Source organism: Paenibacillus sp. JT22N7 (assembly GCF_059383875.1).
In genome coordinates, this window is the sequence record NZ_JBXENY010000004.1 from 57,672 (window position 1) to 173,014 (window position 115,343).

The window sequence follows — 115,343 nt, forward strand, 5'->3', positions numbered from 1 at the left end:
TCATCAGACGTAGCTGACCACTTATGATAGAGCTTTCTAAAAATGTCCCACTCGATTCCGTACTAGTAAGGGATGTACCTGCCTTGGAGGACAGACTTTGCAAAGAATCTCCTGCAGAAGCAGACATTTTTGCAAACACTCCGGATTGCGTACTACTAGGCGATACATCTGTTCCACGCTTCGTAAACATTTCGATGACTTTATCAGGATCCTTCTCCAGTGCAGTTCGAAGTGTCTCCTCGTTCAGAACCAGTTTGCCTTTCTCCGTATAAGAAGCCGTCGAAATACCAATTGATTGAAATATTGCTTTACCACCGCCATCAACTTGACCAGTATCATAGCCTCCCACGAGTGATGTTGCAGCAATACGAAGATCTGATACCAGCTTGGTCAGAATGCTATCATTACGGATAAGGCCGCTTTTTGCTTTATCTTCCCATAACTTTATCTCGCTATCTTGCATGCTTTCTTTCAGCTCGTCAGTCAATGGAAGGTAGGATCTGTATTTCTCCTCAGATATCTTGGAGTTAATTGACCCTATCAAATTATTATAGTCATTAACGAATGATTTAATTGAATCTATAATCTTGTTCGTGTCCGATACAGAAGTTAAGGTCGTCACACCATTCGCACCAGATTCTGACTTGATCGTAAAATCGAAGCCGTTAATTGCAAATCGGTTGCTGCTTTGGGTATATTCTACTCCATTAAGCGAGATCACTGCATCCTTGCCTACAATAGCCTTCTGATCAAAACCAGTTAATGTGTCGAACCCTTCTAATTTAACAGCAGTTGAGCCTGTCTGGCTATTCATAATGGATATCTGCCCCGTCGTTTCATTATAATAGGCAGATGCTTTGGCATTCTTGTTAGCATTAATTGCCGAAGCTAATTCACTTAGAGTAGCTGTTGCTGCATCTAATGTTATTTCCTGATCATTGACTTTAACAATAATATCACTGCCCACTGGAGTGAATCCAAGATCCGTAAGCTTCATGCCTGCAGTGCTGTTAACCGTATTTGTATCTGCATCTGGATTATAGGTAAAGACAGTTCCGGCAGCAGATGACACTTGGTTGACACTTACATTTAATGATCCTGCAGATGATGAATTAGTCGCATTTACTGTTAGAGCGGAAGCATTGCCTGTAACCTCGGTTGTCTTAGCCGTTATCGCGTTTGACATATTATATGATTGTATCTTATTATTGCGAAAATCAACAATCTTGCTGCTCATTTCCCTATAAGCTTCCCGTTGATATTCTATTGATAACCGTTTCTGAACCATCGTATTATACGACGTCCGTTTGGCTTTCATCATTTCCTTGACCATATCGTCAACTTGCATACCTGATGCCAATCCTGTTATTCTCATCTTCTCTTCCTCCTCTTAAACTCTTTTATCAATTAGAATTCCATTTATTTCCATGAATTTCGCTACCAGATCAAGCGTTTTCTCGGGTGGAATCTCCCGAATCAGCTCCCCTGTCTCCTTGTTTAACACTTTAATGACAATTGCTTTGGTTTGTTCATGTACCGACATCTCGAATGTCGTATCTGGGCCCTGAATCGCTTTGAGAACACGATCAATGGTCCTCACCACCTGCATATCTCCAATAGTAACTTTCTCGCCTTGCAACTCTGCCTGCTGCAAGGCATCAACTGTCTTAATCTGAGAAACTACACTCTCCCTACCTGACAAGGATTCGCTATTTACGTTTTTGTCAGACTTATAACCTGTTGACTGATTGACTGAGGAAATGTTCATTAACAAACCTCCCATACCGACTCAATATCTCTATTACTAATATCGGAAAAAACAATAAATTTTATTAGAGCAAATATAAAAAAACAGCCTGTTGATTTTCTCAACAGGCTGTCGGTTATTCCGAAAATTAACGAAGCAGGGAAAGAACGCCTTGCGGCTGCGAGTTCGCTTGAGCAAGCATTGCTTGTGAAGCTTGAAGAAGAATGTTGTTCTTCGTAAGATCGACCATTTCTTTCGCCATATCTGTATCGCGAATACGGGATTCGGATGCAGTCAGGTTTTCTACTGTTGTACCCAAGTTGTTGGATGTGTACTCCAGACGGTTTTGTGTAGCACCGAGTGTTGCACGTTGTGTTGCAACGTTTGTAATACCAGTTTCAATGTTAGCAAGTGTACTTGCCTTAGTCAAAGCGGAGAAGCCAGTTGTATCTACTTTTTTGATAGTGATTACTTGAGCATTATCATCCGATTGAATCTTCACATCAGCAGCAGTCAGAGAAATGCTATTGAATTTCGTATCCGTCATGATTTTATCGATTTGACCACCCAGCTCATCAAGCTCAAGGTCGATGTTAGCTTTATCGGATGCTTGGTAAGTTTCGTTCAGCTTCTGTACATTCAGCTCTTTCATACGAGTAAGCATGGAGCTAACTTCATTCATTGCGCCCTCAGCTGTTTGCACAAAGGAGATACCATCTTGAACGTTGCGTTGAGCTTGCTCAAGACCGCGGATTTGACCGCGCATTTTCTCGGATACTGCCAAGCCAGCAGCATCGTCAGCCGCACGGTTAATGCGAAGACCGGAAGACAATTTCTCCATACCTTTACCTGCAGCAGCAGTATTCAGACCCATGTTACGGTGAGTGTTCAAAGCAGTAATGTTGTGATTAATACGCATTGTTATTTCCTCCCTGAAATGAAATCAATGATCCACATCCTTGTGGTATGCTGAGCCAGGTCGGCCGCCCTTTATCAGCCATAATATATATATCGGCTAAATTCAGTCAGAGTTTATAGCTTGTTATTTTTTTTTTGATTTCACCAAATTGTTTTTTCAGCTCTGTATTGCTGATCAGAGATTTCTCTGCTGCCCGATTCTTATCCTCTACAAACAAATAGAGGCGGCCGAATGGAGTACTTCTCATCGGAAATAATAAACTGCATTCCTGTTCTATTAGCTAAATTTATAATTAGTGGAGCTGCAAGGTTTTATGTAGCTGTCGCTAGATCTCCATTAACACTTATAAAATTCAATATTTTAATGTCTGTCGTTCGCTTTACGCCCATTTCCTGCTCTATCAGTTCAGGCAGCTCAAACTCATAGTCAGGGAAAAATCGAACGGAGGTAAGACTATAAAAGCAAGTGACTTTTCTTCTACAGATTGTAAATACATAAAGGTTCCCTACCTGACAAGGATTCGCCACTTACGTTTTTGTCAGGCTTATAACCTGTTGACTGATTGACTGAGGAAATGCTCATTAACAAACCTCCCATACCGACTCAATATCTCTATTACTAATATCAGAAAATACAATAAACTTTATTAGAGCAAATATAAAAAAACAGCCTGTTGATTTTCTCAACAGGCTGTTGGTTATTCCGGAAATTAACGAAGCAGGGAAAGAACGCCTTGCGGCTGCGAGTTCGCTTGAGCAAGCATTGCTTGTGAAGCTTGAAGAAGAATGTTGTTCTTCGTAAGATCGACCATTTCTTTCGCCATATCTGTATCGCGAATACGGGATTCGGATGCAGTCAGGTTTTCTACTGTTGTACCCAAGTTGTTGGATGTGTACTCCAGACGGTTTTGTGTAGCACCAAGTGTTGCACGTTGTGTTGCAACGTTTGTAATACCAGTTTCAATGTTAGCAAGTGTACTTGCATTAGTCAAACCGGAGAAGCCAGCTGTATCTACTTTTTTGATAGTGATTACTTGAGCATTATCATCCGATTGAATCTTCACATCAGCAGCAGTCAGAGAGATGCTGTTGAATTTCGTGTCCGTCATAATCTTGTCGATTTGAGCACCCAGCTCATCAAGCTCAAGGTTGATGTTAGCTTTATCGGATGCTTGGTAAGTTTCGTTCAGCTTCTGTACGTTCAGCTCTTTCATACGAGTAAGCATGGAGCTCACTTCATTCATTGCACCCTCAGCTGTTTGTACGAACGAGATACCATCTTGAACGTTGCGTTGAGCTTGCTCAAGACCGCGGATTTGACCGCGCATTTTCTCGGATACTGCTAAGCCAGCAGCATCGTCAGCCGCACGGTTAATACGAAGACCGGAAGACAATTTCTCCATACCTTTACCTGCAGCAGCAGTATTCAGACCCATGTTACGGTGAGTGTTCAAAGCAGTAATGTTGTGATTAATACGCATTGTTATTTCCTCCTTGAAATGAAATGAATGATCCACATCCTTGTGGTTTGCTGAGCCAGGTCGGCCGCCCTTTATCAGCCATAATATATATATCGGCCAAATTCAGTCAGAGTTTATAGCTTATTTTTTTTGATTTCACCAAATTGTTTTTTCAGCTCCGTGTTGCTGATCAGAGATTTCTCTGCTGCCCGATTCATATCCTCTACAGAAACATATAGTTCCTTGCGCAAAATAGATATTTCTTTAGGTGCTGTTATGCCAATCTTTACAGTATCATTGTTAACTTCTAAAATACTAATTTCTATATCATCACCAATAAACAGGGATTGTCCTTTTTTCCTGCTCAAAACAAGCATATTATCGACTCCCTTCCACTATTAAGGAATCAGCAAATAGAGGCTGGCGAATGGAATACTTCTCATCTGACATAATATATTGCATTCCTGTTCTGTTTGCTAAATTTATAATTAATGGGGCAGCAAGATTTAATGTAGCTCTCGTTAGATCTCCATTAACACTTATAATATTCAATATTTTAATGTCTGTCGTTCGCTTTACATCCATTTCCTGCTCTACAAGTTCAGGCAGCTCAAACTCATAGTCAGGGAAAAAATCAAACGGAGAAACGACTATAAAAGCAAGTGACTTTTCTTCTACAGATTGCAAATATATAAAGGGACTGTCATCAATCACAATTAAGAAATATTTTAGAAATTCTTTAAAGCCCGGTATTCCATTAGTAAAAGTCAGCAGCTCTTCATCCTTACATTCTATCTCACCAAACCGTGTCGTTTGTATTAACAATACAGTCACACTCCTTTAATCGTTACACTAAAGCAAGAAGCTATAGCATCGCATTACGATTCTATAGCTTCTTGTATTCATTATGGCAGGTTTATAAAGTCAAATCAATTTGAGGAGGCGTTATTTGTACAGAAGGATACCGTTCCATATAGATGTTGACTCCCCCTCTCTGATACTCAATTTGCGGCTTACTGGTTTGAACATTCATCTCCACATGACCTGGGGTAATATTAATTTCCGGCTTCTGAATTACTGCTTCAAAGCTAATATTACCAGCTGATGCAGGACCGAAAATCTGCAATTGATATGATTGTCTGGAAAAGCTCTCGCCAGCAATATCCCCGACTGGATCTCCGTCATATAATATATCGCCGATTCGATCATAGTCCTGGATCGTTTGTGATATCCCCTCTTGTACAAATCGACCGAATTGATTATAAATACGATTCCAGAAGGCCTCGGGCTTCCCCCCTGTCAGGGCATCCCACATTTTAGATTGATCAATAACTACAACAGGCTGGGATGATTTAATATCCATTGTCGTATGAACAGTTGAAATGTCTAATGTAGCACTGCTCTGCTTAATATCATACTTACCTAATTCAGACTGTATACCGATTTTCCCTAATGTCGATTGTATGTTCAGTTGAGGTAACTTCATCTCTATCTCAAGAAGTCAACTAAAGATTTGCTTATTACTTTGGCACCTACGGAGAGCGATGCTTGGTATATATTCTCATTAATTTGTGTATCAATAAGCAGCTTTTCGAAATCAGCATCTTCTGTTTTGGACTGCATATCCGTTAAGTTGATAGCAAGGTCTGATAGTCTCCCCTGCATTAACTCAACGCGATTAACTCTCGCTCCAACTTCAGATCTCACATTCAAAAAACGATCCATGCTGGATTCAATATTCCCAAGCTCAGCTGTAACACCGCTATAGTTCCCTGTACCAAGCGCCGTTATTACTCGATCTATTACGGAGAATACATTATCTCCAGTACCTGCTGGATCAGGTTCTCCAAATACCTGATTTCCCGTCAGATTAATATCCAGCTTCACATTCACACCTACTGCATATTGAATCTTGCCATCGTCCGTTTCTAGAGCTTTAGCATCCGAACCTGGAGCGGAAAGATCATAAGGCATTTGATCAAATTGTTCACCGTTAAAAATATACTTCCCGTTCAGCTTACTGTTTGCAATGTCGATAAGTTGACTTTTCAGCTGTTGAATTTCGCTTTTAATGTTATCAAGGGCTATTTGTGGATTTGTCCCCGTCGCACCTTGTGTAGCCAATTCCTTTACTCGTTGCAGAACATCCCCAGCCTGACCAATTACAGTGTCGTTAAAATCCAACCAAGATAAAGCGGAATCCACATTTTTCTGATATTGGTCATTGGCAGAAATCTCCGAACGGTAACGAATAGAATAAGTAATGCCCACCGGATCATCGGAAGCTTTATTTAACTTGCGACCTGTTGTCGTTTGCTGCTGCAATTGCTCCATCTGGGACATATTTCGATTCAGGTTTCTAGTAAGCTGCATGTGCATCATACCTTGTGTAACACGTAGTGACATGTTCGTAGCCCTCCTCTTTCAAATAAATCTAATTTACTTGTCGTTCAGCTATATTTGAATTATCTTCCAACCACACCTGTTCCATTAATAAGCTTCTCTAGCATTTGGTCAAAAGTAGTCATAAATCTTGCAGATGCACTATAGGCATATTGATACTTAATGAGCTCAGACATTTCTTCATCAAGAGACACGCCGCTAACTGACGCTCGGCTAGCATCAACTTGATCCAGTTGGGCCTGGGTATTTTGATATAAACGAGAGGACTCCTGACTTTGAACCCCTAAAGCACCGACTACCGCACTATAAAAATCACCAACCGTTGCTTCAGTAATTCCTCCACCCTGCGCTGTCTCGTCAAAGGAAAATTTGCTCCCCTTTAATTCTGACATCAGAAGGGCTAACCCATTATTACCTTTGACTACAGTAGTAGCTCCTGTAGTATCAGTGGTTGTACGGAGAGAAGTTGCAATTTTATTAGAGTCGGCAGCAATATTAGGATTAAGCTGTATACTTGATGCTGTAATTCCAGTTGAGCCTGTTTTGAAGGTGAAAAAATTCTCCCCTACTTCAACAGGGTTTCCAAGCGTATAGCCAAGCTTATGCAGTCCATTAATCCCTTTAACCGTGATAACTTCATCAGCAAGTATACCCGTTGTCTCTCCCGGTTTTACCGTGCCTTTCGGGAGCGTTACTTGAAATTCACCATTTGCAAGCGTATTTGCAAGCGTATCCAGCTGTTGGGAAAAATCTGCTACATAGACATCGCGCGATACAATCATCCCGTACGCCTCACCACCGATCAGTGATCCGTTCGCATAGGCTGTCTCTAAAGCCAGAGAAGTGAGAGGGTTTACATCGCCTGCTTCCACAAGATCATTCCCACCTAAGGAAACAGTATATCCTTGATCCGTATCAGTAACTGTTATGTTAATGATCGCGGATAGCTTGTCTGTCATTAAATCCCTTTGGTCTCGTAAATCATTGGCATCGTCACCAATAGACTCTATTTTGCGAATTTCCATATTTAGGGAGGAGATGATAGTAAGAAGCGAGTTGGCCTCGTTTGCCTTCACTTCAATATTAGACGTTAAATCTGCGTCTAAATCAGTAAGCTGGCGGCTCAGTTCATTGAATGTATCCGTTAAGCCACGAGCTGTTTCTTGCAAAATTTCGCGGCCCGTTACATTTTGAGGGTCTTTGCTAAGGTCAGACCAAGCATTCCAGAAATTTTCTAATACCGTTCTTATCCCTGTATCTGAGGGTTCATTCACAAACTGTTCAAGCTTACTTAATGTATCTGTTTGTATAGATAAATTACCCAAGCCTTGACTTTGTTCACGGTACTGTGAATCGAGAAACGCATTTCGAATTCGAGTAATTGAGGTGAATTCAACGCCCGTTCCTAGTTGACCCGGTGCTAATGACCGATCCATACCATAGGCTTCAATTGGCCTGGAAGCTACCATCGTAACTTTTTGCCTTGAGAAGCCTTCAGTATTTGCATTCGCAATATTATGACCAACGGTGTTAATAGCCGCCTGCTGCGTGAATAAACTTCTTTTCGCTGTTTCCAGCGAATGAAAAGTTGATCTCATCGTTTCATCTCCTCATCATGCTTTGGAATCAAATAGTTTATTGAACTTATTTCCATATCCTTGATTCATCGGATGCTGGTAGGTGAGATCCTCGTTCGGGTCATCCATCATTAGGCCAATAGAGAAATCCAGAAAATCTAATGATTGTTTAATTAGTTGCTGATTCAAATCATTCGCTTCCTTCAGCTTCCCCAGTACATCATTGAGCTGGCTATGAAGCTGCAGTAGCTGCACTTTAATTTCTGGATTCGTGACGGAACGAATCAGCTCAGCTAAAATACCGCTGCGAATTCTAAACCCAATATCCTTAAAATAACGGGAAGTCAGTTGGGTACGCATTCGTTCAAGCTCTTCCGCTTTCGCAACAAGCAACTTCTGCTTCTGGGTCTGTACATTTAACTGCAGAACATGATTCTGAATAATCATGTCCTTCTTACTAAGTTCAATTTCCAGAAGTGAATGATACAGCTTTAGCTGCTGCTGCAGAGTATCTGCAATTAACTCAAGAGACATCTCCGTTCACCCATCCTCATTCGCTTGGATTGTTGCCGAAATAAGGAAGCAGCTTCTCAGCCAGCTTGCCCGAATCAACATGATACGTTCCAGATGCTATGGATTGCTTCAGGCTCTCAATATGCTTTGCACGTTCGGGGCTGTTCATCTGACTCGTAGAGAGCATCTCCTTCGCGGCGGCTGAGATCTGTACCTCATCCTTCTTCTGCTTCTTATTGGCATTATTCACAGCCATTTCATTCTTCTTCTGGTACTGGTTAATGGAATGGATACGACCAGGTTCATTTATCTTCAATTTATTCACCTCATTTATTTGGACACATGCTAATAAGCCGATAACCTTTAAAAGTATTATCGGCTGATTCCCCAAGAAATTTATAGTTATATCGACGATTGACAAATATTAATAAATTCTAACGATCCTTATAGCGGTCCAAACCTTTATAAATGTTCTGATTAGCCTTCTGCGCTTCCAATTCATCAGCCCTTCTAGCATCCTCATTGCGCATTTTCCCCGTATCGCTAATTAAACGCGCTCTACAGCTATCACACATATTGTTATCCCGTATGAACGTACCGCATACCTCGCACGGATAAGACATATTTGGCGCATTCACAATCGAAATCCGGCCTTCTCGAACAAACTTTGTAATTTGGCGGACCGATACTCCCGTTTCATTGGATAGATCATTTATATTCGTGCCTTTGTTTTTACGCAAATAATCGGAGCAAAGCTCATACTCTTTATCTATTTCCTTAATGCAAGCCGGACAGACGTCACGAAAGTTCTTGGAGAACAGCTTGCCGCAGCGTGGACAATTATCTAAATTCATCATTAATTTCCGACCTCCCTAGTCTACCTTTTTGAAGATATGATTAGCTCTATTCTAGCCGAAAAAAAGGGAAAATTCACTAGTTATCTTTTAACAATTATTTTACAAGCTATATCCCGCTATCTAATAATCTTTCATTTCTTATTCTATCATCCGCAACTTTTGATCCACTTAAAGACACTACTCACAATATAAAAATAGAAAGGAGCCAAATGTATGAATTGGATGACTTCTAAAATGGATGATCGAGTGCGAACTGGAATTTTACTGATCGAGCAGCCCATTACGTCAATCAAAGAAGTTTATTTTCAACATGATGGGAAGAGATTGTTTTTGGCTTCCATTACAGAAGCAGGATTAAAGAGGTATAGGGTGAACATGATTGAGGAGTGGCTTGAAGAAGTAATAATTAATCTGCCACCATACGAGGATCTCATAAAAATCGCCCAAAATGAAGGCGAACGGGTTCAAGAACAAATGAGGGCAATACCATGCCCAGACTAATTTCATGCGTTTTAACAATCACTATACTCTGGACCTCGTACCTGCCACATGACAAAAATTCCTCAACACCTGCAACGACTATCGATCAGGAAGAGGAGAGTCTAAACGTTCCTCCAGTTGCAACTAAACATGCAAAAGATTCTGTACCTTCGCCTGTTAAAAAAGCAGACCAAACTACAAGTAATCTAATCGCTCATATGCTCAAAAATAAGGTAGCAAAAGCCAGTGCTAAAGAATGGGCTTCTCTAATTATGAAAAACAGTCAAGCTTACAAAGTTGATCCTTATACCATTTTAGCAATGATTCAAGTAGAAAGCCAATATGATGCCAAGGCAGTTGGCACGGCTAACGATACGGGACTGCTTCAGATTTTGCCCGCTACCCAGAAATATATGAAAGTCGTTGGAGATTTGCGCGAGCCCCCAGTCAATATTGAAGTGGGCTCCAAATACCTCGCCTATACCCAAAAACGATTTGGAAGAGAACTAGGGATTGTAGCTTACAATCAAGGGGAAGGCAATGTGGCCAAAGGCAACTACAGCACAATGTACCTTGAAAAAGTAAACAAAACGCTTGAATCGATTGAACGACATGAATAAGTTTTTTACTAGGCCCTAGTTATAGGGTCTATTTTTATGTCCGCAACTCCTCATTCCGATACAACGACTACTTAAAGTATAGAGCCTTACAAATTAGGAAATTAAATAGAAAGTTAGAGGTGAATCCATTGACGAGTCATTGCTATCAAAAGCTTCGAAAATCCGGACTCAAAGATATGCATAATATGGAGCTCATAAAAAAATGCAAACAGGACAATGAGCTGCTTGGCGAATTTTTGAAAGAGAATCGCGATTTTATTTTTTCGATTATCAAGCATTTTAAAGGAAGTATTGAAGAAATTAGAATGAAATTCCGGGTGACAGACGATGAGCTATATCAGCATGCTTGCATCGGCTTCCTCACAGCGCTGCAGGATTTTGATTTCAATAGGGGAATTAAATTCACCACATTTGTCGTACGTCCTATTTTATGGGAAATCAATCACTTATTATATAGCGATTCTCAGTCCGTTCGTTTAAGTCGTGGTGCGGTCGAGCTCCTAAAAAAAATGGGGGAAATTGAGCATACGTTAGGACATAGGCCTAATGAAGAAACGATGGCCAAGCTTTTAGAAATATCCGTAGAGCGATATAGAGAGATTGCTACGTTCAGTGACGATCTGGAGCATTATGATGGTATCGCTAATTTCGATATTGCGGAAACATCCGAGCTCAACCTTGAGCAAAAAGTAACCGATCGCGTCTATGTACAGCAGCTATTAAACGATCCCATATTCACGGAGTTTGAGAAAACGGTCATGATATTAATTATGAAGGAGGCAAGCTATTCGCAAATTGCTGATAAACTAGGCGTTTATCCCATGACCATCAATCGGACGCTGACACGTATTCGCTCCAAAATTCAGCAGCAAGAAAATAACGCTCCGGCCGGCCAATCGAAGGTCACCTCTAAATATGATCGGGAAATCCATGCAATTTCGCAAAAAATAAAAGAGAACACATCTATTCCGAGTGTAGAAAAAGTTCTCGCCCTCTTGAACGAGCAAGGGTTCGATTGCAGCCTCTATTCGATAAGAGTGTTGTATTACATTAGGCAAAAAGCCATTCATAATTCAAGTGAATAATTGGGTTAGTTTATAACTGGCCCATTAATTATCAGAATTTTCAGTCTTTATAAAAAATGAAAGTAGGTATACGAAATGAATAACGCTTCTTATTTTCAAAGTTTGCTTGATCAAGCATTGACACCTGACTCTCGATCATACAATGAGCTAGTTGAGCAGTTGGCCTGGGCAGAAGCCGAAGTGACGAATACGCAGGATGCCCTCACTAATCTGCAATTCCGTCTTCAGCACGGAATTCTAGTGATGGAAGACATCGCTGCCGAGGCGGAAGAAATCATTACTCGCCATCAAGCTGTTCTAATCACAGCCCACGCCCGGCGGAGTGAATTTCAACAGCAAATGTCGCAAATTGAATCTGTTATCGGCATAGCTGAAGATATGTGGACGTTTGGAGAAGAATGATACATGAATGAAGAGAAGTTTGCTGAACTAAACCTGCTGCTGTATACGAATGAAGATTGTGTTTATTGTCGACAGTTAAGCACCACTTTAGCGCAGATTGCACAAGAAAGACCCCATATTATTGTGACTAAAATAACGTATAATCCTCAACTGCATACCTCCATCAAATCTACTCCTTCTGTTATTGTGCAATATAACAACGATGAGCTAGGCCGATTTAGCAGCGCTTTATCCAAAAAGAGTCTGGATAGCTGGCTTGACCAGCTTCAAGACTATATTCGGTCGCATCTTAGCTGTTAGAGCTTAGTTTGCATTAACTCTTTCCCCTATTATTTATTAGAAAAAGGGAGATATCCAATATGGATACTCCCTCGTTTTTTATTTATTTTCAGATGATGTCGGCATGCATAGCTTCTTTAATAAGCTATTTAAATAATTAGCTCCTCGGGAAGCCAGAACTCCCGCAGCCATAGTCGATACATACTCGGCTGTTCCATTCAAGCCAAAAGGGTTAAGCTGAAAGGCAAAGGCAAGACCGATGCCAATGATAATGGAAAGGCCATAGGTTGTTTTTTCCTTTATAAAAGTAGGCAATACTTGCTTGAAAATTTCGGTAATCGCTTCTGTCAAACCGGCTACTAACAGCCAAATTCCGACTGTTGAAACTACAGCATCCACAGTTGAAGGTAAAGTTGTTATTGTCATTTTGCATTCAAACCTTTCGAAAGAATAATCGTATTTAAGAAAGCCAGCTCTGATAGAGTAAGCGTCTTGTTTTTAGCCTTTTCAATCCACTCCATACTTTCAAATGTACCCGCCTTTTGAAGCTTCGTTAAAGCATCTACCAGCATATCGACTTGCCATTGTACTAGCAGCAATCGGTCGTCCTCCTTTACTATTTTTTCAGCTATCGAAGCTAGCTCCGCGTCTATTCTAGCCATTGTCAATGGTCCAACTCGGCCATCCTGGGCAACATCAAATGATTTTTGCAAGGCTCTTACAGCCAAATCTGTCTCTGCTCCGAAATCCCCATCCACGGTCAGTTCGCAGCCTAGCTTGTTCAGTTTCACTTGAAGCTTTCGGACCTCTTCCCCGGTGCTTCCTTTACATAAAATCAAACCCGTCGCTTCTTTCACTGGATACGCAGTTGTTACTCCCGTACAGGCTTTATACTCATTTGCCACATCTGCAATCAACTGGTTAAAGTTTTTTCCCATTCGTGATAAGGCGTTCGTCGGGTCCACTTTCCGCTTAGGATCTAGAGTATTATGCCCTATAATGTCCTTTAGCGGATTCAGATTGAATTTATTGCATATATAAGCCAAATACCATACATATCTTTTGTAGGACTCTGTATTATTTATAGACCCTTTCAGATGGGAGTAACATAACTCAACGCCAATTGCCACATCGTTGGCATCCGCCCCATAAATGGCATTGTCCACTGTTGTGTTATAAAGCACATGCCAGGCTTTTTCCTTTAAACCTATTGTGGCAGGAATACATTCAATAATTTGTTTGTCATCGATAAAAGTATGGGCTGATGCGCTCATCTCATTGGCTGAGTTTATATAGTATCCAACATTGCCAGCAGCTGTACTTCCATCATTTCCAGTATCATGCGCAACCGCGAAACCTACACGATTCATAGCAATACCAGAGCGACGTTTCGTCTTTACAGGAAGCAGGCGTTGTTCAATCAAGTATTTCATTGTGAAAGACAAGCTGACTCCTCCTTTTTAAAATCCAGCATTTATTCTCTCTTCTCTACCGGCCGAAAGCTGATTCACTAGCTGCTCTACTTTTGCATTCAGCAGCCGATTCTCAGTGACCAGCTCCATGTTTTCTTTGCGTAGAATAACAATCTCTTGGCTAAGCTTCTGGATTTCTTCTTTATGATCCAGCAGCTCTGCCCGCAATTCTGCGCGAAAAGCTTGTTCGTCCTTGGATAGCAGCTCACGATCTGAAATTCTATCTTTGCTACGACCGCCGAGATAACCCATAACGCCTGTAATAACAGAGACTATGGCCCCAACTACAATCGTCAATATTCCTTCATTCATCATATCTTCACCCTTCCTTTGCTTATTCAATATAAGTAAATAGAGACAAAAAATAACCCTCTCCCGGTATGCAGAAGCTCACTCCGGTAGAGGGTTATATGTCTTTTTTACATAATAAAAGCGTATGATCCATCTTCATCCAACTCGACGGTGATAAAACTAGTAACGTCAGATCGGCTAATAACTTCCAGGTAGGTCGGTAGATCGCTAGCAAATTTCTCGGATATTTTTATGGATGCCCTCATGTCCTTATAGCTAGAATTCGGAATAATAATATTGGAGGCAAGAAATCCTGACTTAATAGTAATATTTCCTTCTACTATAGATCCCGCCCACACCTGAATATCTGATAATAGATCCTTTGTTTCAGTAAGCCTGATCGTTAAATCCGAGTCTAAATCAGTACTTTGCTGAGCTGCCACAACTATAGTTGCAGGGATAGTGTCGGCAAACGTTACAGTGACCTCGCCTCTCAGCTCCGGATTACTTACTCCGATAGAGGTCAACAATTCAGACTCAGCTTCTCTGTATATAATAATACTTGAAGGTAAGGTGCTTGAGTCGTTTTGGCTCACGACGATATGGCCAACTTGAAAATCTCTTGATACAGCCAGCCAAGAATTAAGTGTGCTCTCACGCCTGCTTCTGATTATTATTTGTGAAGGAATCCCATTGCTTTCCTTTCTACTAACCGTACAGTAAGAATGCATATTCTCTCTGCGTACAGTAATAGAAGACTCCATCATATCGGGATTCAATATTTTCACTGAACTATACAGATCCGTTTTATCCCATGTACTTTTAACAGAAATAGTGCTCTTAATTTCCCTGTATTTATTTTGTTGTACAAGTATGTCCGTACGAACTTCTGCATATCCAGCACTTTTCACCTTAGGATCATAATATTCGACCACTAATACAGGTGCATACTGGTTGCCTCTTTCACGCGTACCAAATCGAGCATAGGAATCATCTATTAATTTTTCAGCTTTGAGTAAAATGCCATGATAACCAAACCTATCTGCGTACCATTTTTGAACATGTTCCAAAAAATTAATTTCAGTATATTTTTTTGATACTTCAACAAGGACTTCTGTTATTTTGGGCTCATGTTTTGGTGTACTTGCCCATGTAACACCTAGCTCTGTCCAGTCTTCTTGTATCTCATATATACCCAACGTGTTACCCATTAAACTGGTGCTTTCAGTATATAACTTTAAATATGCCTTTGTAATTCTTTGACCACTTGGAATGGCTGCTATATTAAACTGTACTAATGATCGGAAATCTTCACCATCAGCTGTTCGGCCAACCATCATTTCTTGCTCTTCGCCATAATTTAAACGCGGAACAGAAGACCTTACAAATGCATCCTGAACAGAAGTTAATACTAGCTCTGTCTTTGTAGGCGGGATGACCGAAACTGTGCCACGCATTTTCCCTCTTGATGGTATTGCTATGCTGCTTATGAGGGGATTAGTATTTTTAACTTGTATCGAGGAAGAAAGTTGGTCAATATATACTGGTACAACCTTTACGGTTGACGCCATTCTTCCATGGGGTTTGACCGTAACGAAAGACGTTAAATCTTCTCTAAATGGAATGTTAATAAAGCTTCTTCTCTGGTCAATACCTTCCATTTGGTCGGCTGAATAAAGCTCAAATTCCTGTATGCTAAGCTGAGTTATACTGGAAGAGTTACTTATTTCCCACTTGAAAAAGCTGTATTCCTGTCCTCTGCGATCCTCGGACAGCATATATTTACGTAGTTCACCACTGGCCCAATTTGGCTCACTGCCTTTAGCATCTAGAAGCGTCCAATTGGCTTTGTCATTACTGCCGTAAAATATCCAATCTCTTGGAGTCTGCGCTTGATCAGTTGGTCTAGCACCGACTCCATAACCCGCAATCGCTAAAGGAGCGTTGAATGTGAAAATCAGCCATGCATTTTGATGACCAGAAGGAGCTGCCCACGAGTATGTGGCCGTCATTGAGTTATCAAAGGCTCTCCATTCTTGATAATTGGTATTATAATTACCAGAAGACTCTATGTTATACCCCTTCCAGTCCGTTGCTGTTACCGGCAACGTAACATCAGTCATGGAGGAGCCCGGAATTTCAAAATGATCTTTATAGACGTGCATACTAGCTTCTACATCATTTATTGTCCTAACGTAGATGCTCGAAGTTAGATCCATTAAGTTAGTTGATTTGCTTAACAAAGAAAACATTGGCCTAAACCCTGTGCTAGTAAGGGTTGATGAGGTTGCAGCTACACTACTGAAACCATTGACTGTATTTCCCCTAACCGTGCGGCTCGCTATAGCAGATATCGTATTTGCCGTGTGAGACCAAACACCGGACCAATTCCAGACTCTATTATCTCCCGCCTCGATCCTTTCCTCCAAGGAGTTGCCCGCAACATATTTGTCCCAATCATTTGACTTATCATTTGCCGAAACGCCGCCTGTTGGAAGTTTAATTGTTGCATTGGAAAACGAACGTTCTTCCTCATATAGCTGCATTTCATCTAAACTAACAAAATACCCCGTATATCCATTTGTCGCTGTGACGTGAAGCCTATAATGAAAATAGGGCGTATCATTATCAAAAGAAAACAATAATCTAGTCAGAAGCCCCGACTGATTCAACTTTCTATCTAATGTGGTCCAATTCAGACCGTCATTGCTCGCCTGTATAGTCCAATCCTTTGGAGCTGCAGCATTATAGGTATTAGAACGCAGAGCATAATGTTTAATAATTTTGGCTTCCGAGAATGATACATTCAACCAAGCCGGCGAAGGATTAATAGATACCCAACGCTGAGTATCTCCTGTCGACTTATACCCGTTAAATACCTTCCAAGCATCGGAATTTGCACTACTTCTTGAACTTACTGAAACGATAACACTACCATCAGTTGACGTATTGGATGTCAGTATAGGAATGGTCGGTATTTTCTGTTTATCCAATACAAGACCGGTCGAAAGTCCTGCATTATTTAATGTTGTCCATAAAACGCCGCCTTGAATATTACGGTCAGCCAGCAGCATCATATTGCCTGAATTATCATCATCTACAGCAATCAAATAAAAATCTCCGTCGGGACTAGCAATAGGGATCTGAGGGAGAAACTCCTTGTTCTCTTCCCCTAAACCACTAAAATAACCAAATTCATCAGGCAGAGCTTTATAATTACAGCGTATGCGTTTTCCAATTTCAAGCTCGCCTGCATCTAAAACTTCTTGTGGGTGTAAAATACGCCCCTCAGCATCGATGTCGATGGCATCCAATCTAATGTCATAGCCTGCTGAGTTCGCTGGTTTATTGATAATTTCAACTTGAACACGGTGCCTCCCGAAAAAAAGACCCGTTTTTTCATAAGAAATAACTTTATGATAATAATAGCTATCAAGTGCACTGAAGTACTCTACGATTGTTCCATCTATCGTTACTTTTATTTTATCACTATACGTGATCGCTTTAGAGGTAATCAATCTGAATTTCGTGCCTATAAAGTCAAAAGCAAACTTATTTCCTGCAACGATTGTAACCGAGCCCGTTGCACTTCCACCATAATGGTCTGCCAATACAGATGAGGTCCAGCCGCTCATGGGAGAATATTGAATAGCAGAATGGTTGTCATCAATTCGTTTCCAACCCTTATCCGGTATAGGCAACACGGCATTTAATTCACCTAAAATATAGCCATCCTCATCTATATCAATGGCATCAAGGTAAAAATCACCATCTTCTGCTGATTGATCTATTGTTATCTGAACATCATGAATGGCTTTTGTAGGTAAGTGTTTCTCATATACTAATATTTGTCCTATATTTGCATTCGGATATCTGGAAGTAAAATGATCTAAATGAATCCCATCTATCTCAATACGCATCTTCTGCTGCCGATCTGGGTTCGTACAAGCGAGCAGCCGAAGCTTAGAGCCATAAAATTGAAAGGCAATCGTATCGAAAGTTCCACTGGATACTGATTCGCTCTTTCTAATTATTCTGGAAGAACCACCATACATAGAAGAGATTTCATTACCATTATATGGAATATATCCATTAGGGTAGGAAACCTCAGAGTCATCATTTCTCTTCCAACCTGGCTCTACACTTAATTTCTGTGTACCTAATGAGAAATCATTATAGCCTTCGTCCACATCGACCACTACTTTGATCTCATTGAGGAGCACTCCCCAGTTACCTGATTGATACAGTTCAATCCTAACATATCTGAAATGACCCTTAATACCATGTTCCCTTATGGTTCCGTAAGGACAGTTGGCATAAGTATTCGATACTCTGCTCACGACTTCGGTCCAAGTCGTTTTATTATTTGATACTAGGATGCGATAATCGGAAATGGAATCATCCCGACATCTTGGATAAATGATAAAGCGGTCTATGCTATTAATTGCTCCTAGAATGGCATTAAAATCAAAATCGAGCGTAGCTGGCCCACCATTTGTCAACCAATAGGAGGTAGCCGCGCTTGAATTCGTTATGCCATCAAACAGATACCTCATGTAATAATAATTGCTATTTGTATATACAACTCTACTGCTTGTTACTGTAATACCGTTCGGGACTGTATAAACAGTCTGTCCTGATAGGCCTCCAGAGCCCCCGCTAAGATTTAACTGATAAAGCATTTTCACACCTGCCCTCATTGTATTGAGTATTTGGACTAGAAGGAATATTCAATAACGGGCCTGAAGCCTATTTTTATAGGCGTTGTATACGTTGCTGCAGTACTCCAATAGCCCTTTAAGTCTCCATTTCTACCCCGCACTGTTCTTCCTGATGCGCTTGTTTCAAAACCTGCAGCAGCGGGAAAACCCGAAAAGACCGTATCTAATGCCCAGGTACAAGGACCATCCGTTCCATAGTTAAAGTGCCAAACATCATTACCATCATTCGTTTCAGGTACGGTATAACGACCGAATGTCATGTAAGTATCCCATTCATTATTTTCCGGATAAGCTCCTAATCTATAGTCAATGTTAGATGGATTTCCTGATTCAGATAAATAGGCTATACCTCCAGTAATGGATCGAACCTTACTGTACACCGCTTCAGCTGATAAAGTTAGCTCATTAATTCCGGTGTATGAAGCATGCCCATCATTTTGCGTAATATTTAATCGATATTTGCTATAGCTAATCTGATTGTTTAGAAAAAATACTTTTTCCTCATTTGCTGTCCATCCAGAATATTCCCCAATGTGGAGCGGAACCCACGCCTCCCCATTAAAAGCTTCTAAAACCCATTGTCGAGGTGCCGCTGTAGGTGCAGTAATAGATGCCTTAATACTGTATTTGTTAATCAACACATCCGCTGGAAATTCATAGGCGAGCCATCCTGTCTTTGTACCATTAGCTGTAAGCCATCCATAACTATTATCTGTTTTATCAAAAGCAAACCACGAATCGTAGGTGGTGGTATTGTAAACTGTGCTAGCCGTGACTTTACCTGACGGAGCTATATTAGATGTCATTTTTGGAATAAGCGTATCGTTAAAGCTTGTACCCTGGGTATAGCCTGCCATATTTAAAACGGACCAGGCTACATTCGTTTGTACAAGTCGATCCGCGATGAGGAGACCCTCTCTTACTTTAATAAAATAAAAGAAGCCGGAAGGTATGCTTGTCCCCTGCTCGGGTAATCCCCCCCCCTCTCCCTGGTCACCAAAGCTATGAAAATATCCAGCTGCTCCAGACGCCGCAGTGTAACCACAGCGAATAAAATCACCTATTTTCATCGTGCTAATATTTGAACATAAAGTCCCTCCAGTGAGTGGAATTGACATAACCCTTCACCTTCCTTAATTATCAATTTCTTAAACATTCGAATAAATAATGAATAGTTTTATACAGGATCAGCCTTAGCATAAATGTAAAAATCTCCACCAGACATTGTATCCTCCACTGTAACAACTCTCATAAACAAAGGTACTTCATCCCCATCATTAAATGTGCCATTAAATATTAGTGTCTCTTCTGCAATGAACGGACTATTATATTTACTAATTTCAATTATAAGTTTTTCGGGAAATTCCGAAGATTTAATATAAGCTTTTAAATTAGTAACTTTAAAACCCGATAAATTTTTCAGATAGATGCGCTGAGGCTCTGAAGTTTGACCCGCTATCAAAATACCAATATCTAATAATTTAAAAATCTCTTCCCCATTTCCGTTATAGTAACCATCCATATTGATGCTCCCATTATGAAACACTAGCAATGGCTTCTGAATGTACACCATGGTTACTTTTGGCCTGATAGCAAGATTGGTATTACGGCTACTGGCGAAGGTAGCCGTATGTGCACCTCCATTGAATCCAGAATCAGTAACCAATTCCCATGCAACCCCGAATGGTTCCGAAATACCTCTATAGGCTCTTGTTATATCAATGTTGTACCAAACTCCAGCCGCCCCACTACTAGCAGCTCGCTGTCTGCCCAAGCTTTCCAGTAACGGCTGAGTGTTTACGCTTGTATTCCAATCAGATGTTACCCTGTATAAATTAATCTGTCCCGAAAAGTTCTGAATGGAGTTTGACACCACATAGACCGAAAGTTTAACATCAACGGGAACCATATCTTCCGGTATATCAAGCCTAAATATAGCTCTAGCCAGAGCATTGTTGGGGCTGTTTGTAGAATTTCTTAATGTTAGTACCGTGCTGCTTGCCTGAGCTATAAAAGAAGTAGCTGTGCTTATGGTGTAGCCCATATCGTATTTAAGTAGCGGAGTTTCGTTAGTAGAAATTAATGTAGGGTCAATTAGAACGGGATAGGTGGCTCTCTCCAGAAACTCCTCATCTTCAACCACTACAGACAGTGTTCGAAATATTCCATCATGGTCCAATACATATTTGACTCCGTAACTAATTTGTCCGTCTGAATCCTCCATATAAGGCTTTTCAATTAGGCACAATTGCGCTGTCGTGACAGCATCTATTACAGCAAATCCATCTCCACATTCTATAACATTCACATTTTCGCTCTTTATGGTATAAGTGAATTGCCTATGTTCTGTTCTTTGATTTAAAATAATATTTTCTTTTATACCTGTGCTGCTGACCATATACTCAACATCAATATTGTTAAAGCAATCGACAAATACATGTTTGGACTCAACTGTTCGGGTAGTTGTCGGTGATGCTCCTTTAAGCTTAAAATTTGTCCATCTCTCGTAAACTGCTCCTGGATAACTCACTCCCATTAAATGCTTGTTTGAAGAGCTCGCATCATCAAAGAACACCTTAAAGAAATTTCTTGTTACGCCTTTTCTAAATTCCCAATTTTGCAAGGGTACAATCCTTGTATCAATATCATGCCAGTTTTCATTCACATCCTTGTAATGAACAGGGTGTAAATAATAGTCTACTTTAAATGTACCGTCACCTTGGTCATAGTGTTTAGTATAAGGACCCCTCTTTTCTAAAACCTCTCTCATAAAGTCTCCTCCTTATCTAAGCTCCCAGACTATGTTTCCCCCGACACCATTAATAAGAGGCGCCTCAATTAAACTTACTATTTCCCCATTCCTTTTTATTTCCAAATTCCCGTTTAGATTCTCGCTAGAAACGACTTTCAAATCCAGCCGAGCAGGCTGATTTAAAGGTATCTGACAAATAGCTTGGAAATGAAAATCTTTCCCTCGATCATTGAAGCTTGCTTTATAACCAAAGTTAAACTGAGTTATGGAAGAACGGCCAGAACCTGCTTGTGTCGGATTAAATAAAAATTCTGCATCTTTAAATGTAATAATGTCGGTATACATCATTGATCTTCCGTTAAGATGATAGGTGGTTTCTTCAGTGACATAATTAATCTCAATCGTCTGACCTATTATTTTAAAAATACCGCTATAACTCTCGAAATACATGGAAGCTCCATTACCAATAAGACCAAAGTGAAGAAGCTGATCTTTTTTAATACTATAAAAACTATTTTCTTCTTTGGTTTCAAAATCGAATTCCGTTGTACAAGTACCGTCGGCATATTCAGCAACCCAAATAAACGGTTGCCCCACAGGTGAGACTAATCTCTTATTTCCTATCATCATTCTTTCCCCCATTGTATTGGTTGATAAGAAGCCCCACTGAGAAGTGGGGCTCCTGCTTCTAATTATGTGTACTGATAAGCTACTCGAGTCAGGAATGAAAAATTCCCCGCCGTCGCTGTTGCAGGAACATTTGCCCGAAGAGATACTTTCGAAAAATTAGTAACAGCACTAACGGAACCATCATTTGCTGTACCTTTAATACGTCCAGCTCCTGCAGCTCCTCCAGCCTGAATAATTTTCGTGGTTGTTCCGCCAATGGACATAAAATCACTCTCGTTTAAAGAATCCACTCGGGCTTCAATCCACTTATTAGTGACAACCTCACCTGTGTTGCTGCCAAGTACGTCTTTGGTTGTTATGGTACAATTGGTCATATCGGATAGGATCCCTGATCCACCTTTATTATTCCAAATGAGAAATGTCGTTATATCCGACTTGTCACCTGCATCGACTACACCAATTTGCCAGTCTGTCTTCTGCTGTGTATTCGTTAAATCAAACCACTGTACTACCGGGCTTGCCATTACAAATCCCTCCTTGTTTTGTTACTATCCTCAATATAAGCAGCATGATCCTTTGTTTAACCGGAATTTTGGTAAAAAAACACCCAATGCTGTAGCAGCATCGGGTTTAAAGAATACGAATAGAATATGAATTAGGCTTTTATACGAATAGTCCTTTTAGAGTACTTTTTTATAACTAACATCCAGCACATCCGGTACACCCTCAACAATTTGCAGCGTATCAGGTGCAAAATTAATGCCTGTATAATCACCCTGGCCATTCTCAATGTTCACATAATGAATACCCGGTGACTGCAATTGTCCATTAATATAGACGAATAGAGTATCTTTACGTGCGCTGCCTTTGGCTAGTGTATATAAAGTTTCTCCACCAACCGCTTCATAAATTTCGCGGGTGGACTCCTCCTCTACTTTACCGAGGCTTTGTTCAGCTGCTGCGAGCCGTCCTGCCAAGTTGCTAAGTACAGCCTGCACATGAAGTCCAGCGTAGTTTGGGTCAGTAATTACCCCTACCAGTTGAGCTCCTTTGCCAGCTGCAGTGGATACAAAATCGCTTAGAATAGCTGTATCAGCATTGGCGCGAGCAGTCGATTCACTAGCGATTTGCTGGACAATCGGCGTAGCTAAGTTAGCTGCGCCATCATTATCCAGCGAACCTGCCCCACCGTACAAATCCTTCATCAGCTGAATAAGATTCATATACGCTTTAGCATCGGTCGCCCCTTCAACAAAACCGGCTCCGCCTTTAATAATGGCATCTACCGGAATAACCGAAAGGTTTGTCCGTACTACATAGCGAAAATCGACATTTTCCGAAGCTGCGGGGAACGTATATGGTTCTTCAGCGTCGTTCACTATGCTATAAAATTTGAGAACAAACTCCCCTGAATTTTCTTCCAGACGGCCATATACAACGTCTGAATCCTCATCTCCAATAGGAGAATCCGTACCGGCAAGACGAACTTGTACTTTTTCTTCTAAAACCACTCCTTCAACTGCAACTGAAGTGGCTACCGGCCGGGAGCCTATAAGGTTCGTTACCGTCAACTGGTTAAAACCCGCTACCACCTTATCGTTAACTTGAACAAACACATCCAATTTCGTGTCTTCCAATACATCCCGATGAGCTGAAAAATCAATATCAATATAGTTTTCACTGATTTTGTTCGCCTCATCAAAATGCTGATTCCGCATAATTTTGTTGTTAAACTGCTCTCCACGGAATCTAGCAATCCCTCTCGTACCTGCCATATTTACTCATCTCTCCTTTCTCTTTCCGCCTTCATTATAAGGAGATCCCGCTTTATTCTCACAGCAAAGCGTAATATTTAAACTGTCTGAATGACCAGTTCGACGGTTAAGCCTTCAATGCCCGCTCCCGCTTGAATGATGTGGATTCGAAAATGATCATTTGCATGAACGTCAGCGATTTGCAAATCGTAAGGGCTTGTACTCGCCTTGCTGGAGTGTGCACCTTCATCAATGGTCAAACCTGAGTGCAGAATACTCGTCCAGCTAGGGCTTGTATCCAATTGTTCCTGCGAGCACTTCTCTATATCCATTAAGGTAGCTTCGCTGCCTGTTGTAGAGCAGGAAGCATACACCTCCGTAATAATCCCTTCATATGGAAAGCGAATATCCATTTTAGCGACACCATTTTTGACCTTATTAAGCACAAAAACCATCGTCTTGCTTTCAGCCCGGCGCTCAATGGAATCCAGGCGAGCATCAAGATCCAGATGCGGCGCATCCTGCTCCTTATATTTTCTAGCCTTAATGATCTCCTGCTCAAGCTTCCTAAGAAGCTCTGCATCCTGCTCCCAGCCAATAGTCGTGCCTTTCTCAAAATACTCAAGCTTCCAAATTCGAATATGAATTTCGTCACCTAGTTTCAAGGCGACCGGTTGGCCGGCTAAAGCGGAATCCCCATAATCCAGAGGATAACTGCCCAAATCCAAACGGATTGTCCGTTTATCCACTTCCTCATAGCCGCCACCCGATAGCAATTGCTGCCCATTAAAATGAACTTCAATTTGCCCAATATCTGGAATGTAGGTGTATGGGTCAAGCACAATAAATAAACCTTTGCCGCTGTCCAAATAAGCTTGATCCACAATAAGCTCGAGGCTGTCCCAGTAAAAAGTCTCCTTCTTGCCATAACGCTTCAATGTCATTTTAGTTCCGGCCATCGTTCCACCTCCCTACACATGATTAATATCCAAAATAAAATTCAACGGTTTGATATCAAAATGTTCATTTTTCCGTTCAACCTTCATCCAAAACTTTATACGGCCTAAGGGAGAAACTTCCGGCAGCTCAAGCGTCGGGGAAAAATCCATTGCTGGCTGGTCCACATTGTCATGACACAAATCGACCCACTCGTAGCCAAACTTATCGAGGTACTGGAGAATACCCAATTTAACATTTTTAGCTGTCTTATTAGACGAGGGATTGACTAGCTCCATTTGAACGACCGTCATATTGTCATACATCGTTCCCAAATAGGTATCTTTTGTTACGTTAAGCTCCTTGCCTTGCCAGTGTACTTGCAGTTCGGTACCAAATAGGAAGGTATCCCCTCCATATATATTAAAGGCATTTAAGCTCGATAGAAGAATGCCATTGCTGTCATAAACCTTGATCATCCCATAATAAGGAGCTGTGGGAACCTGGATATCCACACCTGTCCAGGTTCTTTCCACCGTTGACGATGCAATGGAGTTGCCGAATTCATCACATAAATATACCGTGCAGCCTTCAGCTAAATTACCGACTGTTATTTTATCGCTTTTGCAAAGCACTAGTCGATCCAATTTCAGGGGAACAAAACCGTTGCTGTCTCTGCTCTTTAGTGCAACTCCAAGTTTATTCGCGGCCAAAATATCGGTATCAAAAAGCTCCCACCCACTACCGCGATCTGCATAAAACGTCCATCGGTTCCCTGTTCTGAGCGCTCGCCATTTGCTGTACTCCCGTACAGCTGTATCCAGACTTTCCAAAAATTCAATACGGGACTCGCCATCCTTCCAGACAACAATTCCCCCCTCGTCCTTATGCTCTGTTGGGACATAATCTGCTGTTACCTCGAAGAGCAGACTGTGTTCTGATTCTGGAATATCAAATAGCAGCACATTGTCTTCTTCCGAATGATTTAAAACAAACTGTTGAAGCGAATGGTCCAAATCTCCCGCATGAAGAGGAGAGAGTGTATAGCGAGCATGAAGATTCTCGTATTCAAATCCATCATCAAACAGGAGCCCACTCGTTTTTCTATAAATACCCAATTTTATCACCTACCTTGTTTTCTTCCAGTTCCATATGCTCCACGATGCTATCTTTCCAATAATGAGCCAAATTCTTGGTTTCTTCTGTTCAGGATGCGTAGTCATCCGTCCTTGTTCAGCTTCATCAATTGAAACTCCAATCGTTTTATGACGTTTCCCGCCGATTGGCTGAGCAATATCAGTCTCCAAGATAGCTTTGCGACGTTCTCCTGCCGATGGGGATATCGGCTCTGTTTGATGTATAATGCGTTTCCGTTCAGCATGCTCGGAGCTTTCAATATCCACTTCCAGCGGTGCATGCTTGCGGCTTGATTGTTCATGCTCCTGAATTTTCGTTTCCGTGAGCCGCCGTTTGCGAATGGCTTCATTCGCTTCCGCTACATCACCACCATTAATCGACAATACATTATCAGCTGAAATGATTTCTTCCTCATTACCACCATTTATGGAAAGTTTATTTTCTGCCGAATGGCTTAGCTGTGTAACAGCATTAAGCACGGTTTCACTCTGGCCACCAGCCGTTTCATCCAAAATAGCCGGCATAATGACATCACCAAAATGAGTGGAGCCTTCTTCATGCCTGATCGCATCAAGCACGGTTTCCCCTCTCCCTACTCCATCCAACTCCATGATGACCTCATTGCTATTTATAGATTCAGCTCTCTCATCCTGATGAAGAATATTGAAATAGTCAGGCGCGAACAAATCAGCCCCTTCCACATTTTCATAGAAGGCATCTTCGTTAGAAGCTGCAATTGCGGCTTTGTCCGGCTGGTGAAGAATGGAGTTATAGTCGGAAGCAGACTCGCCCATTGCGGGATCCGATATCAGCAATTGTGTATCCTTATCTTTAAACATCGACGTTTCCATAGGTTGAGCCGTTCCTTCAAACTCCGTGACATAGCTCGCCTCCGTACGGTCATTTTCACTCTGATAAGTGAGATAATCTTTGTACTGCGCTTGCTCCGTCTCCTGCATCACATAATCCTTCATCCTATCCACATACTGGGCCGTTTCTGACAGCTGCAGATTCGTATCCTCAAGTCCAAGCCCATTGGCGGCTGTCTGAGTTATATCCTGTACGCCTTCTGCCTGCCCTGCTTTATTGGCATAATCAAAATCAGGTCTTTCCGCAAGCTTGCTGTTAGCATCAGTCATGGCTTGTCCAATATGATGCAGCAATGCTTCCTGGCCCCAACCCGACTGATTGATTAGAGTCATTTCATCCATTAGGCCGCTATAGGGTGAGCGAGTATAAGCATGTTCCGGAATTTCCGCAATACCCGCTTTATTGCCGCTGGCCTCCGCAAGTTCGGTTTCGCTTGTAAAAGAAAGCAGATTGCCGCTTCCCCCAGCGGTCTCCGTAACATGCATGAATCCATCTGCCCGAGCTTCAGTAAACATCTGTTCCAGTGAGTCGATGATCGCATCTGCAGCAGCCTGAGCATCAGCCTCTGAAAGCTTTTCAGACAAAGCACGAGTTCCTATTTGTTCCATCCCCGATTCAATCATCTCAAACGCAGCCGATCCATACATAATTTCCATAAGTCTGGCTACTTTGCTTACATGCGGATCACTGGATAAAATTTGCTTTATATGGTCTGAGAGGGTGTCCGCAGCTATTTCTCCTTCAACTCCAGAATGGCTGGAAGAAGCTGCGAGTAAATTGATTTGAGCATCTGCATTCACATTATCTACACTACTATACGTAGACCATGCAACGTCTGCTTCCCTGCGGCTGCCGTCGACCGCCTCTGCGAGCATCTCCGCAGTTCCTTCTTCCTTATTTCCTGAGTAGGCACTCTCCAGCTCGACTTGTACAACCTCATCTTTGCTTGCGGAACCGGCGTTATAATAGCGGGCTGTATAAGCTTCATGTGTGCCGTCTGTAACATTTGTAGTGTTGGAGAAAGCTTCAATCTCCCCATCCGCCTCTTCGTTTTGCCTTATTGTATGGGAGAAGGACTGTCCAGTCGTTCCGTATAAAAAGTGATTATTTTTTTGAACCGCATGAAAAGCTTCCATTTCAATATCAAAATCCTTAGATTGATTAATAGCAGGACTAAATCCAGTTGGCTGGTCTACTATATGTTGTCTCTCATTTTCATAAAAGGAAACGGCCTGAACAGGCTGCGTCGATTCGGGAATAACCTGCTCAACATCAGAGAGCCTAGTTGCCCTACTTGCATTCACAACATCGAATACATAACGTGATTGAACGTCAGATTGATTTTCAGCCCATGGTGATCGTTGTTCCCCTAATTTGAACTGTTCGGCCAATAGATCGGCATCCGTTTGGGTGGCGGACATGCTCCCTACTACTTCACCCACTTCAGGGATGGTTCGAAAAGTGGCTTCATTCCCTTCACTCAAGGCTGCTTCTAATACGTCCGTATGATTAGAAGCCTCCGCTTCATCCATTTGAACCAGCGGTGATCTTATGACACTATAATCAGCGCTTAAATACTCATGAACCCGGTTTAGGTAGTTGACTATGCTGGCCAGAACGGTTTCCATCTCTTTCCCTTCCGGTTCAGACACATAGCTGGCTTTATAGCTTTTTCCGAATGCCCCGGTTGCCACATTCGGTGTTTTTCCCGCCTCCTTCATCTTGTCTTCAATTAATGCCTGATACGTGCTGCTCACTGGAGCAGTCAGATGATATTGGTTATGCACATCGACCAAGTAGTCCAAACCGAACGTCAGTTCATAGCCCTTTTTTGAAAAAAGGGCGGTGAAACTGAGCAGGTAAGATTTTTTACCGTTCAGCATTTCACCGCCTACCTCCCTTGCTTATTAAATTAAGCTATTACCCCTGATTCTTGATTAACGTTTCTTTCAAAATGCCAAGACCGATTGGAGCAAATGGCGACATATTGGCCAGTGTAAGCGGACTTACAGGAGTATCAGCCAGCGTATACCGATATAGCTGTTTATAATCATAGGTCGCAATAACCTCTTCTCCATCTCCTGGAATATAGCCCGCAGCAAAAGTAATGGCTTTCGTCTCCATTTCAATCGTATAATCCGTACCATATTCCATTTCGACGCAATCCACTTTAATTTTAATGTTGAAGGGCGTACCGTCATTTTTCAGCGACGGACGATGTGACAGATGGAATACCGCTCTCGTGCCGTCGCCTTTGCCCAAATCTTCATTTTCAGCCGTTTCCACAACCTCCAGCTCATCAAGCTGGGAAATATTTTTCGGGTGTACAGCGTAGCATTCATCCAATTTACCGACAAAACCGTCATTTGGATGCACAATATACATTGGAGAAATATGATATTTTCCGCTGTATACAGATGGATTGAATCTCGCTTCGCCCTCGTCCACCTGCTTGTCATGGGAGATAAAAGCAAGATAATGATGCTGGTAATAGGTGCCGCCAATCGACTGCTGCAATTGTACAGAGCTATTGCCATTTGAAGTATTGTTTCCATAGTCAACGAATAGTGCACCGAGCTTCATATTCGCTTTCCATTTCACTTCATCGGCTGCGCGGCAGCCAGACATAATAACATGGTTCTTCCGCGGCGCTTTGCCCAAAGTCGTCAAGCGACCAATATAGAGCGGTGCATAATACGTATTTTCCGGCCCTGGTGTCGGGTCTGGGCGGAGAAACATAACAATGCGGTCTTTGGTAATATTGCCCCAATAATAAATGGTCGAGTCCCGCTGCCAGCCGCGTGAAAAATCATCCATCGGTGTAAAGGACATTGCGGTTGGGAGTGACGGATACAGATAATAAATAGCGGTATATGCTGCATTAAGCAGCTGATCCCCTTTATCTGGATCGAAGCTTTTTACCGGAATATCGCCGTAGTCGAGCGTATCTGTGCCATTTCCGTTCAACACCTTAATGTAAGAAACGTTCATCTCTGCGCCAGACTCTGGAGCAGCACCTGTCATTGTAATCGTATTGCTAGCATAATTGACTGTATATAAGTCAGGCGATACCTCAACTTTATTTTTATAAAAAGTCACAGTACCCGCTTTAAGTGTCGCCGTTGTAGGAATAGGAAACGATTTGCGCGAGCCATCGCCGTCTGGAAGAATCGATTCCGGATCTCCAATGTATACAGCATCACTCATAGCTTGTACAATTTTTTCCCCGCGCACATCATCAAAAGTAAAGAAATACATGCGTTTAGGCGGTCTAGGAGCAATCTGGGCAGGCTCGTAAGATACTGTATACTTATCTCCCTCTACCGGTGCCTCCCCCATAAGGACTTGTCCTTTAAAATCATCGAGCGTATAGTCTGTTTTAGGTACCTCAACACCGTTTCTATAGATAATGACCGTATCCTTAACGATAGGATATACTTTAAATTGAAAACCCCTGTCAGTGTCCGGAATACGTACTAATTGCCCTAGAATAGAGTTTTGAGAAATAAAATCTGCTTCACCCAGCGTCGCGGTGTTTTTAGTACCATAGCCGTAAACCATACCGAAATTTCTGACTTGCCCGTCGCTGCCTCGCGAACGGAACAAACGGACATCGGCAAATTTCGTATTTTTGTAGACAGAACGGTACTTGATGAACGTATTCCAGCCATTGTTGTTAAACAGCTTTTCCATGTCTAATGGCAGCTGTTGAATATTAGAGTCTTTATCAAACCACATAATGTGACCACCTCTCGTTTAAATAGGCCGGCTGCTTGGTTAGGGCAGCCGAAGCCTTTATTACGTAATCTCATTTCCTTCTTCATCTACTGAGTTGACATACAAACCTATACCTGCCGGACGATATTGCGTGCCGGGCTTTTTCGTGAAAGGTGAAATTCCTTCTACCATGAAGTAGCGGAAAACATCATACTCATTTGGGCAAAGCGCCTTACGCACACGAAGCTTATTCGCATTAAACGACAACGCAGACAAAGCAATGGTATCTTTAAGTGAACCCCGGACACCTTCCTCAGGATGGATTAAATACACTTTGGAAGTATGCACCTTCTGGCTATAACGTGAAGGATTAAATGAGTATTTGTACAATGGATTTTCTGCATTATTCCATGCTCTTGGATAGTCCTTGCCATCTGAGGCGCGTTGTGGCGGAATCGCGTTTGGCGGCGCGTTCCATGACAAGTAATACGCTTGATAGCGGGCACCCAACTTGGAACGGCTCATCATGACATTATCCAACCCATTGGCTGGGTATTTCGGATAGCTTTTCAACAACGGAAGAATGCTCGGCATCCTTGTCGTATTATCGAAATCATATTTCGCAATTTTATCGATTGTATTCTCTCTCGGAACGGAACCTACAAACATCGCATAAGCTTCGTCACCTTCTTCAATCGGGTCAATTTTCCCAAAATAAAGCGGAATGGATGGGACTAAGTTTCCTTCTGGTGCTGGCACATTGTCGGACTGAATAATGAGGAACAAATTTGTAGGACTCAAATGGCCTTTAATCGAAATTTCCGAGTCAGTCCACCAGTTCGTATACTGGGCAGGTGCACTGTAAGATGAAGCATAATAGCTGTCTAAAAGATTGGTTCGCAAGCCAGTCGTCATAATAGGAGACTGCATTCGATCTAGAAACGCTCTTGAAATCGTATAGGTACCATTGGAATTTGTTTCTAAGCTCCACTTACTCTCTTGCGCTTCAATATCTACTGCTGCACGCAATTGCTCACTTGCATCACTGCCATCCCAAGGAAATACAATATCAGGTGTATTCGGACCTAATCCAGATAACTTCTCTAACATGTACATATAAAGAGTATGCGGTGCTCGATAATTTCTAAATTCATTACTTGCCCATTCATGAAACTTATCCTTAATCGCAACCTTCGGATCCATTTTCAGTTCCCTCATGGCTCCTACAGACAGTTCCCAACTTCCCACAATAGCTACGCCAAACATTTTGCCTTCTGCATTTTCATAAATGTAGTGCTCTGCAACTGTATTTCGCACCATTGTTTTCTCATTGGATGGTCCAGATGGCCTTGTCCAGATTGCATCATAGATAATCTTTTTAAAATTAGCTGCGATTTTCCAGCCTGCTGTGGCAAGCAATTCACCCAGTCTCCACTGCAGGTTCTCTTCCGTTACCTTATAGGTGAAGGAAGCAGGCGTTGTATCGATAAATGCCATTTATTTAACACTCCTTTGCTCAATTCTTTAATTGTTCAATCATTGATTTCCCTTCTAAACAGGGCAGTGAACGGTATAACTCCAGGAGGTGCCCTCTGATTGTGATTTCATGACTACCTTGATCTGCGTAATTCCAGCCACAGGGCTGTAAGCAAAATGCAATGAGCCGCTGCCGGAAACATAATTATTAGAAGAAGCTACTAGCTGATCCCGGTAATAAACATCGATCCGATCAGGCACAACCTCCATTGAATAATCAATTCTCACATTACCCGCTCTTGCTCCCAATTCATGATACTTCTCTGTCAAAACCCCTCCGCCACTATCATTCATATGACCACACTGCATGGTGCCTGAAGGAGGCGGTGGCGGCGGTGGTGGCGGAACCGGCTTCGCTTTGACCAGAACCGTTGCCGTGACAGCAGCATGCTGCTCCCGTTCATTCCAAATCTTAAAGGTTACAGTATACTGTCCGGCATGATGGAAGGTGTACTCAGCATCATTAACGGTATAATCTCCTTTATGCACATCACTGGAAACCGTCCATTGATAGTACGCAATTGGTGAATGCCTGCTGTATAACGAAGAAATTTTAAGCGAATCTCCTTCTTCAATAACGGATATTCCCGGATTAATGGTGGCAGTAAAGGCAGGCGGCGCAGGTGGTGGCGGTGGAATCTCGGGCAACGTATAGCCACCTTTTAAAATGCCAAGGCCTGCCGGTCTAAATCCGGTAGCTGGCCTTTTCGTCAATGGTGAAATACCTTCGACTAAATAGTAAGCGTATACCTCGTACTTGTTTTCCGCATCACAGTGGTTTTTGACAGCCTTCAGCTCGTCACCATTCATTATAGTTAAGGGAGAGACGAGAATAACGTTGCGCAGCGTACCATATGTGCCATCCTCGGGATGGATTAATAAAGCTCGGGATGAATGGGCTTTATCACTGTACCTAGACGGATTAAATTGATATTTGTAAACATCCGTTTCATAGTTATTCCAGGCACGAGGATGCTTCTTCCCATCCTTCTCTTCCCGAGTCGGCGGCATCACGTTCGATGGAATATTCCAGGAAAGATAATGCGCCTGATATCTTGCTCCATATTTTGTTCGTTTGACCATAACCGAATCAATACCGTTGCTCGGATAACTGGGGTAGTCTTTCATCATGGGCTGGAGAATTTCTTGCTTAAGCTCCACATCGTCATAGTCTAGCTCTGCCGATCTCTTTAATGACGCTTCCAGAGCTGCTCCTTCCTTGTAATAAGCAGTTCCAGCGAATAAAGCAGCAGGAGCCATATCGTCAGATGTTTCCGTTTGAAGCGTAAATTCAAGCCACATACGAGCCGCAACAGGATAATACACGCTTACACCATCGCCGCTAACCGCTTCAATTGTAACTGCGCTTTTCCCTTGAATATTCGTGATATCAAATTCGCCCATATACTCTGCGTCTTCACGATTATTGGTTGGCTCTACTGTTGCTGTAGTCGTAAAGTGACCTATTACTTGCCCCGCTATCGTAAGGCGCACAAACTCGTCGGATCTTCCTCCATCCGCATCTCCCATAAGCCATACCTTCACTTTAGAGCGGTAATTCACCATTGGCTTGTTCGAAATAATGGTAGAGCTCCGCGTTGTTGCACCTGAAAAATCAAACTTGATTTCCCTATTTACAACCTCGTCCACTGAGTCACCCATATCAAAATCACCCATATACAAAGGTATAGAAGGCACTGCGTTGCTATCCCATATTGGAGCCGTGTCCGCATGAATAATAAACATAAGTGATTTCCCATCTATAAAACCCTTCAAGAAAACCTTGCTGTCTTCCCACCAATTTGTATATTTCACATCGGCAAAAGCAAATTTCTCTGTATGCTCCAGCTGCGGTATACGCGTTCGAGCAACAGTAATCGGCGATTGATAAAGCTGTGGAAATTTATGTGTGATTTTAAACTGTAACGCTTTGGTCTGGCTGTTAAGGCCCCACATGGAGGTCTGAATTTCGGCATCCAATGCAAGACGTTTTAATTCCGCCGGATTGTCCCATCCCACAAGCATTTTTCCCGTACCTATAAATTTATCAAGCTGGTAAAAATAGAGGGTATGCGTCTCATACAAACGATCCTCCTCCGCTTTTTGAATAGCCCATGAGAATATTCCAGTGCTCTGTGGTGTAAGCTCCGTTCCATAGTCAGCCAACGGTTCATAAATAGCGAAGGGAACGCGGCACTCCGTATTTCCAATCTGCTCCGTTACCTTCGCAAGCATCGCCATACCAAAAATATTGCCGGATGCATTCATCAGGATGTGGTGTTTAGCTACATAAAAATCAAACGTATCCTCAGCCTGAACAGAGCTGTAGTAAATGGCACATTGACCTGCAACCCCTGGCTCAAACGTAATCCGTGTCGTTCCGTTTGCATTTTTACTTTCGGTATAATAGGAGAAGGGCATAATCCTGCCGTCCAAATAAATGAAATAATCGTTATTTAAAAGTTCAGGCAAATCGACCACCGGGTTTGCCAGAGGTAAATAAAGTCGCCTAATCGTAGGTTTGGTGAGCTTATTGGAATAAGCGACCTTCGTAAATTCTCTAATCTTCGTCCAGCCATTATTTTCGCAAATGCCTACAAGTCCTTCCAGCAGATGCTCTTCATTGAGCATCGTATCCAGCCAAGGTGTCGGCTGGTAGGCTGTATCGGCCATATGTTCACCTTCTTTCTATTTGAGAGTCTGATAATTCACCCACACATACTTAGGCTTTCCGCCCTCATTAAAAAATTCAAAGTGCAGCTGAGTCCCGCTTGGACAAGGGATAATTGCCGTTAAATACATGCCTTCCGGAATGTCCTTTGTATAAATATTTCTACAAACGAGCTTCTCTCCAACATAGAGATTCCAATAATCTTTGGCTTCGTAATGGGATACCCCAACTGCTACTGAAAGCAATTCACAATCCTCTGTAAGCTGCAGCTTGTTTTCTACTTTTCCAGCAGACTGTGATTCCAACATAATTCCCTCAATATAAGGGTTGGTTTTAGTTGGCATAAAGGGAGGATCTAGCCGCCCCCCAACGACATAACTAGCAAAATTAGCACCGCTGGACATCTATTACACCGCCTTTATATAATCAAGCTTCAGATTCTTGAATATACCGTTCTCTCTAGTAATAGTGCCTCTAACCGTACTAAAAGTTGCGATATTCGTTTCCGACTCTAATTCCTCGTTTAAAACAGCAGCCGTTGCAATTTCAATTTGGAAAGCTACCACAATTAGCTGCTCATTTCGCTCCAGCGTCAAAATCTCAACCGTCCCATTATCATAGGTGTAAACGACGGAAGTCACTAAAGCGGGATAACCAGCCATCTCCCTAAGCACATCTACACTTAAAACAAGGGGTTCTTCGGCAGCATGGTCAACGATACTTAGGTCGTCTCCACCCTTGTATAAGCCCGTTTTCTTTATTTCTCTACGGATAAGATCGAGAATCGGAAATATCTCATTCGCATTAATAAAATTATTCAAAATAACACCTCACTCTCGCTTGCATTATAAGAAAAAAAGGAAACAATTAACGTCTGTGACGTAACTGTTCCCTTTACCTTGTGTTAAGAACCGACATTTGAGAGCGTCTGCCAGGTCAGCTCCAAATTATTAATAATACCTTGGTTGTTGCCTACCAGACGATTACCTTTGACCAAATAATAATTGGCGGTAAATGTTTTTGCATCATATACATATACAGCATCCAAAATCTCAATTAACGGATTCCCTTTCACTACTACATTTTTCGTACGAGCCTGGCGCTTGAGATCAAAAAATATTTTATTCGCTACCTCTTCTTTTAATCCCCGCATCGTAGCCCCGTCTACTTCTTCAATCCACTCGAGCTGCGAGCCTGCCGTACGAATATTCCCTTTAGTAGCTACAAGCAGCGACTTATCAAAGAAATGCTCCACCATTCCTGTAGAGCCAGATATCATTAAATGGTTGCGAACACGGGAATAATCAGTTGAAGAAGTGACACCTAGCAAATTATCTCCATCAATAAACTCCCACTTCATTCCTGAAACGACCATCCAATCGGGAGAATCGAGAAAATCCATTCGTTCCATCTTGAAAGTGCCGTAACGATCACAGTACACACGATAAGGAATATCTTGAATAAGGGATTGGAGAGCATCTGTTGCCCTTGTACCAATTGGGAAAGAGACGGAAGCGACAAAAGGATTTTGCCAGCCGCCAACTGTCATAATGGATTCCTGGGAGACAGCCTCCAGCTCCCCTGTTTCCTGATTGAACTTCATGAATGTGTGTTTGCCTTTATTCACATCAATATACACCGTATCCTCAATCTCATAATCCGCGTGACGAAGGTCTTCAGGATGTGTTTTCCAGCCAGTCATGCCCGAGGCAACAACGATATCCTCCACAATGCTTGATTTAATCCATGAAAAAACTCCACTTTCCGCAGCAAAAGCCTCCTCCGGAGGATACTGCATGGGCTTATAGAATACGAATTCCTCCAGCATATCAAACCGGTCTACGCAGCTGAATGAAATCGTCTTATTTTCCGAGTTCTCTTGAATTTCCCCTTTAATCATGCCCGTAAATACACGCACAACCTCATCTCCATAGCCGGCGTAGATACGGATCGGCGTTCCTTCACTAATGACATGTCTAATTTCGCCCTCTTCATAATAAGTCATAGGAGACTCATTCAATCGGTAGGAATCAGGAAATTCCGGCTTCCTCTCCCACGTTGGCGAATAAATACCGGAAGCATTATTGAGCGTCACCTTGGCTGTTCGAGATGACATATCCATATGCGAATTAACTTCCCATTGCATAACATCTGCATCCACAGTGAACATTTCTTCAAACACAAATTCGCCTACTTCGTACCACTTTTCCTTATAGGCATCGGCAATATGAGTCGCAAATTGTTCGATAGCATAGTCATTAGCTGAATAATTCACCTGATCCAGGTACATCGTGCCAGCACCTACAGCGAACAAAATTCGATTCGCCGTATAGCTCATCGCTGTGCCTCGAACACCTGTGTTTTTCCACACATCGTCTATTTTCACATATATGTCGACATCCGTTTCATCATGGCAGACAACGGTATATTCAACAAAATCGCTTTTATTATCTACATTGTAGCTTCCTCCACCTTGAGCTGACACGCTGCTGTCATTTATGCGAATTAGAAACGCTTTCGTGCCGTTGCCAATATATAAACGTCCCGTTGTTCCCGGCTCGACTTTGACAATAAAGTTAATCGTAAACGGAAATTTCTTCACCTTGCCCAATCGTTCAATGCCCGCTTCTCCGCCCGCTGTGGAGATTGCTTGATGATCGCCTTTATCGGTCTGCTTGACCGTTCCATAAGGCGTCCAGTTGTTGGCGCTATTCATGCCATCTTCGAAATCCCACATTTGCTTGCGCTCAATGGTTTCCACGTCGAACTCCTTTGCTCTAATCCAGAGCAGGCCGAACTTACCAACCGAAGCTTTCGACGGATTAGCGAAAGAAATCTCTACTTTATGATGGCCTTTAGGAATCGGAATGGATGCCGGATAAGCAATGCCGTTTTTGGCGCTGATTCCTTTTATTTGAGTGATCAAATAATCATCGACCTTTACGGTAATAATATCCTCCAGCTCCAAATCGGCCATGTATGCCCAAGCCAAATTCCCTGTTTTTACCCAATCATGTTCAAAAACAATCGTTTTGACAGCTCCAGCCCGGCTTGTCCCTTTAAAACCAAGCACATTGAACTGCGTACCGTCATCCTGTGCCATAAACTGTTCTGCACCAGTTAATTCGGTGTATTTTTTCACGTCAAGACTAGTCCGTTTGGATGTAAAATCTTTATAATACGTTTGCTTTGACGTTGTTTTATTAACCTGATAGGTGACCATTTCCTTGCTCAATTCCTGATTGGCGGTTCTCGGCTTGCCATCTCCATAGCCTTTGACCCGGACAACAACCTGTTTCCGACCAAAGTTTAACGCTTGCTGCTCGGTCTCCATTAGTATATCTATACGATTGCCTTTAATAGCTCCACCTGTATCATCTGCTAAATACTCTCCCCAGCTCACTCCATCTACAATGAGTTCCACCATACTTTTTAGAGGAATAACGGAAGGATCGACGGCAATAATTTTCCAATCCCTCCATACCCGCACATCCGTACCACTCTTCGTAATTCCGGAACATTTGTAGCATTTTGCAATGTAAGCCGTCGCATTCATATGATATTCCTGAATGCTCGCTCCTGCCTCCTGCAGCAGAAGAGTATCCGGTGCTGAGAAGTCTCCTATCGGGATAGACTCTGCCTTTGAGGGAATTTGGATAGTTTGCGTACCACGTAAAAAAGGCTCCGGGTTCAAATCATTGTTGTTAAGCCTGACTTCAAAATGAAGATGCGTACCATCTCCACCATTTGACCTATAGGTTCCTGTGTTTCCTCCTAGTCCAATCAGCTCGCCTGCCCCTACTCTTTGCCCTACACTTGCGACAAGCTTGTTTAAATGAGCATATCTTGTTTGCCAGCCATTTCCGTGGTCCACATAAACCACATTTCCGTAGTTCCCATTATACTTTGAAAAGGTTACTTTACCGGCCCATATTGCGTACACAGGATCATTCATTGCTAAATCAAGATCAAGACCCTTATGTTTCGGCCTTTTTGTATTGGCTGATCTATGTCTCGAAGTAATGACCATCCCTTGAATCGTATTATTATCCGTTGTACGGCCTCTCATCGTGGAGCTTTGCAAAATGGGCATCGACATATTTGTATTTCTTAGCTCGGTTGGAATGTCGATTGGCTGACCATCTACGTAACTGGTCAATTGCTTTGCAGAATCAATAGATATAAGCTCGGATACAGCACTCTCGACGACATATTGCACAGCATCATATTTCCTGCGCAGCCCTGGCACATAGGTCATTTTATCAAGCTCGACAATGACTCTCGGTTCGTTGCCAAGCGCATTAACCTTCTCCATCATATCGCGCATCAATTGATCCGTAGGATATTGCATATTAGATACTTTAGTCAAATTTATCACCTGCCTTTATCTATATTTCTCTGTTATCCACTCAATGAAACGATTCAAGTAGGTCACTGCCTCGGCCCTGGTTATGCATGCTTCGGGTTCAAACTTATCATCCACATACAAGGGGAAAACAAAGCAGCCATCATGAAAACGCTCATTCAGCAGCGTCAAAACATCATTTTTGTACCAGTTCGCTTCAATGTCCGCCCGATCCACAATGACGCGGTCAAGGGAAGTATTGTATGAAAAAGTCCGATCTGTGTAGCGATTATGAAGATTCTCATAAAGGCGGCCCATAAGCGCGAAGAAATCTCCTCTACGAATCCGTACACTAGGAAAAAACCGGTCATTTAATGCTATACAGCTTGAATCTACCATAACCGTCTCAACAGTCCGCCGATTAGCCCCGTTTATTTTGGCATTATAGCCAATAACAGCCGGGAAACCGTTATACATATAAGGCAAATAAACTTTACCCTTGTGAATAACAAATACATCCCGTTTAAAATTAACGGCATTTCTTATTTTTAGATCCGCATCCTCGCCAGCTTGTATCGTAATGATTTTGCGCTTCAGCTTAATGCCCATCACCGTACAGGTTTCAGGCTTATAGTTCATGCTGAAAAAATACGTCGACTTGTGCTTCAGCTCTGCAGAAGGCAATCTAAAATCGGAGCAGCCTGTATAAGGGGTATCCAGACAGCCAATTCGTTTCATCTCTGGTCTGCCATAAGCGACACATAACACTTCAATCCCTGCAGTCATTGGATTGGACATCGTAACCTTGCCTGTTTCCACCTTCTCAGGCATAATTTCGACGCCGCCTACCAGCACAAATAAAGGATTATCCACATGGTATTTATAATCGGGTACAAGAAACTCCTGCTGCCCTTCAATGGTCACGAAGCGTTTGATCATTCTTTCATAGCCATCCACAAACTTGTTATAGGTCATTCCTGCCAACACATCGACTTCCCCTGTAGCATCTGTCTTCAGCCGGGTCGCCACGAGCGTATCTCTGTAAAACCAATCAAGCGGATCTACATCAATCCATCTTTTCATCCTTAGTACCCCCTCAGCAATTTATCTACGTAGCTGTAAGTTCGCATGAGCAGGGAAACCGCCTCTGCTCTAGTGGCAGGGTCGTTAGGACGAAAATAAGCTACGGCTTCACCATCGCTTTCCCAATTCGTAGAAATGAGGCCCATCTGTTGCATTTCATCAATATAGTCTTTGGCCCAGTGGCGGTCCGTATCAATAAATTGAGTCTGGTAACGGTATTCGAACTCCTGCTTGCGAATGAGAGAAAGCGCCGCGGTTACAATGTACTTGCTTTCCATCTCGGCTGTTTTGACATCCGGTTCTCCAGTTACAATGCCTACATAAATCGTACCTTTTTCATCGTAATACTTATGCTGCGCACCTGCATATTGAATCCAATCGGCATATTCTTTTTTCGAATAAAATAAGAGGGTCAGCGTTGCACTATAATGGGAGGTTCCGTTTTGAACAAGTCCAGATGAAGATGCCAGTGTTTGATTCACCTGTGTTTTTAGAACAGGCGTTGGCGGCTTATACTCCGTAATAAGCTTGGCTTTAACCTCTGTAAAACGAATGCCATTATCGTAAAACAGCTTTTTCTTATATATGGAATCCTCTGATAAGAGGTTATTCTGTTGTGTCATTTCTCTGCCTCCTTAAATAAATCTCCCCACCTCATTATAAGGCGGGGAGCGCTTGTTCTAACGGTAGCTGCCGTGATTTATAGCAATCGGTAGTTGCCAGGATTCATCGCCATCTGATTGCGCAAATTACCAACGCGTCCTACAGACAAACCTTGGCCTAATGATTGCCCAATTGCCTGAAGCTGACTTGCCGTCGTACCGTTTGTTATATTCGGAAGTGTAATGTTAACCGTGACATCTCCCGTTCCGATTGTCGTGGAATTATGCGTATTACCTCTGGTGAGATAGTCATATCGTGACATGGCTTGAACACCATTTGGCATGTTGAACGTGCCCGCCGAGGATTTCATTTCATCCAATATTCCGAGCTGCGCTTGCAAAGATTGTTTTTGCAAATCGCGAATCTCAGCATTGATTTCAACTGCTTCTCCTACACTAGCACTTGGCAGCCTGCCCTTGAGATCCGTAATTACATTCGAGATTTCTGAAATCTCAGTTTTTGCATTAGCAATGCGCTTATTGCGCAATAGGGCAGAATCATCAGATGGATTCCCCAGCTTAACCTTAAGAGAGAGTAGATCATTTTCCCTTTGCGAGCTGCTGTCATTAATGTTTTCTCTACCAATACCTATTGACGCGAGCGCATATTCTTTGAGTTTAACCTGCTCACTGCTAATGGAGTTTTGCATTTGCAAAATATTGCTCGTAAGCTCATCAGATTGGTCTCCTTTTGCTTGGATAGCTTTTAAATTAGCTAATTCAACTTTTAAAGTAGCCACTTTATTCGAGGTTATTTCCTTCATTTTATCCAAATAGCTTTGTGATTCGGTATCCATTTGGTAAGCAGCTGCAAGTTCTTCCGCTTGAGTAATTAGCTCTAGCATTTGGAGGTTACGATTAACTTGATCAATCCTATTCTGAAAGGTTTCTTGTTGCAAACCATACTCTTCTGGTGTAATAATCTTAATACCTTCATTAACAATCTTCTCGCGAGTTTCTTTATAGGAATTTAACCTATTTTCTGCCTCTTTATATTCCATTGAATCTTTATCATTTGATTTCATAATATTTTGAGCTTGCTTAATATACTTGTCTATAATGTCTAGCTGTTCTTGTATTACTCCACTTAAACTTTTTAATTGTTCCATACGCATATCGTTGTAGTCTTTAGTTCCAGTCTTCATGTCACCCATAAATTTTGTCATAGTTTCAAGAGAATTAGCATCTTTACGTTTGCTGAGTTCCTCTTGAATTTTTCCCAATAGATTTTCATAATTTATTGGAGGAAGTGATAAAGTACCATTTTTATAATTATTATTATATTTTTCTTTGTTATTATGTTCGATTCCCTCTATATTATCTTGATTAATTAATGATTGATCATAGGTTTTGTACATCGCGTCTTCACGAATAGTTTTTGTTTCACTATTATAGCCTGATGAATTGGCCCAGTTTTTAAGCACCTCTTCTGGATTAAGTCCATGATCTTTAATCCATTTTAATGTCTCACTATAAGTACCTTTCCCAGTAGTTATACCTGCTCCCTGCGCATTAAGAGCATCCCGAATTTCACCTATAATTTCATCTACTTGAGACGCTCCTGGTTGAGAAGGTTCACTTCCGCCTAGACCTTCGATAAAATTTAATGCATCATAAGAACGACCTAAAACTCGATTGAAAAAACCCGGCCAACTTTTCCCATCCCCACTAATTCGAAGAGTATTACTTGTAGCTACCAGTAACTCATCTCTGCTATCAGCTTGTGCTAATTTACGTTGAGGTTCTGTAGAAGTGGCTTGCCAAACAAGAGACTTGCCAAATTGAGCAATTCCAATAGCCCCTGCAATCTCTAAAGCCATTTTTGCTATTCCACCAGCCAAATTCTTAATAGAACTACCTGCTCCTTTCGCAAGATCAGGGATGTCTTTCAAGAAACTTTTAAAACCATTTCTCAATGCACTAGTTTTTGACATATCGCTGTTCAATCCCCGAATTGCATTTGATAGATTTCCAAAAGTGGGGCTAGCCTGCCGTGTTATTGTATTTGCTTGGTGTTGAGCTTTATTATAATCTTCAAGTGCTTTAGATAACTCTTTATAACTTTTTATAGCAGGCATGCCATTTCGACTTCTTTCGGCCAAATGGCTTTCAAATGATTTAAACTGCGTCTGTGACATTGATGTCATTTGATTTGAAGCTTGAGCAAATGTAGGAGATGAAGCCATAAGATGATTATAATTATTCATATTAGCTGAACTATAATTTAATTGATTTAGAAACCCTGAATTAAATTGATTAGCTAATTCAGGACTATTCTTAATTCTGCTATTAAATTGCTTCTGACGATCAAACTTTTGAGCATCAGTCAATGAAGTATTTTTTGTCCAATTTTTTGCCTCATCCATAGTTGTAAACAATGTTGGTATATCTTTCACATTTATTTTATTGTCAGTAAGATAGTTTTTAAAGTGTTCCTTCTGGCTATCATTCATTTCGTGAAGATTACGAATGTATGAATCCAATATCGGGCTTTTTTGCATTAAGCCCATATTTTTACGGCTAATATTTTTAAGATCATCACTAACAAGTCCATTAGTATGGAAATCATTCAATAAATCAGACATACTACTTCGTCTCTTCTGAACATTAATATCCTCACCTATTCCAGACTTACCCACTCCCCACTTAATTCCTTTCATCATCAACATTCCCAATAAAACGTTTGAAAGTACATCACCAAATTTATTGAACATTTCAGCATTTTTGGATACACTATTAGACAGACCGACAAGTACAGTTGATAATTTATTAATTGAAGGAGCCATGCCATCAAAAACAGCACTAAAGGCAATAGATATACTTTCCATAGCCCGATTTGCATTTACTAAAGGATTATCTAAAGATTGCTGCAGCATTTGGTTATATGCTTTGCTGTCTGGATCACTGATAAATTGCTGCGTTGTTTCATCAAGTTCAAGTAAACGATTCATAACCTCATGCATCATGTCAGTATCTGAGGAGCTACCTGTCTTACCAAGAATAGTATCCAGGGTTTCATTCCTCACAGCATCCCCCTGATTACGCAATGCTTCAACGAGTTCTTCAAAAATTTCCTCGCTCGTTTTGTTTATTATCTCTCCCGACTTTACATCCTTAACACTCGTTCTAACTCCTAGCTCTTCCAGCTTGAACTTCGCCTTATCTGATTGCAGCTCATTGAAAATCGTCGTATACACATTATTCTTATTGTTACTCGCAAGTAAATTAGAATTATAACCAGTGTTAAGTCCTTTAACCAAGTTGGGTTCCAATGCAGCACCTGTCATTAATAAAGCCAGTGCAGGGCTAATATCCGAATTATCTTTGTTAATCCTCGAACGCTTGGTGATATCTAGCAATTGATCAATAGGAATATTAGTTTTGTTTGAAATCACTACAGCCGGCTCTGCAATTTGCTTCTGTGCATCTGCAACCTCCAAACCGAATTGCTGGAGAAGTGATTCCATTCCCGCCACATTAGTCTTTCCAGTTCCACCTGCAATGCTTTGCATGTCCCACGCTATTTGGCTCATTTTCTTGATTTCTGCTGGATCAGAATAATAACTAGCAGCAGCACCAACCGTTTGGCTCACGTTTTCACGACTTATACCGTACCTAACTGCGGCAGCATTAATAAAAGTATTCATCTCTTTCATTACATTATTTATTAATGCCTGGTTTGCCGTACTGGATGGATTTCCGTTATCATCTACCCGAAAATTATCTTTAAGCATGAAGCTCTGCATTAGTTTCATTTGTTCTACTTGTAAGGTTTTATAGGTTTCAATAGACTGGTTTAATATTTTCATCGGGTCTTTTAAATTCGCTAATGTTAAGAAGTCTGTAGCATTCCTCACAGGACTACTCGGAGCTGCTGAAACTGTCGCCACAGGAGCAGCTGTTGTTGTCGTTGCTGCAGGAGTAGCAGCAGGCTGACTAGTTGAAGGATTTGCATTTGCATTCCCTGTTGGGTTCATATTAAGCGGCTGATTTTTACCTGAAGATGTCTCTATCTCTCGAATAATAGAATTAACCTGTTCATCAAACTGCTCGCGAATCTTTCGAACAAGGCTAATATTCAGCCTGTTCATTTGCACGGTCAAATAACGCTTCAGCTGCAAAGATGGCTCTACCTTTGCTTCCTCTGTATATCCAATGATACCCTCAATGCCTTCTCCTACTATTTGCAGCAGCTTGCGGTCAAGTGCTTGGGTCACTCGATCCAAATAGGTTCTGAGCGCAAACCTTGTGTTTCCTCCATTGCCTGCTGCTTCATATTGATTAATTTCGCTAAAAGTCGAGCTAATCTCTCTATTTAAAATAGATTGCAGCCGCTTGCCTAGCTGTCCAGCAAATAGATCTTTCCCCTCTTTAAATACCTCATTTATGCCAACAATAATTTCTTCAACATATTCCTCTAATCCCAGCTCAATCTCCTGCGGGATCTTTGATAGCTGTACTTTTATTTCATCTGTATCCAGAGGTTGATCCTCTATTTCTACTGTATTGAAAACCCGCTTTAATCTCTCAGCAGCCTTCACGATAACCTTATTCATATCAGCAGCAGAAATGCTAATACGCGCGCTTGTTCCAGCTAACATAGGGTTGCTAATCATACCAAGAATCTGCTGTTTGATTTTCCCTACAACTACACGCAAGGTCTCTTGACTGATTTCCATTTCCAACCCGTCTAATGCTGGTGCTGAAATCAAATTTTCTTTATTTTTATCAATCGTCGCTGCTAAAGAAGCAAGCTGCTGCTTCATTAATTTAGCCAACTCTTTACTCACTTCATCAAAATCATTACTACTCAGCGACATCCGTTGCCCCATGGCGTAGCCTGGGTCCATTTCAATTTGAATATTACGCATAAGCTTCTGAAGCTCGCTATTCAGCTCTTTCTCCACTTTATTGAACGCTTGACGAACTTTATCCTGGCTTAAGCTAACAGGACTGCTGCCACTCTGCTTTAACGAGGATGCACTATTCGACATAAGAACATTCATTTCATTATCCAACTGCTCACGCAAGCTACTGCCGGATTGTTTATTGATCTGACTATTCAACGATTTAGCAGATGTCAGCAGTGACTCAATTCGTCTTTCCACCCGACCGAATCTTGAATCTAGCGATTCCAGCTCCTGCCCAAACCGCATCATATGATTGATAGACTTGTTTAACTCTGAAACTATATTTAATTGGCTATTTTCCACTGGCTTTCACCACCTTTATAAAATAAAACTCCCGCCCCTCCATGAAGGAGCAGACAGGAGACTAATCGTGCTTATAGCAGCTGCGCAAGAAAATTCATATCTTCTGCATCAGCAACTTTATAACCCTCTACATAAGTGCCATCTTTTTTGACTACTTCCCCCTGCTCGTCGCTATCAGAGGAACCTCCCCCGCCGAACAGTCCGCCAAGGGACATCGTCGATACTTTGATGGTGAACTGTATGTGTTCATTGCATTGCTCAAGGTAGTAACCCAGCTGTGGTAGGGTCAGCTTCCACACATCGTATTTATCCAACTGGCAATAGTGTGCAAGCTTGAAGAAGATATTCGCCCAATCCACTGGCGGCTTATTGTCGTACTCTTCTTCCTCTACTTCAGTAGTTACATGGACTTTTTTAACCCATTCAGACCAATCATACAGTCGATAATCTTTTTCGCATTATCTAGATCAACGTATTCTTCCAAATGCTCCACAGTCATTGAACTGTAGTAAGGCTTAAAAGCCATTAGCAGAACATTCAAAAGCTCATCATAACGATCCTCGTCATCATCGCCATCCGGAATCAGATTTGCAATGATCACACCTGATTCAATCGTATTCAGCTTTTTCATCAGCTTGCGTGCATCTTTAAGTCCGAGTGGTGGAATTGAATAGGTTTTGCCATCACGCAGCCGAACCTTCTCGTCCTCCTCAAAAAAGACCTTCTCGCGAATATCTGCTTCCTCTTGCGTAATTGGCTTTTTCGGCGCTTCTTCTTTTGCTTCCGCTTCAACCTCTTGTGCTTGCTCAGTCGCCTTCGCCGCTGCTTCTGCCTCTTCATTTGCTCTTGGAATTACTGTTTCACGTTCACTCATTCAAAACGCCCCCTTTAATTTCTCCCACGTTTGATAAAAGGTAGATGACCTGCAAGGAGGGAGAGGTCCTTGCAGTCACCTCATCCATCATTCTAAGTAAATGAAATGCGAGTTTAACAATCTGATTGTAAAAAAAGACCCTCCGAGGAGGGCCTTCTATTTATTAGCAGTCAATACCTTGTACAGAGCCTACTTCGTAACGTTTAATACTTCCCAGCTTGCCGTCCGTACGTTCAGGATCGATAACGGTCAGTGTTACACTATGAGTGGAAGCTTGTTGACGCTGTGCATCAAGGGTAAAGTTGGATTTTACGCGGCATTGGAACAATTCGGTTTGGAAACCTTGAATCGAACCATCCTTTTGCTCAAATTGGCCATCATGTACAACATGAACCGTCAACGGCATGTCCTTCGTAGTAATATCCAAAATATCGACAACTTCATTGCGTTTGTAGTTGACATAAATATCTACATCTTTCAATGCCGAGTTAAACGACAGCTTGCCGCCAGATACTTTATACTCGTATTCGCCAGGGGAGGCATTCGTTGTTTTCTTCAGCAGCTTATTGCCTGCCAAAGTACGAACCGAAATTTGCGGATCCACATTGAGGGAGGAACCGAATACCAGATCAGCCTCAAAGCTGCTGCCATTTTGCTTCACGGTATGTTTTTCTTCCAGAACCCAGATGAAGCCATCTGCATCATGTGTCGTGCCTGGCAGTGCAGTTGCATATACAATGACAACAACTTTGCCAGCAAGCGCCATATCGAAATCAACATCTTTGCCCGATACCGTAACGTCAATCGATAGATCACGGCCGTTTACAACGGTTTCGTAGGCTTTAGGAGCAGGGGATGCTACTGCGACTTGAGACAGCTGCGCTGTATATGGCGCAGACGATGGAACCGTAATTGTTTCTGTTACCATGCTATATGCTGAACCTGTCACACCTTCGCGCAGCTTGGAACCAAGAACGAGGCGAACAAGGTTTAGATCGAATTTAGCAGACTCGGCTGTAATATCAATCGTTTTCTTCCGAAGCAGGGTATCGAGCGCTACACTCGAATCTCCACCTTCAATATCCTGCATATCAAGCTGGATGTCCAGCTTCATATTATTAAGTGTACCGATTGTAACGAGATCATCGCAATTCGGAATTTTCGCCATAAACTTGCCGGCACCTTTAATCAACATCTTCTTGTTTTTCGTAATTCCCATTTAAAAAAACCTCCTTCTATTTTCTCCCTCAATAGTTCATGCTATTGGGGTGTCACATCCTGTTTCGTGATGCTTCGTGAAACAATATAAGCTGTTGCAGGCTTCTTTATAACCGTCATGCGTACAAATTGACTAAATATGATTATTTTTTTATATTAGTGTTACATTACTTCAATAATAGAAACAACAGGCTGGCTGTTGGACATAAAAAATAACTTGTTCGCTCTAATCGCAAGCTGTTCTTTAAAAAGCAAACGAAGCGAATCGGCTCCAGCACTGACAACTTCTCTGTCACTTACATACACATCACCAAAACCCAAATTCTCGACAATAAGGCTGGCGTTTGGATGATGAGCATTATAGATAAAAATACCTGATCCCACCAACTGCTGAGTAAACTCTGCAACTACTTCGCCGTCCAACTCATTCATATTAATAATGCTGTTCGTTGCCATCATACTACCTCCTCCATTGCAGGCTGCTAAAATACATCCATATTTTTCATGCAAACATCTACTTGTTTGCGAACACTATTCAGATTTATAGGTAAGCGAACGTCTGCATTGTAAAGGTTCAAGTAGCTTTGTCGCATGGCGGCAAGCTCATCTGAAATGATTCCTTTGCCTTCATCCTGAAATACTCGCTCCAAATCTACATCCATATCACTTACACCCTGCTGCATTTCTTTCAGTACATGATAGATGTCTCCAAAAGTCATCGTCATACAATTCTAGTCCTCCCTATATAGTCTTTTTTATCGTTATAAGCGGCATCTATACAGCTTTGCAAACACTGTCGATGCGCCTGTATGAGACCATGTAAGCTGAGCTGCGAATCGACCGTTTGCCCCATAATAAATGCTAACAAGCGTTCAAGCTGTTCTTTATTTCTACGAAGAACATCAATACTGGCAGGAGAAGCATGATGCATCGCCTTTTCAATACGCTTAACCGCATTTACGATTCGGTCCACATCACTCACAACCACTCCTAGCGTATAATTAAAATCAGCCATTGTTTCCCTCCTCTCTGCAAACGCATTTATCCGCCCCTACGCTTCATGCATGGCCGACACCCCGTCATCGTTCTAGGCATAACCTGTGTTCTCGCATGCTGATTCTGCATATCCTCCGATCTGACGAGATTTCCCATAGCATTCATCAGTTTACCGGTTAACTCCCCGATACAGTGCAGACATAGAAGCGCATCTCCTTGCAATCCCTCAGCTACAAAGCTTTCCCTCGCCTTATCAGTCACGTAGCGAAATTCGCATTTTATGCATTTGACGTACAAGTTCATAAGAACACCTCTTCATTCCCATTACACTCACCCTAAACCTAGCAGCTTTCTGCGCAGCTCTTCCTTCTTCTTGTCTTGAGCACAAGGTCTGCAATCGTATATTCCCATATATTGATTTAACAGCTCCTCATAAGGGATATACAGCACCTCCGATAAACAATGAATGCATTTCTCCGGCGGAGTCTGATACACTCGTGCCAATACTCGTGCCTGCTGCGTAATAAATCGACCACATATGCATTTCATTACAATCCCCCCTTCTTTCAATATAGGGAAAATAGCTCCCATCCGAACAAAATAGAAGTACAATCACTCTATTGACCGAACAAACGTTCCTATGTTAAAATTAAAATAAGAACATTTGTTTCCAAATTGAGTTATTTCAATTTCCTTAAAAGTCGGATAAAATCCATTTTTATTTAAATATATTTTTTCGGCATCATATACAATTTTCAAACAGGTCTTCCGATATATAAAATAGTAAAAGCATGACCTTAGCATCAATATTTCACTTTACCTAGATACTAAGACTTACCTTTTCTCTTTTTTTTAAATAATAAGGTATTTAAATTACCTAACAATTTAGGTTTAGATATTAAAAGTACTCTTCACATAGCACATCCTATATTTAAGAAAAAAAGAGGGGAAATTAAAGATAATATTTATTCATATTTATAAGTTGCAAATCTACTTATTTGGAAAAATAAATAAAAATCAAACGCAACTATTATATAACTATCTCCGACAACTAATAGTAAGGAGAAAAAGGGAGGAAAACGCAAAAAAACACAGCCCTCATTCTGCTGCGTACATCTTTATACCTATAGAAGGATTTATCCAAAATAAAAATATTTAAATTTCAAGGATCAGCTATGGTGCTGCACACACCAGAACTGTCATCCCTAGCTTTGCTGCGCTCGAATACACAAATACGAATAGCTGGAGGAACTATTAATGAACATGATAAGCATACAAAACTTCGATATTAACGCTCTCACACCTATTTTTAACCATATTCTAAAAAATGTACGCTACGAAGACAGAGCTGATGTTAAAAGCGAATCTATCGTGCGTATATTGAATGCAATCCACACAGGCAAAATAAACAAAAATCTATTCACTTTTGCTCACACAGTTGTTCAAAGAACGGTATTTGACTACTATCGCAAAAATAATAGAATGATCGTCAAACATAGCACTTTAGTTAACTTCTGTGATGGTGCGCATGAAGAAAACAATACTTCGGTTGATAGCTTTTCATATAAAACAGAAGAAGTGGGTTATGACTTATCAGATGTGAAAAATGATTATTTCAATAACAAGGTTCGCTTCACTGCACAAGAACGCAAAATTATTGAATATATGCTATTTACCGAAGAGGGTATGGACATGAAGCCGACTGAAATTTCTAATCTATTAGATTTGAACAAGTCCCATGCTTCTCGTGCGATGAACAAACTTAAGAAGATATGCCAAGAGTATGCCTAACTTTTTCAGAAAGCTATTCTAGGTCATTATAGCATAAATCACCATAAGAATGGCTTAAAAAACTTTAATATTTACCCACAACACACATAGCTTTGTTAACTATATTCATTATGTTACCACAGGTCAAGGGTTGTTGCAACTTTCGGCTTTGGCTGGGCTTTATCAAACGTATCATCACTATTACAGAGGGGGAATTACCATGTTCGCTCAATATATAGTCGGCGGAAGGCTGGATCCACCCTTTCATCCAACCAAGCCTTCATCAAACTTCATTGGTAGAACCATAAACATTCCGTCAAAGCAAAATGGCGCTAGAGTGATTAAGGATACCTTCCATTTTTCCAATGACCTTGAATTTTATGCGATTTCTATTCGCGCATCAAATGCTGACCCGAAGGATTACTGGAATCTTACACTAGGCGGGAAAACGATAGCCCAACGTATTTACTGTAAAAGCTATGAAGAAGGCCTCTATCTTCAAGTAGCATACCCCGTTGCGGCAGGCACTGCTTTCGCTTTTGAATATCATACAGCACTAGGCAAGTCAAATACGTTGGATATTATGTTTCACCTTCTTACTGACGAGCATGTAAACCTGGTGCTAACTGGCACAACAGATTTAGGCGGCTATCCTGACCCCCATCCAGAAACACCGGAGCACCCTGAGCCTCTAGGAGGAGAGATACAGCTTCCCGTCACCTGGCAGCCCTTTACATCGGTCGCTGCTGCCGAGGAGTGGGCACGGAATCTTGGCATTGAAACCAACTTTGCTCGCAAGCTTGATGCGGCCAATTACGTAACAGAAGCTCTGGCCATGCTGTTAAATCAATGTGGAGAATTTGCTTCCATGATCAAAAGATTTCCGCTTACCGTAAATATTAAAAGCGGCAGAGGTGCCAATGGCTATTTTAATTCTTCCACTGGCGAAGTTGTCATTAGTAATACCTATGACTTTACTAATGCAGCTACCATTACACAGGCAGAATATGAAGCAGGCCAAAAGTCTTCGCCCTTTCGGCTAAGAACCATTATGCACGAAATGGGCCACTGGCTGCACTTTCAAAATGTAGGGGAAGCGGACTTTTACCGTATAGCTATGCTGGACCCCGATAATTATGGCGCTCAGACGATTTTATCCAATAGAGAGGCCTCCTATATCGCGAATAATTTAAGCAACTATGCTACACAATGGTTTCCCATTGAATTAATAGCAGAAACGTTTTCAGCAAAAATGACCGGAGTTCCTGTAGATCCGAGAATATGGGAATGGTATGAACAATATGGCGGATATAAATGTTCCGGCTGGTAGGAGGCCCTTATGGATATAACGATTCCTTGCGTGTTTTGCAAACATTTTAATAGAGATGATCGTTCAACAACATCATGCGCCGCTTTCCCAAGCGGAATACCCAAAGATATTCAAGAGCTTAAAGCTATTCACACTCAGCCCCATCCCGCTGATAATGGCATCCAGTACGAACCAATCAGTGCTCAGAAAGATTACTTCAACTTTTTCAAAGCAGAACTAAGGAAATAAGGTGATAAAATGGTAGGATTCATGAACAAATGTCCCCACTGCGGATACAAGTCTTCATTCACACCGGAAGAAGCTGAATGTGATAAAGCATTGATGTTATGGTGCAACCATTGCGGCCATTTTATTAATCAGTCATTTACGATTCAGACATTCGAAAAATGGTGGTCACGCTACGATGAAGGAGAAGAATTGTTTAAACCTCCAATCAGCAAACAACTGCTAATCAAGCTGAAAGCTTTAGAAAATGAAATCCAGGCAGATCAGGATTGTTTTTTAGATCATGTGCAAATTCATTTGAAGGATTTCACGGATTATTTGTATACCGAAGAAGGAACGGAAGAAGAGCATATTTCACAGCCTCCTAAAGCTGAGTCTGAGAAATAATGCGATATCAATAAGGTAATTTGTACAGCAAAAAGGGCTTTACAGCGTGTATTGAAAAACAAAGGTACACGCTGTTTACATTGGATTAGATTGGCTTAGAATACGTTTCTAATAGGCTTCAGGAACGCGCCCAAGTTAGAGCGTATATTTCTAAAGGGCAGGATACCCTTCTAAGAATGGCCTCCGAGCAAGCTTGAATGGTGCTTCCTGTCGTATAGATATCATCTACAAGCAACAGCCTCATCGGTGCGTCTTGTGAGACAGACTTGGACAAGGATTGAACCAAGCCTTCCAGCCCTCCCCGTTCAACATCAAAAATATTTTGCATATCTCGCATTCTCTCCGAGCGCGTTTTAAAGCTTTGCTTGGCTGAATGCTTTTGGCGTGCCAATAAGTTCACTAGCGGGATTCCACAGCTTTGGGAAACCCATGCTGCCAGCCTTTCCGCCTGGTTAAAACCGCGTTCCTCAGCCCTCTCAACGCTAACAGGCACGTAAGTAATGGCGTGCCAAATATGAGACCATGGACTTCCCGCCCGGATACCAAGCCTTCCTGTCAGCTCACGAGTCATCTCGGTGAGAGGGAATAGCAGCATTTCTCCTAAAAAAGGCTCCAGCGTTTCATTTCCCCGATATTTATACTTAGCTAAAAGCTCCCGCATCTGCTCGCTATATTGTACCGCACTCCTGTTGAGAACAAAGGCAGCATTACTGCGCCTTATGCAGTCAGGGCACTCCACAGCCCGTCCACATATTCTGCAACTTAGGCTTCGTATCCAAGGAAATGTCTGCAAACAATTCCTACAGAGCAGCTTTGCAAAGGATGTTGACATTATGCTCCTTTTCGCTAGATCTTTTGAAAATCCCCCACGCTGCAGCGTCTTTGCGATTTTGCCGCATAATGGACAAAGCTGAGCGGATGGGCCGAGCAAACCCAAAGTATTCCCCATATAATTGACAAGCTTCTGCCCTAAACGGTATATTGTGATACTGTTCATCTCAACGTACGCCTCCTTTTCATAACTTTCCCTTCATACTCAATTGCCTAACTGAGATAACCTTTAGCTCGCGCAATACGATTCATCTTTTTAATATGATGGACAGCCCTCATCTGGGAGCGGGTGTGTTCTTTGGCGCAAAAAATAACATTGCCATGCGGGTCGTCACTGGATCTTCCTGCTCTCCCCGCCATCTGCACAAGCGAAGCTTCATCAAACAGCTGTCCATCTGCATCCAAAATAAAAACATCGCTTCTTGGAATGGTTACCCCGCGCTCCAAAATCGTAGTCGTCACCAGAATACGAATTTCGCCGGCTCGGAAACGCTGCACCTTGTCAGTTCGCTCCGTATCCTGCGAAGAGGTGCCCGCTACTTCGAGCTGCTTAAGCACCGTCTGCAGCAGCTGAGCCATACGTTCGACCTGCGAAATACGCTGTACAAAAACGAATAGCTGGGCACCGCGTTTCAAGGAATACAGCATCGCTTCTTTAAGCCGCCTCGTTAGCTGGAGCTTTACCAGCATTTGCCCCACGCTAGGTGTTCGAAGCAGCCTCGGAACGGGGAGCGGGTGACGATGAAATCGTACAGGTACTCTCGCATGAGCAAGCCTGCCCCGCCGTGCAAGCTGCTGCAGCTCGGTCGGAGGTGTTGCGGAAAGTAACACTCTTCTTCCTGTTGGGGAGCAGCTTTTATCCGCAGCATAATGAAGCTGGGGATCATTGTGGTATGGAAAAGCATCCAGTTCGTCTAAAATTACTAAGTCGAATGCTTGGTTAAATCTCAGCAGCTGATGCGTCGTCGCAAGCGTAATATCTCCTTGCTCCCACCGCTGCTCGCTACCGCCATACAGCGTGACCACATTGTGTTCCGGAAATGCCCTCCTAATGCGCGGACTCAGCTCCAGCACAACATCCCTTCGCGGCGTAGCTATTAATGCTTTGCCCCCGCGGAGTAGAATCGACTCCACAAGAGGAAAGGTCATTTCTGTTTTGCCGGCGCCAGTGACCGCCCATAGCAGGAAGCTGGTTTGATGGGCGTCCGGCGTGCGGGTTAGAGCATCGTGAGACGATTCAGAAGATGAGCGGCTTGGAACAGGACGCTCTATAAAATGAAGCGCGGCCTCTGCCGCCGCTGCTTGGGCAGGGCTTAGCCCCCAGCGCGCGAGTCGCTGCTTTGGGGGCGAAAGCTTGGAAGCGGAGCTGCTGGCGGCGCCAGCTCCGCCTAATATAAGCAGCTCGCATTCGCGGCTGCGCCCCATTGTGAGGCATGCGGTGCAATACGCGCATGCCTCCCGCCCACAAGCTGCACAGGGCGCCTTGTGCAGCTGCTCTTCTCCGCTGCCGCAACGCAGGCAGCGAAGCCCGCGCTGTGCGCGCTGTGGCCAGCCTGCTTCGCGGCTGGCCCTCATTGATACAGCGCTGCGCAGCTGTATCAAACCCAGCAAGGACGCTAGCTGCAGCGCAGCGTCCTTCTCCACGGCAGGGGCAGCTGCCGCAGGCGCTGTCCCTTCAAGCAGTGCGTGCGCTTCGCCGCGCAGCAGCGCACGGCCTTGCAGCGCCGCTGCCGCCTGCTGTGCGGCGGCGGCAAGCGCCTGCATTGGCGCGCGTTCCACTCCGCGCGCCATTCCGTCCCGCTCGCGGCTATCCGCAGCGAGCGCTTCGCGCATGTCCATGGCGGGCATTCGCTCCGCCAGCCCATCCCGCCCAAGCATCAAACCAGCAGCTTGACTAATTATTTCTCCCAAGCGGCTTAACGCCAACTGTTCACTCGTATCTCCTAAGCTCTCACCCCACCTCTCACCAACAGCCCCACTGCTTATGCCAGTCCTCTCCCTTCCCCTGTTTCTCAGATGTATTCTGCCTTCACCCAGCCAATTTCTAAAAATATTAAACATAGAATATCCGGTACTGCTCCTTGCTGTCCTCATCCCTCCCCACACTTCTCTTTTGTCTCCATTCATTGCATCTGATCCCGCTTCATTAAAACGCTCAGCGACATCCAAAGCTATACCGAGAGGAAGCGACATTTCCCATAAAAGCAATCTCTCCGCATCGTGCCAGAAGGAGGCATCCACCTCAGGCTTCATAGTTACTCGACATGACCAACGCGCGGATTTCAGCATAAGATAGATATAAGCTTTCATTTAACTCATCTCCTTCCCAAGTGAAACACAAAAAAAGCACACCTCAACAACGCCTAAGCGCTATCAAAGATGTGCTTCATCTTCATTATTCCAACTGAAATACTTATAGAAGTCATGTCAAAGTATCTAAATATACTCAGGCATGAACAAGCTATAAATCAAATTCTATTTTTATTACTATAATAGATTTCCAGTCTTTTATCAACGGCCTTTCCCTTCAAAAAGGAATTTTGGATAAATCCTCTGGATTTTGCAAATCAATGACGACAGGGTATTCATTTTTCGTTATGACTCCGTCTGCCTGCATTCTCCACAATAAACTGGATGCTGTTCGTTTCGATTTGCTTTGCGGATTGTTCAGCTTACGCTTAGTCGCATAATCCGGCTTTAGCTTGGGATCTGTATCCTGCTCCAACAGCCGGTTTTCCGTTTCAACGCCAAGTTCCTTTTCCTCTAATCCATGCTCACTTAAATGCTGTATTCTACTCACACCTGCTCGCCCTTCCTCTGAAATCATAGAGGTCGATTCAACTTCATTATAGCGATCCACGTATAGGTTGATTCCTCCATCTGCTCGGTTCAACCGCTGTATAATTTCCCTTGTTTGCTCACTGAGTCCAGCGTCTACGACAGTCAACTGAACATCTACGCCCATCCAGCGCGAGAACGAGAAGAAGGATCGGATCATCCGTTCCATATTAGAATGCTGGGGATTTGCAAGCAGCACATAATGTCTGGCAGAACGCCGTTTATGGCGTTTCCAGCGGTAAACTGCATGTACCAGGAAGCCCGCCAGCACATAGCAGCCCACGACTATTAAAAAAATGTTGATCATGGCACCGCACCTCCTGAAAATAATTCAATGCTTGTTTCCTTTTTCCTATGTGCGTCTCCAAAGGAATACCTGGCATAACGAGCCGTTTTCCCTATAAAATAAGCTCATCATTTTTACACCTTTCTCGTCACCTGCCCATGCCTGTATTCCAATAATCCGTCGCTCCAAGCTTCTGCTTCCTTGACAGCCATTTTTGCCGCCCTAGGCTCACTTCTCAGGCCATCCGGGCGCCCCAGCAGATGCTCTGCTGCCCTAACCTGTCTTGTTCTGCATTATATGCCTGCGGGCGCCTAGTGGTTCCACCATTAGCGGACAAGCGCATAGCTCTTGGCTAAAAAAAATAATTCCCTGTGCAAACCCCTTTACGCCATAAAAAAAGCTCCCGGCCATATGACTATGGTCCCGGGAGCTCTTCTTTTCTGCCTATTTATTTTTCCCTTGTATCATCATTCGCTTCTGATACTAGAATCATCTATTTAATAAGCTACTGCCAGCTTCGCAAAGCTTGGTCCTTCGGACACCTTTTGCGGCACTATGCAGCACACATTCGCTCGCTTTAGGCTTGAACGGCTACAGCGTAACCCACCCAAACTTAATGGAGTTGATAACGGCTTGCGTACGATCATCCACTTCCATTTTTTGCAAAATGCTGCTAACATGGTTTTTAACCGTTTTTTCGCTGATGAATAGAAATTCACCGATGAGCTTGTTACTTTTGCCCTCAGCCATCAGGCGCAATACTTCAGCCTCACGACGCGTTAATGGGTTGTCATCGCCAGCGACAAATTTCACACCTGGCTCTTTCGCTGCTGCCGCGCCAGACACGACACCCATTTCATCCAAATACGTCATGCGACGCAGCTGGTTGATCAGCTTGCCTGTGACTTTAGGATGTATGTAAGCATGTCCGTTAACTACGGAGCGTATAGCATTAATGAGGGCCTCTGCCTCCATATCTTTCAGCAGGTAGCCAGTCGCTCCTTTGCGAAGCGTCTCGAACACATAACTTTCATCATCATGAATCGACAAAATGATAACCTTCACATCTGGGAAAATCGTCTTAAGCCTCTCGGTCGTTACGACCCCATTTTCAATCGGCATATTGATGTCCATCAGGACGATTTCTGGAATCGTATGATTGCAAAATTCGAGCACCTGAATACCGTCACCGCATTCGCCAATGACCTCCAGGTCCTCCTCCATATTCAAGATACGTTTCAATCCTTCACGAAAAAGCTGATGATCGTCAGCAAGCAAAATTTTAATTTTACGTTTATGATTAGGTGCGCTTTGGTTCATTCGTCATCTTACTCCTTTCTATTCTCCGCTGTAATAGGGATTTTAAATATAATCTTCGTGCCTTTTCCTAAATTTGAGTCTATATCCATCTTCCCTTCCAAGAGATCAATCCTTTCCTGCATGCCAACTAACCCAAAATGCGAGTTGTCTCCGTTATGCACCTGGATAAGCTCTTGTTGGAATCCACTACCATTGTCGAATACGGTGATTGTAACTGAATCTGAGGTATAAACCATGTCTAGAGTAACGTAAGAGGCATTAGCATGCTTAAGCGCATTGGAGTAGGCTTCTTGGACCAAACGGTAAATAGCAGCTTCCATGGCGGAAGGCATCCGTATCTCTCTGCCCGTAAGATCAAATACAGTATGTATTTTTGTTTTCTCTTCAAAGTCCTGTACAAATTTGCGCAGCGTGGGTACAAGTCCCAAATCATCAAGCGCCATTGGACGCAGATTAAAAATAATTTTGCGAATTTCCTCGAGTCCTAGACGAACCTGACCCTTTAAATCTACTAATTCGTCCTGTACTAGCTGAAATTCCTTCTTTAGAAACATTCTTTCTGCAATTTCCGTACGCATGACAATATTTGCAAGGGACTGCGCCGGTCCGTCATGGATCTCACGGGCTATACGCTTGCGCTCTTCCTCTTGGGCTAAAATAATCTTCAGGCCAATCAGCTGCCTTGTTTTAGCAGATTCTAAAATACGCGTGACCTGATTGAGGTCACCCGACAAATATTCCAATACGACATTAATTTGTGAAGCGATCATCTCTGCACGCTCAATCGAGGATTCTACATTGCGCACGCGCTTTTGCAAATCATCGCGTCTCGATTTTAAATACGTTTCCTTCTCGCGGCAAACCATTAAATCGAGCTGAATCTGCGTCGCTTTCTCATACGCCGATTTAATATCCTCTTCCTTATATCTGACGAAATCACGGCTAACTTCCGTTAGACGGATTCTCGCCTGCCGATAATCCAGCTCAAGCTGATCGACTCTTTCAATCGTCTTTACCGTTTCCTGAATAACCACTTCGAGCTCCTGCTCAAGTGATTCCAATTCAGCGCGTGCAGCCTCGCAAATTTCAAAAATCTGAAATTTGCTGTCCTCCATGACCTGCGTCGCATTCGTAATGACACGGTTAATATCTAAAATATGTTGATCCATAAAAATTCGGCAACCTTTCCAATAGAAGGTTCTTTTAGACTATCATAACACAATTGCATAGTCCGCCGCCTCCTTGGCCTTGAACTCTAGCTGCCAGATGCTGCGGGAACGTGAGGGAATAGAGGTGAAATTACCCATTATATCCGGGCAAAACCTCCTATATTATCCGCTCTCGCTCCTGCAATCCCGGTTTAGAACTCTTCCCTAGTTAATGGTGATTTTCTTCGTGCTATTATCAAAGCCTACTTTAAGTCCCAGCTGCTCCGAAAATAGTCGAATAGGAATGAGCGTCCGATTGTTCCGCACAATAGGCGCAACCTCTGTCGTGGAACGCTTGCCATTCGCCACGATTTCTTTTTTACCAATAACCATCTCAAGCAAATGGGCGCCATCAAATACCGTCACCCGGTTCAGCTTATTGTCCCATTGCAGATTGGCTCCAAGCGCTTCAGATACAAAACGGATTGGAACGTAGGTTGTTCCCTTTAGCGTAATTGGCGTCACGTCGAGCGTTGTCGCCTTGCCTCCGATGGAAGCCGCTTTGCTGCCAATCGTCATGACAATGTTTTTCGCTTGAGAAGATACGGCTTCACCTGGATATTGCAGCTTCATATTGTCAATGCCAATCGTGCCGGTTGCCGCACGCTCATCTGCGCCCTCCGCGATTGTAACGACGTAGACCCGCTTCAGCTTGATCGGATATTTCATGCCATACGACGACAAATCAGCCTTCACCGTCTTCCAGCCGCTCCAATTGAGCTGCTTCGCCACGTCTACCAGATGCGATTTGCCATCGGCATCGGTGAACTCCGCCCGCAGCCAGTTGAGGCTCTTATCGCTATAAACATCAAGCGTCATGGCAGTAGGCGAGCCTTCAATCGCTTTACCGGAAGTACCGTTAAACACAGCATAGACGGCCTTCGTCCCTGTTCCTGCGCTAAAATCATACGTTAGCTGCAAAGCTTTAGCTGATGTCTGGCCTGCCAGATCGCTAGTCAGCTTGACGCTGCCCTTAGTCGTCGCAGACGGAGTTAGCTGCGTCGAAATGCCATAGTTCACATTTTCAAAATCCTCAAGCGCCTTCTCCGAGCCTCCCTGCGTAAGCGGGAGCATCGTTGGATAGCCGTCATATCGACCGATGGCATAGCCTGTCGTTGCGCCCTCATTGACCGATTGCACGGTAAGCGTATCGCCCGATACTTTGCCGGTAAAGCCAACAAACTCCCATTTAAGCGAATCGCCGCTCAGCTTATAGCTTTTGCCGTTTTTCAAGGTCATTGTAAGGGGTACCGAAACGGTTGCTCCTTTGGAAAGCATGCCCGCTGCGCTATCAATCGTCATCGACGCAATTTGATCCTGTCCGACAACATCTACCTTGTATGTAGCACTCGCCGAGCCCGATTTGACGCTAATGGTCGTGGAGCCTGCTTTTGTCGCCGTAAAGTCCGCGCCCTTAAATGTTCCAACCGATGAGGAGCTGCTCCATTTGGCATTGGTACCATCAACTGCTACCGGGTTGTAATACGTATCGTACCCTTTTACCGTAAAAGTCGCCTGCTGCCCAATCAGCAATACATTCGTGCCGCCTACTGTAATGCCCTTGACATCACCTTTAGGCGCGGTCGTAAATACGCCAATTCCGCTCGCAACGCTGCGCATCGTCGTCCCATACGTCGTGGAATGAGCCGATTGCAGAGCAAACTGCCCAAGCGGGCGCTCGATCATCGTTGTTGAACCGCCGCCATCCAGATTCATGCCTTTGTAGACTCCGAGCTTCACCATAATCTGCTGCAGCTCCGCCAAATTCACGCCCTTGCTGTCACCGTACTGTTCGCTGGTAATCAGATATACCTTCGTACCGTCCTTCGAATAGCCTACGGCTGAACGGGAAAGGTATGCCGCTCCGCTAACACCTGTGATGCTGCGCGAGAATGCCGATGCTGCCCCATTATTAACCAGAATCGTATGCCCGCTAACCATCATTTCGAATTGATTCGGATCTACTTTGCTCCCAGTCGTTTGGGAAACTAACGAGTAGTCCGATTTCAGCTTGTCTCCGACCTTGATCTCGGCGCGGATGAATTTAGCTGCTGTACCGTTGGCACGTAAAATATATCCGTCTTTAGGCGCAGCCATCGTAAGTGCAGTTCCGTCGGAAATCTGCTCGACAACGCCATTGCGAACAAGCACTTCGGTCGGCAATGCAGCGGAATTTTTCGGACGCTCCGAGCCAGCCCACGCACTTGTGTAGATATACATCGTGTTGGCGTGGCTGTAAGTAGAGTCTCCGCTCTCCGGCGTATAAGACGACTGGTTAATGCCTGAAAGGGTGAAAGTCGCTCCACTTGCAGACGTAACCGTTCCGCTGAAGCTGTAGCTGTCGATTTTCGGCTGACGGTCCTTCGTAACTCCAAAAGCATACATGCCCTTAATTTGCATTGGCGTCGTCATGAGCGTTCCGCTAGTAATCTGCGATCCCATCGGCGAGCCTTCGCCCGTTGTCACATAGACGTCGCCGTTAATGCCAGCTACCGCTCCACTTGTTTTCGCCATATTCAAAATCGTATCGCGATCGCCAATCGTATTGTTTTTGCCGCTCAGCGCATTCAATTGCACATATTTATTCGTGAGATCCACTTCAATGACATGGACGTTCGCTTGCGCCGTTTTGCCGCTGCGTGTTGTCGTCCAAAGATAATCGATTCGTTTGGCGCCTGATGTCACGTAGGACTGCTGCAGCTCTTTAAGCGTTCCGCTGCTCGCAGCTGCGGCCGTTTCTATTTTTATCATCTTCCAGCTTGCCGGGGCAAGCTCTGAAATTGGATGCAGGAGCAACGCTCCTCCGATTATAACAATAGCTACCTTTTTGCCTATTCCGCGGTTACCTTGGTCGTATCCTCTTACTAACTTGCGCATTATTTTTGCAACTCTCCCATCTCAGGCTCGCTCCATCCTTGTCGAAAATATGAAAAAGGGATGACAGCAGCAGCCTAATCTACTAAGCCTATTAAATATAGACTATAAAGAGGTGCAAAAAGTTCCGCTAATCTTCCGATTTTTGCGAATTTTGTCGTATGGCAACAGCGTTCGTCTCTGATCCTGCTTCTTGCTGTGAGCGCCTGTCGCTGCGGCATCAGTCCTCTCTCAAGCGAATGAAATTCCAAATTTGTAAGAGGTTATTAAAAAAAGCCCCGTACAACCTTTATGCAAGGTGTCCCGGGGCTGGTACCAATTTACTACGTGTTTAGAAATTGAATATGTTCTAACAAGCGCTTGATCATGACGACTGCTTCTGCCCGGGTTGCATTCGTCAAAGGACTAAAGGTTTTAGTCGTTTTACCGCCAATTACGCCGGTATAAATCGCTTTTGCCGCATCCGTACGCGCCCATGAGCTGATGCTGTTGCGATCAGTAAATGGCTGCAAATACGTAGAGGCTGAAGATGGCAGTTGAATGGTGGCGCCAGCTGCACTTGCTGCGCGCGTCATCATTGCCGACATCTCCTGGCGTTGAATATATTTATCTGCTTTGAATGTTCCGTCCGTATAGCCAAGCACGATGCCTGCTTCCGATGCTGCTCCAATGTAGGCGGCAAGCTCAGTGCCTATATTAACGTCCGAATATTTGGCCGCTGCTGCCTTATTGCCTGAAAGCCCTAGTCCCTTCGCAATATAAGTTGCGAACTCACCGCGGGTAATAGGCTTGTCTGGAACGAATTGGTTGCCTGTGCGCGCTGCAACAATATTTTTGTTGGCAAGCGACTGCGCCGTTGGCCCAGCCCAATGACTGCTAATATCAATAAGGCTGACAGAATTGCTAACTAATGCAAAAGCGCCGATGCTTTTACTTCTAAAAGTAGCAACCGTCTTGTTATTCAACGTGGAAAATATCGTCGGTACGTAGGTCAATGCACCCGCAACAGGGTCAACCCGCACGATTGCTGTATTTTTTCTCGTCACAGCCAACGATGTATCCACGCTTAAAGTCGCATAGCTGTTAAGCTCTGTAATCTCGCTTTTCATTGTACCACTAACTGCATAGAGCTGAAAATGAACAATTCCCGATAATAGTGAGATCGTTGATAGATTCAGCCTATTCGTCAATGCCGACGTTAGCGATGTGGTGCCAAGCTCAAGCTCAATTAGTAGCTCGCCCGTTGTTCCGACAGAGCTTGTAAGCTTGGAATAATTCAAGGCACCGAGCGGAATTTCATACGATGCGCCATTGTATTTTACAACAAAAAACGGATTCGTATTGATAGAACTCGCATTGAGCAGTGTGGACAGTGGCACTGCTACGACAGCCGCATTTTCAGAATTCGGAATCTCTACAATAATTCGCGATCTCGTAAGGCCGGCCGTTCTTGCCGCCTGATAAGCAGGAGCTAGTTTTTCCGCTGAAATGGAATATTTCACTGACGATCTGCCTGAAGCGGTCTGATACGACGTCTTTGTAAAAGCACCGCTTGTCATGAGAACACCGCCATCGGACGATTGGGTGAACTCTCCTGGAATCAAATCAATGATTGACGAGCTGTTCGTGACAGACTGGCTCAAAATGTTCTCAATGATTTTGCCCGATGAAGTACGAAGCGTCGTTCCTGAAGCATAATAGCTAAAGGTCACCGAACTCGTCGAAGCAATCGCCGTTGCGAGCGTAAGCGTAACTGTAGAACCGCTAATCGATACGCCTGTAACCGAAGCCGTCGAGCTGCCCGCCATAACGGAAAATTGCGTTGTATATGGCACGTAGGAGCTATTCATCGTTTCTCCAAATGTAAGCACAAGCGAATTTCCTTTAATGACTGCTGAGTAAAGCGAGCTATTTGCAGATCCCATGGATGCTTTTTGAGTCGAGAAGCTTGCTGCCGCATTTCCGGCCAGATCCACCACTCTTGGTGAAGACATATTATACGATACATAAATCGTATCGCTTGAACTGATAGCCGAGCTTAGTGTAAGCAGTACTTGGCTGCCGGACACCGATATTTGCACGATCGAACGGAGGCTGCCATTTACGCTGACTGTATAGCTGCTCACAGGCGGAATAGCGCTCGTGCTCAGCGTCTCGTTGTAGCTGAGCGTAATGATGCTGCCATTTGCATATACGCCTTGCAGCGTTGGAGCTGTTACATCAACCGTATTCGTAATGTAGTAGCTGCTAAAAGCGGCCACATTGGCTCCATCCGTACTTTTAAGCGGATAGCTGCCCGGTGTGTAAGAGACGTAAACGGACTGATTGGCGATCGTCGCATTTACACTCATCGTGACAACCGAGCCATTGATACTAATAGCCGTCGGTGTATAGGAGGCACCACCAATATTGACGCGGAATTGCTGATACGCCAAATTATTGACGGAAGCCAACGCTTTATTGAATGTGAGCGTTACAACGCTGCCTGTTGCCGTTCCGCTGGAAAGCGTTGGCGCTGTAGCATCTACTGCAAATGCCACGTCCTGATTCGCAATGCTTAGCGCTTGATTGCCAACGAGATCCTGTATACCCCCAGTTGTCGTTGTTGGCTTAGAATAGGAAAGCTTGACCGTCTGGATATTAACGAGCGTTCCCGCTAACGTCAGCGTAACGGTACTTCCAGATACAGCAGCCGACAGCAATTCACGCCGCTCGCCATTAACCGTAATATAGAAGCTGCTTAAGGCCGGGACAGAGCTTGCTTTAAGATCCTCGTTAAAGGTCATGACGATAGTAGAGCCTTTGACTTCCATCTTGCTAACAGCAGGAGGCGTCGTATCAATACCTATTGTTTTAAAAGCCCATTGATAAGCATTCTGGATTCCGAGAAACGCATTATCCGACAAATCATAGATTGCCGTTGGGCTAATTTCGATATAATAATTCGTGTTTGGAGCCATTGTTGTGCCTGTTGGGAGCGTGATAACTATTTCTCGGCTATTGTTTGGATTAATGTAGAAATTAGCCGGAATGTCGACTACGCCAGTCGCCGGAGTGACCGGTCTAATCGTGATAGTACCCGTGCCTTTTACAATTGTCTCGCTAAAAATAGCGGAGAAATACGCATCTGTCAGTACATTTTGCGTATTATTAACGGCATTTTGTGACTCAATCGTTGGCCTTACGGTATCTTGAGTTACCCGGAACGTCCAGTTGTTCGCTAAAAGTCCGGCGAAATAGTTCCCCGCGGCATCACGGAAAGCACTGCTCCCAATAACCACATAATACTGCGAATTGTTAATAAAGGTCTTATTCGGGTTAATCGTAATTTTGCTCGTTCCGCCACCCGTTACATAGCTTGAGGTCACGGGAATAGTGGCAAAAATGGTATTGTTCGAGTTGCGAATTTCTATATTGCCTGCGCTCGGATAAACCGGCTCCGTAAAGTTTATTTCAATGCTGGAGTTAAGCGTTCCGATTGCTGCCGTGTGGGCAGGATAAGTACTCTGAATCCGTGGTGGATCAGTCTCGTCACCAGGACTCGTCGTAAAGCTCCACGTAGCAGCATTGGATATACCTTGGAACCAGTCCCCAGTCGTACTGTCTGCGAAGGCTCCTGCATCGATTAATATATAATAGCGGGTATTTGCGAGCAGCTTCGGAGGCGTAAAGGTAACGGTATTTCCGCTAACGCTGACACGGGACGTATCTGTAGCCTGATAGCGATCCGCATAATTATCATTTACGCGCACGAGACTTATGTATTTCCCAGCATTCGCTTTCACATTTTTATCAAAGCTCATGCTGAAAGAACTGCTTACTCCGACAGAAGTGGCGGAATTTCCAGGGGTTAAGCCGGTTGCATTAACTGGCGCTGGCGCAGTTGTAAAACGCCATGTCGTTCCGGCATAGCGATTGCCCGAGCTGTCTTGAATAACATGACTAGGAATCGTAATTGTATAGGTCGTATTCGGATAGAGCGCTTCAGAAGGTTTAATCGTCAGAGTGGAAGTGCCACTGCCCACTACCTGAGCGGAATTGACCGCTATTTCTCTAGAGTCATAAGCTGTTGCGCTTGGAGCAGATACCAGCGTAATCGCCCCATATGTCGTATATACATTTTCATTAAATGGGATCGTTATTGTAGTTGTAATGAGCGCCCCGCCCGATTCAGGAGCGGGCGACACCGCAGACCGCAAGTCTGGAGGTGTACTGTCAACCTGACTTACTGTTCTGAAATTCCAATCCGCAGCATTGGAAATGCCGCTAAAATTCGCACCATTGGATGCATTTACAAATGCGCCCTGGTCAATGAATACATAATATTCGGTGCCTACAGCAAAAGAAGTACTTGGCTGTATCGTAACCGTTCTACCGGTAGCATCAATGGCAACTCGATTACTTGTCGCAACATTAAACGTCTCAAATTGAGTATTATTCGAATAATTGTAGATCGTAATTGAAGCAGGTCCTGTTCCTTTTACTACACTTTCATCAAAAGTAAAGGAAAGAGGCGCACCGAGTCCGACATTTCCAAAAGTATTAGCTGGTGATTTGCTTGTAATAATAGGACCGTTGACTGCCGCATACACTTCGTTGGTCAAAAGGCTGCTACTTGGCGGCAATGCAATTTGTAGCAAGAGTACGAATACTAGAAGAATACTAATTTTGTAACGACTCATTTCATTCACTCCCCAAAAATTTACACTCGTACCTTATTTGTCGGCTTCTGAGTGCCAAAAATGTAGGTTTTCCGGATAATTTCCAATGAATTAAATATCATCTGCTGCCTTTTTCACCATAAAATAAAAAGACGCTACGATCTCTCGTAACGTCCCCTACATTTTAGATTTAATTTTAATCCTGCAAAAAAACTTATTTCTATTATGGATTCAGAGCAATCAGATTGTTAAATCTTGCTGTAACAAAGCTGCCCTGCTGCGTTGATAATTGACGAACAAAAGCAGTCACAACTAAATCGTTGCCCTCCCAATAAATAAATTGCATATAATCCAAAGCAAAATATGAGTTGAGGTTGCCAACTACTGGATTAGGAATACTATAAGAAGTAATTACTATATTTTGAAGGTTTCTTATCTCAATTGTTTTGTTATTTAAAATGGAAAGCTTATACAACTTGCCATCAGGCCCAGTAATATTTTTGCCACGTACTTGCACTGTGGTTAGATTATAAGATCCGTTAGCTACGGTTTGACCAGTTGTAATTGAATCAACCCTTACATTGATCTTCACATTATGGTCTACGCTAAAGCCACCTAGCCTTTGCGGCCCATTTATTCCAATTGAAATTTTCTCAATTTTGTTCCAAGCTCCTTGATCCCCTAGTTGATAATAATATTCAAATCTTGAAATATTCCCAATCTCCGGAACACTAATATATGCTAAAGCACGTGCTGAATCCAAAAATTCTGCTTGTATGACTACACGATCAGGAATGGATGGTACATTGTTAAAAGTTGAAGTATACAATGTGGATATACCTGACCATCTAACTGTCGCCACTATATTATTCCCATTAAAGCTGGCACCAACTAAATAGCCATCCCTATAATCATACCCTGATGGCTTTTGTGGTGTTGCTTGTTGAATCCAAGTCGTAGATCCATCTCTTAGAAGCCATAAATGCTCATTTACGAATGCTACAACATAACTCAAACCATCAGGACCCTGTAAGGTTATTCTTTCTCCATGCGCCGCGATTTTGGCCGTGTTAAAGTCGCCCTTAATTACATTAGGCAAAGTGACACCTGATAAAAACATTGTTGATGCTAAAGCAGCCACTACTAATTTCTTGCCTATTCCACTTGTTTTCAAGTTAATTCCACTCCCTAGTCAAATTCACAATCCAAATAAGGAAATATATAAATATTATCCTCTATTAAAGTATGTAATTGAATAGTATACGATTTTATATTAATTAGTCAAGAAGTTTAAACCATATTATATAACCTTATCAAGGGCTTTTTTGGAATCAAAAAGGAATAATGTTTCATGAATTACTTATCATTTGAATCGAAAAGCACTATTCCATATAAAAACACCCCTTGAATAAATTGAGCCGCTCATAGGCTTCCCAATTATTATTCAAGGGGTGTTCATTTCTTAAACTATATCATTACAGTATCATAATCGCATCAAAATTGGCTATTAAGCCAAAGCATCTGCTTTCAGCTTATCCGCTTTGTCAACGCGTTCCCAAGGAAGATCCACATCTGTACGGCCGAAGTGACCATAAGCAGCTGTTTGACGGTAGATTGGGCGACGCAGATCAAGCATTTTAATAATGCCTGCAGGACGAAGGTCAAAGTTGTTGCTGATAACTTCAACCAGCTTCTCTTCATCCACTTTACCTGTTCCGTATGTGTCTACACTGATAGAAACCGGATTTGCCACGCCAATAGCGTAAGCAAGCTGAATTTCACATTTATCAGCTAGTCCAGCTGCAACAATGTTTTTAGCTACATAACGTGCTGCATACGCCGCAGAACGGTCAACTTTTGTAGGATCCTTACCGGAGAATGCGCCGCCGCCGTGACGTGCGTAACCGCCGTACGTATCAACGATAATTTTGCGGCCAGTAAGACCCGCATCACCTTGAGGACCACCAATAACGAAACGGCCTGTCGGGTTAATGTAGTATTTTGTTTCAGCGTCCAGCCACTCAACGGGCACAACTGGTTTAATAACGTGCTCAAGAATATCGCTTTGAATTTGCTCTAGGCTAATTTCCTCAGCATGCTGTGTAGATACAACAATTGCATCAACACGTACCGGCTTACCATCGACATACTCGATTGTAACTTGAGTTTTGCCATCAGGACGAAGATATTCAAGCGTACCGTTTTTACGCACTTCAGACAAGCGACGTGCAATACGGTGCGATAGCGCGATCGGAAGAGGCATAAGCTCTGGTGTCTCGTTGGTTGCAAAACCAAACATCAAGCCTTGGTCACCAGCACCAATATCTTCGTTCTCTTGTTGAATATCTTTGCCATCACGTGTTTCAAGGGCAGCATTAACACCTTGAGCAATATCAGCAGACTGCTCATTGAGCGAAGTCAGAACTGCACAAGTGCTGGAATCGAAACCAAACTTAGCTCTAGTGTACCCAATTTCTTTAATTGTACGACGTGCGATAGCCGAAATATCGACATAGTCCGCACGGCTGCTAATTTCACCAATAACGAGAACAAGCCCTGTCGCTACAGATACTTCACACGCTACACGCGCATAAGGATCTGACTCCAGGAATGCATCCAATACTGCATCGGAAATTTGGTCACAAATCTTATCGGGATGACCTTCCGTTACTGATTCTGATGTAAACAAATGACGACCTTTAATTGACACCCGTATCAACCTCCTACAGCTTTTAATATAAATAAGTTCAGAACTTATAAACAAAAAACGAACCTTTTCCTTATGGAAAAGGCTGTTTTACAACTCTCTAATAAAGTATGTTACCGAAAATGTCGCTTCCTGTCAATGGATACTATCCCGATAAGAATTAATTTTCAGTAAAGGTAAAGGTGAAACGGCTGTCGCCGTCCTCTGGCGGCGTGGCGCGTTTCAGTCCGAGAAATATAGAGAATGGATGGCTAAATCATATCCTTTCCTATATTTTAAATATAACCGTTTAAAACGGACTCTGCTTGCGCTACAAGGCGTTTGGTCATTTCCCCACCAACGGAGCCAGCTTGTCTTGTCGATAGCTGTGACCAATGGACTGAGCCAGTAGTTTGTGGTACTGATCCCAGTTCACCCGCAAACTCCGTATCATCACCGTTTGACTGGGAATGATAGGAGTATAGCCCAAATTCTTCAGCGATTTCATATTTCATTTGCTGAAGAGCTGCTTTACTAAGTGGAACGGCTACTTTATTAGAACGACTCATAATAAGAACACCTCACTGTTGGATGATGGGAGCATGCTCTTATTTTAACCTCAACAAATTTGTTCAAGCGTATAATCTATTGTCAACTTACACAAATTATACTAACTCAGTTAACGGATTGCAGCTTATATCCACCACGAACTATTACCGTTAATGATTTAGTGTAACCTGCCGCAGCCGTAATTCCCCTGCCTGAGCGAGGCATCAGTAAAAGATGATTGCTGGCTATGGAATTCCCTTTAACCAGATCCTTGCCATCTGTTATATCCACAATACCACTGCTATCTGAGCTGTAAGCTACTGCTTTGCCTACACGAAGAATGATTTCTGTTCCTTCATCACCAAGCAGCACTTTGCCACTAGGTACACTAACGACTTGCAGGGAAGCCTGAGCGTTGGATGTACCAGTTGAGCCAGTACCCGCGCCGCTGCTGCCACCAGATACTTTAGCAAGCTGCTCATCTAAATAACTCTTTGTAATAACAGGATCGTCAATAGAGCCTGGAGTTGTTGATACGCCATCTGCTTCGATTGCTTTCGGATTGAGAATGCCAATACCGAAACCTACCAATAGGAGTGCTGCACCAATAGCCACTTTCATTGTCGTTTTCTTCAACTCTATTACTCCTCTCAGAAAAAAAATCAGGTATCCTATTAAGATACCTGATTTTTTAAAAATTAACTACAAAATTTTAATAATCTAATTCAAAATTAAAATTCCTTATTATTTGGGTCAGCCCAGTTCAAGTATGGCGACCATTTAATATTTTTCGATACCAGCTTTGTTTTGTATCCATTAATTTCCTCATAGATATTGAGCTGAATCGTTTTAGCAACTAGTTTATCTGTTACGCTTTGGACAATGTTTGTGTAGTTATTGCCAACTTTCCAAACATATTGACCTGCAGTTCCAGCCGCACCTTCGAGTTCAAATGGAGCATTAATCATGGAAAGATTAGTAGATTGATCCTCAAGGGCAAAAGTGAATTTTTTAGCGCTAAAGCCTTCATAGCTAAGATCCTTTGTTACTTGACCAGAGAAATCCACATCAATTTTATCATCTGTCAAATAAGTGATAATGTTATCCATATTAATCGTATAAGGACCGACCTGAACCTTATTAAACTCGGATGTAACGGTTTGGCCATACTGTGGCAATGCATAGCTCACTGGATTAACAAAACCTGAAATTTCAGCATCATCTTTCTTAACAATGCCCTGAGCATTAAAAGCACTACCCAGTACAACCGTTGCGCCAGTTAAATCAAGCTGTTTTGGCACTTCTGTAGTAACAATGATTTGCTCCTTCTTGCCAGGATTAATCAAATTGCTTGTTTTCAACAATTTAATATCATATTTATCCCCATCGGCTGTTTTCAGGTAGCCTACTAGCTTGGAAGTTGCAATTGCACGTGATTGCTTATTCGTAATATCCATGTAAACTGCATAAAGATTGTTAGAATTACCTTCAAGCAACTGTGTTTTCATCACATTTACTGTGAAGTTTTCACCGATATCATTAACATTATTTTCACTGCCAATAGCAACAGATTTCGGTACGATAGCAGCCGGTGTTTTTAATGCGGCCAATTCTGTTTGTGATTCACCGGACTTCTCAAATAGCTTGAGCTTTAGATCAGTTAACGATGTAGTTGTAGGAACCGTACCTGTATAATATATCGTTATTGAACTTTTCGCCGGAATAGCTACAGGGTTTGTGAATGGAATAATTGTTGTTTTCACAGCTGCATTATCCCCAAGATACAATGAACCTTCGACTGCTGGGATTGGAGCTGTTTTTGAGCTAGTGTTTGTAATAACTAGCTTTCCGATCAGGCTGTCTTCACCGCCCCATGTATTTCTTTGAATAGAAGCAACATTCATTTTATAAGTGTAATCATCTTTAATATATTCATAATTTGTTGCTGTTGTGGTATTAGCTGTTTTCAGGTTATACCCTATTTTAGAAACAGGCAAAGATAAGGTTGATGCCCCTTCTCCTGAGCCTGAGCTAATACCTTGTGTAATAACAAGCTTCTGTCCTTTAGTAGAAACAGATTTAGGAAGGGTAATGCTTAATTTAATCGTTTCAAGAATCTTTGGACGCAAGACGATAGCATCTGCTGTACCTGAGGTAGTCGAAGTGACTTTCATCTTGTACATGCCTCCAGCTGCCGACTGAGCTAGAAACTGCAGGTTAGCAAGCGATAGCTCAGAACTGCTGGTATTGCGCATAGCGAGCTCAATATTAACTGTATTATTATCTGTGCTTGTGGACATGGTAGATTTGCTGATTCTAATATTTACAGGAGTGCTATTCAACTTCACAGAAGTATAGCCACCTGCTTTAACATCTGTAGAATAATCTGCTGGAAACTTAAATTGTCCCAATGTCTTCTCATAACCGGCGACACTGAAATCAAACTTTACGACTTTGAAAATGAGTTTAGGCAAAGTCATGCTTGATGGCAGCTCGCTATAAAAAGTCAAAGTAACATTCGAATTTGCTTGAACGGTTTTTTTCGTTTTATCGCTATCCAGCATATACAATGTATATTTAGTACCGCTAGTAGAAGCTAAACGGAACCAATAGTCTTGGAGGTTAATAGCCTTGCTGCCTCCATTATAAAGCGTGATTGTAAAGCTCGCTGTTTTCCCTTTGCTTGTCGACAGTATATCCGCACTATCCAGCTTCACATATGAGTTACTGTTTATGTACACAGGTTTAATGCTACTCGCATTAGAGGCCGCCTCACTACTGCTTGGCAATGCAGGAAAGAGCAATGCTGCAACCAACAACATGGCTACATAAAAACGCCATTTCAATCTTGAGCTTCCAGAAACAACTGTCTGCATTAAAATATCACTCCACATCTTTTTTTATATAGACGTTCATACCCAACAAAAAGTTTCGCTGTAATGCCGAGCAATTCACCCCTTCAGAGCATTTTTTTCTACTTTAATTATAACAAACTTTTATGAATCAAGTGTGAACGCAAAAAAAGAAACCGATGAGAAGATCTCATCGGTTTCCTTGTGTTAAAGAGAAATTATTTCAATTTAACAACTACGATTGCTTTAGCAAGTGTAAACGATCCATAGTTAGCATCGCCAACTACAGCAACACCATACTTAGCACCAACTTCGCCATAAGCAGCTTCGCCCAGGTGAGCAGTTACGTCAGCAAAGATACCATCAGTTACAAGGGAATCAGATGCTTGATCGTAAACGTAGATTGCAGTTGCACTGTTTACATAGTACTGAGTACCAGCAACAGTAATTGTGGAATCGGAGTTGCTTACAGCTGTAAGCTTACCAGTTGCGTTAAGGAACTCTACAGTGTCATAAGCGTTGCTTGCTTTAGCAAGTTCGCCAGAAGCACCATTAGTTACGTCTTTAACAGCAACTAGAGTTCTGGAAGACTCTTTGTAAGTCGAGTTACCAGCAGACAGACCATTTACAACAGTGTTGTAGATAGCAGCGCCCTCATCGGAAGTCAAAGCGATTGTTTCGTTAGTACCCTTAACATTGATTGTTACAGAGTAGTCATCGCCAGACTTAGAAGCACCAACGAACAAGCCGTATTTAGCTTCTTTTGCACTGTCAGCAGTTTTCTCAGTGATGATTACATACTTAGCAAAAGTAGATGTACCATCAGGGATTACAGTTACTTTGTTACCTACTACAAGGTTAGCAAGAGTGCTAGCTTTAACTTCACGGTCACCAGCATCAGCAATGCCTTTGTTGTAAGTATTAGCATCAAGAACTACAGTGTTAGCATTGATTTCGTAGTTAACTACTGTACCAGCATTGTTATTTACTTTCAATGCTGTGTCTGATTTTTCTTTAACAGCCCAAGTAGTTGTAAGTGGAGTCAGGCTGTCAATTCCGTTAACACTGCTATCGGAATTTTTCAGTTTCCAAGTAACAAATACCGCTTGGGAGTTATCGAACGAAGCAGAACCATAAGGAGCTGCATCACCCAGACGTACAGCTGTACCATTCCAAGTAGCTTTATCCAAGCTTACTTCGATGTTTTTGTTTTCTTTAATCGAATAGTACTTGAATACGTCTTTATCTTCGTTAAATGCGCTTGTTGCTGGTTGATCGTTAGCAGCATTCAGGATAACGCCATACTTAGCGTCTACGCTTCCGCCAGTCAACAATTCAGCACCAGCAACTTTACCGTCAACATTCAAGAACAGTTTGTAAGTTGCATCTTTAGTAACTTCTTTCGAACCAGTCAGGTTAGCTTCTTTTGTAGTTGTGTATGTTTTACCATCTACAGTGTATACAGAAGTACCATCAGCTTGAACAGTTACATTTGTTACTTTACCTTCAACAACGTTACGAGTCGCAACAACTTTAACTGCTACTCTGTCTTTGTTATAAACAATGTCAAGAACATCGTTTTTAGCAAGATCAGTTGCAGCTTTAGCTTCACCGTTCAGAACGATGGAAGTGGAATCGTTAAGCGATACAGAAAGGTTGTCTTGAGTTAGAAGACGAGCTTTTGCGGATGTAGTTGCAGCGATATAAGAATCAAGCAACTTGTTAGCACCGTTAGCTTTGGAAACAACTACTGCGCGAACTTTACCAACTACTCCAGCGTTAACGTTAGTAGTATTGTTATCGAACAGGTAAACAGACACATCAGCATCTTTTTTCAGGTTCGAGTCAGTACCAGCAACAGAATCACTGTTGAAGTAGTAAACCGAGTTTCCTACAGTGTTGTACTTAGTAACAGCAGTACCGTTTTTAACTTCAACTTGTTGTGCAGTTCCAAGATCAACATTCAGTTTACCTGTTACTACGTTGTTCTCGTTTTGGTTGTCAGTGATAGCGCGAACGCGACCATCAGTATCAGCCAGAACAGTTACGTTGTGAGCAAGCAGGTCAACCAGTTTCACTCCACCAGTGATAATGAAGTTAGGTGCCAAAGTTTTGGAAAGACCGTTCAACGAAAGACGACCATTGTCATCAAGAACTGCAGAAGTAACAACTTCTTCAGTTGTTGTTCCCAGACGGGAGATCAATTTTTTGCCAGTGCTGCTGTAAACTTTAGCATCAGCAATCCATTGAACCAGGTCAGTACCAAGTGCGTTGCTAACTTGTTGAGCTACAACACCACGAGTTGCTGCAGTACCAAGAGCTAGATCAACTTTTTTGAATACGCCAACTTCTTCAGCTTTCAAAGTGACGTTATAAGGCCACGAACCAGTCAGGTTAGCATCTTGGTAACCAAGAGCACGAACCACGATTGCAGCAACTTCTTCGAACTTGATGTTAGCGTTCGGGCGGAAGTTTTTAGTACCTTTGTCACCAAGCAGCAAACCTTTACCAGTCGCTACGTTGATGTAACCAGTGTACCATTCGTTTGTTTTAACATCTTTGAACTGGGATTTAACGTTTTGCAGAGCAGTAGCAGCTTGCTCGCTACCAGTTGCGATAACGATAATTTTAGCAAGCTCAGCACGAGTAATGCTGTTGCCTGGTTTGAATGTACCGTCAGTATAACCATTGATAATTCCAAGAGCTACAAGCTCCTCAATTGCACTTTGTTCTTTCACGCCTGCTACATCAGTAGGGGTTGCAGCAAATGCTGGAACTGCTACGGCCATAGCAAGGGAGAGAGATAGCACGGATGCCAATAAACTTTTCTTCATAACCTTTTTTTCTCCTCCTCTAAATTGCTTCGGTTGTTGAGAGTTTTGTTTAGAAAATGAATTGCTCGTTTCCCTCATGTGTGTGTCACCCCCTTCCCAGAGTTGAGCAGTATTTAGTATAAATAATGTCTGTCGCCATGTTTAACCCTATGTAATAACATGTCGCAGAAACTCGTAAACACGCAGAAAATTGCTAGACCTTTATACCACTATAACATTATACAATGGCATACCCTTATCGTAAAGAGAAAGTTGAGAATTCATTCCAACTAACTCTGATATTAGGCAAGTCTAAAGAATGATTTTTTTGGCGATTGATGTAACACCACTTAATTAGACGCACGTGCTTCAAAAAAGTTGCGCTCACCGAAAAATAATTTCAAAAAAGTTTTACCCTCGCTATGTAGCATCGAAACAACTGCACGCGATCTTCAAGAAAACGGTCGCTCTGGTTCTAAATGCCCTTCTATGTTTGAATACTTGTTTAGTATAGCTTGGCTTCCTGCATTGCGTCGATGCAAAAGATTTTCCATGGATAATCTTACGCATTTTCAAGGTATAGAAAGGGCTAGCCGCTGGCCAACCCTTCTAACCTTTAATAAATCAGCCTTATAGCAGTTTGTTCTTACGCATTACACGTTCTGCAATGATTGAAGCATCCGCACGGTTTAGATTAGCCTTTGGATCAAAACGATACGTAGCTTTTCCTGTTCCTGAAGTTGTGTTAGGCAAGCCTTCCAGGAATTTAGCCTTCACGACAGCAAGGATGGAGCTTAATGCATAGCCATCCATCGAGCTTGCATCGGTGAATGACTTCTGGAGAGCTGCACGATCCTTCACCTGATCTTCCTTGCCATCCTTGACTAGGTTAGCTGCGCGAGCAATCATTACAGCTGCTTCCTCACGCGTCAAAGCCTCATTCGGAAGGAATTGTCTTGGTCCTTTGCCTCTAATAATACCTTTACGTACAGCTGTTTCAATATAACGATAGTCCCATAGCTCGCTGATTCCCAGTATAGGCACAACGTCATCAAAGGTCATGTCATTAGGGTTATAGTCGAGCGGGATTTGGAACATTTTCACCAAAAGTTGGGCAAACTCACCGCGACTAATATTGTCATATACACCAAATTCGTTGTTGCTTTTAGGATTCATGACCCCACGGGAGAACATAAGCTCAAGTGAGTTGCGTGCATACGCATGGCCAATCATATCACTATAGCTATAACGCATTTGCATGACCACATAATAACCAAAACCATTAATTGGAGCTGTAATGGTCTTGCTTCCTGTATTCACTTTTCCACCAATATTGGTCCATTTACCATCATAGTAGCGCCATATACTTAACGTATTCGCTACAGTGTTCCTTATTTGAGAATCATATTTAATTGTAATACTGCCATAGTTAGTTGTTTCCAACCATTTATCTAATGTTCTTTGATAAAATTCTTGACCTTCTAAATAAGGATGCTGTCCTTGCGTAAACGTATATTCTGTATTTATAAATCCACTAACGTAACCCGCATCAAGCCAAAACAGATTGGATGCAAAACCAAAATGAGAATTAGGGCGCAACCTTGCTACAGCATTATCATTAGTAGGTATATCTAATATAGTACCATCTTGAGCGACTATCGGAGTTGAACTAGTATATTTCCCGACTGGATTGTAGAACTTCAATGTTCTACCATCTGTCCGATCTGCGATCCCAAACAAGATTTGCTGGGAGTCAAACATATCAATTGTTTTGACATCACTGCCGGGGGTCTGATTAGCCGGGCGTAAAAATGTGTTTTTAGGAAAATTCAGTACTAATTCATTTTTAAACGCACTAGCTTTACCTGCTTTTGTAATTACGGTTTTGTATTGCGCACCAATGGAGTTATCTGCTGCATAATTGACTGAGAATTCACCATTAAGCTTCTCACTGCCTCTATAAACTGTAAATTTAATTTTATTTGTACCCGCTTTGAGACCCTTTTGCTCATAGCGGAAAATATCATCTACAGCGCTTTTGTTCATATCTACTTTGCCAATTACTACTCGATCAGCGCCTTCTGCAAGGATACTGACATTAATGAAATTCTGATTAATAACAGCTTCCTCAGGCAATTTTGGAGACAGTATCTCATAAGCAGGCAGTTCACGTGTAATTGTAATAGTCTGGCTTACACTCTCCGTACCAACCTGTGAAATTACGGTAATACTCTTCGAACCAGTAACGGGAAGTTCTACTCCAAATAAGCGAAGGGAGTAAAAGCGTCCTGTAATATTTGTAGTAGGTTCAAAAAATAGTTTATTATCATCGATTGTCATAACACCAGTCGCGCTATCGACTGAAGCCGTTGTATACAATTGTCCGTCTACATTAATAATAAGATTTGCGAGATTCGTTACATTGAATAGTAAGTCTGCTTGTCTCAAGGTTGTTGTATAAGCGTTAGCTGTTGTGCCAGCAACAAATCTTTTATCTGTGTCAGAATCATAGCGCTGACCAGCAGGATTTGTTTTAGGACTAGTTGTAAAAGGTACCGGGATAATCTTCGTTACTTGTGGACGTTTATCCGAAAAACGATAGATTGTGAACGTCGTAGCAACCGAAACTCCATTTGCACGCCCTGCCAATTCAATGACGTTGCTTCCATAAACCAAACTATTAGCAGTGAGTGGGATTTCGAACTCACCAGTGCTATCGGTGACATACCCAGCTGCAAACGTTGTTGTAACACCATTAAGTGTATAAGTAAGGGTAGGCTTATCTGCTGGCAGCTTGAAGTTCAAAAGTTTACCCTTCAAAGCCAGTAACGGAGCATCGTCATAATAGATGGCACCATTAAATGTGTTCGTAACCTGAATCGATGATATCGGATTATAAGTAAACTTTCTGGTTACCGTATCATTACCGAAAGCGTTGCTGACTTTAAAAGTCAGTTCAATATCACCTTGAGGTAATGCATTGATTTTAAAGACACGCTGTTTGGAATCCGCTGTTCTATAAATCGAGTAATCAAATGTTGAACTGTTAACTGCCGCTCCATTCACCTTTGCTGTAAGGGTAGCTGTACCCCCAGCACCTAAATCGAATTGGCCAGCATCAATCGCAAGCCATAAAGGAAGCTGGCTTACGGAACTATTATCAACAAAATTAGTTTGGGCCCCAGCAGTAACAGCAGAATCAATTGCCGGGCTAGTAGGTGTGATCTCATAATATTGCTTAATTGCCGTAATATACGGTGTGCTAGCATTCCGCACTGTAAATGGCATTGGGAAATTCGCCGTCAGACCATTGTATGGCGTACTTTTAACGTAAAGTGTATACTTTCCATTCGTTCCCGTACTAAATGTTCCTGTAGACTGGAAAGAAAATTGCGTAAAATCAGTACTAGTTGATTCTTTTGTAACCGTGGTAGTGAGTGTATTTTCCAAAACACCAGCTTCATTATAAAGCTCTAACGTAACGGTAGGATCAGCAATCGTCGTTGTAGGTGTTTTGAACAATATCTTACCGCTAATTGTATTGGCAGAGATTTGTGCAATAACAGGATTGCCATCAAGCAAAGTATTAGACGGTGAAGCTACTACATTAAAGGGGGTAGCTGTGTTGGCTGGAAAATAAACAACCTGGCGTTCAAGCGTAAAGCTTTTATCACCATTTTTAGAGACAATAGTAAGATAATTCAAACCTGCCTGCATGGTAAGCGAAGACATTACAAATGTACCTGCGCCACCATTAAACATGGCAACACCATTGATCAATACATCAGTAGCATTACTAGCTTTTACAGTAAAAGAAGTATTAGCATTTGTAACGATAACAGGCTGTCCTTCTAAAAGAGCAGTACCATTGCCAAGCTGAACGCTAGTAATGACAGGAACGTTGCCATAAGTAACATAGCTTGTTCCTTCAACTACACTGCCGCTAGTGCCGGTGCTCGTACCCATAACTGTAATTTTGTTAAGTCCATCATAAAGCTGTACCCCTGCGAATAAGAAGGTATTGCCGATAATGGATGGGGTAAGCGCGCCGTTTGAAGAGGCTACAACCGAACCATTCACCAATCGCTCTACTTTAAACGTAATGGAGTTTGGCGATACATCCGCAAATGAACCGCGCAGGTTAACCGTGTTTGTATTTACAATAGTCGGGCTTGACTCAATTGTACTAAAGTCAGTGAACTGGAAATACAATGACGCAGCTTTCGCCGGTTGGAGCGGAGCCAACGTTACAATCAAAGCAATTGATAAAAATAAGCTTAACATTTGTTTCCACTTTCTCATCACACTGGTTCCTCCTTATATGCATTGCTTTTGAACAAATATCTCAATAGCCGATACCTGTTCGTCATAAAAATGGTTTATGATCTTGCTGTATAGACAAACGTTGATATCGTACAAAAGAGCTTATCATTCTCTATTCTATAAACTTTCCTCCTTCTCCCTCTTGAGTGAATGTTTGCCATTGATTGTTACAATTAGACGCAAAGACCCAAGAAAAGTTCCGTACTGTTGTTATCGGTTATTCCGGCCTATATTTTTAGTCTATTTGGGAAAGTTACGCAAAAAAAGCTCCACAGCCTTTGCAAAGGCTGTGGAGCTTCGTCATAAAATCCTATTAATAAATAATAGCGGGAATCCGAAATTATTTCGAACGCGATTGCGCATCTACCTTTGTCCGCAGCAGCACGCGATTAAAGAAGTTAATTACTGGGCGGCGCGTCTTGTCAACGATACCAATAAGTTCGGCGCCAATTTGCAGGCTGAACATCAGCAAACAAATGACGGAGAACGTAACCCAATTCGCTGCGGTAGACTGTATGACAGTAGATTGCAAAATCGCAAACCCTCCGAATATCGCCGCTACACCCCAGATAATCAGAACGGTACGGCGATGGCTAAACCCAAGCTCCTGCAAGCAATGATGCAAGTGCCCTTTATCCGGCGCGAAAATCGGGCGCTTATTCACCCAGCGGCGGACGATCGCAAAGAAGGTATCCGAAAGCGGAACGCCAATAATCAGCAACGGTGTAACGAACGAAACAATCGTAACCTGCTTAAAGCCAATCATGGACAATGTGGCAAGGCTGAATCCAAGGAACAGCGAGCCTGAGTCGCCCATAAAAATTTTCGCAGGATGAAAGTTGAAGAATAAAAATCCGACGATGCCGCCGAGCAGCAAGCTGCAGAGCAGAATAATGGGGATATTGCCCATAATAATCGCCATGATCAAAATAGTAGAGATCGCGATGCCAGAAACACCAGCCGCGAGCCCATCCAAGCCATCAATCAAATTAATTGCATTGGTCACGCCAACAATCCAGAGAATCGTAATCGGAACAGCGATCCAGCCTGCAATCGGCTGCATAGCATCTCCAAACGGAATGTTAACCAGATCGATTTTAATGCCAAAGCCAAATACGACTACGCTTGCCGCAGCCAGCTGGCCCAGCAGCTTCACTTTGGCGGACAGCTCAAAACGGTCATCCAAGGCGCCTATTAAAATAATAATCGTGCCGCCTACAAGCAGCGCTTTAATCATATTCATATTTGCATCTGTCAGCATTCCATCAGGAATGAACGGGAAAAGCAATAAAAAACCTGCAACAAATGCAGCATAAATTGCCAAACCACCCATGCGTGGCATAATGCGGGTATGAACCTTCCGATGATTCGGCTTATCAATAGCACCGACGAAAAAAGCGAATTTCTTTACAAGCGGTGTCATGACAAGCGCTAACGTCAGAGCAAGAATAAAACCAATCGAATACAATAAGCCTTCTGGCATGTAATGCAGCTCCCCTTTTGTTTCTACCGAAGTGAATTATACTCCGATCGAAAAAGAAACTCCAATCCCGTTTTCATTCAATTTCAACGGTTTTCACGAGTTTTTACGATAATGGCCCAGGTTTTGTAACGTTTTCTTTGTCGCGCATCACTTTCACAACGAATTTCGGCAAAACGAGCATTCTTGGCAGTCTTTTTGGCTCCTGAAGCAGGCGGTAAAACCACTCTAAACGCAGTTTTTGAAAAATCATCGGCGCACGCTTGAGCTTGCCCGCAATAATATCGAAGCTGCCGCCAATGCCCATAATATAAGGGACGCCCAGCTGATGCTTATACTTCGCAATCCAAGGCTCCTGCGTTTCGGCTCCCCTGGCAACGAGCAAAATATGCGGAGCTGCCTGGCGAATTGCTTCCACAACTTCCTGATCCTGATCGGGACCAAAATATCCGTTGCGGTATCCAACAATTCGTACCTGCGGATATTGGAGCTGCAGCTTTTCGGCTGCCGATTCAATAACCTCCTGAGATGTTCCGAGCAGGTAAGCCGTCCATTTGCGCTGTTCGCCTTCGCGCATTAAACGGTGCATCAGGTCAAAGCCGGCAACTCGCTCGGCTACAGGCGTGCCCACATAATTGGCGGCCCATACAACGCCTGCGCCGTCAGGAACAATAAGCTCTGCCTTCGTCATCATCCGGTAATAATCAGGACTCTCCAGAGCAGACATCACCATAATCGGATTAGCTGTAATGACATGCGTTTGACGCTTCTCCTCAATTGCTTTCACTAAGTAGCTGACCGTCTCATCCATTGTCATTTTAGAGAAGGGTATGCCGTAAATAGATACGGTTGGAACATGGTTCGACAAACGAATATCACCTCGATATGGGATGGAGCAGCAGCTTTATAATTTGCTCAGCAGGCTGCTGCGCTTGTTGCTTCAACTTTGAAATAGCTTCCTGATGCGATCTGCGCCAGCTGTCGCCGTTCTCCAGCATCCGCTCCGCCTCATCGGCGAAAGCTTCTGCATCAAGCAGCTCCGTTGAGCCAATTGGCTGCAAATGGATTCGCTTTAGAAATTGATCGATTTTCGGATCGTAGGATAAGCCAAGCATGGGCACCATCTGATTTGCTGCATAAATTAACGCATGCAGCCGCATTCCAAACAAAATATCACAATGGCTCACTTCCAGCAGCATTTGCTGCGGGTCGTCGCCCGGCGACGCCAGCTCAGCGATGCTTCCGCTGGCGAGCTGCCCTTGCAGCCGTTCCATGACCTGCTTCGATGTTTCCACATCATCCGGGGTATGGAACGGGAGAAAGCGCAGCCGCACCTGGCGGCGGCGCGTCAGCGCGATTAGCGCATCGGCGGCGCGCGCAAGATCCGCGCCGTCTTCGCGCCAGCGGCGCAGGGACACGCCGACGACCGGCATAGCTTCGCTGCCGGCCTTCGCGGTCCCCGCACCGCCTGGCGCCCCGGCCGCCGCTGCGCCTAGCGGCAGCGGCAAGCCCATCACCGGATCGGGTACAACCTCGATCCGGTCATGCGGCACGCCCATCCGCCCCAGCAAAGCGGCGGATTGATCGTCCCGCACTGAAACATAAGCGCTCCGCCGCATAACGTGGCGGATCATCGGGTCCATCCACCGGCGGTTCACCGGCCCGATGCCCTGCGAATAAATGAATGTCGGCTTGCCCAGCAATTGGGCAAGCTTCACGATTCCGGTATAATACGGAATCGTCTTCGTGCCTGTGGCATCCTGCAGCAGGCTTCCGCCGCCGCTGATCAGCCCATCGCAGCTGCGCAGCGCGCCCCACACGTCCGCGGGGCGCATCCGATGCACGGCCTCTACGCCGTACATCGCCTTCGTCCAAACCGGGTCGGCCGACAGCACGACCGGCTGCAGCTCCAGCCCATGCGCCTTGCTCTGCTCGGCAAGCGCCAGCAAAATAGAACGCAGCACAGCCTCGTCGCCGCTATTCTGAAAGCCGTAGTAGCCAGAAATCGCTATTCGGCGAATATGCGTTTGAGGGCCGGCGACCATTTAGACCAGACTCCTTCCAGCAGCTGCCACACTCCGATGAGTATAAATCCGACTGCCGCACCAAGACCAAGGCCAAGGAATACGCGGATGATGGAAATATGCAGCGGCGTATGAATGTGCGCAAATGTGTCGACCATCGAAAGCTGGCCAATGGAGCCAATAATTACGAACAGCCAAGCTGCGCGGTAACGCAGCGCGGCGAACAATCCCACTAGCAGCAGCGGATGCGCCAGCAAAAACTCTTTATTTCTCGGACGGACGCCAAACGTGCCTTCCAGCCATTCGCGGAAAGGACGCTCAAATGGCAGCGTCTGCCCCTCATTACCTGTACGTGATAAATAATACATACCCGCAGCTACCACAATTAAACCAACGACAACCATGAGCACGTTAATCGGTGTTGACAGCATTTTGCGAATGCGGGCAATTGGAGCATGTCCTGTGTAAAACACAACGTAGATCGCAACAAGCGCAATCGGCGCGAGATGCAGCAGGCTAACTCCACGGAATTGTTGAAGCACAAGCATATACGTTATATTGTTCAGCAGACCGAACACATAAGGCACTGCAATAAGCGACATAAGCGCTACTACAATAAACCAGCTAATAGCAAGTCCCAGACGGCGGCGTGCCGGCAAGCCTTCAAATACCCACTTGCTTCCCGCGTCACCAGAGCTGCTCAGCGGAATAACGACGCCTTGTCCTTTTTCTTTGCTGCGGAAAGTCCAATCCGCTCCACCAACAAAACGCTGGTTCCCTTCCGTCCTGCTATAAATCCGGTTCATAACCCAGATTAGCGCAAGCGTTGGCGCACTAATGCCCGCCCCAAGCGCAAGAGCCTGCTCTAACACGGAGCTGCTCAGCACATACAAGCCGGCACTTCCGGCAATACCGAGCAGGAATACCGCAATAAGCGTACCTGGCAGAAAAGCATTAATTAACAGCGCAATCAAGGCGATAGCGCCAATGACGACGATTCCTTTCAGCATTTTAACCCATGAAGGATATTCCCGATCAAAGGGCTCCGCTGTACCCGGAGCAAATCCGGCATCAGCCAAACGCTGAATCGTGCCTTTGTTTCCATCCTCCCCTTTAAGGGACAGGTAGAGATTGTCCAGCGGATTAATAACCGCCGATTTCTCCTGGCTCGATGCAGGCGCACCATTCAGGAAAAACATCCGAATGTTGCGATCCTTTGCTGCAAGCAGGAAGCGGTCAGCAATATCTTCCGGCTTCATTCTCATCGCGTCCGTAGGGGACAACGAATAAAGACGTACAATATTATAGTCTGTCAGGTAGGCGAGTGTCGTCATGCCTGATTGCTCTTTTTTCAAATTCTCGATGGTCGTTACACCGATTTGATATTTGTTAAGCAGCTCGGCAAATGCGCGCAAGCTCTTCTCCTCGGCGTTGTCGGTGTAGCCTTTTACTTTATCTCCGTCGAACAAAATCCGTGTAACGCCATAATTCTTCAACTGAGCAAGAGTCGCCTCTGCTTCCTCCTGTGAATACGGAAGAACCCGGTCGGTCAAACGAGGCAAAACACGGAAGCCTGCTGCTTTGATCCTTTCGAGTGACATCGGATCAAAGCCAAGCGGTTGAAGCAGCGAATTTTGCAGCGGCAGCTCCACCACAAGGCCATCGCGGCCATCGAAGGACCAGTCCCGATAGACGATGCCCGCCCGGTCAAATGCTGCGCGAACAATCGGTCCAATCTGCTCCTTCTCAGCACTGCCGGAATACAAAATGTAAGTGAAATTTTGACCTGGCGTCTCCAGCTTGCCTTGGAGCAAAGCCGCCTCCTTGGAGTTGTAGTAGGTCAATCTGCCTGCCTGCATCAGCTCGCGAAGCGAGCTTTCATAGACAGCCATGGTCGAAATGCCGGATTCTTTCATAAAAATAAGATGCTGCGATATAAAATCCTGCGGCTTTGCCGAATATTCCGCAATTTCGATCAAGTCGCGATAATCAAACACATATTCCACTTGCTTAGACGTCGACTCCGTATTCATACGGTTATAACCAATAGGAAGTGCCGCCATCACGCCAATGAGCGTAATGATCCAGAGCCACTGTTTAGCTCTGCGATTCCATTGCAGCCAGTTTTGAAGCACGAAAATCCTCCGTTCATCGATCCTTGTCATTCCGCTTCCTACTGCTCTATTGCCGAGCGGTTGCCCACGGTTAAAGCCAAATATTCCTTATCCGTCTACTCTTGCCATAACCGTCTGACGCAAAGCATTCAGCGCTTCTTCAGCTTGCGCAGTCGATTCGCCGCGAACCGCAAAATAAACTTTAATCTTCGGCTCGGTACCCGATGGACGAAGACAGAACCATGAGCCATCAGCAAGCATATATTTCAGCACGTTTTCCGGGCGGAGACCGTCCAATCCGAGCTTGTAATCGAGCACTTGCTCTACCTTCACGCCGTTAATATCAACGGGCGGCTGATTGCGCCAGCTATCCATAATGCCAGCAATTTTCTGTACGCCGTCAAGACCCTTCAGCGTCCGAGACTCCAAACCTTCCAAATAAACGCCATGCTTCTCATACAGCTCCAGCAATACATCATATAGTGTTTTACCTAAGCTTCTATAATATGCTGCTGCTTCACAAATCAGCAAAGCCGCTACAATAGCGTCCTTATCCCGTGCGTAAGTTCCAGTCAAATACCCGTAGCTTTCTTCATAGCCAAAAAGGAACGAGCGCTCGCCCGTTTTTTCATAGCCTGTCATTTTCTCGCCGATATATTTAAAGCCAGTGAGCGTATTCTCAACAGCTACACCGTAAGAGCGGGCAATATCCGCACCCATCTCGCTCGTAACAATCGTTTTGATAACAACGCCGTTATCCGGCAATTGTCCGCGCTCCGTGAGCTGGCTGAGCACATAATTCACCATCAAGGCGCCCGATTGGTTGCCGGTCAGCACGACATATTCGCCGTTATTGTTTTTCACAACTGCGCCCATCCGGTCTGCATCTGGGTCTGTTCCGATAATAATATCGGCATTGACCTGCTGCGCCAGCTTGATCGCTAGCGTAAACGCCTCGCGTTCTTCCGGGTTAGGAGATTTGACCGTGCTAAAGTAGCCATCCGGTTGCTCCTGCTCCGCGACAATATGTACATTGCTAAATCCGACTTTCGCAAGCACCTCGCGAACCGGCAAATTGCCTGTTCCATGAAGAGGGGTGAATACAACGCTGAACTGCTCGCCAACACCGCTGCGAAGAAGCTCCACATTCAAGCTTTGCGCGACCACCGTATTAATGTAGGATTCATCGGCATCCTCGCCCAGCCAGACGAGCAGGCCTTGCGCCTCTGCTTCTTCACGGCTCAGACGCTTCACCTGATCAAAACCCGTCACCTGCTGAATGGAAGCGATAACCTGCTCCGCATCCTCAGGAATGAGCTGGCAGCCGTCAGCCCCATACGCCTTATAGCCATTATATTCAGGCGGATTATGGCTTGCCGTAATCACAATACCGCTGGAAGCTTTAAGCGAGCGTACAGCATACGACAGCTGTGGCGTTGCGCGCAGCGATTGGAACAAATAAGTTTTCACGCCGTTTGCCGCCAGCACAAGCGCTGAATCCAGCGCAAATTCCGGTGAATAGTTGCGGGAGTCGTGAGCAATAACCATTGAAGGCGCATCGCCCGAAGCTTGTCCCAGCAGCCAGTTCGCCAGCCCTTGCGTCGCTTTGCCGACGGTATACGTATTAAGACGGTTCGTGCCCGCGCCCATAACGCCGCGCAGTCCGCCTGTACCGAATTCCAGATCGCGATAGAAACGGTCTGTAATCTCCTTCTCATCGCCCGCGATGCCGCGAAGCTCCTCTTTGGTCGCTTCATCAATCAATGGATCATTTAACCAAGCATTGTAACGCTGCATTGCCACTTCATTTTGACTCATACGGATCTCTCCCTTATATATAAATGAAACTAGCGTAAACGGCTGTCACCGCCCTATGGCGGCAAAGCTACCGTTTCGCGTGTGAAATATAAGCCGTTTGATAAAGATCAAACTTATAAATTCTTATATTTTAATAAATTTAAGACGGATCGGACAGGGCAAACATAAGCTCGCCTTCGGCAACAACTTGATCTCCCACTTTTGCAGTAGCTTGTCCTTTGCCGATGCTGCCTTTCAATCTGGTAATGACGACCTCCAGCGTAAGCGTATCGCCAGGCTTCACCTGACCACGGAACCGAACGCCATCAATGCCTGCAAAAAAGCCTAATTTGCCTTTGTTGGCCTCCAGCATAAGCATCGCTACAGTGCCGACCTGCGCCAGTGCCTCAACGATAAGCACGCCAGGCATAACAGGATAAGCCGGAAAATGTCCTACAAAATAAGGTTCGTTCATCGTTACATTTTTCAGGCCAACCGCTCGGACGCCCGGCTCTACCTCCAAAATACGGTCAATGAGCAAAAAAGGCGGGCGATGAGGGATAATTTCCTGAATTTGATTAATATCGAGCATGAATTAAGCTCCTTCCTTGTTGTCGAGGGTATAAAAAATGCAATTTTTACTGAAACTATAGATATCCTTCATGAAGCTGCAGTTTGTGAAGGTTGAGATAGAGGGCTTGGCTGTGCGGACCCGAAGCGTCTGCGGCCAAGCTTCTTTCATTTTACCGCGAATCCCTATGGACTCCCTGGTGGCACGCAAGTGCAGAATGGCAAGCATTCTACCCCTTGGCGGGCGCGGCATTAAGGCTCCAAACCATTATACAACTACCGTATCAAAAATAAAACTGCCATAGCCCTCGTATGGCTAAACTTGGGACTTGCAGGTACAATTGCGGCGGCAAATGATTTTTTTCAAACAAAATACGACATCTTTATTCATTTCCTCTATATGTAAACCGTTATATAGAATAGAGAGTTTTTTTATTCTATAGACGAAGGGATAGGATGTAGTGAATTTAAGTGTAAACGGGAACAAGTCGCTCAGGGAAATCAGGAGATGGCTCGCCGCCGTTCTATCTGTCATGCTCATCGCTACCACATTCAGCAGCATCGCGAGTGCTGCAGACGAAACAGTAACAGGCATTGAACTAAGCTATGATTCTTGGGATTACAATACCAGCACATCATCACTGGAAGTATTTATTGATGACGATGCCGTTATCGTCTCCTTGCTGGCTGCCACTTCAAGCTCTTCCACCAAGAAGGACGTTAGCGCCTCCGCTACTTGGAAATCGTCCAACACCTCCTACGTCAAAGTGGACAAGGGCGTCCTGACGGCTGTAGGCAAAGGAACGGCTACGATTAGCGCTACTTACGGCGGATACACGCAAAATATTAAAGTTACATCCGATTACGTATATGATTCTGTACAAATTTTGAAAAATGGCAGCAACGCCGCAGAAAGCTATGATGTAAGTCTTGGCGCAGAGCAAGTATTTACGCTAAGCGGGATTAAGAGCGGCGCCTCCAATGAAAACATTACTACCAATGCAACATGGACATCCTCCAGCTCTTCCGTCGCGACAGTTGATGATGGTACAGTCACGCTGGTAGGCGTAGGAACAACAACCATTACAGCCAAATATAAAGGAAAGTCCGACACTGTAAAGCTCGTCGTCACTTCCCCTTATAAATCATTGGCTTTGTCGCCAAAGACGCTGCTTGAAATCGATATGGGCGACGATGACCAGACGATTCAAGCAATAGCTACAACGACGAGCGGCTCGACAGAAACGGTAACGGCAAAGGCTACTTGGACAACTAGCAGCGCTGCTGTTGCAACCGTCGAGGATGGAGTTGTAACTCCAGTTGCGACTGGCCAAACTAAGATTACCGCAACTTATTTAGGAGTAAGCTCGACCATTGATGTTGTCGTTCGTACGCCATACCAATCGATCAAGCTGTCGCCAGCCAAAGAATATCAAATGATGCTGAACAGCCCTGGCTTGCAAATTACGGCTGAAGTTCAGGAGCTTTCCGGCAATGATGAGAACGTTACTACGCAAGCGGAATGGACATCCTCCAACCTATTGGTCGCTACAGTAACGAATGGACTTGTAACGCCGAAAGCGGTTGGAACAACTAAAATTACAGCTTCTATCAAAGGCATCAGCCGGAGCATTGACATTACGGTTTTCCCTAGCGTCACCGAGCTGACAATCGATAAAGAGTCTATCGATACATTCCCGGAAAAAAGCGAGACGCTGCCTAAAGTGAGCGGCAATACTTTCGGCGGAGATACAGCTGACGTTTCCAAAATTGTGAAATGGACGGTAGCCGACGAAAAAATTGCTACTATTAAAGATGGCAAATGGACAGCAGATGCTGTAGGCAAAACGGTCGTAACAGCCGAGCTTAATGGCCTGAAAGCGACATTTGAGCTCAATGTACACCTTACACCTGTGAAGCTCGTCCCAAGCACCAAAGAACTTAGCGTAGTAATCGGCAAGGATTTGGCGCTGCCTACGATTACGGTTGTAAATCAAGATGGATCGGAAGAGGATGTTTCCTCCAAAGCAACGTGGAAAGCATCATCGGATAATGCAATTGTCGTTAATGGCAAAGTAAAGGGGCTTGAAGCCTCCAAAGTGACATTAACAGCAACCTATTTAAATAAAACAACTACCGTCAAAGCTTACGTTGAAGAAGAGATCGAGAAGCTGGTAGCAGAACCATCCAGCCTTGAGCTCTACCCAGGCAAAAGCAAGTCGGTTAAAGTAACAGGCTACTATGTGAGCGGCAAGAAAGTGGTTCTGAGCTCCAAAATGAACTGGACCGTTTCTTCCAGCACCTTAGCAACGGTTAATGGCAGCACCGTCAAAGCACTGGCTGTAGGCAGCGGCAAGCTGACTGGCTCTTATCAAGGAAAAACGCTGGAAATTCCGATTACGGTTTCACCTAAGCTTAAATCGCTAACCCTTTCGGATAAATCGCTTAAGCTTAGCCCAGGCGCTTCTTATTCGCTGAAGCTGCAAGCCAATTATACAACTGGCAATCCAGTAGATGTAACAACGAGCGCAACTTGGGTAACAAACAAAGCAAGCGTAGCTACTGTGTCGAATGGCAAAATTATCGCTCTGAGCAAAGGTTCCGCTACCATTAAAGCTACCTTTGACGGCAAAACAGTATCGATGCGTGTAACTGTTAAATAAGCCTATGATTATTATGAAAAAGAACACCTTCCGCTTGTATTTTAAACAAACGGATCGGTGTTCTTTTTTTATCTGCTTATACCTCTCCCGCAGACGAAGCAAAAAAGCGGCATCCGCAAAAAGCTGCGAATACCGCCTTCAACCAATCGTACGGTGCGAACTACGAATCCGAGAATACAAGATCATAGACATGCTGCCAAGTTGACCACTCAAACACGTCATCTCCCGATTGCTTGCCCAGCACCGTATAACCGATATAGAGGCCCGCAATCAGCATAATGACCATGATACAAGGCACAATGCTGCGGCGCAAAATCCATAATATGATTCTCAGTACCAGGGGCCGCTTCTTCTTCTCTGGAGCGGAGCCTTGCCCCTTCCTGCGCGAGCTGCTGCGGGTCTGTTCTGCTTGTTCATCTTCCAGCCTGTCATCCGCAAAGTCAGCTCGTTCATTCGTCGTACTCATTACCACCATCACCCTATCTATCTGCGCAAGCCGTTCGCCAACCCCATCATCGAATCGCTTGATGTTAATGCCCTAGCTACCAGTTGGTAAGCACGTTGTACATTAATCAGCTCAGTCATCTCGCTGCTCATATCCACATTGGATTGCTCAAGAGAGCCTTGGCGCAGCGCGATCGCATTATCCGCGTCAGGAGTAACCTCTTGGATTACATCACCCACATTCAGCCCTTCAGCTACGGCAAACAAATTGTCATCCAGCTGAGTAAGAGCAGAAGGTCGGGTTGCTTGCATCAATTTAATTGTGCCTAAATTAATGGTTGTACCGTCAGCAGCAACACCTTGCGCACTGCCATCAGCGCCAATAACCAGCTTATAGCCATCTGGAACAGTTACTGGCTGCTCAACTACTACATTTCCTGGCTGGGTCACCACTGTCGAAACAATAGGATAGCCTTCAGCCGTTGCCAAAATGTTATCACCGTTTGCATTAACCGTCAACTGAAACGCACCGTTGCGCGTATAAGCACGGTCGCCATTAGCGTTCACAATGACCTCGAACAACGCATTTCCTTCAATTGCAAAGTCCGTGTCCTTACCTGTCGTTGCGATCGTTCCTTGCTCCAGATTCGGCTTAATCATCGTCAGCTGGGAGCCCCAGCCTTGGTTAAAATCAAGCGGCGTCATACGGCCCGGCTGTTTAAAATCATTTGGCTGCTTGCTGACATTCGTCAACAAATCCTCAAAGGTTGCTTCCTTCCGCTTATAACCTACTGTATTCACGTTGGCGATATTATCAGCGATCATATCAAGCTTCTGCTGGAGTCCACCCATCGAGACTACCGCATTAATCATTGAGCCGTTCATCGTCTGCCTCCTTCACGTTCCGTTGCTGACTTCGTCTTAAACGCGGCCTACTTCCGTTACAGCCTTCTCCAGACTTTGATCATAAAATTGTACAACCTTCTGGTTGGCTTCATAAGCGCGAAGCGCCGCCATTAAATCAACGGAGGATTGTGCCGCATCTACGTTGGAACGCTCCACATAGCCTTGTTGCACCTCCACCTGATCCGTTTCCTGAAGCGCTACGGCTTGCGCGGCGTCTCCATTAAAACGGAACTGGCCGTCTCCGGCGCGTACGAGTTGGTTCGGCTCGTTTATTCGCGTCACCAGAAGCGGCTGTACGCCACTATCCACACCGGTTTGCGTATTAACAAAACGCAAATCCTTCGTCAGCGACAGCTGCTCAAGCCCAATGCCTGCTGCGAATTGAATAGGATTCCCATCAGCTCCCAGCACATTGGCGCCGTCTCCGTTAACGAGAAAACCGTCCGCTGTCAGCGTAAAGGAGCCGCCCCGCGTATAGCGAAGATCCCCTTGCGCATCCTGCAGCGTAAAGAATGCTTGCGGCTGGAACGTCACCGTACCGTCATCAGCGACGTATTTGCCGGACTCGTCAAACGCCGCACCCTCCACCGCAATGTTGGACACGAGTGCGAAGTCAGTAGGCTTGTCCGTCTGGGACAAGTCCCCTTGAACATGCAGCGACAAGCTCTCCTCTGCAAATACCCCCATGCCGAGACGACCGATGGACTTGCTTGACTCGCCCTGTACCCCTGTCATGGAAAGCAGCGTATCCGGGAACGAACGCGTGACCGCATTCGTCTGCTTATAGCCCGGTGTATTTATATTTGAAATATTATTCGTTACGGTATCATGTCTGCGCTGCTGGGCCGTCAAGCCTGCAGCTGCTGTGTAAAGCCCTCTAAGCATTGCAATTGCCTCCTCGAAGATCGTATAAGGCTGTTCCCTCTCGCTGTATATGCCACTATTTATATATCGGTTATAGGCATGACTTCAGTTATAGCTTCCTATGCGACCTTTGACTCAATTTAACGCCTCGGCGCGTCCCCTTTTAAACGCCCTACCCGCGCAAACGGCTATGCAAGCGCTGCTTCTGCCTAACTTCTTAGAAGCGAGGCTTCTTGCCAAGCTTGTCCAAGTTATCAAGCAGAATGCCGGTACCTTTAACGACGCAATGCATCGGATCTTCCGCAATCAGCACCGGAACCTTGAGTTCTTCCGCAAGCAGCGTATCCAGGCCATTCAGCAATGCACCGCCACCGGTCAAAATAACGCCCCTGTCAATAATATCTGCCGACAGCTCAGGCGGCGTTTTTTCCAGTACGGACTTCGCCGTAGCCACGATTGACATGACCGAATCCCAAAGCGCTTCTTGAATCTCTTCCGAATGAATCGTCATGGTCAGCGGCAAGCCCGTTACCATATCGCGTCCACGGATATCCATTTCCGAGCGTTGTCCGTCCTCGTAAACTTTACCGATTTTGATCTTGATATCCTCGCTTGTCCGCTCGCCGATCAGCAGCTTGTACTTATCTTTAATATACTTCATGATCGCAGCATCGAATTTGTCTCCTGCGATTTTAATAGAAGAGGCGGTCACGACGTCGCCCATGGACAGGACCGCTACATCCGTCGTGCCTCCGCCAATATCTACAACCATGTTGCCGCTAGGCTGGAAGATGTCCATTCCAGCCCCAATAGCGGCAGCTTTAGCTTCCTCTTCCAAAAATACTTCCTTGGCTCCGCTGCGTTCCGCTGCTTCACGAATCGCCTTCTGCTCAACGGATGTAATATTCGTTGGCGCGCAAATCAAGATGCGCGGACGGCTCAGCCATTTACGCCCTTCTACCCGATCAATAAACGCTTTCAGCATAATTTCCGTTATTTCGAAGTCAGCAATAACCCCATCCCTTAACGGGCGGATTGCAATAATGTTTCCTGGCGTACGGCCGACCATCCGGTGAGCTTCCTCACCAACGGCAAGCACCTTCTTCGTGTCGCTCTCAATCGCGACGACAGACGGCTCATCGAGCACAACGCCTCTCCCTTTTACATGAATAGATACGTTAGCCGTTCCCAAATCAATTCCAATGTCCTTGCTTAGCATAAGGCGTAAGTCCTCCAACGAATAGTGTAAACGCTACGGTCAATTAGTTCCCACGACGTAGAAACCCCTAACGTACATTATTCGCCAAAAAACTATAAAATCCTCTACCCTTTTGTAATAATTTGCGAATAAATTATGTTTTCCCGGCTGCCAGAACTTCCCTCTTCTTCGTGCTCGTTTTCTTATATTTGATTTTCGTTGCTTCTCCCCCGCGCAGATGGCGGATTGACTTGTGATACTCCAAAATGTGCTTCACCTGATCCGCCAGGTCGGGGTTAATTTCCGGCAGCCGTTCGGTTAAATCCTTATGGACCGTACTCTTAGATACGCCGAACTCCTTGGCGATCGTTCGTACCGTGTGCTTCGTCTCCACGATGCAACGGCCTATTTTAATGGTTCGCTCTTTGATGTAATCGTGCACGTTCCCGCCTCCCTACTCGAGATAGTTTGGTACATTATATGAGGGGCGCGGGTATATATTCTTTATGGCCAAGCCTGACAAGCCAGTTTGTCATAAAATTTTCATAAAAATACAAAACAGGCAGGGGATATTCCCCTGCCTGCAAGGCCTGAAGACCTATTTTGCCAGCGTTTATTGCGCGCCGACTACGGTGCTTGGATTGACGGCTTTTCCGTTTTCACGCACTTCAAAGTGCAGATGGACGCCCAAATCCTTTTCCTGCTCGTTGCGAGCCGCTTTGGCAATAATCGTTCCCTGCTTCACTTCATCGCCTACCGCCACGTTCACGTCGCTAAGGCTTTGGTAAGTGGTCACAAGACCGTCGCCATGGTTGATTTCGATAATGCTGCCATTCGTCGGATGATTGAGCACGAGGCTCACTTTGCCCGACATAGCGGCTACCACATCAAACGGCTGGTCATTCGGGTCTACAAGATCGATACCCATGTGCGGCGAGAAAGTATTTCCCATCTGCACCATAGCTGCCTGCCGCTCATCGCTGCTGGCGTTAGCATCATAGAAAGGTGTCTCGATTTGCAGCGCGTCCTTGTTCACAACCGGCCATTGCAATTGCTCGCCTTCGCGAATGACTTCATCAACTGCGCCCTCCGGTTGTGTTACCGTACCCTCGCCTACTGTGGCTTCCGTTTGGTCCGGATGTTCTGAGGCTGTCGTTTGCTTGCTGTCATCCGCTCCCTGGTAGACCCACATTAAGGTTACGATAATTGCTGCCGCGGCCATAAATATTGCTGGCGATACCCATTTGCGTGCCAGCAGCCTTTTAAATCCATTGCCTGAACCCGCGGCAGATGATGCTCCCAGTCCATTTTTGGGAGTTTCCTCTGAGCCTTGCTTTGGTTTGTTTTGATTGTTCATTTCTATCACCTCACTAGCCATTGTTGCCAGATTCGCTAGGTTTATACGTGAGGGTAGATGGAATGATGGATAAAAATATAGAGACTTTAAGATTTCGAAAAAGCCTGTGTTTACCTGCGCTAGGAGTGCCCAAGCAGCGCTGCCGAGAACTTGGAAGCCTGCTCTACCTTTGCACCCGTATAGTAATAGGTTAATATATCTTTCGCCGAATAGCCTAGCTTTGCCATTCCGTTCGCTCCCCATTGGCTCATGCCGACGCCATGTCCATACCCATAAGTTGTAATGGAAATGGCCTTATCGTTCATTTGCCATGTAAAAGCGGCTGAGGCTAGTCCCAATCGTTCGCGCACCTCGCGGCCAGTAAATACCGTTCCGGCGATTTCGATTTTGCTGATGCTTTTTCCTGCTGTTGCAGCTAATACCCGAATGGAAGGCTGAACCCTGCTCTCCCCCTGAAGGCCAAGCTTCTCATAAAATTGCGCCAGCGTCAGCTCCACGCTTTCTTTGTATCGCGGCGACAGCTCGATGTCCCATGGACTCGCGACGCTGCGCAAATAAGGAATCTCACCCGACCAATAGTCTTCGGAATTTTCCGTATATCCGCTGCTTGTGGAAAAGAAAGCGGCTTGGATCGGCTCGCCATTATACGTGACGATTAGTCCCTCCGTCTGCTTCACCGCTTCATTCAGCTTTTTCATATTAGCCGTCTGCTTGGCTCCTTGCCAATGCTGCTTCAGCTGCGCGAGCGGCAAATAGGCTTGATGGGCAATCGTATCCGTTACATCTGCCTCTATATTTTCCACGCCGCTGTCATCCCCGGAAGCGAGGCGGCGTACGATATAGGTGCGTGCAGCTATCGCCTGCGCCTTGAGCGCTTCCAGCTCAAAATCGGCTGGCATTTCCGCCGCGATAACGCCGCGCACATATTCCTCCAGCGGCAAGCTTTCCGTACGCTGTTCCTTCATCATATAAGTGCGTACGATGAGCCCGTTAAGCGCGCCTGTCGTTTTGGGCAACAGCCCGCCCATATGCTGCGCGATAACAGCGCTGCCCGCTTCGACTTTATTCGCCCCGCTGCCGCTGCCCGTGCCGGGCTGCTCTAAGACTGTCTCCACTGCCCCTCCCGGCTGTGCATTCGCTAGAGTCGCGGGCATGCGGGCCGGTATACCTCCAAGGGAAACTTTCATTAAAGCTACGGTAATGCCAAGCAATAGGCCTATTGAAAAAATAGGCACCCAGCGGCTGCTCTTCAAGCGCTGCAGCGCTTCTGACACTCTGCGTTCGATTCTCCTTCGTCTCATCCCTGCTCCTTCCGCTACCTTTTTATAGCAATGCCATCCTGCTTAACTGGATAGTCCATTCTATGAGCGGATTTAATAGGGTAGAACAGAAAGGAGAGCTAATCGTGGCGCAGCGCGTCGACTGGCTTCAGCCTCGAAGCTTTATTGGCCGGGAAAATGCCGAACACGATTCCGACAAAAGCAGAGAAGGCAAACGACAAAATGACCGTATTAAACGGAACCGAAGTATCCGTCCCATTCACCACCCCAATGACATAGGAGCCCAAATAACCGAACCCGATGCCAAGCGCGCCGCCCATGCCGCTAATGACAACGGCCTCCACAAGAAACTGGAACAAAATATCTCTGCGCTTTGCACCCAGCGACTTGCGAATGCCGATTTCCCGCGTCCGCTCCGTAACGGACACCAGCATAATATTCATGACTCCAATGCCGCCGACAAGCAGCGTAATAGCTGCCACATAAAGCAGCATCGTATTCATCGTCTCGTTGACCGAATTAAGCGTCTCTACCGCATCCTGCTGGTTGAACACCCGGTAGCTGCTGTCATCGCCCCTGAATTTTTCCAGCAGCTTGGCCTCAAGCGCTGCAACGGTTATATCCATCAGATCAAGATCGGTCACCTTGAGAGCGACTGTACGAACGCCGACACTATCAAAAAGCTTTTGCGCCGTCGTAATTGGAATCGCAATTTTTTCATCGTTGGAGCCGGTGAGCGAGCTGCCTTTCGCCTCCAAAAGCCCGACGATCGTAAAGCGGCTGCCGTTCACTTGAATCGTTTTGCCAATCGGGTCCTCTTCTTCAAATAGCTCCGTGGCCGTATCAACCCCAATTAATGCAACCTTTTGGGTGTTTTTCACATCCATCGAAGCGATGTATCTGCCGGACTGCACGCTGAAATCGCTCACCTGCTCGTAATCCGGCGTAATGCCCTCTACCGTCACGCTCGTACTATTTTTCGCATATTTCACCGTTGCACTGCCACTGACCGTCGGAGATACGCCCTCTACATTCGGAATATCAGCCAAAGCCATGGCATCGTCGAGTGAAAGGGAGGTTGCCGTTCCGCGGCCTGTTATGGTCACCGACAAGGAGTTGGTGCCAAGGCTGGCAACCTGCTCCTCCACTTGCTTCGTCGAGCCTTGCCCCATACCGACCAGCGCAATAACTGTAGCTACGCCGATCAGTATGCCCAGCATGGAGAGGGCTGTTCTAAGCTTGCTTGACAAGACGCTCTTGATCGCCATCCTGAACCCTTGCGTCAGCTTCATCCCTTTCCCTCCTTTCCTCGGTCAGCACGCCGTCCCGCATAATAACCGTACGGCTTGCCCGATGAGCGACCTCCATATCATGCGTAATGAGCACAATCGTGTGGCCCTGCCGATTCAAGTCTTCCATGAGCTGCAGCACTTCCTGCCCCGTCTTCATATCGAGTGCTCCAGTCGGCTCATCCGCCAGCAAAATCGGCGGGTTTGTCGCCAGCGCCCGGGCGATGGCAACCCGCTGCTGCTGTCCGCCTGACAGCTCGCTCGGACGGTGATGCACCCGCTCTCCAAGGCCGACCTGCTCCAGCGCCTTCATCGCCATAGCTCGGCGCTGCTTCGCAGGCAGCCCTCGATAAATGAGCGGCAGCTCGCAATTTTCAAGTGCGGTAAGCCGTGGCAGCAAGTGAAAGCCCTGAAAAATAAACCCGATCTTCTTGTTGCGAATATCCGCCAGCTTATTCTCGCTCATCCCTCTTACCTCGATGCCGTCCAGCTTATAGCTGCCATCGGTCGGCGTATCCAGACAGCCGATGACATTCATCATCGTTGATTTTCCCGAGCCGGAAGGCCCGACAATGGCGACAAAATCGCCTTTTTCCACCTGAAAGGATACGCCTTTAAGAATCGTCACAGTTTCCCGGCCCATCACGTAATTTTTGACGAGATGGTTAATGTCGATTAGAATGCCGCTGCCCTCGTTCCTCATGGGCGACCACCGCCTGCTCCGCCGCCGCCAGTGAATCCGCCTCCACCGCCGCCGAATCCGCCACCTCCACCGCCGAAGCCACCTTGCATCATGCCGCCTCCCATAGTCGCTTGATTTTGCTGGGTCGTCGTTGTTGTCATGCCCACTGTGCCCTGCGGCGTTGGAATGAGCACGGAGTCGCCTTCATTCAGCCCCGAAATAATTTCCACATACGTTTCATCGCTGATTCCCGCTTCTACTTCGACTAACTGCCCTTCCATCTGAGCGCCGCCACGCTGCATGTTTGTTGTGCCTTGCGCCGTTCCGCCCGTACCTGCTGCTCCCTGTGCTGCTGCTCCAGTACCTTGAGTACCCGCTGCGCCTTGTGTTCCACGTGTTCCCTGGGTGCCAGCTGTACCTTGGACAGCTCCGCCCGCAGCTTGGCCACCGATTCCACCTTGTGCTCCGCGTGTTCCTTGTGCACTCGTGCCGCCTTGAGCATCGTTTGTACCTTGAGCGCCTGCCGCTCCCTGTGCACCACTCGTACCTTGAGCACCGGCAGCGCCTTGTGTCTCGCCGGCACCTTGAGCTCCTGGTGCGCCTTGACCTTGTGTGCCCGTAGCACCTTGCGCACCGTTCGAGCCTTGAGCGCCTGCAGCTCCATCCGTGCCTTGTCCACCTGACGCTCCAGCATTTCCTTGTGCCCCTGCTGCCCCGCTTGTACCTTGTGTCCCGCTCGCACTTTGCGTGCCCGTTGGCACGCGAACGAAGGATTTGCCGCCACGTTCAATAACAGCGTCTACCGGTACAACGACGACATCATTTCTGGACTCCAAAATAATGTCCGCTTCCCCCGACATGCCCGTCATCACGCCATCAATCGTATCCAGCGAAATCGTCACCTCATAGGCGGATACGCCATTCGATGCCGTGCCCTCCCGAGCTAAGCTGGCTACTTTGCCTTCGATCGTCTTGTCCGTCAGGGCGCTCAAATAAACTTGCACCACTTGGCCAACTTTGACCGACGGAATATCCAGCTCATCGACCTGCACGACAAAATCAAGCAAATCGTAATTGACGATAGACGCAATAACCGTATTCGCTACAACCTCGTCACCAACGGAAACCTCGCTTTCCGTCACCTCGCCATCAATCGTCGCCACAACCTCAGTCACCTTCAGTTGATCTTCCCTCATCGTGGTCAGGCTGTCTTGGTTTTGCTTGATTTCAAGCGCCAGCATTTCCATATCCGTTTTGATGCTTTGCTGGGTCGCCAGTTCATCCTCCGTGCCCGCAGCTTCCTTATATTTGGTCTGATATTGCTCCATCTGCACTTGCTGCTTCTTAATCGAAAGCTCCGTCTGCTCAATCTGGCTATCGTAGTCCTTCTCGGATTCAAACGTTGCCAGCACTTGGCCTGCCTTCACCTTATCGCCGACTTTGAAGCTCAGCTTTGCAATCGTACCGGATACGCCGGACGTTACGGTTTCGCGAGAGTTGGCTTCTACACTGCCTGTCGCGCTTATTTTCAGCTCAATATTGCCCCGCGTCGCTTTCACCGTTTGCGAGGTTGCTGCCTGCACCGTCGCCGGCTGCCCCATCTTCAAATAATAATAGGCACCGCCTCCACCGGCCGCGCCTACTACAAGGATAATACCAAGCCATAGCTTCCACTTTTTCATCGACTGTATTCCACCCTCCGACTGACATATTCGTGACGAATATAGCATGAAAAAATGAACGGAGAATGAACAAGCCTGACCGAGGATCAGCCCTAGCTAGTACCGCGCTGCAAGAACATTCATCGTTTCTGCTGCTGAAAATAAAAAAGAGAACAGGACACAACCTCTGTCCTGTTCTCAAACCTGGCATGCGCCAGTCACGCTCACGTTTCCAGCGCCGCTCTAAACTAGCCGCGATGTTACCCTCGCTTATAAGGAAGCGGCATTGAAGCCGCATTAAAGCTGGCGTTCAATATCCCATTTTTTAAATGAAACGAGTGTACCCGTTCCGCCCGAGGCGAAGGCGGCAATGCCTGTCGAGGCTTCGCCCGGGTAAATACGTCCGGTCATCACTTTTTCCCCGCCTTGGAGAAACACCTCCACCGACGACTGATCGACGAAAATGCGCAGCGAAAGCTCGCCGCCTTCCGCAAGTGCAATGGCCGTCCTTCTTTCGCCGCCTTGCCCGATACCGGAACAATCCCGATTGAAGCGGAACAGCCCTTCTTCCGCATGATAAGCAAGTACAGTCTCTTCTCCCGCCCCATTCGTCCGCAGCTTCAAGCCAAGCTCACGGGCGCTGCCGATACGGAGCACCACTTCAAGCTCATAGCAATCTCCCCGGACAGCGAGCAGCTGCTCCCCCGCAAGCTCCAACTCCCTCAGCTCAAAACCGTCACGGCGGTACGCCTTCAGCTCTTCCAGCGGCTGAAACAGCAGCTTTCTATCGCTGCTGCGCAGCACAGCTTCACGCGGCAGCGTCATCGCCCCGGCCCAATAATGTCCGAGCTGGGTCGGAATTTCCTGCTCCCACGTTTCCATCCAGCCGATGACAATGCGCCGTCCTTGCGAGTCCAGCGCTGTCTGCGGCGCATAAAAATCAAAGCCGTAATCAATCGGCTCATAGCCGTCATACGAGAATAACCCTGTCTCCGTATTTAATTTTCCTACCATATAAGTGGTGGAATGCAAATTACGATAGTTGTCGCCTTGTGCTGGCATCCGCTGCGGCGACATCATCAGTACATCATAGTCCCCTAGCGGGAACAAATCCGGGCATTCCCAATTGTCGCCCATCTGTCCATCGCTGCGCGCCATCTCGCCAACAAAGGTCCAATTCACGAGATTCTGTGAACGATAGAGCAAAATCAAGCCATGCCCTGCACCATCATTCGAGCCGATGACTGTATAATAGGAGCCGTCACGCTCAAACACCTTCGGATCGCGAAAATCTTTGCGGCTCGCTCCAGCCGGAATTTGCTCCAGCCCCAGCACCGGATTGCTCGCCAGCTTAGCGAATGCCCGGCCATCATCTGATACCGCTATATTTTGCGTCTGATAATAGTCCGTATCCCCATTCGGGCCTGTCACGACATGCCCCGTATACATAAGATGAAGCTTGCCTTCATGGACAATCGCGCTTCCAGAGAAGCAGCCCCCACTGTCATACGGCTGATCTGGCGCGAGCGCAACCGGCGCATACTCCCATGAAACCAAATCGCGGCTGATCGCATGGCCCCAATGCATCGGTCCCCATACCGGCTGGTACGGATAATATTGATAAAATAAATGATAATGCCCATTGTGAAAAATAAAGCCGTTCGGATCGTTCATCCAGCCAAACTCCGCCATCAAATGATAGCCAAGACGGTACTGCGGCCGCAGCAGATGCTTTCTTTCCGCCACAAACTGCTCGGCATTGTCGAGCGTATACAACATGATCAATCATCCTATTCTTACGCGTTTATTTAATGGAGCCTTGCATGACGCCTTGAATAATAAATTTCTGTGCGAACAAATAGACGACGAGTATCGGTAAAATAGTTAGCAGCAGTCCTGCCATCAGCGGCCCGTAATCGACGGTATAAGTGCCATAGAAATAAAAGGTCGAGAGCGGCAGCGTACGCTGCTCCGAAGAGGTCAGCACAAGCGATGGAAGCAGGAAGTCGTTCCAGATCCATAATACATTCAAAATCGCAATTGTCACCGACGTTGGTGCGAGTACAGGGAACACAATGCGGAAAAACGTCTGTGTCCGCGTGCAGCCATCAATCATTGCGGCCTCCTCCAGCTCCGCCGGAATGCTTTTCACAAAACCATGATAAATGAACACCGCAAGCGGGCTTCCAAAGCCGAGATACATATAAATCAGCGTCCACTTGTTATCCAGCAAATGCAGATTGCCATACACCTTCACAAGCGGAATCATAATCGCCTGGAACGGGATAATCATCGCTGCTACCATCAGGAAAAACGTATATTGATTAAATTTGCTTTGGTTTCGCACAAAGAAATGGGCTGTCATGGCCGCAAGCACCGAGATAAGCAATACGCTCAGCACCGTAATGATAACCGTGTTCGTAAACGCGGATACATAATTCATTTTCGTAAACGCCGACTCGTAATTCGCCAGATTGAAGCTGTCAGGCAGAGAAAGCGGCGAAGCGGTGATCGCTTTATTTTCCTTAAAGGAATTGACGATTAGCAAAATAAATGGAAAGACGAAGGCCACAAGGCCAACCAGCAAAACAATAAACTTGCTCCATTCCATAGAGGCTTTCCAGCGCTTCATCAGGCCTCCACCTCCAGCTTCTTGCTGAAATACACTTGCAATAGCGTAATGCCCGCTACGAGCAGGAACAGTACAAGCGCTTCCGCCTGCCCTACCCCATAATCTCTTGAGAGGAACGCTTTCTCATACACATGCATCGAGACCATTTCCGTGCTTTTGAACGGTCCGCCCTTCGTCAGCGTCAGGTTCAAATCGTAAACCATAAACGTGCGCTGCAGCGATAAAAATACACATACGATAAAAGATGGCACCATCAGCGGCAAAATCATCGTCCGCAGCTTGCGGAATGCCGTTGCCCCATCAATGCTGGCCGCCTCCATAATATCCTTCGGCACATTCATGAGACCCGCCACATAAATAACCATCATATAACCAGCATATTGCCACACCGTTACAATTATAAGCGCCAAAAATGCTTTATCCGGATCAGCGAGCCAGGACGTGCCGAATACGGAGATGCCTGCTTTTTGTCCAATCGATACGAGTACGTTCGAGAAAATAAATTGCCATACAAATCCAAGCACAATGCCGCCGACCAAATTTGGAATGAAAAATCCGGCCCGAAAAAAGCTCTGGCCCTTCAAGCCGCTTGATAAAAAATAGGCTAGCAAAAAGGCCACCACATTGACGAGCGCCACACTTATAAACACATATTTAAGCGTCAAATAAAATGACTTCCAAAATACCGCGTCTTTCCATACGTAGGCATAGTTTTCGAAACCGACCATCGTACTCGTCGTGGAAATGCCATCCCAATTCGTAAAGGTTAAATAAATCCCGTACAAAAACGGTACTATCATGACGGTGGCAAAAGCAAACAGAGTAGGCCCGGTGAACAATAGCCGCAGCCGAAGACGGCTCCAAAGTCCTTTTTCCGATATCATCGTAATCCCTCACTAACGTTTCATGGAAGCGAAGCGATGGACAAGTCATGCAGGCCTGTCCATCGCATCCTCTTCTAAGCTGTTGTTTGTCGTCTAGTTCACGCTACTTTACAGTTGTCCAGTATTCCTGAATTTCCTTGGCAAGCGTGGCGCGGTCAGCTGCTCCAGCCAAATATTTTTGCATCGAAGCGCCTACCTTGCTCCAGTGATCTGCCGGGAGCGCACTCATCGATTCCTCGATTTTACCTCCAGTGATATAGGCCCCAATCGACTTAGCGAGCGGGTCTTGCGGCTCCAGTGTAATGTTTTTGAACGCAGGCACGATGTTCGCTTTATTGATCAGGAAGTCTTGGCCTTTCTCTTTGTAGACCATCCACTCCAGGAACGTTTTTGCTGCCGACTGCTGCTCTGGCGTGCTTTTCTCTTTGTCTAGAACAAGGCGTTTCGAGACAGCTGCGGAAATTTGCGTATTGCCGAAATCATCCGGGTTATTGCTGATCGGCACTGGCAGGAAGCCATATGCGCCGCTCGCCGTATCAAAGCTGCTGATTTGCGGCCAAGCCCAGTTGCCCTGGAACCAGATGCCAACCTCGCCTTTGCCCAGCACCTCAGGACCCTTCTCATAGGTGCCTGCGAGCGGCGAAGCTTTATCGATGTTATGCTCCTTCATGATGTCGAACGTATCCATGAGGCCGTTAAATACGCTGTTGGACGAAAGATCTACGCTGCCAGCCTTCAGATCAGTAATAAACTGGTTTACCACCGCTTTATCTGCTGATTGTCCAGCATAAGCGAGCGGAAGGTAGTGGGCTGCAAGCGACCAATCCATTGGCGAGACGATGAGCGCGCCAGTACCGGAGGCTTCGATCTTTTTAAACAAATCTTCCAGTGCCTGTGTCGTCGTAATGGTTGCCGGATCGAAGCTGCCACCAACCGCTTTGTCTACGACCGCTTTGTTGTAAATAAAACCGTAGCCTTCAATTGAAAGCGGGAACGCATAGTTTTTGCCATCGAAGGTTGTCAGATCCGTGCTGCCGTCGACCTTGTCGGACATCCATTTTTCCCCGCTCAGATCGAGGAGGCGATCTTTGAACTTCTCGACATCCCCTGTATCCAGCATCGTAATCGTCGACGGGCTGTTCGCCGCATACAGCGCGGATGCTTTCTCGAATGGCGACTGTCCTGCCGGAACCGGAATGATTTCCAGCGTAATATTCGGATAATCCTCTTTAAACGCTTTCGCTGCATCTTCAAGCTGCGTTTGAATTTCCCCTTTGGAATTCAGCAGCGTAATTTTCACCTCTCCTGAAGCACTTCCACTATTTGCGCTGCCTTCAGCTGTGGATGAATCTGCAGGTGTTGAGCCGGCATTTCCTCCGCACGCTGTTACGACCATAACCATCACTAAAGATACGAGCAGAGCCTGCAAGCTTTTCCAAGATTTCATTCGTTCGTCCCCCGATTCTAAATGATAAATATTCTATGCTGGAACCGATTTATAAACCGCTTTCATAACGTATTATAGTCGGTGTCAAAAAATATGTCAATCGTTTGACATGTCAAACGATTGACATTCAATAATAAAAATAAAAATCCCTTGCTGTATAAGGGATTTCAGCTGTTCCTAAGTCGTCAGGCGCTCCACCAGCTCGACATCCAAAACATACCGGTGCTCCAGCGGCTCATCGTTCATTTGCCGGATGATTGAATCAACCGCGATCCGCCCGATTTCGGCAATCGGCTGGCGAATCGTCGTTAGCGCCGGCGTTATCCAATTGGCCGCGCTCACATCATCATAGCCTACTATTTTGATCTGCTCCGGAATAGACTTGTCCGCCTTGCGGCATTCCTTCACCGCGAAGGAAGCGATAATATCGCTTGTCGCAAACAAACCATCGATATCAGGATGCTCCGCGAACAGACGGCTCATAATCTGCTCGTACTGCTGCTCGTCGAATACGTTCATATCCGTCTGGATGATAATTGGCTCAATCTCATTTTCCGCCATCACGTCACGAAAGGCAGCCGTTCGCTGGTTCGCCAGCAGCTGAAGCTCTAAATTCCCGCAAATATGCGCAATTTTTCTGCACCCTTTGTCTACAAGCAGCTGTGCCGCGAGCCTGCCACCCTCGTAATTGTCCGATGAAATAAACGGGATTTCCTCGCTAATCTGCCGGTCTATCGTCACAATCGGGGAATGCAGCTCCTTGTACTCCTTAACCTCAAGCGTATGGCTGCCCATAATAATGCCGTCTACCCGGTTGCGCTTGAGCATATCGATGTATTCCTTCTCCTTCACAGGATCAAGATGCGAGTTGCAGAGCATAATTTTATAGCCGTTCTCGTAGGCATAACGTTCAACATAGCTGGCCAGCTCAGCGAAGAAAGGATGCGCCACATTTGGAATAATGAGCCCGATCACATTGGACTGCTTGCGCAGCAAAGAACGCGCCAGCTCGTTCGGCTGATAATTCAGCTCCTTCATCGTCTGGAACACCTTATTGCGAGTCGTCTCGCTAATATACCCCCTGTTGTTTAATACGCGGGAGACCGTCGTAACCGATACTTTCGCCTTCTTCGCGACATCATGAATAGTAGCCATAAAATCTCCTTCTCATTATCCAGAAAGTTATACGCTTACAAATTATGCTTTCATCATACCACACGAAAACAATCTTTATATTTAAAATGCAAACGGCGCTGCCCGTTATGGATGGCAACGCTCGTATAACGGAGAAAATAGAAACGCGGGTACAAAAGAGCAGCTTATAAGGCTTTAATTTCAAAAAAAGAGCCGTTCACATCGCCCCATCCGGCGCGTCTGCAAACAGCTCTGCTCTTATGCTTATTAAAATGGTTACGCCCAAGTAGGCTGAACCTTCAAAACCGTTGCTTCCTTCTCACGCTTGAAGCTTGAAGCCGAATCCAGCTCAACTGCTGCGATAACAGCGGCCGTTTCCTTCGCTTGTTCTACAGCAGCGACCACTTTAGCTTGAAGTACATTTTCCACAACAGCCGCCTGCTTCTCTTCCTCCTCCGCTTCAACGCGGTGAATAAGCGCTCCAAGCGAAGCCAGTTTGCCTGTAATATCTACATAACCGCGATCTACGTGGTGGATACCCGTTACTTCCGTCTCGCCATCAGCACGCAATGCTGCACAGATCAAGGCTGCTCCTGCACGCAGGTCCGTCGCACATACTTTCGCGCCAGTTAGCGGCATATTTCCGCTAACGATAGCGGAACGGCCTTCGATCTTAATATGTGCATTCATCTTCTGGAATTCTTCCACATGCATGAAGCGATTCTCAAATACCGTTTCGGTTACGACCGACGTACCCTCGGATACGAGCAGCAGCGCCATCATTTGCGATTGCATATCCGTCGGGAAGCCCGGGTGCGGCAACGTCTTCACGTCTACCGATTTCAGCGGATGGTCCGCTTTAACCCGAATGCCGTTATCCGACTCCAGCACCTCCACGCCCATCTCTTGCAGCTTGGAAATGACCGGTGTCAAATGATCGCCAATTGCTCCTTCTACAAACACGTCGCCGCCTGTAATCGCTGCAGCAATCATATAAGTGCCCGCTTCTACACGGTCAGGAATAACATGATGCGTCACACCGTGCAAGCTTTCAACGCCTTCGATGCGAATGAGGCCTGTGCCTGCGCCGCGAACCTTCGCGCCCATCGCATTCAAATAATTAGCGAGGTCGACGATTTCCGGTTCCTTTGCAGCATTTTCAAGCAGTGTTGTGCCTTCTGCGAGTGCAGCAGCCATCATAATGTTCTCAGTAGCGCCTACGCTTGCTACATCGAGATATATTTTTGCGCCCTTGAGACGCGTGCTTGTGCTTGCTTCAATGAAGCCGTGTCCGAGCGTAATTTCCGCTCCCATCGCTTCGAAGCCTTTCAAATGCTGATCAATCGGACGTGTTCCAATCGCGCAGCCGCCCGGAAGCGAAATACGCACCTTGCCAATCCGTGCAAGCAGTGGTCCCATAACAAGGAAGGAAGCACGCATTTTGCGAATCAGCTCATAAGGCGCCTCGTAAGAAGCAATCGTTCCCGCCGAAATTCTCATTGTTGTATCTTGATACGATATCGTTGCGCCTAATGATGCCAATACCTTCTGTATAGTCATGACATCGTCGAGGAGGGGAACGTCACAGATGACGCTGTCTCCTTCCGTCGCAAGTAAAGAGGCTGCTAGAATGGGGAGTACTGCATTTTTTGCACCGCTGACACGTACCGTTCCCGATAAACGCTTGCCTCCGCGGACGATAATTTTGGTCATCTTATGGTTCCCTCCGCGAACTGAATTTCTGTCTCTCGCTTTAAAATTATTGTTTAAAAGTGAAAAATTCCCGTCTTAATCCAAACTCCATATTAACACTTATCTACACTAATCGACAAGCTTTAAATTTCCATGTAACCGCAGCATTTAAAGCAGCCCGATCCTGACCCTAACATCCTATGCTGAACGATGCTTTTAGGTGTTGCCCTGCCTGATACTGGAACAAAATTCCCGCACTTGTATAGCGTTCGGAAACAGGCGGGATTTTAAGTCCGTCATGTACTACCCATTGTTAACATATTCCGCTCTCGTTATTCGACAAAACTCTTCAACATTGTCGTCCAAGACCAGTAATCCAAAATGAAGCTGGCAAAAGCGTGCCCCAATATGATCGCAATAACCGCCTGAAACATGCGAGCCTTGGGGCTGCGGGGAAACGCAAAAAACGCTTCCCATTTTATCTCCTGCATAATAAACCATATAAGTACAATGCTTACGAGCGTTACAACGATGGAGAACAGTCCCGTTACTCCTGTGGCTGTCTGCATGTTGTTCAACATATCCTGAGTCAAACCCATCTGTGCTCCAGCTGCCTCCTTTTTTTCGCCTTAAGTTCCGGTATGCCGCTTGATTGCTCATTTACTCAGCTATTGCACGAGCAGCCGCTCTTTTGCAAATGGCTCTCCACTGCTTTCCACGGCAGGGTCCTCCACTTTAAACATGCGGCGTGCTTCATTGCCTCCCGCTTCGCTGGCCGGAAGCTGTTGCTCTGCAATCCCAGGAGCGCTGGCAAAGGCCGTTTTGACCGTTACCTTGAAACGGTAATATTGCTTGTCGAAGGGCTCATTGGCTGTCAGTTTAAAATAATAAACACCCGCAGGAAGCCGCTTGTTTTTCACATCCAGCTTGCCTGTGCTGCCTGTTTTCTGTGAAAAAAGCTGCTGCTGCTTTTTATCGTATGCTATGACTTGCATTACCTTTCCTGAAGGAACATTAAACACTTGCAAATCAATTTGGCTCGCTCGGGTGAGGCGCAGCTGGAACCAATCGACATCGGTGCTGCTGTCAATGACCCCTACATATTCTGTGCCGCTGCGTATGCTCAAGCCTTCGTAATATTGATTATTCGGCTCATTGGGATCATCGTATTTCGGCACATAATTGATTTTCAGCGTATATTGCCCAATGACGGGGCTGGCCTCAGACGAAATAGCATTATGCACACGAATATAATATTTCCCGGGTGTTACTGTCAATGTTGGCGATATTTCTGCCTGGCCCTCCGACTCCTCATCATAGGTTCGAAGCGACTGTCCGGCCCGCTGAACGGCAAGGCCCGGGTCGATTCGCGCCGTATTCCCCTCCAAGGCAAGCCGCAGCGTGCCGCTTTGCTTGAAGGTAATCGCATACCAGTCGCGATCCGCCTTCTGATGGAAATTGCCCACTACCGTCTGGCTGCGCGGCGACAAAGCGAACGCTTCGTATGTCTGGTTATTCGATTCATAAGCATCAGGTTTCATAATAAAAGAGGAGTCCAGCAAATAGGGCTGACGGGTCCCGTTATCGCTGTTCATGAACTGGACGCCTATTTTTTGCGTCCCTTTCTTTACCGTGAACTCGGCATTGCCGCTGGCAAGCTTCGTCGTATAAGTATTTTTCTGGACACCGTTCACATAATGCAGCAGCCGAATAGGGGGAATTGCAGCCCCTGATTCAGTCAGTGATTGGTACTTCATCGTGAGCTTGCCGTCATATGGCGCCTCCACGGTATACCAGTCGATATCCTTGCCCGTATTGAGTACGGCAGATATTTGCTTATTCAAGGGGAGAAAGGCAGCTGTGCCCCTCGTATCATTCGGCTCAAAACCATCTGCTATAAGAGGTGTGCTCAGCGCTTTATCGATTTGCAGCAGCCCATAGCCTGTGCGATTATCGAAGCCCGACTCGCCAATGTTGCGCGTCGTTTGGCGCAGCAGCTCCCTTACTTGATACGTTTTGAGCTTCGGATAACGGGCCCAGATGAGTGCCGCCGCTGCTGCTACCTGAGGTGCGGCCATCGACGTGCCCTCTTCCTTCTTGTAGCTACCGCCTAGCGCTGTCGTATAAACGTTCCAAGCTGCTGACAAATCCAGCTCCGTACCGGGATTCGAACGCAAATCTGGCGAACTGTCCGCTTTTACGCCGCCAACTGCCAGCACCGTCGAATAGGCGGCGGGGTATTTTACAGCTGCCATACTTCCGAGCGTCTGTCCATCATTGCCCGCTGCTGCTACCAGCAGCACCCCTTTGCTCTCTGCATAATTTACAATGTCCTGCATATAAGGAGAATAACGATATAATCCCACAGAGAGCACGACGATCTTGGCCTGCTTGCGCACCGCGTACAAAATCGCTTCGCCCAAATCCTGCTCTGTCCCATCGCCATTATGATCAAGCGCTTTAATCGGCATCAGCTTCGCCTTCCACAAAATGCCGGATACGCCAATGCCATTGTTGCCGGAAGCGGCAATTACTCCGGCCACGCTTGTCCCGTGGCCGTTATTGTCCTCAGGCGGCGTATCCGTGTCGATTAAGTTGATGCCGGGGACTAGATTTTTTTTGAGATCGGGATGGTCGAGATCGATGCCCGTATCGACAATCGCGATCGTCAGCGCGGTTTGCTCGCGCACGGTTTTCCAAGCGGCTAGCGCGCCGATCTGCTTGAGATAGCTTTGCTTCGCAAGCTCGGGATCGCTGGCCGCCGCTGCCTTCGCGGCGGCGGCTGTGAGGGCTGAGGCCTCGCCGTAGGCAGCCTCGGCTGGAGGGCTGTCGTCCGCCTGCTGTGCGGCGGACAGCTCTAAGGCGTGTACCCGTCCATTCGGGTACACGTATTCGACGCCCGGCGTGCTTCGCAGCCGGCGCAGCCATGCTTCGACGTCCGCCGATGCTTCGGCCGGACGTACGACATCGACCGCCGCCTCAGCCTGGCGGCGGATCACGAGCGTCCCGCGCAGCTCAGCTGCTTGCGCGGGGTCGCTCCATTTGAGGAGCCAGCTTTGCGGCGGCTCCTCTTTTGCACTTGAGGCGGCGTCAATACGCTCCGCCGCCCAAGGCTCTGCGGCGGATACAACGCCGCAAAGCAACATAACCGCCAGCAGCGCAGCAAGCTGGCGGCGCAAACTGCGGAACCTACCATGATTAAACTTCATGTTATTTATTCTGCCTTTGCATTCGTATTTTTCTAGCGCTTTTTATTCTTGCTTTACATTCGTACTTAACATTTGTACCTTATCATCTGCACTTGGCATTCGTACTTAACATTTGTACCTTATCATCTGCACTTAGCATTCGTACTTATCATTCGTACCTTATCATCTGCACTTGGCATTCGTAATTACCATTCGTGTAATTCTCGCATTTACATCCGCACTTAACTTCCGCACTTACATTCGTACTTAATTCCGTTTACTTATCCCTACCTACATCATCACTTGGCTTCATATTCCCTTGTACCTTAACCTGTCGCTTGCCATTGTATCTGCTAACTCTCTCATTCGCATACTGTTGTATCTGCTATCTCTCCCATTAACTTTCGCGCTTGGAGCAGGCTTGTCCTTGTTCCGGCTTAAGATAGCGACCAAAGGCCCAGCTTTCTGATTCCATATTGTTTTCTTACCCTATTGGATTCCTTCCAATCAGGGGCTGTTTACTTCATCAGCAAGCCTGGGAACAAGCCCAGCAAGACAAGAGCGACGGCGCAGATGGCAATGCCCGCAGATGCGGCAAGCGGAAGCGAAAGCGGACGCTCGTCGCTGCCCGTTCTCATGAACATTTGCCGGATGAAGCCGAAATAAGCATACGCGGCAACGAGGCTGCATGCGGCCATGACGCCCAGCAGCCAATAGGCCTCTGCCGCAGCGCTGCCCAGCCATATATACACTTTGGCAAAAAAGCCACCCGTAAGCGGCAAGCCTGCAAGCGACAGCACGAAAACAGCCATCGCTGCCGCAAGCCAAGGCGACCGATGGTATAAACCAGCCAGACCGCTGAGCTTTCCATGCCCTGTCGCTTCCCGAACAGCTGCCAAAATAACTGCAGCTCCAAACATCGCCAGCATATACACAGCAAATTGATAGCCGAGCGGCGCGAATAAGCTGCTATGAGCGGGCGCAAGACTAAGGGCGACCGGAACAAGCAAATAGCCGCTGCTGATGACGCTCGCCCAGCCTAATAGGTTAGCAGCCTGCTTTTGCCTCAGCATCGCGACTGTGCCCCAAGCAATTTGGCAGGCCGCAATCGCCTGCAAGCCGATATAGGCGCTGTTTAAACCCAATAGCTGGACAATCTCCGTTTCATGGAGCAGATGAAATAATGCAGCTGCGGCTGCACCTTGGCCTGCTACCGCCAGAAACATCGCGCCAGCTGTATAAGGAAAGCCCGTGTTTTTTCCATTCTCGTTAGACATCCAAATACTAAATGGCAGGGCCGCCACTTTCACACCCAAACCGCATGCCATTAGCAAAATGGCCAAGTATACAAGCGAAGCATAAGACTGCATATCAGAAATGGATGCCCGAATCGCAGCTAAGTCCATCTCGCCAGTCAAGCCATAAAGATAAGACATGCCGAACAGCAGCAGGGCAGTTCCAACGCCAGAACGGGCCGAGAAGCGCACTGCCGGGCGCTCAGGCCGAGACAAGTGCTCAAGCCGCTTGTTCAACGTAGCCAAAATCAGGCTCAACGCCGCCAAACTAAATAGCTCAAGTCCAATATAGAGCGTAATGAGATTGGCAGGCGAAAGCAGCAAACGTATGCCAAGCAGAGCAGCAGGAATATATAAATAATTGTTAATACGCTGCTCCTGCTCTTCTCCCAGACTGAGCAGCACCACTACGATTGCGCCCGCAATAACCAGCAAAAACATGAAGCTTTCCGCATTTAAGCCAAGATAGGTGATTCCGGCGACTCCGCCAGACTGTCCGCCCTCGGCAATCGCTATCGCCGCTTCTGTGCCGTTCGCTACTATCCGCCATAAGGCTGCTGCAAACACGACGACCAGCCAAGGCAGTGTCAACCAGCCTGATGCCGATCCCGCTTTGTACCACAAGCGAAACCGGAGGCCTACAGCAAGTGTAATCAGCAGCAAAAGGAGGAGCAGCTCAGGAATAAGCTGCACCGTACCCAACCAAAACTGCGATCCCAGCGCTTCACTATTTGTCATGAGCTTATCCCTCCATCCTGCCTGCCAGCAATTGACTATAAAGCCCCGTAATGCTTTGCTGCACCGTATCGGTCAAAAATGACGGGAAGCAGCCGAGCAGCACGATAAAAGCAAGCAATATAATCATCGGTGCCGCCTCAATAAGGCGGGCATCCTTGAAAGCCGAATGCCGCTCATCCATCGGTCCGAAACTTATCTTCAGCAGGCCTCTCAGCATATAAGCGGCAGTGAGCACGATTCCCGGTATTGCGGCAGCAGTGAGCCATGGCATCGAATCGAATAAGCCGAGCAGCGACAGTAAAACCCCGGGAAAGCCAGCCAAGCCGGGAATGCCGATAAGCGACAGACCCGCGGCCATGAGTATGCCGCAAATAAACGGAAGCGAGCGGGCCAAGCCGCCAAGCTCGGAAATTGCCGTTGTTTTTGCCCTCTCCTGCAAGCTGCCGACAACGAGCCATAACAGGGCAAAGCATAAGCTGCCCGCCATAAGCTGAAAGATCGTCCCTTGCAGCCCCGTCTCATTAAAGGCGGCAATGCCAAGCAAAATGAATCCCATCTGGCTAAGCGTGGCATAAGCAAGCAGCTGCCTCATATCCGTCTGGCGCAGAGCCAGCAAAGCCCCGTACAGAAGCTGAATAATGCCGATTACAGCGAGAGCCGGGGCCATTTTCTCCGCTTGCTCTGGAAACAAAAATACACCATAGCGCAGCAGTCCATACGCCCCGGCAGCCGGCAGCAGACCCGAAATAATCATCGCGACCGGTATTGGTGCGCTGGCCTGCGCTTTCATTAGCCATGTATGAAATGGCAGAAGCGGCATAAACAACCCGAAGCCGATGAGCTGCAAAATAAACAGCGCCATCTTCACACCTTCGGACAATGGCGCTGCGGCAGCCGCTCTCACATCCGGCACCTCTTGGCTCATTGCCATCTCTCCTGCAAGCAGTCCACGGGCGATTCCGCCGTATCCTCCGCTGTATACCGCCTGGAGCTGCTCGCCAGCCTTTTCAACACGAAGGCCCGCCGTACAGGTCAAAATGAGAAATACGACAAGCAACAGCATAGAACCTAGCCCTGCCCCAGCCAATAGCCGATTCGCCGTCCGCTCACCGTCCGGATTGCCCCATATGCCCAGCAGAAAATAAAGCGCGACCAGCGCGGCCTGTAAAAATACGATAAACAGCAAAACATCCCTGGCGATAAAAAGCCCCAGCAGTGAAGCTTCCAGCCACAGCAGCCAAAAATAAAACGCTTTGCGCCGCTTCCTAAGCTGAACAGCAGTTACAGCAGCGAGCCCCGTCACCAGCGCGGCGGCAAGCAGCAACGGCAGCGAGAGCCCGTCTACCGCAACCGTGTAGGAAAAGGATAATTTTGCTTCGCTATATACTTGTCCCACAGTTGAAGCAAAAGGGAGCGGGACCTCAATCCACGGATACTGCTCCGTATAAGCGCCGCCCCCTTGCTGTTGATTAAATGTCGCATATAAAAAAGCGGCGAAAAGCAGCGGAAGCAGTGCCGCAAGCACGGCAAGCGTCTGCATCGCTCTTCCTTGACCGGATGGCGTGAGCAGGATAAGCAGCATGCCGGCAGCAGGGGCCAGCCACATTAAAGACAAAAGCGGCAGCTCTGTCAAAAATGCCATTTTACCACTCCCCCTTTGCAGCCATGATGATGATCGTGATGACCAGTCCAAAAATGATCGCTAGTCCCATTCCTCGAATCGTACTGCGAAGGCTCCAGCTAACAGCCAGCCTCCCCATCGCATACAACAGTCGAGCCGCCAGCTGGAGCGGCATGCCCATCGCATGTTCAATCGCCGCTAATGCCTCACC

General features: G+C 45.2%; 91 protein-coding genes and 1 pseudogene (2 of these 92 cut by a window edge). 10 read left to right on the forward strand and 82 right to left on the reverse strand.

Features of this window, described 5'->3' with window-relative positions:
- From fliD to AC50Y5_RS11905, 13 genes and pseudogenes are all read right to left on the reverse strand, one after another.
- Positions 1-1,375, reverse strand: the 5' portion of a protein-coding gene (gene fliD / locus AC50Y5_RS11845) for a flagellar filament capping protein FliD (RefSeq protein ID WP_494860808.1). It extends 134 nt beyond the left edge of the window; the window shows 1,375 of its 1,509 coding nt (coding positions 1-1,375); the start codon lies at positions 1,373-1,375; its stop codon lies beyond the left edge, outside the window.
- Between the two features lie 15 nt (positions 1,376-1,390).
- Positions 1,391-1,768, reverse strand: a complete 378-nt coding sequence (locus tag AC50Y5_RS11850; RefSeq protein ID WP_494860810.1) for a flagellar protein FlaG — start codon at positions 1,766-1,768, stop codon at positions 1,391-1,393.
- Positions 1,769-1,895: 127 nt separating this feature from the next.
- Positions 1,896-2,666 (reverse strand): flagellin N-terminal helical domain-containing protein, encoded by a 771-nt coding sequence (locus AC50Y5_RS11855; RefSeq protein WP_494860812.1) that lies wholly within the window; start codon positions 2,664-2,666, stop codon positions 1,896-1,898.
- Between the two features lie 200 nt (positions 2,667-2,866).
- A pseudogene (locus AC50Y5_RS11860) lies at positions 2,867-3,193 on the reverse strand (flagellar assembly protein FliW).
- Positions 3,194-3,375: 182 nt separating this feature from the next.
- Positions 3,376-4,146 (reverse strand): flagellin N-terminal helical domain-containing protein, encoded by a 771-nt coding sequence (locus AC50Y5_RS11865; protein ID WP_494860814.1) that lies wholly within the window; start codon positions 4,144-4,146, stop codon positions 3,376-3,378.
- Positions 4,147-4,259: 113 nt separating this feature from the next.
- The gene (gene csrA, locus AC50Y5_RS11870; protein WP_494860816.1) at positions 4,260-4,502 is read right to left on the reverse strand and encodes a carbon storage regulator CsrA; all 243 of its coding nucleotides are present in this window, start codon (positions 4,500-4,502) and stop codon (positions 4,260-4,262) included.
- A gap of 1 nt (position 4,503) precedes the next feature.
- A complete protein-coding gene (fliW, locus tag AC50Y5_RS11875; RefSeq protein ID WP_494860818.1) occupies positions 4,504-4,950 on the reverse strand; it encodes a flagellar assembly protein FliW in 447 nt (148 codons plus the stop codon).
- Between the two features lie 91 nt (positions 4,951-5,041).
- The gene (locus AC50Y5_RS11880) at positions 5,042-5,611 is read right to left on the reverse strand and encodes a DUF6470 family protein (protein WP_494860823.1); all 570 of its coding nucleotides are present in this window, start codon (positions 5,609-5,611) and stop codon (positions 5,042-5,044) included.
- Positions 5,612-5,613: 2 nt separating this feature from the next.
- Positions 5,614-6,531 (reverse strand): flagellar hook-associated protein FlgL, encoded by a 918-nt coding sequence (gene flgL, locus AC50Y5_RS11885; RefSeq protein WP_494860827.1) that lies wholly within the window; start codon positions 6,529-6,531, stop codon positions 5,614-5,616.
- A 59-nt stretch (positions 6,532-6,590) separates the two neighbouring features.
- A complete protein-coding gene (flgK, locus tag AC50Y5_RS11890; protein WP_494860829.1) occupies positions 6,591-8,126 on the reverse strand; it encodes a flagellar hook-associated protein FlgK in 1,536 nt (511 codons plus the stop codon).
- A 15-nt stretch (positions 8,127-8,141) separates the two neighbouring features.
- Entirely contained in the window at positions 8,142-8,639 is a 498-nt protein-coding gene (locus AC50Y5_RS11895) for a flagellar protein FlgN (protein ID WP_056036911.1), read from the reverse strand.
- Positions 8,640-8,655: 16 nt separating this feature from the next.
- Entirely contained in the window at positions 8,656-8,943 is a 288-nt protein-coding gene (flgM, locus tag AC50Y5_RS11900) for a flagellar biosynthesis anti-sigma factor FlgM (RefSeq protein WP_081418858.1), read from the reverse strand.
- A 109-nt stretch (positions 8,944-9,052) separates the two neighbouring features.
- On the reverse strand, positions 9,053-9,472 hold the full coding sequence (locus tag AC50Y5_RS11905; protein ID WP_494861510.1) for a flagellar protein: 420 nt from the start codon (positions 9,470-9,472) through the stop codon (positions 9,053-9,055).
- Positions 9,473-9,688: 216 nt separating this feature from the next.
- Between AC50Y5_RS11905 and AC50Y5_RS11910 the strand changes: the two genes are divergently transcribed.
- The 5 genes from AC50Y5_RS11910 to AC50Y5_RS11930 all read left to right on the forward strand — a co-directional run bounded on the left by AC50Y5_RS11910 (position 9,689) and on the right by AC50Y5_RS11930 (position 12,362).
- Positions 9,689-9,976 (forward strand): hypothetical protein, encoded by a 288-nt coding sequence (locus AC50Y5_RS11910; protein ID WP_494860831.1) that lies wholly within the window; start codon positions 9,689-9,691, stop codon positions 9,974-9,976.
- A complete protein-coding gene (locus tag AC50Y5_RS11915; protein WP_494860833.1) occupies positions 9,964-10,575 on the forward strand; it encodes a lytic transglycosylase domain-containing protein in 612 nt (203 codons plus the stop codon). Before AC50Y5_RS11910 ends, AC50Y5_RS11915 begins: the two co-directional genes overlap by 13 nt.
- 185 nt (positions 10,576-10,760) lie before the next feature.
- The gene (locus AC50Y5_RS11920; RefSeq protein ID WP_494860834.1) at positions 10,761-11,660 is read left to right on the forward strand and encodes a sigma-70 family RNA polymerase sigma factor; all 900 of its coding nucleotides are present in this window, start codon (positions 10,761-10,763) and stop codon (positions 11,658-11,660) included.
- A 75-nt stretch (positions 11,661-11,735) separates the two neighbouring features.
- A complete protein-coding gene (locus AC50Y5_RS11925; protein WP_430160399.1) occupies positions 11,736-12,062 on the forward strand; it encodes a hypothetical protein in 327 nt (108 codons plus the stop codon).
- 3 nt (positions 12,063-12,065) lie between these two features.
- On the forward strand, positions 12,066-12,362 hold the full coding sequence (locus AC50Y5_RS11930) for a thioredoxin family protein (RefSeq protein ID WP_494860836.1): 297 nt from the start codon (positions 12,066-12,068) through the stop codon (positions 12,360-12,362).
- 78 nt (positions 12,363-12,440) lie between these two features.
- On the opposite strand, the gene AC50Y5_RS11935 is transcribed toward AC50Y5_RS11930, so the two are convergent.
- The 28 genes from AC50Y5_RS11935 to AC50Y5_RS12070 form a co-directional block, all read right to left on the reverse strand.
- Complete coding sequence (locus tag AC50Y5_RS11935) at positions 12,441-12,767, reverse strand: hypothetical protein (RefSeq protein WP_494860838.1); 327 nt, start codon at positions 12,765-12,767, stop codon at positions 12,441-12,443.
- Complete coding sequence (locus AC50Y5_RS11940) at positions 12,764-13,786, reverse strand: peptidoglycan recognition protein family protein (protein ID WP_494860840.1); 1,023 nt, start codon at positions 13,784-13,786, stop codon at positions 12,764-12,766. The genes AC50Y5_RS11935 and AC50Y5_RS11940 overlap by 4 nt, the downstream gene beginning before the upstream one ends.
- Positions 13,787-13,801: 15 nt before the next feature.
- Positions 13,802-14,128 (reverse strand): hypothetical protein, encoded by a 327-nt coding sequence (locus tag AC50Y5_RS11945; protein ID WP_494860841.1) that lies wholly within the window; start codon positions 14,126-14,128, stop codon positions 13,802-13,804.
- A 104-nt stretch (positions 14,129-14,232) separates the two neighbouring features.
- Entirely contained in the window at positions 14,233-18,786 is a 4,554-nt protein-coding gene (locus AC50Y5_RS11950) for a DNRLRE domain-containing protein (RefSeq protein WP_494860843.1), read from the reverse strand.
- A gap of 35 nt (positions 18,787-18,821) precedes the next feature.
- Entirely contained in the window at positions 18,822-19,943 is a 1,122-nt protein-coding gene (locus AC50Y5_RS11955) for a discoidin/SUN/FTP domain-containing protein (protein WP_494860845.1), read from the reverse strand.
- Between the two features lie 59 nt (positions 19,944-20,002).
- A complete protein-coding gene (locus AC50Y5_RS11960) occupies positions 20,003-21,595 on the reverse strand; it encodes a hypothetical protein (RefSeq protein ID WP_494860847.1) in 1,593 nt (530 codons plus the stop codon).
- Between the two features lie 12 nt (positions 21,596-21,607).
- Positions 21,608-22,207 (reverse strand): hypothetical protein, encoded by a 600-nt coding sequence (locus AC50Y5_RS11965; protein WP_494860849.1) that lies wholly within the window; start codon positions 22,205-22,207, stop codon positions 21,608-21,610.
- A gap of 62 nt (positions 22,208-22,269) precedes the next feature.
- Complete coding sequence (locus tag AC50Y5_RS11970; RefSeq protein ID WP_494860850.1) at positions 22,270-22,731, reverse strand: hypothetical protein; 462 nt, start codon at positions 22,729-22,731, stop codon at positions 22,270-22,272.
- A 156-nt stretch (positions 22,732-22,887) separates the two neighbouring features.
- Entirely contained in the window at positions 22,888-23,982 is a 1,095-nt protein-coding gene (locus tag AC50Y5_RS11975; protein ID WP_494860852.1) for a hypothetical protein, read from the reverse strand.
- Positions 23,983-24,059: 77 nt separating this feature from the next.
- On the reverse strand, positions 24,060-24,920 hold the full coding sequence (locus AC50Y5_RS11980; protein ID WP_494860854.1) for a hypothetical protein: 861 nt from the start codon (positions 24,918-24,920) through the stop codon (positions 24,060-24,062).
- 12 nt (positions 24,921-24,932) lie between these two features.
- Positions 24,933-26,015 carry a cell adhesion protein gene (locus tag AC50Y5_RS11985; protein ID WP_494860855.1) on the reverse strand — a complete coding sequence of 361 codons (1,083 nt, stop codon included), beginning with the start codon at positions 26,013-26,015 and terminating at the stop codon, positions 24,933-24,935.
- A gap of 9 nt (positions 26,016-26,024) precedes the next feature.
- Positions 26,025-28,787, reverse strand: a complete 2,763-nt coding sequence (locus tag AC50Y5_RS11990; RefSeq protein ID WP_494860857.1) for a hypothetical protein — start codon at positions 28,785-28,787, stop codon at positions 26,025-26,027.
- A 37-nt stretch (positions 28,788-28,824) separates the two neighbouring features.
- A complete protein-coding gene (locus tag AC50Y5_RS11995) occupies positions 28,825-30,642 on the reverse strand; it encodes a hypothetical protein (protein ID WP_494860859.1) in 1,818 nt (605 codons plus the stop codon).
- A gap of 60 nt (positions 30,643-30,702) precedes the next feature.
- On the reverse strand, positions 30,703-32,118 hold the full coding sequence (locus AC50Y5_RS12000; RefSeq protein ID WP_494860861.1) for a hypothetical protein: 1,416 nt from the start codon (positions 32,116-32,118) through the stop codon (positions 30,703-30,705).
- A gap of 54 nt (positions 32,119-32,172) precedes the next feature.
- Entirely contained in the window at positions 32,173-34,830 is a 2,658-nt protein-coding gene (locus AC50Y5_RS12005) for a PKD domain-containing protein (RefSeq protein WP_494860863.1), read from the reverse strand.
- A 15-nt stretch (positions 34,831-34,845) separates the two neighbouring features.
- Positions 34,846-35,232 carry a DUF8551 domain-containing protein gene (locus AC50Y5_RS12010; protein ID WP_494860865.1) on the reverse strand — a complete coding sequence of 129 codons (387 nt, stop codon included), beginning with the start codon at positions 35,230-35,232 and terminating at the stop codon, positions 34,846-34,848.
- A gap of 3 nt (positions 35,233-35,235) precedes the next feature.
- Positions 35,236-35,649, reverse strand: coding sequence for a hypothetical protein (locus AC50Y5_RS12015; RefSeq protein ID WP_494860867.1), 414 nt, complete (start codon positions 35,647-35,649; stop codon positions 35,236-35,238).
- Positions 35,650-35,732: 83 nt separating this feature from the next.
- Positions 35,733-39,197 carry a peptidoglycan DD-metalloendopeptidase family protein gene (locus AC50Y5_RS12020; RefSeq protein WP_494860869.1) on the reverse strand — a complete coding sequence of 1,155 codons (3,465 nt, stop codon included), beginning with the start codon at positions 39,195-39,197 and terminating at the stop codon, positions 35,733-35,735.
- A 15-nt stretch (positions 39,198-39,212) separates the two neighbouring features.
- Entirely contained in the window at positions 39,213-40,256 is a 1,044-nt protein-coding gene (locus AC50Y5_RS12025) for a hypothetical protein (RefSeq protein ID WP_494860871.1), read from the reverse strand.
- A gap of 2 nt (positions 40,257-40,258) precedes the next feature.
- The gene (locus AC50Y5_RS12030; RefSeq protein WP_494860873.1) at positions 40,259-40,879 is read right to left on the reverse strand and encodes an S-layer homology domain-containing protein; all 621 of its coding nucleotides are present in this window, start codon (positions 40,877-40,879) and stop codon (positions 40,259-40,261) included.
- A 77-nt stretch (positions 40,880-40,956) separates the two neighbouring features.
- Positions 40,957-46,131, reverse strand: coding sequence for a hypothetical protein (locus AC50Y5_RS12035; protein WP_494860875.1), 5,175 nt, complete (start codon positions 46,129-46,131; stop codon positions 40,957-40,959).
- Between the two features lie 71 nt (positions 46,132-46,202).
- Positions 46,203-46,490, reverse strand: a complete 288-nt coding sequence (locus tag AC50Y5_RS12040; protein ID WP_430160377.1) for a hypothetical protein — start codon at positions 46,488-46,490, stop codon at positions 46,203-46,205.
- A 41-nt stretch (positions 46,491-46,531) separates the two neighbouring features.
- Positions 46,532-47,005 (reverse strand): DNA polymerase III subunit gamma/tau, encoded by a 474-nt coding sequence (locus AC50Y5_RS12045; protein WP_494860878.1) that lies wholly within the window; start codon positions 47,003-47,005, stop codon positions 46,532-46,534.
- 163 nt (positions 47,006-47,168) lie between these two features.
- Positions 47,169-48,224 (reverse strand): YomU family phage tail tube protein, encoded by a 1,056-nt coding sequence (locus AC50Y5_RS12050; protein WP_494832617.1) that lies wholly within the window; start codon positions 48,222-48,224, stop codon positions 47,169-47,171.
- Between the two features lie 161 nt (positions 48,225-48,385).
- Positions 48,386-48,682 carry a hypothetical protein gene (locus AC50Y5_RS12055; protein ID WP_494860880.1) on the reverse strand — a complete coding sequence of 99 codons (297 nt, stop codon included), beginning with the start codon at positions 48,680-48,682 and terminating at the stop codon, positions 48,386-48,388.
- Positions 48,683-48,705: 23 nt separating this feature from the next.
- Positions 48,706-48,948: a hypothetical protein gene (locus AC50Y5_RS12060; RefSeq protein WP_494860882.1), complete on the reverse strand. Its 243-nt coding sequence runs from the start codon at positions 48,946-48,948 to the stop codon at positions 48,706-48,708.
- Positions 48,945-49,238: a hypothetical protein gene (locus AC50Y5_RS12065; RefSeq protein WP_494860884.1), complete on the reverse strand. Its 294-nt coding sequence runs from the start codon at positions 49,236-49,238 to the stop codon at positions 48,945-48,947. Before AC50Y5_RS12065 ends, AC50Y5_RS12060 begins: the two co-directional genes overlap by 4 nt.
- A 311-nt stretch (positions 49,239-49,549) precedes the next feature.
- Positions 49,550-49,768, reverse strand: coding sequence for a hypothetical protein (locus AC50Y5_RS12070; protein WP_494860886.1), 219 nt, complete (start codon positions 49,766-49,768; stop codon positions 49,550-49,552).
- A gap of 708 nt (positions 49,769-50,476) precedes the next feature.
- Here AC50Y5_RS12070 and AC50Y5_RS12075 point away from each other — a divergent pair.
- From AC50Y5_RS12075 to AC50Y5_RS12090, 4 genes are all read left to right on the forward strand, one after another.
- Positions 50,477-51,010, forward strand: coding sequence for a sigma-70 family RNA polymerase sigma factor (locus AC50Y5_RS12075; RefSeq protein WP_494860888.1), 534 nt, complete (start codon positions 50,477-50,479; stop codon positions 51,008-51,010).
- 199 nt (positions 51,011-51,209) lie between these two features.
- Entirely contained in the window at positions 51,210-52,319 is a 1,110-nt protein-coding gene (locus AC50Y5_RS12080) for a DUF8551 domain-containing protein (protein ID WP_494860892.1), read from the forward strand.
- A 9-nt stretch (positions 52,320-52,328) separates the two neighbouring features.
- Entirely contained in the window at positions 52,329-52,547 is a 219-nt protein-coding gene (locus AC50Y5_RS12085) for a hypothetical protein (RefSeq protein WP_494832599.1), read from the forward strand.
- A 9-nt stretch (positions 52,548-52,556) separates the two neighbouring features.
- Complete coding sequence (locus tag AC50Y5_RS12090) at positions 52,557-52,931, forward strand: hypothetical protein (RefSeq protein ID WP_494860897.1); 375 nt, start codon at positions 52,557-52,559, stop codon at positions 52,929-52,931.
- Between the two features lie 118 nt (positions 52,932-53,049).
- Here the strand turns inward: AC50Y5_RS12090 and AC50Y5_RS12095 are convergent, their stop codons facing one another.
- From AC50Y5_RS12095 to fabZ, 20 genes are all read right to left on the reverse strand, one after another.
- Entirely contained in the window at positions 53,050-53,928 is an 879-nt protein-coding gene (locus AC50Y5_RS12095; protein WP_494860899.1) for a ComF family protein, read from the reverse strand.
- A 47-nt stretch (positions 53,929-53,975) separates the two neighbouring features.
- Complete coding sequence (locus AC50Y5_RS12100) at positions 53,976-56,072, reverse strand: ATP-dependent helicase ComFA (protein ID WP_494860904.1); 2,097 nt, start codon at positions 56,070-56,072, stop codon at positions 53,976-53,978.
- 217 nt (positions 56,073-56,289) lie between these two features.
- Positions 56,290-56,907, reverse strand: a complete 618-nt coding sequence (locus AC50Y5_RS12105; RefSeq protein ID WP_494860909.1) for a hypothetical protein — start codon at positions 56,905-56,907, stop codon at positions 56,290-56,292.
- A gap of 570 nt (positions 56,908-57,477) precedes the next feature.
- Positions 57,478-58,206, reverse strand: a complete 729-nt coding sequence (locus AC50Y5_RS12110) for a response regulator (protein WP_056036894.1) — start codon at positions 58,204-58,206, stop codon at positions 57,478-57,480.
- Between the two features lie 8 nt (positions 58,207-58,214).
- Positions 58,215-59,375, reverse strand: coding sequence for a sensor histidine kinase (locus AC50Y5_RS12115; protein ID WP_056036892.1), 1,161 nt, complete (start codon positions 59,373-59,375; stop codon positions 58,215-58,217).
- Positions 59,376-59,579: 204 nt separating this feature from the next.
- Positions 59,580-62,291 (reverse strand): stalk domain-containing protein, encoded by a 2,712-nt coding sequence (locus AC50Y5_RS12120; protein ID WP_494860911.1) that lies wholly within the window; start codon positions 62,289-62,291, stop codon positions 59,580-59,582.
- Positions 62,292-62,611: 320 nt separating this feature from the next.
- The gene (locus AC50Y5_RS12125) at positions 62,612-66,970 is read right to left on the reverse strand and encodes an Ig-like domain-containing protein (protein WP_494860913.1); all 4,359 of its coding nucleotides are present in this window, start codon (positions 66,968-66,970) and stop codon (positions 62,612-62,614) included.
- Positions 66,971-67,172: 202 nt separating this feature from the next.
- Complete coding sequence (locus tag AC50Y5_RS12130; protein ID WP_494860915.1) at positions 67,173-68,123, reverse strand: hypothetical protein; 951 nt, start codon at positions 68,121-68,123, stop codon at positions 67,173-67,175.
- A 333-nt stretch (positions 68,124-68,456) separates the two neighbouring features.
- Entirely contained in the window at positions 68,457-69,659 is a 1,203-nt protein-coding gene (gene metK / locus AC50Y5_RS12135; RefSeq protein ID WP_056036883.1) for a methionine adenosyltransferase, read from the reverse strand.
- Positions 69,660-69,931: 272 nt separating this feature from the next.
- Positions 69,932-70,204 (reverse strand): alpha/beta-type small acid-soluble spore protein, encoded by a 273-nt coding sequence (locus AC50Y5_RS12140; RefSeq protein WP_056036882.1) that lies wholly within the window; start codon positions 70,202-70,204, stop codon positions 69,932-69,934.
- Between the two features lie 106 nt (positions 70,205-70,310).
- Positions 70,311-70,820: a hypothetical protein gene (locus AC50Y5_RS12145; RefSeq protein WP_494860918.1), complete on the reverse strand. Its 510-nt coding sequence runs from the start codon at positions 70,818-70,820 to the stop codon at positions 70,311-70,313.
- A gap of 95 nt (positions 70,821-70,915) precedes the next feature.
- Positions 70,916-73,060, reverse strand: a complete 2,145-nt coding sequence (locus tag AC50Y5_RS12150; RefSeq protein WP_494860920.1) for a hypothetical protein — start codon at positions 73,058-73,060, stop codon at positions 70,916-70,918.
- Between the two features lie 194 nt (positions 73,061-73,254).
- A complete protein-coding gene (locus AC50Y5_RS12155; RefSeq protein ID WP_494860922.1) occupies positions 73,255-75,948 on the reverse strand; it encodes an S-layer homology domain-containing protein in 2,694 nt (897 codons plus the stop codon).
- Positions 75,949-76,479: 531 nt separating this feature from the next.
- A complete protein-coding gene (locus AC50Y5_RS12160) occupies positions 76,480-80,151 on the reverse strand; it encodes an S-layer homology domain-containing protein (RefSeq protein WP_056036871.1) in 3,672 nt (1,223 codons plus the stop codon).
- A gap of 361 nt (positions 80,152-80,512) precedes the next feature.
- Positions 80,513-81,655, reverse strand: coding sequence for a glycosyltransferase family 4 protein (locus AC50Y5_RS12165; RefSeq protein WP_494860924.1), 1,143 nt, complete (start codon positions 81,653-81,655; stop codon positions 80,513-80,515).
- A 103-nt stretch (positions 81,656-81,758) separates the two neighbouring features.
- The gene (locus AC50Y5_RS12170; protein ID WP_494860926.1) at positions 81,759-82,520 is read right to left on the reverse strand and encodes a WecB/TagA/CpsF family glycosyltransferase; all 762 of its coding nucleotides are present in this window, start codon (positions 82,518-82,520) and stop codon (positions 81,759-81,761) included.
- A 7-nt stretch (positions 82,521-82,527) separates the two neighbouring features.
- A complete protein-coding gene (csaB, locus tag AC50Y5_RS12175; RefSeq protein ID WP_494860928.1) occupies positions 82,528-83,697 on the reverse strand; it encodes a polysaccharide pyruvyl transferase CsaB in 1,170 nt (389 codons plus the stop codon).
- Positions 83,661-85,841: a DUF5693 family protein gene (locus tag AC50Y5_RS12180; RefSeq protein WP_200931625.1), complete on the reverse strand. Its 2,181-nt coding sequence runs from the start codon at positions 85,839-85,841 to the stop codon at positions 83,661-83,663. Before AC50Y5_RS12180 ends, csaB begins: the two co-directional genes overlap by 37 nt.
- A gap of 57 nt (positions 85,842-85,898) precedes the next feature.
- A complete protein-coding gene (locus AC50Y5_RS12185) occupies positions 85,899-87,608 on the reverse strand; it encodes a phospho-sugar mutase (RefSeq protein ID WP_494860930.1) in 1,710 nt (569 codons plus the stop codon).
- 139 nt (positions 87,609-87,747) lie between these two features.
- A complete protein-coding gene (fabZ, locus tag AC50Y5_RS12190; RefSeq protein ID WP_056036855.1) occupies positions 87,748-88,179 on the reverse strand; it encodes a 3-hydroxyacyl-ACP dehydratase FabZ in 432 nt (143 codons plus the stop codon).
- A gap of 439 nt (positions 88,180-88,618) precedes the next feature.
- Between fabZ and AC50Y5_RS12195 the strand changes: the two genes are divergently transcribed.
- The gene (locus AC50Y5_RS12195) at positions 88,619-90,820 is read left to right on the forward strand and encodes an Ig-like domain-containing protein (protein WP_494860932.1); all 2,202 of its coding nucleotides are present in this window, start codon (positions 88,619-88,621) and stop codon (positions 90,818-90,820) included.
- Positions 90,821-90,980: 160 nt separating this feature from the next.
- On the opposite strand, the gene AC50Y5_RS12200 is transcribed toward AC50Y5_RS12195, so the two are convergent.
- The 21 genes from AC50Y5_RS12200 to AC50Y5_RS12300 form a co-directional block, all read right to left on the reverse strand.
- Positions 90,981-91,286 carry a DNA-directed RNA polymerase subunit beta gene (locus tag AC50Y5_RS12200; RefSeq protein ID WP_056036847.1) on the reverse strand — a complete coding sequence of 102 codons (306 nt, stop codon included), beginning with the start codon at positions 91,284-91,286 and terminating at the stop codon, positions 90,981-90,983.
- Between the two features lie 17 nt (positions 91,287-91,303).
- On the reverse strand, positions 91,304-92,149 hold the full coding sequence (locus tag AC50Y5_RS12205; protein ID WP_494860940.1) for a flagellar hook-basal body protein: 846 nt from the start codon (positions 92,147-92,149) through the stop codon (positions 91,304-91,306).
- A gap of 36 nt (positions 92,150-92,185) precedes the next feature.
- Positions 92,186-93,055: a flagellar hook-basal body protein gene (locus AC50Y5_RS12210; RefSeq protein ID WP_056036841.1), complete on the reverse strand. Its 870-nt coding sequence runs from the start codon at positions 93,053-93,055 to the stop codon at positions 92,186-92,188.
- Between the two features lie 196 nt (positions 93,056-93,251).
- The gene (locus AC50Y5_RS12215) at positions 93,252-94,253 is read right to left on the reverse strand and encodes a rod shape-determining protein (protein ID WP_056036837.1); all 1,002 of its coding nucleotides are present in this window, start codon (positions 94,251-94,253) and stop codon (positions 93,252-93,254) included.
- 133 nt (positions 94,254-94,386) lie between these two features.
- A complete protein-coding gene (gene spoIIID, locus AC50Y5_RS12220) occupies positions 94,387-94,674 on the reverse strand; it encodes a sporulation transcriptional regulator SpoIIID (protein ID WP_046231346.1) in 288 nt (95 codons plus the stop codon).
- A 171-nt stretch (positions 94,675-94,845) separates the two neighbouring features.
- The gene (locus tag AC50Y5_RS12225; RefSeq protein ID WP_056036834.1) at positions 94,846-95,589 is read right to left on the reverse strand and encodes a M23 family metallopeptidase; all 744 of its coding nucleotides are present in this window, start codon (positions 95,587-95,589) and stop codon (positions 94,846-94,848) included.
- Between the two features lie 119 nt (positions 95,590-95,708).
- Entirely contained in the window at positions 95,709-96,890 is a 1,182-nt protein-coding gene (gene spoIID / locus AC50Y5_RS12230; protein WP_494860943.1) for a stage II sporulation protein D, read from the reverse strand.
- Between the two features lie 98 nt (positions 96,891-96,988).
- Positions 96,989-98,161, reverse strand: coding sequence for an ABC transporter permease (locus AC50Y5_RS12235; protein WP_494860945.1), 1,173 nt, complete (start codon positions 98,159-98,161; stop codon positions 96,989-96,991).
- On the reverse strand, positions 98,103-98,861 hold the full coding sequence (locus AC50Y5_RS12240) for an ABC transporter ATP-binding protein (RefSeq protein WP_056036827.1): 759 nt from the start codon (positions 98,859-98,861) through the stop codon (positions 98,103-98,105). Before AC50Y5_RS12240 ends, AC50Y5_RS12235 begins: the two co-directional genes overlap by 59 nt.
- On the reverse strand, positions 98,858-100,522 hold the full coding sequence (locus tag AC50Y5_RS12245; RefSeq protein ID WP_494860947.1) for an efflux RND transporter periplasmic adaptor subunit: 1,665 nt from the start codon (positions 100,520-100,522) through the stop codon (positions 98,858-98,860). Before AC50Y5_RS12245 ends, AC50Y5_RS12240 begins: the two co-directional genes overlap by 4 nt.
- A 276-nt stretch (positions 100,523-100,798) precedes the next feature.
- Positions 100,799-102,280, reverse strand: a complete 1,482-nt coding sequence (locus tag AC50Y5_RS12250) for a glycoside hydrolase family 32 protein (RefSeq protein WP_081418856.1) — start codon at positions 102,278-102,280, stop codon at positions 100,799-100,801.
- A gap of 25 nt (positions 102,281-102,305) precedes the next feature.
- Positions 102,306-103,133 carry a carbohydrate ABC transporter permease gene (locus tag AC50Y5_RS12255; protein ID WP_056036821.1) on the reverse strand — a complete coding sequence of 276 codons (828 nt, stop codon included), beginning with the start codon at positions 103,131-103,133 and terminating at the stop codon, positions 102,306-102,308.
- Positions 103,133-104,017 (reverse strand): carbohydrate ABC transporter permease, encoded by an 885-nt coding sequence (locus tag AC50Y5_RS12260; RefSeq protein ID WP_056036819.1) that lies wholly within the window; start codon positions 104,015-104,017, stop codon positions 103,133-103,135. The genes AC50Y5_RS12255 and AC50Y5_RS12260 overlap by 1 nt, the downstream gene beginning before the upstream one ends.
- A gap of 103 nt (positions 104,018-104,120) precedes the next feature.
- On the reverse strand, positions 104,121-105,464 hold the full coding sequence (locus tag AC50Y5_RS12265; protein WP_056036816.1) for an ABC transporter substrate-binding protein: 1,344 nt from the start codon (positions 105,462-105,464) through the stop codon (positions 104,121-104,123).
- A gap of 177 nt (positions 105,465-105,641) precedes the next feature.
- Positions 105,642-106,619 carry a LacI family DNA-binding transcriptional regulator gene (locus AC50Y5_RS12270; RefSeq protein ID WP_056036814.1) on the reverse strand — a complete coding sequence of 326 codons (978 nt, stop codon included), beginning with the start codon at positions 106,617-106,619 and terminating at the stop codon, positions 105,642-105,644.
- A gap of 255 nt (positions 106,620-106,874) precedes the next feature.
- Positions 106,875-108,311 carry a UDP-N-acetylglucosamine 1-carboxyvinyltransferase gene (gene murA / locus AC50Y5_RS12275; protein WP_056036811.1) on the reverse strand — a complete coding sequence of 479 codons (1,437 nt, stop codon included), beginning with the start codon at positions 108,309-108,311 and terminating at the stop codon, positions 106,875-106,877.
- Between the two features lie 311 nt (positions 108,312-108,622).
- Positions 108,623-108,889: a DUF1146 domain-containing protein gene (locus AC50Y5_RS12280; protein ID WP_056036807.1), complete on the reverse strand. Its 267-nt coding sequence runs from the start codon at positions 108,887-108,889 to the stop codon at positions 108,623-108,625.
- A gap of 69 nt (positions 108,890-108,958) precedes the next feature.
- Complete coding sequence (locus tag AC50Y5_RS12285; protein WP_494860951.1) at positions 108,959-111,499, reverse strand: S8 family peptidase; 2,541 nt, start codon at positions 111,497-111,499, stop codon at positions 108,959-108,961.
- Positions 111,500-111,996: 497 nt separating this feature from the next.
- Positions 111,997-113,511 (reverse strand): NADH-quinone oxidoreductase subunit N, encoded by a 1,515-nt coding sequence (locus AC50Y5_RS12290; RefSeq protein ID WP_494860953.1) that lies wholly within the window; start codon positions 113,509-113,511, stop codon positions 111,997-111,999.
- A gap of 4 nt (positions 113,512-113,515) precedes the next feature.
- Entirely contained in the window at positions 113,516-115,153 is a 1,638-nt protein-coding gene (locus AC50Y5_RS12295) for a complex I subunit 4 family protein (protein ID WP_494860955.1), read from the reverse strand.
- A 1-nt stretch (position 115,154) separates the two neighbouring features.
- Positions 115,155-115,343, reverse strand: partial view of an NADH-quinone oxidoreductase subunit 5 family protein gene (locus AC50Y5_RS12300; RefSeq protein WP_056036797.1) — the end only. Its footprint extends 1,677 nt past the window's final position; the window shows 189 of its 1,866 coding nt (coding positions 1,678-1,866); the start codon falls outside the window, past its right edge; its stop codon occupies positions 115,155-115,157.

Coding starts and splice junctions, on each gene's coding strand:
- AC50Y5_RS11850 (WP_494860810.1), bottom strand. CDS start 1,768: ATGAACATTTCCTCAGTCAATCAGTCAACAGGTTATAAGTCTGACAAA.
- AC50Y5_RS11855 (WP_494860812.1), bottom strand. CDS start 2,666: ATGCGTATTAATCACAACATTACTGCTTTGAACACTCACCGTAACATG.
- AC50Y5_RS11865 (WP_494860814.1), bottom strand. CDS start 4,146: ATGCGTATTAATCACAACATTACTGCTTTGAACACTCACCGTAACATG.
- csrA (WP_494860816.1), bottom strand. CDS start 4,502: ATGCTTGTTTTGAGCAGGAAAAAAGGACAATCCCTGTTTATTGGTGAT.
- AC50Y5_RS11880 (WP_494860823.1), bottom strand. CDS start 5,611: ATGAAGTTACCTCAACTGAACATACAATCGACATTAGGGAAAATCGGT.
- flgL (WP_494860827.1), bottom strand. CDS start 6,531: ATGTCACTACGTGTTACACAAGGTATGATGCACATGCAGCTTACTAGA.
- flgK (WP_494860829.1), bottom strand. CDS start 8,126: ATGAGATCAACTTTTCATTCGCTGGAAACAGCGAAAAGAAGTTTATTC.
- AC50Y5_RS11895 (WP_056036911.1), bottom strand. CDS start 8,639: ATGTCTCTTGAGTTAATTGCAGATACTCTGCAGCAGCAGCTAAAGCTG.
- AC50Y5_RS11905 (WP_494861510.1), bottom strand. CDS start 9,472: ATGAATTTAGATAATTGTCCACGCTGCGGCAAGCTGTTCTCCAAGAAC.
- AC50Y5_RS11910 (WP_494860831.1), top strand. CDS start 9,689: ATGAATTGGATGACTTCTAAAATGGATGATCGAGTGCGAACTGGAATT.
- AC50Y5_RS11915 (WP_494860833.1), top strand. CDS start 9,964: ATGCCCAGACTAATTTCATGCGTTTTAACAATCACTATACTCTGGACC.
- AC50Y5_RS11920 (WP_494860834.1), top strand. CDS start 10,761: ATGGAGCTCATAAAAAAATGCAAACAGGACAATGAGCTGCTTGGCGAA.
- AC50Y5_RS11925 (WP_430160399.1), top strand. CDS start 11,736: ATGAATAACGCTTCTTATTTTCAAAGTTTGCTTGATCAAGCATTGACA.
- AC50Y5_RS11930 (WP_494860836.1), top strand. CDS start 12,066: ATGAATGAAGAGAAGTTTGCTGAACTAAACCTGCTGCTGTATACGAAT.
- AC50Y5_RS11935 (WP_494860838.1), bottom strand. CDS start 12,767: ATGACAATAACAACTTTACCTTCAACTGTGGATGCTGTAGTTTCAACA.
- AC50Y5_RS11945 (WP_494860841.1), bottom strand. CDS start 14,128: ATGATGAATGAAGGAATATTGACGATTGTAGTTGGGGCCATAGTCTCT.
- AC50Y5_RS11950 (WP_494860843.1), bottom strand. CDS start 18,786: ATGCTTTATCAGTTAAATCTTAGCGGGGGCTCTGGAGGCCTATCAGGA.
- AC50Y5_RS11955 (WP_494860845.1), bottom strand. CDS start 19,943: ATGTCAATTCCACTCACTGGAGGGACTTTATGTTCAAATATTAGCACG.
- AC50Y5_RS11960 (WP_494860847.1), bottom strand. CDS start 21,595: ATGAGAGAGGTTTTAGAAAAGAGGGGTCCTTATACTAAACACTATGAC.
- AC50Y5_RS11965 (WP_494860849.1), bottom strand. CDS start 22,207: ATGATGATAGGAAATAAGAGATTAGTCTCACCTGTGGGGCAACCGTTT.
- AC50Y5_RS11970 (WP_494860850.1), bottom strand. CDS start 22,731: ATGGCAAGCCCGGTAGTACAGTGGTTTGATTTAACGAATACACAGCAG.
- AC50Y5_RS11975 (WP_494860852.1), bottom strand. CDS start 23,982: ATGGCAGGTACGAGAGGGATTGCTAGATTCCGTGGAGAGCAGTTTAAC.
- AC50Y5_RS11980 (WP_494860854.1), bottom strand. CDS start 24,920: ATGGCCGGAACTAAAATGACATTGAAGCGTTATGGCAAGAAGGAGACT.
- AC50Y5_RS11990 (WP_494860857.1), bottom strand. CDS start 28,787: ATGCTGAACGGTAAAAAATCTTACCTGCTCAGTTTCACCGCCCTTTTT.
- AC50Y5_RS11995 (WP_494860859.1), bottom strand. CDS start 30,642: ATGTGGTTTGATAAAGACTCTAATATTCAACAGCTGCCATTAGACATG.
- AC50Y5_RS12000 (WP_494860861.1), bottom strand. CDS start 32,118: ATGGCATTTATCGATACAACGCCTGCTTCCTTCACCTATAAGGTAACG.
- AC50Y5_RS12005 (WP_494860863.1), bottom strand. CDS start 34,830: ATGGCCGATACAGCCTACCAGCCGACACCTTGGCTGGATACGATGCTC.
- AC50Y5_RS12010 (WP_494860865.1), bottom strand. CDS start 35,232: ATGTCCAGCGGTGCTAATTTTGCTAGTTATGTCGTTGGGGGGCGGCTA.
- AC50Y5_RS12025 (WP_494860871.1), bottom strand. CDS start 40,256: ATGAAAAGATGGATTGATGTAGATCCGCTTGATTGGTTTTACAGAGAT.
- AC50Y5_RS12030 (WP_494860873.1), bottom strand. CDS start 40,879: ATGACACAACAGAATAACCTCTTATCAGAGGATTCCATATATAAGAAA.
- AC50Y5_RS12045 (WP_494860878.1), bottom strand. CDS start 47,005: ATGAGTGAACGTGAAACAGTAATTCCAAGAGCAAATGAAGAGGCAGAA.
- AC50Y5_RS12050 (WP_494832617.1), bottom strand. CDS start 48,224: ATGGGAATTACGAAAAACAAGAAGATGTTGATTAAAGGTGCCGGCAAG.
- AC50Y5_RS12055 (WP_494860880.1), bottom strand. CDS start 48,682: ATGATGGCAACGAACAGCATTATTAATATGAATGAGTTGGACGGCGAA.
- AC50Y5_RS12060 (WP_494860882.1), bottom strand. CDS start 48,948: ATGACGATGACTTTTGGAGACATCTATCATGTACTGAAAGAAATGCAG.
- AC50Y5_RS12065 (WP_494860884.1), bottom strand. CDS start 49,238: ATGGCTGATTTTAATTATACGCTAGGAGTGGTTGTGAGTGATGTGGAC.
- AC50Y5_RS12070 (WP_494860886.1), bottom strand. CDS start 49,768: ATGAAATGCATATGTGGTCGATTTATTACGCAGCAGGCACGAGTATTG.
- AC50Y5_RS12075 (WP_494860888.1), top strand. CDS start 50,477: ATGAACATGATAAGCATACAAAACTTCGATATTAACGCTCTCACACCT.
- AC50Y5_RS12080 (WP_494860892.1), top strand. CDS start 51,210: ATGTTCGCTCAATATATAGTCGGCGGAAGGCTGGATCCACCCTTTCAT.
- AC50Y5_RS12085 (WP_494832599.1), top strand. CDS start 52,329: ATGGATATAACGATTCCTTGCGTGTTTTGCAAACATTTTAATAGAGAT.
- AC50Y5_RS12090 (WP_494860897.1), top strand. CDS start 52,557: ATGGTAGGATTCATGAACAAATGTCCCCACTGCGGATACAAGTCTTCA.
- AC50Y5_RS12095 (WP_494860899.1), bottom strand. CDS start 53,928: ATGAACAGTATCACAATATACCGTTTAGGGCAGAAGCTTGTCAATTAT.
- AC50Y5_RS12100 (WP_494860904.1), bottom strand. CDS start 56,072: ATGAAAGCTTATATCTATCTTATGCTGAAATCCGCGCGTTGGTCATGT.
- AC50Y5_RS12105 (WP_494860909.1), bottom strand. CDS start 56,907: ATGATCAACATTTTTTTAATAGTCGTGGGCTGCTATGTGCTGGCGGGC.
- AC50Y5_RS12110 (WP_056036894.1), bottom strand. CDS start 58,206: ATGAACCAAAGCGCACCTAATCATAAACGTAAAATTAAAATTTTGCTT.
- AC50Y5_RS12115 (WP_056036892.1), bottom strand. CDS start 59,375: ATGGATCAACATATTTTAGATATTAACCGTGTCATTACGAATGCGACG.
- AC50Y5_RS12120 (WP_494860911.1), bottom strand. CDS start 62,291: ATGCGCAAGTTAGTAAGAGGATACGACCAAGGTAACCGCGGAATAGGC.
- AC50Y5_RS12125 (WP_494860913.1), bottom strand. CDS start 66,970: ATGAGTCGTTACAAAATTAGTATTCTTCTAGTATTCGTACTCTTGCTA.
- AC50Y5_RS12140 (WP_056036882.1), bottom strand. CDS start 70,204: ATGAGTCGTTCTAATAAAGTAGCCGTTCCACTTAGTAAAGCAGCTCTT.
- AC50Y5_RS12150 (WP_494860920.1), bottom strand. CDS start 73,060: ATGCAGACAGTTGTTTCTGGAAGCTCAAGATTGAAATGGCGTTTTTAT.
- AC50Y5_RS12155 (WP_494860922.1), bottom strand. CDS start 75,948: ATGAGGGAAACGAGCAATTCATTTTCTAAACAAAACTCTCAACAACCG.
- AC50Y5_RS12160 (WP_056036871.1), bottom strand. CDS start 80,151: ATGAGAAAGTGGAAACAAATGTTAAGCTTATTTTTATCAATTGCTTTG.
- AC50Y5_RS12165 (WP_494860924.1), bottom strand. CDS start 81,655: ATGCCAGAAGGCTTATTGTATTCGATTGGTTTTATTCTTGCTCTGACG.
- csaB (WP_494860928.1), bottom strand. CDS start 83,697: ATGGTCGCCGGCCCTCAAACGCATATTCGCCGAATAGCGATTTCTGGC.
- AC50Y5_RS12180 (WP_200931625.1), bottom strand. CDS start 85,841: ATGACAAGGATCGATGAACGGAGGATTTTCGTGCTTCAAAACTGGCTG.
- AC50Y5_RS12185 (WP_494860930.1), bottom strand. CDS start 87,608: ATGAGTCAAAATGAAGTGGCAATGCAGCGTTACAATGCTTGGTTAAAT.
- fabZ (WP_056036855.1), bottom strand. CDS start 88,179: ATGCTCGATATTAATCAAATTCAGGAAATTATCCCTCATCGCCCGCCT.
- AC50Y5_RS12200 (WP_056036847.1), bottom strand. CDS start 91,286: ATGAGTACGACGAATGAACGAGCTGACTTTGCGGATGACAGGCTGGAA.
- AC50Y5_RS12205 (WP_494860940.1), bottom strand. CDS start 92,149: ATGAACGGCTCAATGATTAATGCGGTAGTCTCGATGGGTGGACTCCAG.
- AC50Y5_RS12210 (WP_056036841.1), bottom strand. CDS start 93,055: ATGCTTAGAGGGCTTTACACAGCAGCTGCAGGCTTGACGGCCCAGCAG.
- AC50Y5_RS12215 (WP_056036837.1), bottom strand. CDS start 94,253: ATGCTAAGCAAGGACATTGGAATTGATTTGGGAACGGCTAACGTATCT.
- AC50Y5_RS12225 (WP_056036834.1), bottom strand. CDS start 95,589: ATGAACAATCAAAACAAACCAAAGCAAGGCTCAGAGGAAACTCCCAAA.
- spoIID (WP_494860943.1), bottom strand. CDS start 96,890: ATGAGACGAAGGAGAATCGAACGCAGAGTGTCAGAAGCGCTGCAGCGC.
- AC50Y5_RS12235 (WP_494860945.1), bottom strand. CDS start 98,161: ATGAAGCTGACGCAAGGGTTCAGGATGGCGATCAAGAGCGTCTTGTCA.
- AC50Y5_RS12240 (WP_056036827.1), bottom strand. CDS start 98,861: ATGAGGAACGAGGGCAGCGGCATTCTAATCGACATTAACCATCTCGTC.
- AC50Y5_RS12245 (WP_494860947.1), bottom strand. CDS start 100,522: ATGAAAAAGTGGAAGCTATGGCTTGGTATTATCCTTGTAGTAGGCGCG.
- AC50Y5_RS12250 (WP_081418856.1), bottom strand. CDS start 102,280: ATGTTGTATACGCTCGACAATGCCGAGCAGTTTGTGGCGGAAAGAAAG.
- AC50Y5_RS12255 (WP_056036821.1), bottom strand. CDS start 103,133: ATGAAGCGCTGGAAAGCCTCTATGGAATGGAGCAAGTTTATTGTTTTG.
- AC50Y5_RS12260 (WP_056036819.1), bottom strand. CDS start 104,017: ATGATATCGGAAAAAGGACTTTGGAGCCGTCTTCGGCTGCGGCTATTG.
- AC50Y5_RS12265 (WP_056036816.1), bottom strand. CDS start 105,464: ATGAAATCTTGGAAAAGCTTGCAGGCTCTGCTCGTATCTTTAGTGATG.
- AC50Y5_RS12270 (WP_056036814.1), bottom strand. CDS start 106,619: ATGGCTACTATTCATGATGTCGCGAAGAAGGCGAAAGTATCGGTTACG.
- murA (WP_056036811.1), bottom strand. CDS start 108,311: ATGACCAAAATTATCGTCCGCGGAGGCAAGCGTTTATCGGGAACGGTA.
- AC50Y5_RS12280 (WP_056036807.1), bottom strand. CDS start 108,889: ATGGGTTTGACTCAGGATATGTTGAACAACATGCAGACAGCCACAGGA.
- AC50Y5_RS12285 (WP_494860951.1), bottom strand. CDS start 111,499: ATGAAGTTTAATCATGGTAGGTTCCGCAGTTTGCGCCGCCAGCTTGCT.
- AC50Y5_RS12290 (WP_494860953.1), bottom strand. CDS start 113,511: ATGACAAATAGTGAAGCGCTGGGATCGCAGTTTTGGTTGGGTACGGTG.
- AC50Y5_RS12295 (WP_494860955.1), bottom strand. CDS start 115,153: ATGGCATTTTTGACAGAGCTGCCGCTTTTGTCTTTAATGTGGCTGGCC.